Genomic DNA, 115,343 nt, shown 5'->3' on the forward strand with positions numbered 1-115,343 from the left:
TCAGTATTGTGTTTTTTTGCTTCAGTGCTTTTGCACGGTTATCGGTTAACGTATGCTCGTTGGTTCGAAACGTATCGAGAGCAGTCCGAATCTGGTCCATGTCTCTTTTACCTGGATCATCTGCGAAAAAATCTCGAATGGCCTGTGTATTATTGGCTTGGCGAAGGGCGACCATAGGTTCACCAGCGACCTGGACCCAGTTCTCCATATTAGTATGTATGTCTTCCAAAAGTGCAAGTTGAGCCGGATTATCCGAAATTAAAGCAGCAAGTTCATCTCTGAGTGTAATAAGTTGCTCTTTTCCTTGGGTGTAGGGATCGAGATAGTTGTCCTGACCCGTGATGATGTATCCGCGTTGACCTGTTTCCATATCTACCATGTTTCTTTCGAGTTCATAGGTGAGGGCATGTACCCTCATATCGTGATCGACCAGAAAATCCAGTTCCCGTTGGAGCTGACTTGTGCTGTTCTGAATCAGCAGGATGCAACCAGCCAGTACAGCCAGTACGAGTAAATATCCTAATCCGATCTTATAAAAAATCTTAAAGGTCTTTCGCTTTTTCATGTTTGTTATTCCTCTCTATGGGGTATATGTAGTTGTCGAAAAAAACGGAAATGTGATAATTGTAGGTCTTTAGATTAGGTGTCTAAAGCACTATTTTTTAGTATTATACGTAAAGAAACTTCTTTTGTATATAGTTCGTTTAACTACAATATAACGTTTGGTTAATGCTGTATAAGGTTGGGGTTGATGATGTTTTACAATCGTTGGTTTACACGTTCAAACGTTATGTTTATCATGGGAAGGGAACGATTCCAATTACATATACAATATCCCAATCCGAAAGGAACATTGGACATGAATAAAGAGAAGGTATTGCTCAAACCGGAAGCGATGATTTTTGACATGGATGGTACGCTGTTCCAGACAGAGACCCTGTTGTTGCCAGCTTACCAGCAACTATTTGATACATTGCGTGCCGAAGGGCACTTTGAAGGAGAAACTCCACCCGAGGAACGGATGCTGGGAAGTTTGGGCATGTTGCTCGAAGATATATGGAAAGTGGTTATGCCTGAGGCATCGGAAGCGGCACATCGCCGGGCAGACGAACTGTTGCTTCAACTGGAGATTGAGGGGCTTGATCAAGGAAGTTCCCAATTGTATCCGGGTGTGAAAGAAACGCTGCAAGCATTAAAACAACAAGGAGTGCGTCTTTTTGTCGCAAGTAATGGGCTGGAGGACTATGTGAAGGGTGTGGCGTTTGCACACGAGATTATGCCTTTCTTTGAAGGGGTATACAGTGCAGGCCAGTACAAGACTCCTTCCAAGATTAATCTGGTGCAGATCTTGCTTGAGAAACATCGTATTCAGGACGCATGGATGGTAGGGGATCGCTCTTCTGATGTGGAAGCTGGTAAAATGAACGGTCAGGCGGTCATCGGATGTGCCTATGCCGGGTTCGGTCGTGATGAGGAGCTTGCAGGCTCAGATGTGCTCATCTCTGATTTTACAGAACTGCTACGTCTGTATGATGAAGCAGAGTAGCCTCTACGTTGCATACGTATACTGAGATTTAAGATTACGAACCGCATGATATGAACCTGTAGACTCAACGGAAATTCGTTGAATACAGGTTTTTTTGCTTGGTCATGCAGTCACATTCTCCCCTGTAGAAAGTTGATTTCCCTATCCCGCTTTCCTCCATATTCCCTCTATACTTCATTCAAAAGCTATAGGGGGTCCGATTCTGGTGAAACCATCCAAAATACATGCCTATATGTTCATCTTTCCAAGTCTTTTTTTAACTGTTGTATTCGGGATCTATCCGCTGTTATGGGCGCTGCGTTACATGTTCTATGATTATCAAGGCATCGGGACGCCGGTCTTTATCGGGCTTGATAATTTTGGACGCATTTTGCGTGACGGGCAATTCTGGGATTCTGTAGGCAACACGGGTGTGTATGCCCTGGGCAAACTCGTCGTTACGATTCCACTGTCGTTAACTTTGGCGATTATTCTGAATCGCAAATGGAGAGGGCGATCCCTCTTTAGGGCGATCTATTATCTTCCCACTATTTTTAGCGCTTCGGTCATGGCGATTGTATTTTTTATTATTTTCAACTCTTATAACGGAATATTGAACCAATTGCTGCTTAAGTATCATGTGATCTCCGAATCCATTAGCTGGCTGGGGGCTGAACATGCCATGTTAACAACCATCATCATCGCCATCTGGGGGGCCGTGGGCAACTATATGTTGTTGTTCATTGCGGGTCTTCAGAGCATTCCTGAAGAGCTATATGAGGCGGCATCGCTGGATGGAGCGAGTGAGTATCAGAAACTGCGGAATGTAACGATTCCGTTGCTGGGTCCTGTCTTGCAGATGATCATAATGCTGGCAATTACCACGGCGCTGAAAGGTTACGAGAGTATTATGGTGCTGACCGAAGGGGGGCCGTATGGCAAAACAGAGGTGATGTATCTGTATTTGTTCAAACTGTTGTTTCCCGTGTCGGCTGACACACAATCACTCCAGCAGCTCGGTTATGGCAGTGCAGTCGGTTTCACAACGGCTCTCATCGTAGGGGCAGTGACGCTCATTTATTTCCAGATATCCAAAAAGCTCAACGATGTCTATTAAACTGAAAACAAACTTTTTGAACACGTATAAAATGAATCAGGAGGAAACGATGATGACTCAAAACGTACTTGCGCCCTCAGGGTCTCCCCAACTCATTCGCTGGACCAAACGAACGGTACTTTGGTTGTTTTTGATCGCAATCGCTCTGCTGTCGCTGTTCCCCATCATACTTGTATTGCTCGGTTCCTTCAAAACAAACCAGGAATTGACCGGAGGAGCTACCATCTGGCCGAAGATTTGGCAGTTCTCCAACTATGCTCAGGCTTGGAAAAGCGCCAATTTTTCGGGTTTTACGATGAACAGCGTGTTTGTTAGCATCAGTACAACAGTTGGCACACTGCTGGTAGCTTCGATGTCTGCCTACGCTGTGGATCGAGTGAATTTCAAAGGGAAAAAGGGGTACACCCTGCTCATGGCATCTACTCTGTTTATTTCCATAGGCGCGGTTGTGCTGCGTCCGCAATTTGACCTCATGGTCAAGCTGGGGCTGAATACCACGTTGTGGGGCGTTATTATTATACTGATCAGCGCACACGCTGCCACATACTTTATTCTGATTGGTTTCTTCAAGAGCATTCCGCGCGAACTGGATGAAGCGGCGATGATTGATGGCTGTAATTTCTTCACCACCTACTGGCGAATTATTCTTCCGCTCCTGCGGCCTGGACTCGCCGTTGCAGGTCTGGGTGTATTCCAGAGTTCATGGAATGAATATATTCTTCCTTTTGTGTTCACCATGAGCAATCCGGACTTGCAGACTTTGCCGGTTGGGTTGGCTAATCTGCGATATGGCATCGGAGCTGCGGCTGAGGTCCAACTGATGATGGCCGGAGCCTGTCTGTCCATTTTGCCGCTGCTCATCGTTTATATTTTTGCCAACAAATCATTCATGCAGGTGACCTTGGGAGCTGTGAAAGGATAGGCGTGAGCACAATCATGGAAACGGTTTTACGGGTTATTCCACTGTGCTATACTCATTTTAATTCACAGCGGACGGGCCAAGCCGTGTTCAAGGAGTGAGCGCCGATGATATTCGACTTTTATAAAATGTCCCTGAAAAAAAGAATACAGCTGCTGTACATTTTTCTCGTTGTCTTATGCATCAGTGTGACCGGGATATGCTCTTATCTCTTTGCTGCACGAAGCATTGAGCAGAATGCACTTGAACTGAAACAAAGCATTCTGAACAAATCAGTGCAGGTTATGGATGAACATCTAAGGCACATTGTTGTATCCTCTTTTTCTTTTATGCTCAATGAAACGTTCACCCAGGTCATGAAGGACGTGGGAAAAAATAATACATCTCATTATTATCAGAATCTCTCGCTGCTGCAAACATCGTTTGCTCAATTGAAGCTCGTAGAGCCACTGATTGATACCGCATATTTGACAACACCCATCGGTGATTTTTTCTCGACCAAAGATTTTCCGAATCGCAATAACTCATTCGACAGGGAATACGGACGCTACGTGAAGCTGCAAGGCTGGAATACGATGTGGTTTGGTTCACATCAGAGTCAGTTATTCCAATCCCAAGGAAATGTGTTATCTCTGTTGCTTAAACCCATTGTGATCGATAATCATACCTATTCGAATGTATATATGGTCGTCAATATGAAGGAAGAGGCGATGCGAGACATTCTGACGCAGGATCTCATGAATAACCAGATTCAACTGTTTTTGTTGCACAAAAACGGAAATGAAGTCATTCGGCCCAGGTCCCGAAATTATGATTTCATTATGGAGCCTGACTTTACCCAACAGTTTAGCCGTGGCGATGCTGGGGATTTTACCTACAGGAATGATCAGGGGGAGGACATGCTTGTTAACTATTCGGCATTGTCGATGAACGAGGATTGGGTCATGGTAAGTGTACAGTCCAAGGCTGACTTGTTGTCCCCCCTCCAAAAGATACGCTGGCTGATCATCCTGATCATGTTGTTTTGCATCTTGCTCGCACTCGGGTTGTCCAGCCTGGTGGCCTCCGCTCTGCTGAAGCCACTGAACAAACTGCGACGCCTGATGGTTGAGGTGGAGTCCAATGATCTGGATGTACGGTTTCGCAGCAAGTATGACGATGAAGTTAGCGCTGTAGGGCATCGTTTCAATCGAATGTTGGACCAGATTCAGATTCTGTTTGAAGAAGTACGGACAACGGAACAAGACAAACGGCGGTTTGAAGTCAAGGCGCTCCAGGCGCAGGTTGATCCTCATTTCCTCTACAATACGCTTAATACGATGTTCTGGAAAAGTGAGAGCGGAGAGAAAAAGGATGTAAGTGAGATGATCGTCTCCTTATCCTTATTATTCCGTCTGGGACTGAATGATGGGAAAGACATCACCAGTGTGGAGCAGGAGATCAAACATGTCGAACAATACATGCAGCTTCAGCAAAAATGTTACGAGGATCTGTTCGTTTATCGAATTGAGGTGGGGGACCCCTCTTGTTACGCTGTTGATATTTTAAAAATATTACTTCAGCCCTTGGTGGAGAATTCCATCCTGCATGGATTCAAGGACAAAGAAGATTTGGGCGTTATCCTGATCGGCATTGATCGTCAGGGTGACACACTACGGCTGGAGGTGGCTGACAATGGATGTGGGATGGATGTAGCCAGTATCTATGCTGAGGATGTTCCTGACGGGGGACGCAAAGGTTATGCCCTATCCAATCTCCATGGCAGATTAAGCCTGCACTACGGGGATGTGGCCTCAATTGTATTTCATAGCAGTACAGATGTGGGAACAACGGTTGTTATCACGATTCCGATCACCTGAGGAGGGGCAGTATGGGCCAATTGACGATGTGTGTTATGGATGATATCCAGGCAGTTGTAAAGGGCATATCTTCAACTATTCCGTGGGAAGATCATCAGGTTCGGATTGTAGGCACGGCGGGCAATGGAGAGCGCGGTTGGTCCTTGTTGCTGGAGCAGCAACCCGACATCGTGATTAGTGATATCAGGATGCCCAAGCTGAGCGGGCTGGAGCTAATGAAGCGGGCATTGGATGCCGGACTGCGAGCCAAATTTATTTTCATCAGTGGTTATTCGGATTTCCAATATGCACAGGAGGCCATTAAGCTTGGTGCATCCGATTATTTACTCAAACCGTTTACCCCTGAAGAAATACTCGGTGCGGTGTTGAAGGTAAGACAGGTAATTACGGAAGAGCAGGCACAGTGCAAGCAGTTGGAACAGTTGGAGCAGAAGGTGGAGAGCAGCAGCCAGTATGAGCGTCACAGCTATCTACTGGGCTTGTTGCGTCATGAAATCGGGGGTTTCCTGAATGAAAGTCGCTGGAATGAGCTGCATATTGATCTCGATTCCTCCAATCTTCTCGTCATGGTCATTGAGGTGGATGGTTATACGCGATATGGATACACGATGCATCTGGATGCCGAAATCGTTCCTTTTGCGGTCCAAAATATTGTGGGAGAAACCATAAACCGTTATACCAAGGGCGTTGTTTTACGGGAAAACCGATACCGGCTTGCAGCCATATTTAACACACCAAGCCAGATCTACGTCTCCGAGCTACTGGAGCAATGCCGCCAAAATGTGGAGCGATTCAGCAAAAAAACAGTCTCGATTGGTGTGGGTACGATTGCCCACAGACCACAGGAAATCTGGACGTCCTACGCACATGCAGATCAGGCGATATCCTATCGTTTTTACAGTGAAGGAAATTGCATCCTCCAGTATGCTGAACTGGAGAATCAGGCATGTGTGGCTCCGGTGTATCCTTTGGAGAAGGAGAAAGAGCTCTTTTATGCACTGAAATGTGGTAATGAGAGCACCTGTCACCGCATCATTGATGAAATTCTCGAAGAATGGCAGGTTTCCGAAGGTTTTCCCGAGCCACTCACGATGATTCGTTTGCTGTCTGGACTTGCTTTTGCCATCTACCGTGCCTTTTGTGATGAGATTACAGCAGAGGAACGCTTGCGTCTGGAGGCCGACCTGACAGTGCTTGAGGCGATGCGTTCCTTGACGTTTGAGGGCTGGAGGGGATATATCAAACATTTTAGCAGTATGGGTTGCGAGATTATGGACAAAAAACGTCTCACCGATGTCAAACAGGCGATTAGCAAAGCGCAGGAATATATCAGTCTGAATCTTGCAGAAAATCTGACGCTGCATGCCTGTGCCCAATCCGTACATTTAAGTCCAAGTTACTTTGCCAATGCCTTCAAAAAGGAAACGGGCATAACGCCGATTCAATATATTACTAAGATGAGGATGGAAAAGGCAAAAGAGTTGCTGGTTGCAGGTGTACAGGTGCAAGAGATCTGCCAGAGGCTGGGTTATGAGGACAGGCCTTATTTCAGCGGTTTGTTCAAGAAATATTGCGGCATGACGCCAACCTGCTTCCGGCAAATGTATGAGAACTGAAAACAGATACGGATCATCATTTTTCCCACCATGCAAAGTCAGAATGTCCCTCACCTCCATGAAAGCGTAGCGACTATCATTACGTTAACGGATAACCAAACGGGTTGTCCAGACAAGCATAAGGGGGCATATCAATGGTTAAAAAGTGGATGGTGACTACGCTAAGTGTATTGCTGGCGCTAAGTTTGGCAGGTTGTTCTGCTGACAGTGGTACTTCGGCAAATAGCGAATCGGGGACCAGCGGGGAGAGTGCCGGAGGGAAAACCAAAATCATATATTGGACACCGGACCGCCATGATGCTGATTTTATGAAATCCAAGATCGATGAGTTCAACCGGACGAACAAGGACAACATTGAAGTGGAGATGACCGTGATGGGGGACAACTATCCACAGGCGGTCGATATTGCTTTTGCCAGCAAGCAGGCACCCGATGTGCTGCAAGTTAATGATTTTCAGACGTATTATCAGAAGGGGTATCTCGCCCCGATCGATGGATACATGAGTGATGAGATGAAGGCCGTATTTAAAGACAGCTTGATTGAAAATAAAAACACGATTGATGGAAAAATATATTCCCTCCCCAATACAGGGCAGGTCTGGCGGCTTGTGTATAACAAAGATATTTTCAAAAAGGCAGGGATCGAGAGTCCGCCAAAAACGTTGGCTGAGATGGTTGCGGATGCCAAAAAAATTACCGAAGTTGGTAAAAGTGAAGGCATCTATGGCTTTGCCAGCCCATTCAAGAGCAGCAGCGGCTTCTGGAGAGCAGCCAATACGATTGCAGGTGCAAGCAATAATGTTGGTATTGATGGTTACAACTACAAGACTGGTCAATTTGATTTTGGGATGTACAAGGATATCGCAATGGCGCTTCGTCAGATGAATCAGGATGGCAGCATGCTGCCAGGGGTTGAAAGTCTGGACATCGATCCACTCAGAGCCCAGTTTGCTCAAGGCAAAATCGGAATGTACATTAACCACTCCGGTGAACCAGGTGTATATAAAGATCAGTTTCCTACAAAAGAAAATTGGGCAGCCGCTCCTGTACCAACTAATGATGGAACGATCAAAGGCGCTTCGCAAGTCATCGGGGGCTCCTACATCGGCATCAATGCAGATTCTGCCAACAAGGAAGCGGCATGGAAGTTTATGGAGTATGTGTACAGCACAGATCTTCAGAGTGAGTATTACGAAAAAGGATACGGAATCTCACTGATTCCTGCTGTATTAAGCTCTGACAAAAAACCAAGCATTCCGGGCATTGAAGGTTTCCTGCCCAAACGTTATGATGCCATTTTCCCGGCAAATCCAAGTGTGGTAACTGAGAGTTCACTGGAAGGCACCAAATGGAGTGAGGCTTTTTCAATCTTTGTATTCACGGGTGGCGATCTCGATGCTGTGATCAAGGATCTGGATACAAGGTACAATGCAGCTCTGGAGAAAACCAAAGCGGCAGGGCTGACCAACATAACTGCTGATCCTTCGTTTGATTCTTCCAAGCTTCAGGGTAAATTGTCCACAGAAGACTAATAAACGTTCATAGCGGCCGTGGTTTAACTACTTCGGTCGCTTATTCACAAGGAAAGGGGAAAAGCAATATGATTATTAATCATGCGTCTATTAATGCACATATCGTGAACGAAACGAGTTCCCGCAAGATCTTGGGTATGGGCGGTACATTAATGATGGTGGAGGTTACCTTTGCTAAAGGTGGTATTGGAGAAGTTCACTCCCATGATGCGCACGAGCAGGTCAGTTATATCGTCAAAGGCAGCTTTGAGGTTCAGGTCGGTGAAGAAACTCGCATCTTAAAAGCAGGGGACAGCTTTTATGCCGGTTTTAACGTCCCGCATGGGGTTAAGGCACTGGAGGACTCCGTCATTCTGGATGTGTTTACGCCGTTCCGTCAGGATTTTCTTGAGGCGTCCCAATGAGCGATTTTTACCTTTCGGCAACAGACCTGCAACGGGCTGCCCAATATTATGAAAAACATTTTCCGGAAGAAGCCCGAAATTCACTCACGATTGCCAATCGTGCCATCCTGAATGAATTTATCGTTCCTTATACCAACGATCTGAATCGCTGGATTCCGATGGGGACACCCGTGGACTGGCTTCACAACCCGACCAATGATCTGGAGTTCACATGGGGCATCAATCGACACTGGCATATGCTCGATCTGGGCAAGGCGTATCTGATGAAGGGCAATCCGCTATATGTAACAGCATTTATTGACCACTTCCGTAGCTGGAGACAGCAAAACCCGGTACCTGTAAATCTGTTTTACGACGAGGCTGTGTTCTTTCAAAAACCCGGTCCGTGGCGCCTGCTGGAGACGGGACTACGTGTGCAGTCCTGGATATCGGCATATAAATATATGGAAGCGAGTTCACTGATAGACGAAGGCTTTCAGGCGGAGTTTCGACAAGGTCTGGACGAGCACGCCGAGTTTTTGACCCGTTACCTCGGCAGCACGGAAATAAATCATGCCATTATGCATATGCAAGGGTTGTTCATGATCGCTACGTTCTACCACCAGCACCCGCGAAGTCCATACTGGCGTCAAGTGGCGATGGAACGTCTTGAGCTGTGTTTGTTGCATCAGTTGGGTGAAGAAGGGATACAGGTTGAACTGACAACACATTACCACAATGCCAGCATCGAAATGTTTGGCACACCTTATCGGTTGGGTGAGATTTCAGGCCATCCTTTCTCGGCATGGTATGCCCGCTGTCTGCGCCAAATGGCTGCATTCACCGAGGCGCTGATCCGACCAGATCATCAGTCTACCGGTATTGGTGATTCGGATTGGGTTGGCGATGGGCGACAACGACTGACCCTGCTTGGCGCGATCCTGGACGATGATGATTTGATGGCTCGCGGAACGGAGAGCTCGGAGTGTCTCTGGTTGTTGGGTGTGGAGAAATATGAGCGATGCCTCAGACTACAGGCTTCTTCTTCTCCGGCGTTGTCGAGCCGGGCTTTTCCGCAGACAGGATATTATGTCATGAGGGACAAGTATCAATATCTTTTTTTTGATGCGGCTGCCATGGGCGGAGCACACGGACATGCGGATGCGCTGAATGTGGAGTGGATGTGGAAGAACCAACTTTTCTTCACGGACACCGGACGTTATACGTATGAAGAAGGGAAATGGCGTCGGTATTTCAAAAGTACGCGGGCGCACAATACCGTCACGGTGGATGGTCTGGATCAGACACCTTATCTCTCCACACAGCAATGGGGTGAACCGGAGGCTCAGGCCACAACGCTACGTTGGGAGAGCAATGACAGCTATCACTTCATTGATGCTTCACAGGATGGATATACACATTTGCCAGATCCAGTTACACATCGTCGGTGGATGCTGGCAGGGGTGGAGATCCCTATACTATTAATTGTGGATTGGCTGGAGGCAGAAGCAGAGCATACTCTGGAGCAACGTTTTCACCTGCATCCGCAAGCGGATATTGCGTTGAGAATCAATGAAGCTGGAGAAATGACGGCGGATATGAGCTATGAGGCATCTTCCATAACGCTGACGATGCAATGGGTTACGGCAGGCATCGGGAAGGGAGCCTTCGCGTTGACGGAGCAGCCCGGCTGGGTATCTGAGGTGTATGGTTCCAAGTCGGAAACATCGGTCATCCAGGGCAAGACTGATTTCTCAGGTAAAGTGGGTATTCTGACGTTGTGCCTGCCCGCGGATCATACAGACCAAGTTACACGTGTAACCACATGCCAACTGGAACCTGACCTGATGAGATTGGCATTATCTTATGTGCAAGGTGAGGAAAAAGGGTATATTGTGATTGACAACGACACGCTGCAATGGTCGAAAGAACAGAAATAAAAACAGTGAAGCAGGAGCAGATGCTCGCACTTGGCGAACATAGACTCCTGCTTTTTCTTCACTCACTTGACTTTCCTTTTTCTTTTTACTCTGGGTGATTTTTGCGTAACGGGCCTGGGAATGGCTGGCTTTCTGGCCGTTCCGGGAGGTCGGTTGCGATATACCCATAAGGCATACTCCAGCGGCTGAGTGATGGCTTTATAATAGATATCCCGCTCCCCGATGCGAGCGAATACTTCACGTGCAGGTTTGGGATTAACTTCAAGCAGGTAGATACGCCCGCTTCTGTCAATCGCCAAATCCAGTGCCAACTCACACAGGTCCCCATACGTATCTTCCAGAAACGAAGCAACATCAATGCCGAATTTCTCTGCAGTTGTGTTAATTTCTGACCGGAGGTCGTCATCTTCGATCCATTGCTTCATGAGTCGGTCCATCGCTATTGCCTGACCGCCGCCATGCAGATTGGAGGTCACGCTTTTTTCTGCACCCATGCGTCCAGCACATCCAGTAAGCTCCCATTGTCCTTCACCGTTCTTCTGAACGAGCATGCGATAATCATGCACACGTCCATTCGGAAGCTGAAGTTGAATGCCCTTTTGTACAAGATACTTGTCTTTCATGTTCCAGTGCTGGAGCAACGCGCCAAGTCGTGATAAATGAACTTTACGTGGAGTGATGATACGACGCTTCTGATCCCGCCCTTGAACAAGCACTGTATTAGCCTCGCTACTGCTGCGTTCAATGCGCAGAATACCACGTCCGCCTGTTCCATTAATGGGTTTGAGATAGACCAGAGAAGAAACTTTAAGCATCCGGTTTACATCGGACATATCCTGAAATAGAGCGGTTTCCGGCAGGTGTTCACGAAAGTTGGCTTTTTGCAAAAGGGTCTGGTGGATGGTCCATTTATTGCGCAGTGGCCTGTTCAGAAAGAGCAGATGCCCATATTTCTCACGAAAAGCAAGCAATTGCTGGAACCTTCGGTTACGCTGAATCCGGCAACGATCAAAGATCAGGTCCGGGAATGATCGCCACTCCCTGGACCAGCCTTTTCCTTCATGAAAAACCATGGCTTCAATTTGTTTGCCGCCGGGGTGTACGTCGGCTGGTGTGAATACATAGATATCGAGTCCCCGCTTGCGCCCTTCAAGAATCATTCTGCGATAAACGCTTCGTTCTTCAAGAGCGCGATGTTCATTTAAGTACAACGTCATAATGCCCAGAACAGGTGAGGACACAAACAATCACCTTCTTTTTGCAGTATTCCTGTCTATCATCGTTTGGACTGACGGGCAAGATAAGCGCTGTAGTGAAATATACGTTCCAATGACCGCCGTCTGATCTGTGGTTCATCAAACTTCATGGGCTTTGCATTGGCTTCGAAGAACCAGAGTTCCCCCAGGTCATCAATGCCCAGATCCATGGACATTTCTCCGAGCGTGTAACCTGATCCCCGTTCTACCTGTCTTGCGATCATTAATGAAGTGGATTTCACACGTTTCATCAGGGTTGTTGACATTTCTTCGCCAAAAAGCTCGGTCAGCAGCTTCTCAGGGTCTTCTACGCTCCCGCCGCGCGGCACATGAGTTGTAATGCTACGGGAGCCAGCAAGTCTCGCTCCTACACCGGTTACGCTCCATTGGCCCTTGGTGTTCTTTTGTACAAGAACACGCAAATCGAAGGGGCGTTTACGAGAGGATGCCAGTTCAATGCCTTGTTGCATGATATAGGGCGTATGTCCGGTTTCTTTGCGAATTCGTGCCCATAACTTGGCAAGTGTAGATGCTTTATAGGTCGTGCTTCTACGTGTGGTTTGTATTTTGAGACGATAGGGAAGCCGTTCTTTTTCCTGAAATTTAAGCATCATGATTCCTTTACCAGCTTTGCCGCTCTCGGGCTTAAGGTACAGATAAGGATACGCCCGTAGAACGGCACCCAGAGAAGAAGCACTTCGCATCCGCCGAGTATAAGGGATCAGTTGCTGAGTCGATTTGGATTTCCTGAGCCATTCGAACAGATCCCATTTGTTGAAAAAGAATGGGTTATACAGTTCGATTCCTGATTGCATGCATTCGTCGATTTTACGCTGCACGGAAGGTTTTCCTTCGTCTTCCCGGTTGGGAATACGATTGTACAGAACATGGGGAAGGGGGAAAGGTTGTGAAACCCACTTTCCACTCCCCTTGTTGTACGTATATCCTTTCACGGTGGGACCACTCACGTTCAGATCCCGTACAGTTACAATGTACACCACGTATCCCATGCTCTCGCCTGTCTGTAAGATATCTTGAAAATTTTGATGATTTCCCCTGAACATACGCTGTTTATCATGCATGGTCAAAACAGCAATGACAGGTTTGAAATCATCATGAAGGGTCATCAAATCTCTTCCTTCTTCCGGAACTTGCTCAAATACAGGCAGTGTTCCAAGATGTGCTCCACCGACGATTTGCCCTCCACCCGGAGTGAAGGGTGACGGAAAATGGAGCGCCCGGGTTTGGCGTTCGCTTCGAACATCCATACATGTTCCTCCTGATCAATGCCCAGATCAAAGCCAATCTCACCAATCAGATGCTGGTGCTGGGTTTCAATCGCCTGGGCCAGTGTAATAGCGACGGATTTGGCATGCTGAAGAACTTCTCCCGCACGATCGCCGAAGTTGCGACTGAGCGCCTGCTCAGGAGTCATTAGGGAGCCGCCATTTTTGATGTGTGTTGTGACGCTGCCACGTCCTGCCTTTTTGGCTCCAATCCCGACAACAACCCATTGATTGTTACCATTTTTGTGCATGTGAAAACGGAAATCAATTGGACATTCATCAATCTCAATTAGACGTATTCCCTGCTGAACTACATATCCGCGTAGCTGCTTGCCATGTCTTCCCTGAAGCATGCGCATCAGACTGTTGAAGGACCCAAAACGCAGGAGTGCATTACCGCCTTTTTTGCGATAACGTGCGAAATATCCACGTTTGGGCGAATAAGTCAGACGGTAGATCCCGTTCCCCAGACTTCCTGCAGTAGGCTTATAGTAGACGAACTGATGGCGTTCCAACATTTCCTTCATCTGTTCAACAGAAGGATTGGTAATCGATTCAGGGATATACCGTCCTGCTGCCGGCTCGTTCTCCAGCAACGTATAGATATCCGATTTGTTGAAGAAGCTCCAGTTGAAGAACGGAATTTTTCGGCGAACAAATCGTTCCCGCAGCTGGTTGATGGCTGGTGAGAAGTCTGAACGACGGCTTGGTAACCGGTTGTAGACAACATCGGGCAGAGGTACCGTTCTGCGGGTAAAGCTTCCGTTATCATTCAGGAAAAAACCCGATACCGTCTCGTTCTGCCAATTGATATCCCGGGGAGTAAATGCGTAAATGTAGGATTTACGGCTGCCTTCACGGAGTAACTGTTTGATGAAACCAGTACGGGAACCGAATGGATTCGTGCTCGTCGCAGGCCCATCAGAGAGTACGCCGATCAGTGGACCTAACTGGACCTCATCATTTTGCAAATTCCGGAGATAAATACTGCCCCGTTTGGGAACGTTCATCATATTACGGATACCTGAAGCGAGATACAGATGTTTACCTGCTTTTTTGATTGGTTTGATCGTTGCAGGTACCCGGTCACGCCCGAAGCGAAGGTGCACCGTTTTTTTGCCGGACAGGTTGAGGCTCTTCATTAAAGCGTTGGATACATAAACCACTTTATCCGGTTGCTTGGTGAAATGCAGATTGCAAAAGGTCAAACTCATGATTTATCCTCCTATCCTGAAAAGATCCTTGGGCTCCATGGCAAGCGGGCGCTGCGGGCCTCAGCCGCCGTGAATCGGGATGGGTTTCAGGCCAGCTTTGCTGGATGTATTCGGCAATTTCATTGGACGAAAGACGTCCGTGAGAACATGTTGTTGCAACAGATAACGGGCATAGGCAAGCGGCCGGGTATAAGTCAGGGTATGCATGCGTCGGTCGCCCGCTTCTGCAAATGAGGTGCGGCCTGGTTTGGAGTTGACTTCAATTAGCCAGAGTTGGCCCTCTGCATCTGCTCCGAAATCAAGCCCCAATTCGGCTAACCTGCCGAAACGGCTTTCCAGCAGGGTGGGGATAAGCGTAGCAGTCTGCCGGATGCTCTTCAGCAGAGTTTCCGTGCGGTTCGTTCCATATCGCTGGAGCAGATATGCGTGGGCAGGATATGCTTTACCCCCACCGTGAAGATTGGACGTGAGTGAACCTTCGGGTCCTTCCCGTACCATACATCCGGTAAGCGTCCAGCGACCTTGCCCATTCTTTTGCATTAGAGCCCGTATGTCGAATGCTCTTCCATGATGGCTAAGCTCCAGATATGGCTGCACGATCATCTTACGCTCAGCCTGATGTAATGCTAGCCAGGAAGATACAGCCTGGGTATGGTTGAATGTAAGAAAAAAGTTTTCATTGTCCTCGTTACGCCCCTCCACGACCCATGTTGATGGAGTCGCTCCCTGAGACAGGCGAAAGGTATTCTTGCCATGAGTCCCGGATACCGGTTTGAAGAACAGTCCTTTGGGCCAACGGTCCAGCCATGTTTCCCAAGGAATATGCGATCCGATCCGGGTTGTGGGAGCAAGTTGTGACCTCAATTCAGGATTTCGGGACAACACACGATGTACCTCCCATTTTCCTGGAAGGGAAGCAGACCAATAACGGTGTTGATCTGTGCCGTTGGTTGGTATCCATTCCTTAAGCTGTTGTCTGACGTACCTGGAGATAGGGCGAAGACAACGATCCATAATGAGATCGACTGCAGGAACAGGTACCGAATTCCACTTCCCTTGATGATAGACATATCCCCATTGAAGAGGGAGATGGACTGCATCATTTGATATCGGGATCACAATAATCTGAAGGGCGTATTTCATGCTCCCCAAACTGAGACGACGGCAGAAAAGTTCATCCGTAAAGGGAGGTGAGCCTTCGGTTGCACGTACCAGAATGGCCAGTGTCTTGGTCTGAGATGTTGGAAACATTACGCTGCACCTCTCCTCTATCAGATTTGTTTCCCTTAGGGAATAACTTTTCAAAAACCCGCCAGGTAGGTAGAATATTCGAGCATGGCTTTGACGGAAGGGCGGATCTTGCTCTCACTCAGTGGTGTATTATCATTCTTGGATGGTTTGGAGTTGACTTCGAGCAGCCATACGCGCCCAGTGGTGTCCAAGGCCAGATCAATACCAAGTTCACCAAAATGAGCAGGGATGGCACTCTCGATCCCTTTAGCGATATCCAATGCTGCGGTGTGCAATCCTGCATACGCGGAAGCTTTGGCTGATCCAGACAACTGTGTTTTGGCAACAGCATCCTTGACGGTGCTGAGACTTCCACCCCGTGCCAGATTGGATACGTAGTGACTCCCGCCCGCAATCCGGGCGACGATGGAGGTTACACTCCATTTACCTGTACGGTTTTTTTGTACGAGCGCACGGAAATCCACGGGTCTGCCACTGTTGTCAATGAGAGTCAGCCCTTGTTGGATCTGATAACGCGTTGTTTTCATTTTCCCAGACATACTGGCATACAGTTTATCCAGAGAAGTATACGTTTGTTTCCGGGTCCCCCCGACGCCAGTCGCCAGAGTCAGGAAGCTTCCGTCAATCTGACGTGAGACCCGGATGATCCCTTTGCCCAAAGAACCGCGGACGGGCTTCAGAAATACAACCGGATGTCGGTTGCACATCGTCTTGAGCATGGCAGACGTCTTGAGCAAATGAGACTCGGGAAGAACTCGTTTAAGCGTTGAAATGGACTTGAGTGCGTCAAACACTTCGTTTTTGTCCAGAAACTTTTCATTGAAGGTTTGCGTGCCGTAGAGCGATTTTACTTCTTTCATAAAATGCTGTACGCTAGGTTTGTTCTCAAGCTTGCGGGACGTTAGCCGGTTATTGACGACGTCTGCTACAGGCAGAACAGTCTTTTTCCAGCCGTCATCATACACCCAGCCTTTCATATAACCCGTTACCGCTCCAATATCCTCCGGTGTGAAAAAGGATACATAGGCGCCTTGCTTACGGCAGGCGTTCACCAGTTCTTGACAGAACATCGTGATGGAGCCAAAGGGCCGATCGGGCTGATCGGGATAATCCTGGCTAACCAGTACACTGATGTAGGGTCCAAGGCGAAGCGTACGGCTGGCTGAACGATAGGATACCCTCAGGACCGAACGTGGAACGAGACCGGTCTTGCTGGCAACTGTCTGATTGATGCGCAGCCCGTCATACCTTGGTACCGGAATAACAGTGACTTCGTGGCGGAAAGAGCCAAATTGCAGCTGAAGCGGCCTTCCTGAAGGGATTTTAAGCGCCTTAAGCACCCCTTCGCCCAGCATGATGACGTCGTCCTGCAGGATGCCCGAGCCGGTAACCTGAATCGTTACTTTTTTAGTGGACATCACGGATCTCCTTCCGGGCGGCAACTTGATGTCTGATCTCGAAGTTGAACGGCATCTGAACATGGCATGTGCTTCATCATATGAGGACATATAACCCTTGGTGATTGACCCATATGGATTAAATGCATTTGATTTCGAGGCAGGTTATGGATGGCCTGTTTCAGATCGCCCTTGTTTGACAGCGAAGAAAAGCGTGTATTAACACGGATGAACAAACCAATCTGAGGAGGAATAATAGTGAACATTTATGACAAAGCCAATGATTTGGCCAAAGCACTGAGAGAAAGCAGCGAGGTGGAAGAGATTACTTCCGCGATGAAGCTGATTGAAGCTGATCCGGATGCAAAAGCAATGCTGGATAACTTCCGTGATCAACAAATGGAACTGCAACAACGTATGATGAGCGGGGATATGCCAGCTCCGGATGAGATGGAGAAAATGGAGAAGCTGTTTGAAGTACTGAGTTTGAATCTGAACATCCGTCGTTTGTTTGATGCGGAGCGTCGCCTCAGTGTCATCATTGAAGACGTGAATAAAATTATTGCTGACAGCCTGGGTCATCTGTACGGTGGCGCTGAAGCGTAAAAAGGTAGTTCAAAAAGTCCACTTTTGATTACGAAGGATGCCTAGCTTCATTCCATCTTCTCGGTACTGAAAACTGATCTTTTTGAACACGTACTAAAAGGTTGTCTTGTTTTTTTACCTGAACCTTTCATATTAGCTCCTTATCGTTCATAGACTAGACATATAGAGTCGATCAAGAACGAAGGAGCTGTGAATGGTGAAGAGGTTGAAAAAAGCAAAACATGTAATCTATCTGCTTATTGCGTTGTCGATGCTGGTCATTGCACTGCCGCGGATTTCCTTTGCTGGAGGAATGGACTGGGTTAATATTTTTGGCATCGTATGGGTGCTGTTCTCCTTATTAATCGTTGGTGCACATCTGCATTTTATTCTCGGTGTAGATGAAGAGAAGAAGCGTGCACTGGAAGCCGTTCGCCGGGCGAAGCTGCGGCAGTGGGAGATGAAACTGCTGGACAAGCAGGAGCGGAGCGAGTCTGTATAAGGTACAGTATGAGATCCAACATGGAAGACCGGAATCCCTTGGTACAAAGGGGCCCCGGTCTTTTTTGGTACATAGAATTAGAGGTTAATGGGATGATTAAATTCAGATGGTGAACTTGCCTGTGAGAATGGGTAGGGGTGGGGTTATTTTCCTTAAGCCGTGTTATAATAGATACAGTATAGTACAGATGCATCTTCGGGGGTGGTACAGTTGGACGGACAGGAAGAGAACGTCACGAAGCATGAACAGTTACTTCAACATATTGAACAACTGAAGGTTGGTAGCAAAATATCAGTACGTGGACTTGCGCGGGAGCTGGGTGTAAGTGAAGGGACAGCGTATCGTGCGGTGAAAGAGGCGGAGAACTTCGGGCTGGTCGTGACCAAGGAACGAATTGGAACGGTGCGGATCGAGAAGAGACCTCGGGGCATGTCGGAACAGTTGACCTTTGCTGATGTTGTGACCATTGTGGAAGGCCATGTGCTGGGGGGGAACGAAGGTCTCGCCAAACCGCTGCACAAGTATGTGATTGGCGCGATGAAGGAACAGGCAATGGCCCGTTATATTGACGCTGGGAGTCTGCTGATTGTAGGTAACCGTGAAGATGCTCACTCGCTTGCCCTCGAACAGGGAGCGGGCGTGTTGATTACGGGTGGTTTTGGGACAAGTCGTGAAGTAAGAATTATGGCTGACGAGCTTGGGCTACCGATTATTTCATCCAGACATGATACATTCACGGTGGCTTCGATGATTAACCGTGCGATCTTCGACCGGCTGATTAAGAAAAAAATTATGCTTGTTGAGGATATCATTGGTCAGAAACCTCGCTTGCAGGTGCTGAAGGTGACCAGTTCAGCCGCAGATTTTCATATGTTGGTTTCAGAGACGGGTGAACATCGCTTCCCGGTCGTGGATGAATGGAACCGGGTCATCGGGATTGTGAGTCTGAAGGATGTCAGTGAGCTGAAAGAAGATCAAAGTATTGAGAAATGTGTGATACGCCGCCCGATTACGGCCTCATTGCAGACATCTCTTGCTTCTGCTGCCCAGATTATGACCTGGGAGGGCATCGATTTTCTGCCAATTGTGGATCGGAATCGCAAACTGATTGCGTCCGTCACACGCAAGGAAGTACTTCAGGCCATGCGGGATGCACAGAAGCAGCCACAACTGGGAGAGACGTTTGATCATCTGATCTGGAACGGGTTTGCCGAGGAGCGCGGTGAACAGAACGAATTGTTATTTCACGGATTCATCATTCCTCAGATGGCAACGGATCTGGGCACGATCTCCGAAGGTGTTCTGTTGAATGTGATGACACAGGCTGGCCGGCGGGCAGCGTGGGATGTTACAGGGAACGACCATGTGGTGGATAATGTAACAACTTATTTTGTTCGACCGGTACAGATTGAGGATCAGATCCTGGTTCGACCGTTAATTCTGGAAACCAGTCGTCGAACGTGCAAAATGGACATTGTGGTTACCCGTGAAGGCAGTGTGGTATGCAAAGCGGTAATGACATTGCAGTCGATTGACCATGCCTAGCAGGGTACGTTGCCTCGGGCATAGACAACAAAGAGAGTACTCCCTGATCAAGAAGCTCTGCCGGGTTGCGCTGTCGCGCGGTTCTGGCTTCGCTTAATGAAGGGGAAGTACTCTCTTTTTGCAGTCACAACGGTAGCGCTTCAACAGCGCTTCAACGAATCATGCTGATTGTCCGGAGGTTTTACCTGATCCGTTACTGGACCGTTGTTGAAGCCGCGCATAATAACTGCGGTTACGTATTCCGGCAAATACATTGTACGCACCCATAATCAGAAATAGCGCTTCCACAATCACAGATAAAGTGGAGCCCGTGAAGACAAACATCAGGATCAGGGCAAGAACAACAAGCATGCCACCCATCCAGATATTTGTCCACGAACGGTACAGACCGGCGCTGGTAGCATCCGAACTTCTGTGTGAACGAATACTGTTCAACGCTGCAAAAACCATGGCAACAGCAAAGATGGCGATTAGAGCATATTTGAGTACATCAATGAACACAAAGACGCAGCTCCTTTTCTGGAAAGCATTTACTGCCCTTATTGTACCATGCAGAGATGCAGACAAGGGCAGTTTTTTGCTGTTACGCAGGAACGTGCATGCGAATCTGTACCCAAACTTGCAGTACGCCTTCCATAACCAGCATCGTTTTGACCTGAACGGTGTACTCCTTTTCCCTGACCGAGTACACTTTCTGATTCAGCATGATTCGCGTCATTTTGCTATACTCATCGATGTTGAATACATCTCTGCCCCGAAGTACCTCAAGTTCGTCTCCGAGCTTCTGTAACATCACTTTCAGAGAAGCTTCGTCTGGCCCCTTATCCGATTCTTCTGCACGGACCTTGATTTCCTTGATAACGGTTTGGCGTTTACTGTATTTTTTCAGCGTTTTGATATCCTCCTCATTCTGATGCAGCTGAAGCTGCAGCTCCTGATTGTTCAGCCACAACGCATTGTAACTCAGGTGAAATACACCGTTGTAGACGACACATCCAGCGATCATTCCCAGAACAAACACAGCGGTCATTCGCATCAGCGGGCGGTAACGAGAAAATGGCGGAACTCTCATGAACGCTGTTCCTGTCTCATATTAGCTCCGGCCTCCGCCGCACACCCATTTCACTAGCTCGGTTCCCATATGCGCGCCCATAAAAGCAGAGATCAGATACAGGATTTGTTTGACCGCCGGAGACAGGTTACCATCCAGAAAATTGCTCTCGATGACACGGATGGGATCTATTGTGCCGCCAACAGCGGCTGCGAGTGCCCATATCTTTATTTTTCCAGAAATATCGAGCATCGTCTGTGTCGGAGGCTGAAGAGAGATCACGGCTCCAATACCTCCGATCATCGCGCCGCCCAGCACGATTCCAAACGCAATAAAGAAATCAAGAATGGCTTTGGACAAAAATGTGCTCACTGGCAACACCCCTTTCAGACCTAGCAGCACACCTCCTGTCTTCGGTCTGTCACAGGGGGAGCGGCTTGTACTTCTATTGTATGGGCGTGCCCCCAGACGTTATGATAAAATAGAATAATAAAGTCTCCTTTTAAGAGGTTGTCACGAATTTTAATAGGAGATTCCATTTTTTTATTTATTTAATTCATATATATGAGATAGATAGGGTAGCAGACGGATCAGAAGATCAATGCTGCGACTATCTGCGGCGAAAGGAAGAAAAAAACATGAGTTCTTTTGTGCATTTGCACGTTCACAGCGAATACAGTTTGCTGGACGGCGCTGCGCGTATTCCGGATCTCGTGAATAAGGCTGCAGATCTCGGAATGACGACACTTGCGCTGACCGACCATGGCGTGATGTATGGTGCAATTCCTTTTTATAAAGCATGTATGGAGCGAGGTATCAAGCCGATTATAGGTTGCGAGGCATACATGACAGCAGGGTCCCGCAAAGAGCGGGGAAGCCGCAAGGATCAACCGATTCATCATTTGATTTTGCTGGCCAAAAATATGACGGGTTACCGAAATCTGATGAAATTGTGCTCGATTGGACATCTCGAAGGTTTTCATTACAAACCCCGTGTAGATATGGAAAGTCTGGCTGCCCATCACGAGGGCATTATCTGTCTAAGTGCGTGTCTTGGTGGTGAAGTACCACAACATTTACTGCATGGACGAGAAGAAGAGGCGAGACGTGCGGCGTTACGCTACAAAAATATCTTTGGTGACGACTTCTATCTGGAACTTCAGGATCACGGGCTGTCGGAGCAAAAAAGGGTGAATCCGCAGTTGATCAAACTGGCTGCCGAGCTGGAGATTCCGCTTGTAGCCACCAATGATGCACATTATCTGTCCGAAGAGGACGCGGAGCTTCAGGATGTATTGATCTGTATCGGAACGGGCAAGACCGTGGATGATGAGAATCGGCTCCGAATTGCAACCAATCAGCTCTATTTGAAAAGTGAAGAAGAGATGGCTCGTTTGTTTCCTCATGTACCGGAAGCTCTGGCAAACACCGTCCGCATTGCGGATTCCTGTGAGTTGAAGCTGGAATTTGGCAAATCGATTTTGCCGGAATACAGACCGCTTCCTGATGGACTCAGCCCTTCGGTGTATCTGCGTCAGCTGTGCGAAGAAGGAATGGAGGAGCGTTATGCGCAGTCCACACGTTGGACAGATGCAGAGCTTCGATCCGAACTCGAACAACGATTGGCGTATGAGCTGGGTATAATCGACAGCATGGGATTCTCGGATTATTTCCTGATTGTTTGGGATTTTATCGCCTATGCGCATAAACAAGGCATTGTTACTGGACCAGGCCGGGGCTCCTCGGCAGGTAGTCTGGTAGCGTACACTTTGCATATTACCGATGTTGATCCGATGAAATACAACCTGCTCTTCGAACGATTCCTGAATCCCGAGCGGATCTCCATGCCGGATATTGATATTGACTTCAGCGATGAGCGGCGGGATGAGGTCATTGATTATGTCGCGCATAAATATGGCAAAGCCCATGTCGCCCAGATCATTACGTTTGGAACGATGGCTGCCCGTGCCGCCGTACGTGATGTTGGGCGGGCCCTGAATGTGCCTTATGGCGAAGTGGACAAGGCTGCAAAGCTGATTCCGGCGCAACTTGGTATTAACATCGAGCGGGCTATGGAAGCTACACCTGAGCTGAAGGCGCTGTATGAAACCAAGCCTAAGACACGTGAGCTGTTGGATATGGCGATGAAGGTCGAGGGCATGCCACGTCATGCTTCGACCCATGCTGCGGGAGTGGTTATCTCCCGTGACCCGCTGACCGATGCGGTGCCACTTCAGGAGGGCAGTGAAGGGACAGCGTTAACCCAGTATTCCATGGAAAACCTGGAGTCTATTGGGCTGCTTAAGATGGACTTTCTTGGTTTGCGTACCCTCTCAATCATTGAGCGGTGTGTACGCTGGATTGGGGAACATGGAGAAATTCCGGATTTCCGCCTTATCCCCGATGATGATCCGTTAACGTACGAGATGCTTGGGCGAGGGGACACGATGGGCATATTCCAATTGGAATCTGCCGGGGTACGCCGTGTGCTGAAAGAGATGAAGCCAAGTAGTTTTGAAGATGTAATCTCTGTACTTGCCTTGTACCGTCCGGGTCCGATGGAGTTCATATCCAAATACATTCAGGGCAAGCATGGACAGATTGAAGTGGATTACCCCCATGTGGATCTGGAGCCTATCCTGAAAGATACGTACGGGATCATCGTGTATCAGGAACAGATCATGCAGATAGCCTCCCGGATGGCGGGTTTCTCGCTGGGTGAGGCAGATTTGCTCCGCAGAGCGGTCTCCAAGAAGAAACGGGAAGTGCTGGATCTGGAGCGTGGACACTTTGTACAAGGCAGCCTGAAACAAGGGTATAGCGAAGAAGAGGCAGACCTGGTCTATGATATGATCGTCAAGTTTGCCAACTATGGCTTCCCGCGTGCTCATGCCGCGGCATATGGTGTGCTTGCGTTCCAGACGGCTTATCTGAAGGCGCATTATCCGGTTCATTTTATGGCATCCATGTTAACAGCCGTAATGGGCAGTCATCGGAAAGTGGCAGAGTACGTAGTGGAATGTCGGCGTATGGACATGGAGGTGCTTCCGCCGGATGTGAATGAGAGCGGTATTCTGTTTACACCTGTATTTGTGCCGTCCGGCAGCGCAGGAGCCGGGGATCAGAGCAATGCATCGCAGCAGACTGCGGGAGCAGATGCAGAGAATGACGCTGGAAGCCCTGCCGAAGAACATGCCACGAATGGTAACGTGAGTTCCTTCAGGGAAGATCGCGTTCATGAGCATGATGGGCATTCGGGACAAACCGAATATGGTGAAGCACCTCTACCGGATGATCCCGGTCCTGGACCGGAAGAGGACGGTGGTGGATATGAATGGCTGGCAACGACAACCATGCCTGAGGCATCCGACAACCGGAAGGAACCGGGATTGGTGACGGTTTCTTCAATGGATAATGGTAATGACGAAGGACAAGAGGCGTCTTCTTCGCGCGCGGAACAAGAGGAGCTGTCCTCTGTGGAGAAGAACGTTGCAGTGTCTAATGATAATTCGGATGAGGAAAAATTAACGGGTGCAATACGATTTGGTCTGGCCGCTGTGAAAAATGTCGGTACCCAGGCAATGGAAAGCATTATGATCGTAAGGCAGGAGAGACCGTTCGACAGTTTGCTCGATTTTTGTCGTCGTGTGGATTTGCGTGTATGCAACAAACGTGTGATTGAATCGCTGATCCAGGCCGGAGCTTTTGACACATTACCTGGGCACCGGGCCCAATTGCTGGCGATGCTGGATGAGACTGTTGAAGCAGCGTTGAAATGGCGCAAGGAACGTGAGGATCTGCAGATTCAATTGTTCGACTTTGTTGAGACGCCAAACTGGGAGATTGAATATCCGGAAATTCCTCCTTATTCCTCAGGGCAGCAACTGGAGCTAGAGCGAGAGTTGTTAGGTTTGTATCTTTCCGGGCATCCGCTGGATGACTATGAAGATGTGCTGGAATCGAGTGGGGCTGACCGGATCATGGAGCTGACCGAGGCGGCAGATGACACGATGACCGTCGCCGCGGGTATGGTTGTGTCTGTGAAGTCGATTACGACGAAACAGGGCAAGGCTATGGCGTTCATGGAGCTGGAAGACCAGATTGAACGCTGTGAAGTGGTTCTCTTTCCCGAGGTATGGCGGCGTAGCCAGCAACATGTCGGGAAAGGTGAACTGCTCGTCGTGCGTGCCAAAGTGCAGCAGCAGGACGAAGGGTTTAAGCTGCTGGCTGAGGAAGTGGTGCCGTTGTCACCGGCGGCACTGGAGCAGCAGCTGCGCAGCCGTGACCGGCGCGTCAAGCCCGGCAGCGGCAGCTCTTCGCGCCCGGCGCAGGCGGCTTCGCCGCGGCGACCAGCGGGTGCAGGAGCCGAAGCGCAGCGCAGCAGCGCAGGCGGGGATGCTTCCGCTGTGCGTAGCAACGGGAGCCAAGGCTCGGCAACGACGCGCAGCGATGCGGCGGGTATGGGCGTAGCCACGGCGGCGGCTTCCCGGCCTGGCGGTGCCGCTGAGGCGGCAGGCAGCCCGGAGCAGAGCCGTGAACCGCGGGCTGTGGAGCAGCGGGTGTTCGTGAAGATTGCCCCGCATGCGGAGAAGCCTGAGCTTCTGGCACGTCTGAAGCAGTTGCTTCAGGAGCATCCCGGACCTGTGGCGACAGTGCTCTTCTATGAGCAACAGCAGAAGCTGCTTGCGCTGAGTGATGCCTACCGGATTAAGCCATCACCAACCTTGTTCTCCGAGATGGAGAAAATGCTGGGTGAAGGCACGGTCAAAATTAAATAAGAGGCTGTCCCGTAAGTGATAGCACTTATCCATAGTATGAAACCTGTTTGGCTCAATGCTGAACAGGTTTTTTTTGATTATTTTGGTGCGAGCTCGGTTCCCTGACGACAGGGTTTAAACAAACAAATTGCAGACTTGTTATAGGCCAGCTACAGACCAGAGCGGAATGTACAATCCTGAAACAGGTTTAGGCTGCGACTGGTCTTAACCATCCGCACATTTTATGAACATTTTAACAGGTTGTTGCATACACTTGAGAACACCGAAGGACCTCGTGGTCCTCGGGGGATTGATGCGGGAGGTCGAGATATGTCATATGAAATCGTAGAAGCCATGCTGGCCCGGCGGGGTGTACGGATTGATGCAATCGCAGCAATTGTATACCGTCTGCAAAAAGGGTACCACCCCGAACTGACCTTGGACGACTGTGTAACCAGCGTGAAATCCGTTCTGCAGAAACGAGAGGTGCAATATACGCTCTATACGGGTATTGCTCTCGACGAACTTGCGGAGAAAAAACTCTTGCCCCAACCGTTACAGGCTATTATGGAAGCGGATGAATCCCTGTATGGAGTGGACGAGACTCTGGCCCTCGGCATTACTCATGTGTATGGTATGATTGGTTTAACCAGCTTTGGTTACCTGGATAAAGAAAAAATAGGTGTAATTCATGATTTGAACGAACACACAACAGCCATTCATGTCTTTTTGGATGATCTGGTCGCAGGGGTGGCTGCTGCGGCTTCTGCCCGGATTGCACACAAAAATATTAAAGCCAAAAAATACCCCTCAGACCTTTAACCCCCTGTATTCCCATGCTTGTGTGTTATGGTCAATCTAATGGCTCATATGAAGGTCTTCAAGGGCGGCTGACGCTGCCCTGATAAGCTTGCGGCTGCTTATGGAAGAGGTATGAACAAGAAGATTTCGTCAACCATATGAGTTATTCGTGGGGGACTAATGTCCCTCATGATCCCAAATTCTCCCCAAAGGTCCCGAACCCTTTCTTGCAGAAAAAAAGTGAGGTATGTTATCATTAGTCCAATATACGGGCTCTGAACATTAGCTTAGGGGGCGGACAAGGCATGTGGACGGTGATTTACATTGCACCGACAGCAAAGGTTGCGGACAAGATCAAGACCAAGCTTTCGGAAGAAGGTTTTCTGGTACAGACCCGTCCCATCAGTTTATCCAAGCAGCAATTTGAGATTCGCGTCCCTTCTGGGGAATTGGAAGAGGTCCAGGAAGTGTTGAATTCCATTCTGCATTCCTGATTTGTTCGACATCAACGTGCCTTGGCAGATGAAGAAGTACCATCGGTACATAAGGGACTAATCGCGTAAGCGGAGAGAGGAATCGACTTGCATGTATTGTATGCTGCTGTCCTTCCTTCTTTTTTTGTTAGGACAAGGACCGACCTGGTTGCTCCCGGAGACCCTACCAAGATAGATTCAAACATCGGCGCAACAATCTTTCGGTTTTTGCAGGTAACATCAATCGTGCTGACAGAAGCCGGTGATCCTTGCCCTGTACCGGCGGATTTTTTTGTTGTGAATGCTGGACAAGGCCCATGGCAGCGTGTGGGTCGTAAGCGGTTTACCGTAACACGCGGATGAAGCTGCCACAAGCAGCGCTCTGCAGGTTGCGGCCATCAAATCAACGGCTGGAGAGGTGTAGTTGTGTTCAAAGATATATTCCAGAAGAAACGGAAGTACGCTACCATACCTTCCGAGCGTGCACTTCCCGGCGAAGGCCAGGAAGTCCTAGAACGCCCAAAACGTGAAATACCTGAAGGGCTTATGAACAAGTGCAGCAAATGCGGCACCATTCAATATAGCAAGGAATTGGAGAAAAATCTGAAAGTATGTCCTGCCTGCGGTTACCATATGCGTCTTAACGCTATGGAGCGCATTGCTATGGTACTTGATGATCAAGGATTTGTTGAGTTTGATGCTGATATGATATCGGTTGATCCACTTGGCTTTCCTGGATATAGCAACAAATTGGAACAACAGCGTCTGAAATCGGGCCTGAAGGAAGCGGTAATTACAGGGGAAGGAACCATTGATGGCCTGCCTGTAGTTGTTGCTGTCATGAGCTTTGATTTCTTCACAGGCAGCATGGGTTCTGTTGTAGGGGAGAAAATTACCCGTGCCATTGAGCATGCCACAGAGAAACGGTTACCATTGATTATTTTCTCAACATCAGGTGGTGCCCGGATGCAAGAGAGTATTCTTAGCCTCATGCAAATGGCTAAAACAAGCGCAGCTTTATCCCGTTTAGATGAACAGGGCGGGCTGTACATTTCGGTCATTACGGACCCAACGACAGGTGGAGTCTCGGCAAGTTTTGCGAGCTTGGGCGATATTAACATTGCCGAACCTGGCGCTGTATTTGGTTTTGCCGGCAGAATCGTTATCGAACAGACGATCCGTCAGAAGTTACCTGATGATTTCCAGACGGCTGAATTTAATATGCAACATGGTCAGTTGGACATGGTTGTGCACCGGAAAGAGCTTCGGGCCACTCTTGGCAAGCTTCTGGATATGCATAGTGAAAAAGGAGGGGTCTAAATGGCGGGTGAGTTGCCATATGAAGCGCCTCTGGTTGAGATGCGCAAAAAGATTGATGAACTCGTACAGTTTGGACAGGAAAAAGGGATCGACTTCACGGACGAGATTGCCCGCCTGGAAGAACGTTACCATAGACTTGAAGAAGAGATCTACACTGGCATAACAGCAGCTCAGAAGATGCATCTGGCCCGTCATCAGCAGCGCCCAACGGCGCTGGATCTGATCCAGCTGATATTTACAGACTTCATTGAGCTGCACGGTGATCGCATGTTCGGAGACGATCTTGCGGTTGTTGGCGGACTTGCCAAGTTGAATGGAAAGACAGTAACGGTAATCGGACAACAGCGGGGGAAAGACACGAAGGATAATATCGCCCGCTTTTTCGGTAGCGCTCATCCAGAAGGTTTCCGAAAAGGACTGCGTCTGATGAAACAAGCGAACAAATTTGGCCGTCCTATTATTACGTTTATTGATACTAAAGGGGCGTATCCGGGTAATACTGCAGAAGAGAGAGGTCAATCGGAAGCGATTGCTCGCAACCTGATGGAAATGGCGAAGCTATCGGTTCCTGTTATTGTTGTGGTCATCGGCGAAGGTGGAAGCGGCGGTGCCCTCGCTATGGCTGTGGGTAATCGTGTGTTGATGCTGGAACATGCGATCTATTCTGCAATCTCTCCGAACGGCGCTGCTTCGATTCTCTGGAAGGATGCATCCAAGGCAGATCAGGCGGCTGAAGCAATGAAAATAACAGCCAAAGACCTGCTGGAGATGGAAGTCATTGAAGAGATTGTCCCTGAGCCACGCGGCGGTGCTCATCGGGATTATGAAGCGTCTGCTGCTTTCATCAGTGAAGCGTTGGTCCGTCATCTCGACGATATGAAGGGTTGGAGCGGGGATCAACTGAAACAGGATCGTTATGAGAAATTCCGTAAAATTGGATCGGTCACGTTTGAACCTCAAGCATCCATTGAAGCCCCTCAAGAGCTTGTAAAAGTCGATGTTGCGAGTAATTTGTCGGGAAATGCTGAATAATGTGACGAATTTCCTATACAAATGAGCAAAAGTATAGTAAATTTAATAGTTGGAAAAAGAAAAATAGATAAAGAGTAATACCTTTAAAATCGGAGGAAACCCAAAATGCGTAAAACGAAAATTGTATGTACCATCGGTCCATCCAGTGAATCTCTGGAGAACACCAAAAAATTGATTATGGCCGGTATGAATGTGGCCCGTCTGAACTTCTCCCACGGTGATTTCGATGAGCACGGCGGACGGATCATTGCGATTCGCCAAGCATGCGAAGAATTGAACAAAACAGTAGCGATCCTGCTGGACACCAAAGGACCGGAAATTCGGACAGGTAAACTCGAAGTTGAACCGATCGAATTGGTTCAAGACGAGTACATCACTTTGACAACAGAAGAAATTCTGGGAACCAAAGAACGTCTTTCCATTACGTATACAGATCTTCCGAATGATGTTGAACCGGGATCTACAATTCTGATCGACGACGGTCTGATCGGACTGACTGTGGTGGAAGTGCAAGGCACCGAGATCAAATGCCGTATCGTTAACGGCGGATCGATCAAAAGCAAAAAAGGTGTTAACGTTCCGGGCGTTGCCATTTCTCTACCGGGTATCACCGAAAAAGACGCTAACGATATCGTATTTGGTATCGAACAAGGTGTCGATTTCATCGCGGCTTCTTTTGTACGTAAAGCAAGTGACGTACTTGAGATTCGTGAATTGCTTGAAAAACACAATGCTGGACATATCCAAATCATCTCCAAAATCGAAAACCAACAAGGTGTCGATAACCTCGACGAAATCCTTGAAGTGTCTGACGGCCTGATGGTTGCTCGTGGAGACCTGGGTGTTGAGATTCCTGCGGAAGAAGTACCATTGGTACAAAAACGCATGATCCAAAAATGTAACGTTGCAGGTAAACCGGTTATCACAGCTACACAAATGCTGGATTCCATGCAGCGTAACCCGCGTCCAACACGTGCGGAAGCAAGTGACGTGGCGAATGCGATCTTCGACGGTACGGACGCAATCATGTTGTCCGGTGAGACAGCTGCGGGTAAATACCCAGTTGAATCTGTTCTGACCATGTCCCGTATTGCTGAAAAAGCAGAATCTGCTCTGCCATACCAAGAGTTGTACCTGAAACAACGTGTTGCTCAACAAACAACAGTTACAGAAGCAATCAGCCAATCGGTTGCTCTTCAAGCTCAAGATTTGAACGCAAAAGCGATCATTACTTCGACTGAATCAGGACATACTGCACGCATGATTTCCAAGTATCGTCCAGAATCTCCAATCATCGCTGTGACAACGGAAGACAGAACTTCCCGTCGTTTGGCTCTGGCTTGGGGTGTAACTCCTGTCAAAGGAAGACTGGTTGATTCCACGGATGCTTTGTTCGAGAATGCAATTGAAGGCGGCGTAAAATCCGGACTTGTTAAAGAAGGAGACCTGGTTGTGATCACAGCAGGTGTACCTTTGGGTCGTTCCGGTTCTACCAACCTGATTAAAGTAAGCCAAATTCCAAACAACGCTTAATAGCGTCTTGGATGGAGAAGCAACAGGAAAGAAGCAATGGGGCTTTATTGTCCCGTTGCTTTTTTTCCATCTTATTGACACTTTACAACGAGGTAACACGTATGAATGATAGAACGAAGGAGGCCGATAACGTGCGAGAACAGAGCAATGGTAACTGGTATGCGGCACGTCTTCGTGTACGCTATCAAGAAAGTGACCAGATGGGCGTGGTCTACCACGCGAACTATTTGAATTGGTTTGAAATCGGTCGAACTGAGATGATTCGCCAAATGGGGTATACATATCGTAAAATGGAGGAACAGGGGTTACTGCTTCCCGTAACCGGACTGGATGTGAAGTATCACAAGCCTGCCCGATATGATGATGAGATTATCATTTTCACCCGTATTGCTGCATTTAGTGGTCTGCGACTGAATTATGAGTATGACGTAAGACGCATGTCTGAAGAACCTGATGAGCATATGGCGATTGGAGAACGGGTATGGTCAACTGATGAATCACTCCCCGGTGAACGGCTAGTTACAGGTTCTACACAGCATGTATGGGTGAATGGGGACTGGAAGCCAGTTCGGCTGGATAAGGCAGCCTCTGAGTTATACAGCGCGCTTGAAAAGGTGTGGCTTTCGGGAAAGGGGTAATACGTCAATGCGAAAATGGATGTGGGCTTTACTCTTAATCATTCCGGTGATTGAATTATTTGGTTTTGTTCTGATGAGTGACTGGATCGGAGCCGGAAAGACATTGCTTCTCATGATTCTCACGTCCTTGATTGGTATAGCAATGTTGCAGTTTGAAGGGCGAAAGGTACTTGTGGACGCCAAATCCGAGATGGAGCGTGGCAAGGTACCTGGAAGAAAAATGGTCGATGGTCTTTTTATTTTTGTCGGTGGTTTCTTGCTTTTGATTCCAGGCTTTGTAACGGATCTGATCGGGTTCACACTGGTATTTCCATTAACACGTCCGGTGTACCGTCTGTTCTTCCTGGGGTGGCTGGAGAAAAAAATGAAAAGTGGCAAAATTACGTTTTATCGTCGTCCGAAATGAAACACCAGTTGTTATGCAAAATGGAAAAGGCTCCGCTCAGCAGATGATTTCTGTTGAACGAAGCCTTTTTCTATTTTCCTGGGTGCTCATAAGATGATGCCTCATCGGACACGACCGTTGATGATATACGTTCTAAGGTCGCGTAATACGTTAGCCCGATTGAACGCATCCAGAATCACGAGACTGACAGGGCCAATAATCAAGCCCAGAACACCGAACAACTTCAAACCCACAAACATGCCAACCAGCGTGGCGAGTGGGTCGAGCCCTACACTGCTTGCAAGTACCTTCGGTTCAATAATCTGACGGGCGATCAATAAGATCAAATAGATAATACTAATCCCAATGCCCAGATACAGATCCCCATTCATAAAGAGGTACGCTGCCCAAGGCACCATGATAAGGCCAACACCCAGATAAGGAAGCAGATCGACCAAACCAATCATCAGAGCGATGGTGAAGGCTGAATTGACTTGCAATATAAGCAGTCCAATCATGACGAATAGTGCTGTAATCGAGATCATGATCAATTGTGCTCTTGCGTATCCGAACAGTGCCTTCTTAAGGTCGGTCCAGATGTCGGATATCGGCTTGCGAATGGAAGAGGGTACCCATCCGGATACGGTGATGTTGTGCCTGGTCCAGCTTTTGCTAATGAAGAATGTAGACAACAGAACAACGATTAATACCGCACCCATGTTCGGCAGGGAAGTCAGCAGACTCAGAATCATGTTGAAGAATCCGGTGACCAGATCTGTCACGGCTGTACCCACCGTTTCAGTTGTTTTACTAATATTGCTGTTGATGGTTTCCTGGTAGTTGGGATTTTCCTTGTAAAATTCATTGATCTGCGCAGTCAAACTCTGAATGGTGTCATTCTGGGTCCAGCGCACAAACGTGTCCTTGATCTCATCAACATGAAGATCAAAGCTTGTCGTAAGTGAAATGACTTCTTTTACCATGCGGGTAATCGCCGCAGACAGCACCACCGCAATGGCTCCAAAATAAAGGATCAATGAAAGAGTCACAGCCAGCCAGCGCGGGAATCGTGCTCGATGCTGAAGCAGTTTCACTAAAGGATTCATGGCATAGGCGATAATCCAAGCAATCGCAAAAGGGTACAAAAGCGGGAACAACAAGTATATGGCAACGGCGATCAGAACGGCCGCAATGATAACCCATAAGCCACGGAGCAGGCGTTTCATTATTATTCTATCCAAGCATCAACTCTCCTTATTTCAATTAAGCCGACCTATGTATGATCCATGAAGCAGTATTAAAAATAGATGGCTATCTTAATTAATATAGAGCATTTACAAGGTTTTGAAACGCCGGGATGTTACCAGATCTTGTTCAAAAGCGGATTTTTGAACAAGATCTACGGGGATTCTTTCTTTTGCCTAGAGTATGCCTTAGTATTACAGAATATAGCAATAGAAAGTTCTCATACGACAGGATTGGTTAAAAAACATTAAATGTCAACCTTGTTTTTGTAAAGGCTTTCAAAAATGCTTTATCGGACCGATAAAGAAGTTTGATGTGCGAATGAACTCTCATCATGTTCACATAAACGACAAAATCCAGTATGATGTTATAAGTAAATACCGATTGACAGATAGGAAAACCGTAGTTTGAAATATTTGTTAATTTTAAAATGAAAATGTTTACAAAAAGAGAATAGGTGCATTTTGGCACTTATATGACACTCTGGAATGGTTCCTGATTTCGCTTATTAAAGGAGAGATGTAATATGACAGCTACCAAAGGTCTGGAAGGCATCGTTGCGACAACCTCTTCGATCAGTTCTATTGTAGACGGTGTGCTCACATACCGTGGTTACGATATCGACGATTTGGCTGAACATGCCAGCTTTGAAGAAGTTGCCTATTTGTTGTGGTTTGGTAAATTGCCAACAACGGATGAACTGAAATCCCTTCGTAAAAGCCTGAGCGATTACGCGCCGATTCCGAGCGAGTTGATTGCACAAATCCAATTGTATCCGAAAAACGTCAGTACCATGGCAGCACTTCGTTCCGCTGTCTCTGCACTTGCACTGTACGACGAGCAAGCGGATGAGATGACAACGGAAGCGAATGAGAACAAAGCGGTTAAGTTGCAAGCACAGTTGCCAACGATTGTGGCAGCCATCGCCCGTATCCGTCAGGGCAAAGAACCTGTGGCACCAAAAGAAGGCGCTTCCATCGCAGAGAACTTTTTATATATGATGACTGGTGAAGAACCATCCGAGACCGCAGTGAAAGCATTGGATCAAGCCCTTGTCCTGCATGCGGATCACGAGTTAAACGCTTCGACATTTGCAGCCCGTGTAACGGTTGCTACGCTGTCAGATATCTATTCCGGTGTAACTTCCGCCATTGGCGCACTGAAGGGACCACTGCATGGCGGTGCTAATGAAGCCGTTATGAAAATGTTGAATGAGATCGGTACGCCTGATCGTCTTGAAGCGGCAATTCAGGAAAAACTGAATAATCGTGAAAAGATCATGGGTTTTGGACATCGTGTGTACAAAAACGGTGATCCACGCGCCAAACATCTACAGAAGATGTCCAAGGAACTTGGCGAGATGAACAATGATACGCGCTTGTATGATATGTCTGTGAAGATCGAGGAACTGGTAACAGGACAAAAAGGGTTGAAGCCTAACGTAGACTTCTATTCTGCTTCTGTATACACCCAACTGGAGATCGAACAGGAATTGTTCACTCCGATCTTTGCCATCAGCCGGGTGTCTGGATGGACAGCGCATATTTTGGAACAGCTTGCGGACAATCGCATCATTCGTCCACGTGCGGAGTACACTGGTCCTACAGAACAGAAATACGTTTCTATTGAACTTCGCTAATAGCCGCAAAAACAGTATAATAATATGGACGAGGTGAAGGGTTGGAAAGCAGAGGCTTTACTGGCTTAAGCTCTCAGGACCCTTCTCTCAACAAGACTAGTGGTATGATGAATACTGCATATACGAAACTTAGGAGGAATTTTAACTATGAAATTAGAAAAATTTGCTCACCCAACTGAAGGCGAAAAAATCCAAATTGATAACGGTACACTTCAAGTACCTAGTAATCCAATCATTCCATTTATCGAAGGTGACGGTACAGGCCGTGATATCTGGAAAGCTTCCAAACGTGTATTGGATGCAGCTGTTGAAAAAGCTTATGATGGCAACAAAAAAATCGCATGGTATGAAGTGTTTGCTGGACAAAAAGCATTCGATACATACGGTGAGTGGTTGCCGAATGATACACTGGAAGCCATTCGTGAGTATATCGTAGCGATCAAAGGACCATTGACTACGCCAATCGGTGGCGGTATTCGTTCCCTGAACGTAGCCCTGCGTCAAGAGCTTGACCTGTACACATGCTTGCGTCCTGTTCGTTATTTCGACGGTGTACCTTCTCCGGTTAAACGTCCTGAGTTGGTAGACATGGTCATTTTCCGTGAGAATACGGAAGATATCTATGCAGGAATCGAGTATGCTGAAGGTTCTGAAGAAGTGAAAAAAGTGATCCAGTTCCTTCAACAGGAGATGGGTGCTAACAAAATCCGTTTCCCTGAGACTTCCGGTATTGGTATCAAACCAGTTTCTTCCGAAGGTTCGAAACGTCTGGTACGTGCAGCAGTGCAGTATGCAATTGACCATAACCGTAAGACGGTTACACTGGTACACAAAGGTAATATCATGAAATTCACAGAAGGTGCCTTCAAAAACTGGGGATATGAAGTGGCTGAAGAAGAGTTCGCTGACAAAGTATTCACATGGGCACAATACGACATCATCAAAGAAAACGAAGGTACAGATGCAGCGAATGCAGCACAAAAAGCTGCTGAAGATGCTGGTAAAATCATCGTAAAAGATGCGATTGCCGATATCGCTCTGCAACAAGTATTGACTCGTCCAGGCGAATTTGATGTTATCGCAACATTGAACCTGAACGGTGACTATCTGTCCGATGCACTTGCAGCGCAAGTTGGCGGAATTGGTATCGCTCCTGGAGCGAACATCAACTACGTAACAGGACATGCTATCTTCGAAGCAACTCACGGTACTGCACCTAAATACGCGGACAAAGATGTCGTGAACCCTGGTTCCGTTATTCTGTCCGGAGTAATGTTGCTTGAGCACTTGGGATGGCAAGAAGCAGCTAACCTGATCTACAAAGGTATGGAAACATCCATTAACAATAAAACAGTAACGTATGACTTTGCACGTCTGATGGACGGCGCTACTGAAGTGAAATGTTCTGAATTCGCGGATCAAATCATTAAAAACCTGTAAGGGGAGATGTGAATCTTGACTATTCAGCGCAAAAAAATCACAGTAGTCGGCGCCGGTTTTACCGGTGCTACGACCGCATTAATGCTTGCCCAAAAAGAACTCGGGGATGTTGTGCTGGTTGATATTCCTCAACTGGAGAACCCGACGAAGGGGAAAGCACTCGATATGATGGAAGCAAGTCCTGTTCAAGGATTTGACAGTCATATCGTCGGTACTTCCAACTACGAAGATACTGCAGGTTCTGAGATTGTAATCATCACCGCTGGTATCGCCCGTAAACCGGGTATGAGCCGCGACGATCTGGTCAATACGAATGCGGGTATCGTGAAGTCCGTTTGTGAAAATGTGAAAAAATATTGCCCTGATTCCATCGTCATTATTCTAAGCAACCCGGTGGATGCGATGACTTATGCAGCTTATCAGACCCTTGGTTTTCCTAAAAACCGTGTTATCGGTCAGTCAGGTGTTCTGGATACAGCACGTTATTGTACCTTCATTGCGCAAGAGTTGAATGTATCTGTTGAAGATGTTCGTGGATTCGTTCTTGGCGGCCACGGAGACGACATGGTGCCACTCGTTCGTTATTCGAGTGTAGGTGGTATTCCGATCGATACGTTGATTCCGGCAGACCGCATTGAGTCCATTGTTCAACGCACACGTGTTGGCGGAGGCGAGATTGTGAATTTGCTGGGTAACGGCAGTGCCTATTATGCACCAGCAGCTTCGCTTGTTCAGATGACCGAAGCGATTTTGAAGGACAAGAAACGTATCATTCCAGTGATCGCTTATCTTGAAGGTGAATATGGCTATAATGATCTGTTCCTCGGTGTACCAACCATTTTGGGTGGGAACGGCATTGAGAAAATATTCGAACTTGACCTGACTGCGGAAGAAAAAGCAGGGTTGGATAAATCGGCTGATTCGGTTCGCAACGTCATTTCGGTAGTAAACCTGTAAGTTTGAAAACTTTTTGAACAGAAGCTAAAAGAAAACCTCCGGTAAACCCGGAGGTTTTCTTTTCTTTGGATAAGTTCCCCAGTATAATGGGATGTGATGTATAGCACACCGAAAATGTTGAGGAGGATGAAAATTTTGACAATGATTATGTATTTGCTCCATATTGTTGGAGCACTGGCGATGGGATTCTATTTGATTCTGCCATTTGTGGTCGGTAAAATCCGTACTTTGAATGCCGCAGCACAAGAGGGAGCCTTTGCATCACTTCGTTCTTTGAACAAAGTCGCGCAGTATGGACTTGTAATCCAACTTCTTACTGGTGGTTACCTGATGACCAAAGGTGAGTATTCTCATGTCTGGATGGCTGTCGTTGTTGTTCTGCTCTTGGCTATTGCGGCTATTGGAGGAATCATGGGTAAACCGTTGCGACTCGCTGCAGAAGGTGTGAAAAACAAACGTGATGTGGGTCCTGAGCAAAGCAAGATCCGTATGTTCAGTACACTTCTGGCTGTATTCTTGCTAATCATGGTGTACCTGATGGTGAATAATCAGGTGATCTAAATGCGTTGCGGACGGTTAATCCACCTTACGAAGATGTATTGTTAGTCGTTGGTTAAGCGTTTGCAGACGTACTTAGGACAAGCCGGATGAGATGTAAGATGGTGTTTCGTTGAAACAAACAAAAAATAGACAGCCTCATTGGCTGTCTATTTTTTGTTATTACCAAGATGAAATCAGCAGTACTCGGTTTATTTTGAACTGGAACTAGAGGGAATCACTACCATACATAACAGCATGCATATTCCATCAGACGCGATCTACATTGGTTAGGTTGTACTCACAGTGTACGCACGCACTGCATTTCGACCATTACGCTTGGATTCGTACAAGGCTGTATCAGCGTCGCGTAACAAGGACTCCAGCGAATCTGACCCTCCATTGTACTGGGCAATACCAAAGCTTGAGGTCAGCGTAATAGGCACTCCCTTAACATCCAGGGGGTCATTCAATAAGGCAACTCTCAGTTGTTCGGCAAGTTTCTCGGCTTCTTGAAGCGAGGTATTCGGAAGAGCGATGACAAACTCTTCGCCTCCATATCGGGCAAACAACATCTCAGGGCTTAAATATCGATTACAAACAGAGACCACATGAATGATGGCCTGATCGCCAACATCATGCCCGTATGTATCGTTGATGCGTTTAAAGTAATCAATATCAAATAAAATGAATGAAACAGGTTGCGGGTTAAGCTGAGCTTCACTCAAAATCTCTCGACCTCTATGCAAAAATTGAGTGCGATTATAGATTTTGGTCAGACCATCAAAATAAGCCAACTGTTTCAGCTGTTCTTGCAAGAAGCGTTGTTCCGTTATATCAATTAACATAATTAGACTGCCCACAGTCTGTGCATCCTTGTTATATACGTAAGATGTCCTGACCTGATAACAGACGGTCTCTCCATTTAACTGCCAGTACAGATCAGTTTGCAATCCTTCTCTTCCGTATTCAACGGGAAATGTCTTTCCAGCAAGATTAAGCCAGATATCATCCAAGGGTTGGCCAATCATGGTTGTATTAAGCTCTGGCAACATGTCACGCAGAGATCTGTTGTAATCGACCAGTCGATTGAAACTATCCAGTACAATTACACCTTCACGCATGCTCTCGAAAATACTGTCTTTGGCGATGGGTACGATGGTCAGTAGACGTGAGGATAGAATGGCCCAGATATACATGGCAGATGTGATACACATGAGCACGGGGACGGGGTCCATCCCGCCGGGGGTCAAACCAAGCAAATACAGAAAAGCTGCGACCATAGGAATAATCTGTGAAGTAATGAGAGTAAGTAATTGACGACGATACATCTTCTTGGTGTGTCTCCATTGTCCGATCAGAATGAGGCAGGCACATAACAGACAGGAAAAGGTGAATGCACCATGTACAACATACCATTGGCCCACTGCGATATCCATCAGAGGAACGGGACTATCTTCTCTCAGCCATACTTTTTTATAAAATAGATGATGAAAGTCATTGGTTGCAACCATACCTAGGGTAATGGAAGGGATTACAAACAGCGCGGCAGTTACCTTTTTGGATAACGTTTTTCCTGTGTACTTTATCATCAACATGAGGCCAAGAGATGCGGAGAAGGGCATGCCTATATACTCCACGGTGGTCCAAAACATCATCTGTTCCAGCGTGTTGCTGGCTAGCTCAATCGCATAACCAAAAGTATATATGGAGAGTGCTGCTGTGTAGAGAATGAATATTTTGGAACTGGGAATCTCGGATCTTCTGAAATAGGTATATAAACACAAAAAGACATTCAGCACGGCTGAAGTAGCGACGAGTGTTATATATGAATTAATATGCGATTCCATTGTCAGGTCTCCATGTTAGGTTAGAATGATTAAACCAATAAAGATGAGAGTTAAAGCACATCAGTATACTGTACATTGTACATCAGCCCAAGCAGCATAGGAATACACTTTGCATCATGAAACAGTCTAATTTCGAATAAATTTCGAATTTTGGCCAAACAGGCATTGAAGCAAATTGGTTGTTTGATATCTAAAGAGAGTGGTAAATAACGATTAGAGACAGGACGCGAGGCTTAAGTTGCTGTTCATCGCAGAAGAATAATCTGAACTGTTCATGCCATCCTACAGAATGAGACTTTTTCAGAGAACGAAAGACAAGGAAGTATACAGTTAGGGTCCATGTCTTCTGTAATCCAAACATGTTCACATTTTGAGAGGAGAATGTTAGATGTCAACCAACACACAACAAAATCAAAAAACAATGCCAGCACAGCATCAGGATCAACGCCCCGGTATTGAATCGGAGATGCATCCCAGACCGGAATTTGAGAAGCCCGAATACAAGGCAGCAGGTAAACTGACGGGTAAGGTGGCCCTTATTACAGGGGGTGACAGCGGAATTGGACGTGCTGTTGCTGTTACCTATGCCAAGGAAGGCGCGGATGTCGCCATTGTATACCTGAGCGAGCACGAAGATGCCAAGGAAACGAAACGTCAGGTCGAACAAGAAGGACGCAAGTGCATCTTGATTGCAGGTGACATTGGTGATGATGCCTTTGCGAAGAAGTCGGTTCAGCAGACAGTAGATGAACTGGGCAAACTGGACATTGTCGTGAATAACGCAGCAGAGCAGCATCCACAGCAGAATCTGGAGGATATTACGCCAGAACAGTTGGAGCGTACATTCCGTACCAATATTTTTGGCATGTTCTATGTGACGCAAGCAGCCCTGCCACATCTGAAGAAGGGCAGCACGATTATTAATACAACCTCTATCACAGCCTATCGCGGAAGCCCAACCCTGCTTGACTATTCATCTACCAAAGGGGCAATCACTTCGTTCACTCGTTCGTTATCGATGAATGTGATTGAGAAGGGAATTCGTGTCAATGCCGTTGCACCAGGGCCGATCTGGACACCACTCATTCCATCCACATTTGATGAGAAAAAAGTAAGTGAGTTCGGCGCAACGCAGCCAATGAAGCGGCCAGGACAACCGGATGAACTGGCTCCCGCTTACGTATACCTTGCTTCGGATGACTCTTCGTATGTAAGCGGACAGGTGATGCATGTGAATGGTGGCGAAGTGGTGAACGGATAATACGTTAAGAACGTTTAGATTCAGGATAGGATTGATTATATAGAGAGGCGTATCGCTTTCAGCATGGCTGAGCGGTGCGTCTTTTTTATATCAGGTGAATATGTATGTCAAAGATGCGGATAGCACCTGTTTACAAAAGTCGGCATCTCTGTTGATACAACTATGATATTTTATTATTAGCCTTGTCTCACTGCAGTTGATAGCGTATTGCAAAGTACTGACTGAAAAGATTGGGAGTCCCCTAATCTGTGATATGATAGATCGAGCAATTATACTCGGAGGGACAAGTCATATGAAAATGAGCAAACAGAATGCAACACATTATATATGGGGTGGGCATTGCGATGATGAATCGGAGCGACGAAGAAGTGGAGTTTCTTGTAATTTCCAATCCGGGTACCCGTGGGGACCGAATTGAACTGGATTCAATGTAGAGCAATTCATTAGATATTAATCTGATCATAAAGGAAGAGATAGATGAGACCGTTCCGAATTCGCCTTGCCATCATTATGATGGTGCTGATCGGCGTATCCGTCATTGTGGCTGGATATACGATGGGCAGAGTGTTTAAGACTACGCATATAGCCGCATTGGAGCAAACCATGGTGCGCGAGATTAATTTGCTCAAAGCAACTTTTCCATTCCATGATGCAAGTGATCCAACCTCGGAAGCCACACGAAAGTATTATTCAGATCGGGCGCTGGAACTGGATCGTCTGACGGATTCCCGTGTAACCTTCATCAATAAAGACGGCATGGTCATTGGAGATTCCGAGAGTGATCCGGCATCCATGGATAATCACTTGAACCGTGAGGAGATTAAGGGTGCCGTCGGAGATGGATACGGGCAATCCATACGTTACAGTGAGACATTGGGACAGGACATGCTGTATGTAGCACTACCTGTGAATTCGGATCAAAGTGACATGATTGAAATACCTAGCGGCAAATTTGATGGCTACATTCGCCTTTCCATGAGTCTACATGCGGTTGATCAGGGTCTTCAGCGTGGTTGGATGATTATGTTTGCTGCACTTGGGTTATTGTTCTTAATTGTCGCGTTTGTCAGTTATCGGGTTGCACGTGGATTAACCTCCCCGATTGAGCATATTACAAAAGTGGCCCATCGGATCACCAAGCTGGAATACGATGCCAGAGTTGATGTAACGCGTAGAGATGAGATCGGACAGCTGGGGCTTGCCATAAACGGAATGGCAGACAGCTTGCAGTCCCAGCTGAAGACGATCCGTGACAATGAAGCGTTGTTACAGAGTGTCCTCGCGAACATGACCGGAGGTATTGTCATGATCGACGCAGGGCAATCCATTGCACTGGTCAATCGGGAAGCGGAGCGTATGCTTGGTATTCAGGCAGGAAAGGTTACGGGTAAGCCTTATACTGAATTGAAAAGACACTACGAATTAACACGTACCATTGAAGAGAGTGTTGCACTGAAAGAACGGATGCATGAAGAAGTAAGTGTGTTCAACCCGGAGGAAAAACTGATCCGTATTGATGGAGTACCGATGTCCGAAGATGATGGTGGATATCGAGGCATGTTGTTCCTGTTGCAGGACGTGACGGCGATTCGCCGATTGGAGTCCATGCGCAGTGAGTTTGTTGCAAATGTCTCTCATGAGCTCAAGACACCAGTCGCTGCGGTAAAAGGGTTTGCCGAAACGTTGCTCAGTGGCGGGGTACAGGATAAGGAGACAGAGCGGTCATTCCTGAAAATCATCTATGATGAAGGAGATCGACTGAACCGATTAATCGGGGATATTCTGGAGTTATCCAAAATTGAATCGAAACGCGCGCCGCTGCAATGCTCCCCTGTTCATGTACACTCTTTCTTTGAAATGGTGCTGGGCACCTTGTCCAAGGTGGCGGAGAAAAAGCAGATTCGTCTGGAAATGCATGTTCCGGAGGAACTGTACATTGAAGCAGATGAGGACAAGATGAAGCAGATATTCATCAATCTGTTATCCAATGGTATCAACTATACCCCGGATGGTGGACGAGTGAAGTTACAGGTGACGATGGATAATGATGATGAAGTTGTCTTTGCGGTGTCAGATACAGGAATTGGCATACCGAAAAAAGATTTGCCGCGAATCTTCGAACGATTCTATCGTGTTGATAAAGGCAGATCCCGTAATTCAGGGGGCACAGGCCTTGGACTTTCCATCGTTAAACATCTGGTGGAATTGCATCATGGCAAATTGTCTGTAGAGAGTGAACTGGGCATGGGGACAACGTTCCGTGTGATCCTTCCATTCATTCAAGACGAAGAGATGTAGGCGTCTGGTATCAAGATGTAAAAAGTGTGTATTGTTTTACACCGCGTTAACAAATTAGTGCTATGATAGAAAAAGTGTTGTGGCAACAGACAACCTATGAAGAGAGAAGGGGTATCATGGCACAGCGTTTACTAGTTATTGAAGATGAACCTACATTATCAAGATTACTCACGTATAACCTGACACAGGAAGGTTACGACGTTACGGCAGAGGATCACGGATCTGCAGGATATGATCGGGCCTTGTCCCAGGAATTTGATCTCATTTTGCTGGATTTGATGCTTCCGGGCATGAATGGTCTGGACATTCTGAGCAAGTTAAGAATACAGGGTGTTAGTACACCGGTTATCATTCTGACGGCCAAGAACGGTGAAGCCGAGGTTGTACAGGGACTGAAATCAGGTGCCGATGATTATATTACCAAACCGTTTGGTGTATCTGAGTTATTAGCCCGAGTGGATGCGGTATTAAGACGTTATTCCAATGGTGAAGATTTACCACAGCTTGAGGACAAGGATGGCTCACGAATTATTCTGGGAGAGCTGGAGATTTATCCTCTGAAATATGAAGTGACACTGGGTGGACAATCCATCAGTCTGCGTCCGAAAGAGTTCGAAGTACTTCTATATTTGGCCAAAAAGCCGGGTGTGGTACTGACAAGGGATGATCTGATGAACGCTGTGTGGGGCTTCGATTATATCGGAGGTCAACGAACCGTGGACGTTCACGTCAGTTCATTACGTAAAAAGCTGGAGCTGGACCCGGAATCGGTTCACATTGATTCGATTCGTGGTGTAGGTTATAAATTGGTTGTCAAAAGAAAAACTCCCCATCATTCAAGTTAGCAATGATCGGGGAGTTTTATTTTACGTTCATTTAACATAAAGGAAGATTTTTCTTTACGTAGAGGGAGTAGCATGGACTTATCTGAGTGATACTTTGTACCTACATAACCCACCTCAAGACGGAGGTATTACGTAAAGGAGATTGCGCATTTATGCCCATGTTGCTCGAAGTGAAACCTGACCAGTCTCATGTTATTTTACATAATGAAGAAATAGCGACACCCGAACAGCAGCATCATGAAGTAACGGTTGTTGCTGAAGAATCTGTGATCCATTTGCATGACTATTATCGTCAGGTACCTGTCGCCGGAGTCCATACCACCTGTGGAGAAGCTGCCACGATGATGAATCAGGATCAGGAACACCCATGTATCGTATTGTGTGATGAGCAGATGAAACCCACTGGATTGTTAATGAGAGAGACGTTATATCGGATGTTAAATGGCCGTTTTGCCGCAGATCTATTCTACCGTAAGCCGGTCATACAAGTAGTGAATACATCTCCGGTCATAGCAGATATTCATATGGAAGCCTCAACGATTATTGATATCGCACTTGGACGGGATGAACAGCATTTCTACGATTGTCTGCTGGTTACGGACCAAGGCAGACTGCTTGGTGTGCTGACGATGCGTGACGTAATGTCGCTATCTCGCAGATTACAACAGGCTGTTACGGAAGAGCGCATACGTACAGTAACCGAGAGCAGACAGGAGATATCCAGAATCAATAATGCGGTCACCAAGCTGGTGAATGCAGCGAATCAGACCGTTCATGAGGCCCGTGAGATCATGGCATTGTCCAAACAGGGCGAAGAGAGTTTGAAACACGTTGATGCTTCCTATAACCGGGTACATCAGCATATGGAGAGTCAAGGACAACATGCGGATCACATGCTGAATTCGATCAAAACAGGCTCAGGGATGGCACAATCCATTCGCTCCCTGGCAGATCAGAGTGGTCTTCTCGCCCTGAATGCTTCCATCGAAGCAGCTCATGCCGGTGAATATGGACGAGGTTTTCAGATTGTTGCAGGCGAGATTCGAGCGCTCGCAAAACAGACCCGTGAGGTTGCGGGGAACATGTCTTCTTTGTTAGAGAATATTGGTGGATTGACCCTTCAGACTGTTGAACTGGTTAAGGCAAGCGGAGCGGAGATTGACGACAGTTCGGTGCATGTCACCGCAGGGGGAGCAACGTTCCGACAACTGAACAGTGCGGTGAGAGGTTTGTCTCGTATAGCAGAGGAGATCGCCATGGAAGGCGGGAAAGCTGGAGAAGTTGCAGAGCACATTCGTATGAAGCTGGATGAGATGGTTTCGAATAGTGAGTAATATAAAGTAGTCAATAAGGCAGGCATCAGCAATCAGATTGATCCATCAAGCAGATCATGCAGGTTAAGGATGTCTTTTTTACATTCCGTTAACATGAAAGTGATACTGTTTTTACAATGAAAGGGTAGGATATTAAAGATGGCCGAGCAACGATGAAAGATTATCAGTATCGGTCTCAACGTAAAGGGAGTTTCCGTGTCCCTGCAGCGAAGGAGAAGTGAACATCCATGAAGGACCTCATTCACATTGAAAATCTTAATTTATATTATGATACGCATCACGCGCTTAAAAATATATCGATGGATCTGCCGGAAAAAACCGTTACTGCGTTCATCGGGCCGTCAGGTTGTGGTAAATCGACATTGCTTCGCACGTTAAACCGGATGAATGACATGATTCCGGGTGTTCGTGTGGAAGGACAGGTTATGCTGAATGGCTCTGACATTTACAGTAATGAGATTGAAGTGGAGACACTGCGCAAACGAGTTGGAATGGTGTTCCAACAACCGAATCCTTTTCCAAAATCCATATACGATAACGTGGCTTATGGACCGCGCTTGCACGGGGTAACCCAAAAGGCTGAACTGGATCAGTTGGTGGAACAAAGTCTTGTCCATGCTGCCCTATGGGATGAAGTAAAGGATGTATTGAAAAAGTCGGCACTTAGTTTGTCCGGCGGACAACAACAGCGTCTCTGTATTGCACGGGCGCTGGCTGTACAGCCTGACGTTCTGCTGATGGATGAAGCAACGTCTGCACTCGACCCGATCTCCACATTGAAGATTGAGGAACTGGTGAAGGAATTGCATCACAAGTACACGATCGTTATGGTTACCCACAATATGCACCAAGCGGCACGGGTATCTGGACGCACGGTATTTTTCCTGAATGGTGAAGTGGTGGAGGCAGCTGATACGGAGACGTTATTCTCCACACCGCAAGATTCCCGAACCGAGGATTATATATCTGGAAGGTTCGGTTAAGCGAGCTGAATTGGAATGATCCCGGCATACCCGGAGATGATGGATAAGGAGGACATGAAATCTATGATTCGCAGAAAAGAATTTGATCAGGAGCTTGAAGAGCTGCGTACCTTGCTCAAACAAATGGGTGAACATGTAGGAGCAGCATTGGATGGTGCTATTGAGAGTTTACAAACGATGAACGCGGAGAAAGCTCAGGTCATCATCAAGAATGATGCGAATCTGAATGCCCTTGAAGACAAAATTATGGAACTTGGCTCCAAACTGATCATCACACAACAGCCGGTGGCAAAGGATCTCAGACGTATTATCGTGGCATTCAAAATCTCCAGTGATCTGGAACGTATGGGAGATCTTGCGCTCGACGTGGCGAAGGTGACACTCCGTATGGATGGACAGAAGCTAATTAAACCTTTGGTGGATATCCCGCAAATGGCAGAAATCGTGAAATCCATGATTGATGAATCCATCGAATCTTTCCTGAAAGAAAACACAGACCTGGCCTACAAAATGGCTCAGACAGACGATCAGGTCGATCAACTGTACAGCCACATGATCAGTGATCTCTACACGTTAATGTCAGAGCATCCTAATCAGGCTTCTCAGGCTATGCTGCTGATGATGGTTGGACGTTACATTGAACGAATTGGCGATCATGCAACCAACATTGGTGAGAGCACGGTATACCTGGTGACAGGTAAACGTCCGGATCTGAATCAATAGAAGAGCATTGCTATGGAATTGGGGAATCAGTACTGATTAAGTAATGCAATCATATGAATGGAAAAGGACTTTCTCTCAGGTAGGCTGTGTACAGCTGTCTGTGGAGAAGGTTCTTTTTTGTGATTAAATGTGAAGTGAAAGAGGCTATTCTTTTTGATGTGACAGGTGGGTATGGTATCATGAGAGTAGATGTAATTTGAAGAGGTTGACCATATAATACGCGAGGTGCTGGAATGGACAAGTTTATTCTCATAGATGGAAATAGCATTATTTACAGGGCGTTTTTTGCAATGCCGCCTCTGACCAACTCGAAAGGTCTGCATACCAATGCGGTATATGGCTTCACTACGATGCTGCTGAGATTGCTTGAAGAGCATAAGCCTACACATGTCATGGTTGCATTTGATGCAGGCAAAATCACGTTCCGCCACGAAGGGTATCAGGAATACAAGGGTGGACGGGAGAAAACACCACCAGAGTTGTCAGAGCAATTCCCTTTGCTCAAAGAACTGTTGAAAGGACTTGGCATTGCTCAGTTTGAGCTGGCTGGATTCGAAGCAGATGACATCATCGGAACGTTAACCAAACGGGCAGATGAAGCGGGCAGACAGGTGCTCGTTGTATCGGGTGACAAAGATATGTTGCAGCTTGCTTCCGAACATGTACATATCGGGCTGACGCGCAAAGGGGTAACCGATATTGAGCTGTATGATCCTGCTCAGATTAAAGAGCGTTATGGTCTGACGCCGCTGCAAATCATTGATCTCAAGGGTCTGATGGGCGATGCGTCCGATAACATTCCAGGCATTCCCGGGGTTGGAGAGAAAACAGCGTTGAAGCTGCTGCACCAGTTCGGATCGGTAGAAGATGTGCTGAACGGCACTAGTGAGCTGAAAGGCAAGATGAAAGAAAAGATCGAGGCCCATGCCGAAGATGCCCGGATGAGCAAACAACTCGCGACGATTCACCGGGAAGTTCCGCTGGAGCAGACGTGGGAGGATATGCAATTCGCTGGATTAAAAGAAGAACATGCGGGCCCTGCATTGGCCAAGCTGGAATTCAAATCCTTGCTCGAACGCCTGTCGTTCAGTGGCAGCATCGGTTCTGAACAGGAAGCGGTCCCTGCTGCCGAAGTTGAATCCTCCATTGCAACAGAGGACAACATCAGTGAGTTGTTCAGTTCCCTCGATTCCATTGATGTCCTCCACGTGGAGACACATGGGGATAACCCGCACCAAGCGAAATTGATTGGACTTGCTGTAGGTTCCGCTGGAACGTATACGTTCATATCTCCCGAATTGCTTCATTCCGAGGCTGCGGCTCCAGTGCGGGCTTGGCTTGGTAATTCAGACCAGCCGAAGCGCGGTTATGATCTTCATCGTGTAGACCTGGCCCTGCATGCGCATGGCATTGAATTTGCTGGTGCGTCATTTGATGTACAACTGGCAGCGTATTTGCTTGATCCAACGGAATCCAACCAGACGATTAGTGGACTCACGACCAAGTATGGTCTGCCTTCACTTGTGGAGGATGACACGGTTATGGGCAAAGGTGCCAAGTACAAGGTACCGGAAGTGGAGATCTTGGGTGATTTCCTGTGCCGCAAAGCTGCCGCAGTAGCAGCCATTATTCCACTTCAGGAGCAGGTGCTGGAAACCGATGAGATGAATTCACTGTTCCATGAACTGGAGATGCCGTTGTCACGCATATTGGCGGACATGGAGAAACAGGGCATCAAGGCCAATACAGCCGATCTACAGGCTTTGGGCAGTGAGTTTGAAGAACAGATCAGCAGGTTGATGGCTGAGATCTACAAGCTGTCAGGAACGGAATTTAATCTGAATTCACCGAAGCAACTGGGTGAGATTTTATTTGATAGACTGGGCTTGCCAGTGGTGAAGAAAACAAAAACGGGTTATTCCACAGATGCTGAAGTATTGGAGAAATTGGCTCCTTATAATGATGTGGTCAAGCATATTCTACAATATCGTCAGCTTGCCAAGCTGCAATCCACTTATGTGGAAGGATTGCTCAAAGAGATATCCAATCGGGATGGCAAGGTGCATACGTATTATCGTCAGACCATTGCTGCAACAGGACGACTTAGCAGTCAATTCCCGAACTTGCAGAACATTCCGATTCGGATGGAAGAAGGTCGCAAAATCCGGAAGGTATTTGTTCCTTCCGAGCCAGGATGGTCCATTTTGGCAGCAGACTATTCCCAGATTGAACTGCGAGTACTGGCCCACATTTCGGACGATGAGCGCTTGAAGGAAGCGTTTGTCAACGATATGGATATTCATACAAAGACCGCTTCGGATGTATTCGGTGTGAAGCCTGAGGATGTGGATGGGGATATGCGTCGTTCCGCGAAGGCAGTTAACTTTGGTATCGTGTATGGCATAAGTGATTATGGCTTATCACAGAACCTGCACATTACACGTAAAGAGGCCGCGCAGTTTATTGATCAGTATTTTGAAGTGTTCCAGGGTGTCCGCCGATACATGGATGACATTGTGAAGGAAGCTCGTCAGGATGGTTACGTCAAAACGCTGTTGGAACGTCGTCGTTACCTGCCAGAGATTAATGCCAGTAACTTCAATCTGCGTTCCTTCGCAGAGCGTACGGCGATGAATACACCGATTCAGGGAACAGCAGCAGATATCATCAAGCTGGCCATGGTACAGATGGATGAAGCGCTGCGGGAACGCAAGTTGAAGAGCCGTATGTTGCTTCAGGTGCACGATGAACTTGTATTCGAAGTGCCTGCGGATGAATTGGAACTTATGAAAGAGTTAGTACCATCTGTTATGGAAAAAGCGTTGGAACTGTCGGTTCCGCTGAAAGCCGAAGTCAGCTTTGGTGATAACTGGTACGAAGCGAAATAAATCAAGTGCTGCGCGGTTTTTCCGGTATTTTACAATAGGCCCTTCCATGTCCGAGATATAAGAAAAGGGTCCCGCTGAGCGCCATCTTCCGTTATAATATAGGGGAGGTGAGAACATCATGCCGGAATTACCGGAAGTCGAAACAGTCAGAAGAACATTGAATCAACTTATTGTGGGCAAAACGATTGATCATGTTACCGTTAGCTTGCCGCGGATTATTCAGCGGCCGGACGACATAGATGCATTTGCAATGGAACTCGCGGGACATACCGTCATTGGCGTGGAGCGCCGCGGCAAGTTTTTGCGTATTTTGCTGGACGGGCTGGTGCTTGTCTCCCATCTGCGGATGGAAGGAAGGTACGGTGTGTACGAGCAGCATGAAGATGTGGAGAAACATACACATGTGATCTTCCATTTTAATGATGGTACGGAATTGCGTTATAAGGATGTGCGTCAGTTCGGTACGATGCATCTGTTCAATGCAGGTGAGGAACTGGTGTCCAAACCTTTGCTGAAGCTGGGACTGGAGCCGCTTGATCCCGCCTTTACGGTAACTGCATTCCGCGAGGCGGTTGGCAAGCGTACAACCAAAATCAAGGCTGTACTTTTAAATCAGGCATATGTGGTTGGTATCGGGAATATTTATGTGGACGAGGCTCTATTTCGCGCAGGTATCCATCCCGAGACCATCGCCAAGACACTGACCGAAGCTCAGTTAACGGTGCTTCATGAAGCGATTGTGGCTACGTTGCAAGATGCAGTGAATGCAGGTGGATCATCCATCAAGTCCTATGTGAATGGACAGGGTGAGATGGGGATGTTCCAGCATCAACTGAAAATCTATGGACGCAAATCAGAACCTTGTACAACTTGTGGTACGTTAATTGAAAAAACGGTGGTTGGTGGCCGTGGAACGCATTTTTGTCCGAACTGTCAGCTGCTGTAACATGAACTGAATGAACGAAATGATGAAATCATAGCACCCTTGGATTCCTCCCTCCATATACTGATATGGCAGAAATAAGCGGGCGTATACCCATACTGGCATCTTCAGTTGGCACGAGTACCGCACAGAGGAGGAGTCCGGGGTGCTGCATCATTTTATTTCATTGCTGGCGCTTGCTTTGGCGCTTAGTTTAGATGGTTTTGGAGTCGGGATTACATATGGGTTACGGAGGACTAAGATTCCCCTGTTATCTATCGCTGTTATTTCGATCTGTTCAGGATTGGTTATTGCCTTGTCGATGCAAGTAGGTGTGTTGTTGTCCCATGTGGTGTCACCGGATATCGCTTCGATCGTGGGAGCTGTTATATTGATAGGTATTGGTGCATGGTCACTGTTGCAACTAATTCGGAAGCAAGGCAAAGAACAGCTGGAAACAGACACTGGAATGGGTGAGGGAACAGAAGCAAAGGTAACTGGAGTGGGAGAAGCACAAGAGAGACTGTCGGCTTCAAAGGGCAGAAATCAGGTGCTTGCACTGGATCTGGAACAGTCGGCTTCAAGTGGATCACTGGAACGAATGGTATTTACACTGGAGCTGCGCAAGCTGGGCGTTGTCATTCAGATCCTTCGCAGTCCCTCCAAGGCGGATATGGATAACTCGGGGAGTATATCTGCTCAAGAAGCGATGTGGCTGGGTATTGCCTTGTCTCTGGATGCGTTTGGAGCAGGTTTGGGAGCGGCACTTCTGGGATTCCCTACACTATGGACAGCACTCATTATTGCACTATTTAGTGGGGCGTTTCTGTCACTCGGCATGAAGGTTGGCCTACGATTCTCAGCTCTGCGCTGGATGCGAAGACTGTCTGTATTGCCAGCGCTAATGTTAATGATTATGGGAATAATGAAGTTGTTATGAGGTGAAACGATGAATATAGGCTTAACCGGCGGGATCGCGACAGGCAAAAGCAGTGTTTCCGCCTATCTCGCCAGTAAGGGAGCGTTGCTCATCGATGCAGACGTTATTGCCCGGGAAGTTATGATGCCCGGGCATCCCGTGTTGGCCGCCGCTGTTAAGCGGTTTGGACAAGCCATACTGAACGAAGATGGAACACTGGATCGGAAAAAGCTCGGAAGTATTGTTTTCGAACAACCAGAGGAACGAAAGGCATTGGAGGCTATCACACATCCGGCGATCCGAAGAGAGATGCGCGAACGGGCTGTTGCATACGCGTTGCAATATCCGGATAAACTTGTGGTATCTGATATTCCTTTGCTCTACGAATCAGGTCTGGAGGACGGTTTCGAGGAAGTCATGGTTGTATATGTCCCGAGATCGGTGCAACGAGATCGCTTGATAAGTCGGGATGGAATGACTGCAGCACAGGCTGAGGCTCGAATGGATGTACAGATGGATATTGAGCGCAAAAAACAGCTGGCAGACATTGTCATCGATAACAGCGGCTTATGGCCTGCGACGGAGCAGCAAATTGACTCATATCTACAGCGTAAGGGTTTGTTATGAGAATATTGCGTAAGAAACGTGTATTGCTGTTGATGTTTGTTTCCTTTGTACTGGTGTTATTTCTGAATACAAACTGGATGGCATGGTTCTATCCCATACATTATAAGGAAGAGATCCGTGCCCAATCTCAGAGTTATGAGGTTGATCCGTTTCTGATTGCTTCCATTATCAAGGTGGAGACTAATTTTAAGACAAGCAAGGAATCCAAACGAGGTGCCATTGGGCTCATGCAACTGATGCCGGACACGGCGAATTGGATACTGGAACAAGCCAAAATTCCCGACACTTCGCTGGAGGAATTAAAGCACGAGCCAGAACGAAATATTCAATTAGGCACATGGTATCTGCGGAATCTGTCTGATCAATTCGATGGCAATGAAGCAGTTATGATCGCTGCCTATAATGCGGGACCAGGCAAAGTAAACAGTTGGCTTAGAGATGGTGTATGGGATGGCTCGTTCGATACAGTGAAAGATATTCCGTTTGGTGAGACGCGTCACTATGTACAAAGAGTCATTTACTATTATAATCAGTATGTAAAGATCTATAATACGTTCTAGTATATAAGTAGAAGCACAGAGCAGGCCGGTTATTCACCGGCCGCTCCATGCTCCTCTGTGTAGCGTATTACGATGCAGATATTATTGGTATTGACCTGCCAATTGCTGTTCTGCAATTGTTACCAGACGCTTCGTGATGTATCCACCGATCGAACCGTTCTCGTAAGAAGTCATGTTACCTTGGTATCCGTCTTGTGGGATGCTGATTCCGAGTTCTTGAGCAACTTCATATTTCATTTGCTCGAGTGCTGCGGAAGCTTTAGTTACCACCAAGTTGTTGGAGTTACCATTGCTTTGTGCCATTGCTGTTCACCTCCTCGCGGGTTGGTAAAAGTATTATGTGTCGGCAATGCGTTTTTCATTACAAAATCAGTACAGGGAATATGTGGTAAAAAGTAAAACGTGGGAAGTGATCTGTTTTGAAGTGTCCTTATTGCGGTTATATGGGTACCAAAGTGCTTGATTCGCGTCCGGCCAACGAAGCAAAATCCATTCGTCGTCGCCGTGAGTGTGAGCAGTGTGCCCGAAGATTTACAACGTTTGAGATGATTGAGGAGACTCCACTGATCGTCATTAAGAAAGATGGCAGTCGTGAAGAGTTCAGCCGGGACAAAATTCTCCGCGGGCTCATTCGTGCCTGTGAGAAACGTCCAGTCTCCGTAGAGACCCTGGAGATGATGGTATCTGAAGTGGAGAAATCTCTGCGTAATACAGCCGATGCTGAAGTTGAGAGTCGCCAGATTGGTGAGCTGTTGATGGAACAGTTGTTTCCAGTCGATGAAGTGGCGTATGTCCGTTTTGCGTCGGTATACCGCCAGTTCAAAGATATCAATATGTTCATGAAAGAACTGAAATCCCTGTTGTCCAAAGACGATCTGGAGGATTAGTGAAGTTGGTAAAGGGAGAAGAGCAGTCTGGAGTTCCAGTCCGTGTGTACCAGAGAAATCGGTTGTTCTTCTCCAATCACTTTGGATCTTGAAAAAGTGATTGACAGCGAAAGCTGGATTTTATATGATATAGGAGTCGCCTGTGGAACGTAGCAGTGCTGGACAAGTTATCTATTTCATATCCTGGGGCCTTAGCTCAGCTGGGAGAGCGCATCGCTGGCAGCGATGAGGTCAGGGGTTCGATCCCCCTAGGCTCCATAATCAAGAATGCCATCACATTATTGTGATGGCGTTTTTTTGTGCGTGAAATAAATCAGAACATGCATTAATTAATTATAATTTTTGGAATTAGTGACGAGCCTGTTGACGAATATTCTAGATGCAAAAATAGAGGTTTTAAAGTCCTGACTGTGGAGTTGTCAAAAAAAGTACAGTTTCAAAACAAGGAGACCCTTCCGGCTGGATATTGTCCAACCGGAAGGGTCTGCATTTATCTGTATACGCTTTCAGTTAGCCAGATATTCGACGAATCTTACAAAGATCGTGGCTACTTCGGCGCGGGTGGCGGTGGCTTTGGGAGCAAAGAAGTTGTCCGGCTTGCCTACTACAATGCCGATGTCCCGCAGTGCCTGAACGGCCTCCAACGCCCATGAGCTGATCTCACTCTCGTCCGTGAAGGGCTTAGAGTGGCTTTCAGGGAGCTCATAGCCTTTGTACTTCATGTAGTTGTACAGTATCACCAGCATCTGCTCGCGCGTCATCGGTGAATTGGGGTCAAACAGGTCTGCGTTTTTACCGTTAACTATGCCTTTTTCGGCCGCCCACTCGGCTGCCGCGGTGTACCATTGTCCGTCCGTCACGTCGTTAAAGCGGGAACTCGTGTAACTGGAGAGGTTTACGTTCTCAAGATTAGACAGTACCTGCACGAACATTGCACGCGTCATTGCGGTTCCCGGTGAGAACGTCGTGGACGTTGTGCCGTTGAAAAGATCGTATGTGTAGGCGAAATTTATATAGCTGTAGAACCAGTCGTCCATGTTGGCATCCCTGAAAGGATTGCCCGATATCACGAGGAAGCCCAGTGGGGTGGCGTCATCAAATGCCAGCTCCGTACCCTCACGGATGTTCAGCGACATGCCGTTATCTAAGCTAACTTTTGCGCCGCTCGGTCCTACCACAACCGCTCCGCCGCTCCGTATCTTCGATCCGCCGTGAATATCCACACGGTTGCCGTTGGGCAGGGTCACATGCGCGTCTTTGCCGCCTACTGTAACCGTACCGTCGCTCGCTATCGTCGATCCTCCCGAAATGGTCACTGTGCTGTTGTCGCCGGGTAGTATCACTTCGGCGCTCTTGTCTGCCGGAATGGTTAACTTACCGTTTGAGTCTATCGATGTGCCTTCGGGTACCTTAATCTTCGTCCCGCCTTTGGTCGCAATCTCGCCGCCACCGGGAAGGGTGGTGTTGCCGTTTTTGTCTGTGATCGCGGGTTTATCCTTCGGTGTATTCACTGTGTAGGTCGACTTCAACGTTCCAGCGTCTGTCCCGGTGCCCGTATTGTCGGTGTTGCCCGTATTACCGATGTTGCCGGTATTTCCGGTATTTCCGGTGTTTCCCGTATTGCCGCCAGAATCAGGCACAGTGGGAGTCGTCGTCTTCATCGGCGTCGTCGTAGCACTGATCTCCGCGCCGTCGCCCTTTGCATTCACCGCGATGATGGTGAAGTTGTAGCCTTGGCCGTTTGTCAGGTTCTTGAAGGTATATTTGGTCTCCGTCGCATCCAGTGTAATCGGCGTCCCGTTGCCATACCATACCTTGTAGCCCAAGATCGCACTGCCACCGTCGTCAGCAGGGGCGGTCCAGTTCAATGTGACCTGTCCGTCACCGGCTGTCGCCTTGAAGCCGCTCGGAGCACCGGGCACGACCGGTTTTCTCTGCGCGAACATCCAATCAAAGACGTCTGTGTAGTCATTGTTCCAAGCCGGCAAGTTAGAGGACTGCGCCGTGGGAGCTATGCTCCAATTCCCCATAGTTATCTGGTTGTAAAGAACCGCCGCTTCAACTTCGTGGGCTATGTAATCAGCCAGAACAGGTGTGTTGGCCGGATTAGGCCTCAGATTTGGCTGATCAAATTGATTGTAGGGCCACGTAAGGACCTCATTACTCTCAAAGCGCGAAGCCCTCGCGTTGATCATTTTCGGCATATTGTTATTGATGAAATTATTGAGGTTAGTCTGGTAGCCTCCAACATTATGAGTATTTAAAAACATCCAATAGGCCAAGGTGTTGTGAGCGTCATTAGCATTAGCGTTCGGTGAACCGCTTACCGGGGCCATAGGTGCAGCGGCGGCGAAGAAGCCAGGATGGCTGTTAACTAAGTTGTTTGTATACTGGCCGCCCCATGAGAAGCCAGCCGCGTAAACACGGTTAGGGTCTACTTCGCCGCTGGCAATCAGGGCGTCTATGACCTTCTTAACATTCTCTGTTGAGGGAACAGATACGCCATTATAGGAAATATTCAGTACATGGCTGGCGTACTTGTCAGGATTTTTCTCCATTTTTTTCATTAGAGCGACCGAGCCGTTGGCGGATTTCATGGCCGCTTTTTGGTCTGTCGCAGCGTTTGTGCCGCCGCGTGACATGCCGTGAGTATAAACATACAGCGGCAATCCTTTGATCACTTTACCGTCTTCATCCTTGTGTAGGTAGAGCGAGCGATTGACCGAATTGTCCGTGAATGTTGTAAACTTGTCAAGGATCGGATTCACAACTTTGTCCTGTTCAAAAACCACGTTGCGAAGTGGACTCCCCTCTGTCAGTACGATCTCTCCGTTTGGGACGATGTTGTAAACCTGCTTTGTCGAGTTACTGCTGCCATCCAGCGTTGTTTTGCCGCCGCTCGCTGAATAAAACTCAGACTCAACTACGATGTAACGGCCACTTGCCAGTCCGTCCTGATAATCCGGTGAATTGCTTACTGGCCCCAGATAGCCGCGTACTTTAGGCTCGTCATTAGCGTATACCCTTGTGATTTTGCGTGGTCCTTCAAAGGTCACTGCTTCGCCGTTCAGGGTCGTGTTCCTAGCCGATAAGGCAAACAAGTCCGGATTAAGCGCGGAGCCTAACGCTGCCTTCCCCTCGCCTAAATCAATGATGACAGCGGTTGTGTACTCGCCACTGGCGAAGTTGTCATTCCATACAACAAAGGGAAGCAACCCCGCGTCCGGATCGTTTTTGAATGTTACGTGAATTGTATGGTCAGCCTCAATATTCGAAAAGGTATAAGTGCCAGCAGATAGAGTCGCGGTCTCGCCGTCTACCGTTACGGTATCCACCATTTTGCCGGAATCGGGGGTAAACGTAAATTCTTTGTTAGAGTCCCGATCTACTCTCAGAACATCGCCGGGTGGGTTCGGCGTTATTCGGCCGCCCGGTCCCGCAGTGGCGGTGATTGAGAATCTGGTATCCACTTCATTGGCTAAAGAGAGCTGCAGGCTGTCTGTAAAAGAAGCAGCGCTGGTGTAAGCCGCGTCCGGATCTCCGAAACTGGAAACGACTTCATAGCGGTCACCGCCCTTTTCCGTTGAGTTATTAATATAAACCTCAAAGGTAAGCTTGCCCTCCTCCAAGGTCAAGGTTCTTTTGGGTATTCTCATCTCCACGATATATCCTGTTTCCGTGATCTGGGTCCATGCAGCTCTGCCCGGAGCGGCCTGCCCTGAGTACACGCCCGTCGCGCTGACGCGCCATTGGTTTGAGCCTCCGGTTCCGGTGCCGACATAAAACTCCAGGCTGTCGTACTGGTGATCTCCGCCAGCTCCCTGATATAGATTACTGTCATTCACAACTACTCGGGAATACAGGTAGTCATGGTCCCAAAGGATTCTGGCTATGCCCGTGGCATGGGGTCTGGGATCGGCGGGCACAGTGCTTTTGTTGATGTGATGCTCCATGGTCTGGCCCCAGAGTGGGTCGTTTGACCCGAGTTCGGGAGTTCCAAAAATGGCGGTGGGTGTTTCATTCGCTTCTGCGTTCTCGATGTTGTCAGCGGCGGCGGCATAGCTGGTAGGCATTAGCGACGCCACCATTACCAAGCAACAGAGGAACGCGAGCATTCTGCTAAATCGTTTTGGCATAAATGAAAATCCTCCTTATTTTTCGATGCGGTGCACCCATGGCTTACCGCATCGTATTCGGACACGTTGTCCATATGACAAGCGCCCAACTATATATATTATGTTTATCAGGCGTTCAATCCTTTAATTTAAACATAGCGTATATATAGAATGAAAACGATTACTTCGAAGTATAGAGATAGTGTTGAAGTTTGCTTGAATTGCAATAAAAAAATCCACCTTATTAACAAGATACTACATTGAATTGGAAGTGTTGAAGACGTAATATGAGAAGAAATGTAAGCGCATTCTTTTTTTAAACGTATCTCTATTTCCTTGAGCGAGGTGGTCTGGTTTTATAGGTGAGAGATATGGGTTGTATGCTTCTGAAAATTAATCGAAGGGAAGAATGCTATGCGGAAGCAAATTACAATCCTAATGTTAGTTTTACTTATGACCTTCAGTAGCTGGTTTAATCTTGTTCTGCCATTTAGCAATCAAGCTTCAGCGGACACAATAACACCAACGATGTTGGCGTATTATCCATTGCTTGAGGATGTACAGGATATATCAGGTAATGAAAAGCATGGAACGGCCGTAGGAGACATTACGTACACCGATGGTCTCACTTTACGTGGGGGAACAGATAGTAATACAAACTACGTTCAGCTTCCTACTGGTTTGTTTGATAATCAAGAAAATACAACGATATCTGTATGGATCAAGAGCAACACTGGAAGTGGGAACTACTCAGCATTATTCTACGGTACTCCAGCAGCTGGCAATAACTTGCCAACGAATTACTGGATGTTTAATCCATCGAATCCAGGTGGTGATTTTAAGTCAGTATTTACGAATAACAATAATGTTGACCAGCCTTGGACGACTGAGGTAGGGGTATCAGGCACTTCAACGACACCGTACGACGGTCAATGGGTGCACTATACGACGGTCATTACAGAACGCTCTATTACAGGTTACATTAACGGTGTAAGTATAGGCACGACTGCCAAAGAGAAAACAACAGCAAGCTTTGGTACTGATTTGCATGCTTACATCGGTCGCTCCAATTATTTAGGGGATGCTACTTTTGCGGGTAGCTTTCAAGATTTAAGAATTTACGGAGAGGCACTAAATAATGAAGATATCGCTGTAGTATATGAACAATCGTTTAATGAAAAGCAAGTACAACAAGGCAAAATAGAGCTAACGTTAGGAGACATATCGGCAGTTACAGAATCTCTTGAACTACCTACTGAAGATAAGAATGGCGCAATGATCTCATGGACTTCTAGTGATGAGAGTGCGATTAGTGCAACCGGGGAAGTGTTCTTACGAGAAATGGAGCAACAAGTGACGTTAACTGCAACCATTTCTTTAGGTGGAAGCCAGGCAACGAAGGAGTTCATTGTTACCTTACTACCTAAGGATGAATCTATTGAGCAGATTGCCGTTAAGAATGTCTTGCTTAATGAACCTACATTTATTTTATCAGCGGGGGACAGCGAGACAATAGTGGCTACTATTTCACCTTCAAATGCAACGAATAAAAGAATTATCTGGACATCTAGTGACTCCAGTGTAGCGATTGTCAATTCAACGGGTAAAGTTACAGCTGTTAGTGGAGGTACAGCCACAATTACGGTACAGACTGAAGATGGAGAGTTTACAGCCACATCAGCCGTTACCGTTAAGGGAAAATCGCTAAAAGATGATCTTATTCTTCATTACAACATGAAGACGACTGAAGAAGTAGACGGTCAACTCGTACTGAAGGATGTTGCCAACAAGGCAGTTACATTTGACGGAATATTTAGAAATCCAAACAATGGACAATTCATTTCAAACAGTGAGGTTGGCTTTGTTTCCTTCAATGGTGGAAGCTCTACATCTAATAGTGGGCATGTTGAGATTCCTAAGGGCTCAAATGGACTAGATCTACTACACGGTCTGAATGAGATTACAGTATCTTCAATCGTGAACTGGACGAATGATGGGACGAATCGCTGGATCTTCGGTTTGGGTACTGTATTAACACCAGAAACGAACAAATATTTCTTCGTAACACCACGTCACGGTAGTAGATCAGGTAATATGATTGCTACAGGTATCTCTAAAAATGGCTGGCCGAACGAAGCATTAGTTACAGGTAGCGCAAACTCAAACCTGATCGGTGGGCAGTGGAAGCATGTAACGGTGTCCTTGTCCGAAGCTAGCAATAGGATAACGTTATTCGTGGATGGAGTTAAGGTTGCTTCGGGTAATGCAAAGGGACTAAAGCTGTCAGAGATTATTAATCCGGATGCTACTTTCTCTGGCTTTATCGGTAAATCAATCTTCTCAAACGATCCATACCTTCAAGGTAGCGTAGCTGATTTTCGAGTATATGATCGTGCGTTGACGGAGCAAGAAGTAGGCGAGTTATATCAACAAGAAGGAGCAACTCACATCTCCAAAATACGTCAGCTCACTGTTGATGATGCAGCGAATCAACTTAACATCAGTCGTTACTTAGGTGAAGGCGATAAGAGTACCGATAAGATAACGAGAAACGTTGCATTACCAACAAGCGGTAAAAACGGCGTGAGTATTACTTGGAGTTCTAGTCATCCTACTGTCATTTCTAATCATGGCACGGTACAGCGTCCAGCTGTTCAGGCAGGTAATGTTCAAGCGGAGCTTACGGCCACTTTAATGTATCAAGGAGTATCGACTACAGCTGTATTTCCTGTTACGATCTTGAAGCAATTCGATGATCAGCAGAAGGTTGATTTAGACGCTGAACAGATAGAAATCTACAATGCTGACAACGTTAAAGGTAACTTACGTCTTGTCACTACAGGTGAACAAGGCTCCACAATTACATGGGTATCTAGCAGACCGGCAGTTGTGAAAGGAACGGCTGAAGCGGCTGGTAACGCTACACAGCTAGGCTGGGTAAGCCGTCAAGCTACGGATACGCCTGTTACGCTAATAGCTACAATTACGAATGGTGCAGCTTCTAAAGAGCGTACGTTTAACGTTACGATTAAACAAGCAGCAGCGCCAGTTCAGCTTGATGCTTACTTCTTTGCGTACTTTACAGGTGAATATGAGGGTGGTGAAGAGATATCCTTCGCTACAGCTGAAGATCCATTGTTCTGGAAAGCGCTGAATAATGGTAAGTCGATCCTTCAATCCGATATGGGTGAAAAAGGACTTCGAGATCCATTCGTTATTCGGTCACCAGAAGGGGATAAATTCTATATGCTGGCAACCGATTTGAAAATGGGCGAAAGTACAAATTTCGACCAAGCTCAAATTACGGGTAGTCATTACATGATGATTTGGGAGTCGGAGGATCTCGTTCATTGGAGCGAGCAGCGTATGATCGAGGTTGCTCCTAAGACTGGAGGAAATACGTGGGCACCAGAAGCTATCTATGATCCAGTAACTGGAGAGTATATCGTATTTTGGGCATCATCAATGAAAAACACAGAGACATATGGTGATTATAACGGAAGACCTGCAGGTCAGTACAATGTGATGTACTTCGCAACAACAAGAGACTTCTACAACTTCTCTGAGCCAAAGGTCATGATTGATGAGTCACTTCCGACCATTGATACGACGTTTATTGAGCATAATGATATGTTGTACCGATTCACCAAATCAGAAGTGAATACTAAAGTGTATGTGGAGAAAGCACCAACTTTTTATTATGACAAGGACGGTATTGCAGCAAACGGCCTTCAATACAACGCTGTTCCGGGTACACGTGATAATAAACTTGGCTTGATCGGAAATAATGGAAACAACGAAGGGCAAACGATTTTTAAAGATAATAATAAAGACAAATGGTATCTGTTCCTTGATTCATGGCCATATCATGTTCGATATACAACAGATCTGGATAGTAGCACGCAATATATGAACAATGTATTAAGTAGTGATAAATATGCACTGCCGCCAGGACCACGACACGGGACGGTAATTCCAATCTCACGTGCAGAGTATGATGCTTTGCAAGAGAAGTATGCCTGGAAAGGTCCGGCACCATCAACAGACCCGGTTGTACATTACTCATTTGATGCAAATACAGTGAATGGTACAACGGTGAATGACATTTCTGGTAATGGTCATCACGCAACACTAGTAGGTGGAGCAACGATTAATGAAGAGGATCGTATCGGTAAAACGGGTGGTGCACTAGAGCTTAATGGATCAACAGGATATGTGAAGCTGCCAGATAACTTGATTCAATCCTTGAATCTTGAGAAGGCTACGTTCTCTACATGGGTTCAAATGGACAGAAATCAAGCAAATCAAAGAATATTTGATTTTGCTTCCGAAACAGGCAGACAGGTTAACCGCAACACCATGTACTTGAGCACACAAGGTGATACAGGTAGTCTAGAGTTTGCTGTCGTAACACCTTTTACAGAGAAATTTAGCAATGACAGCACGCGACTGGGATCAGAATATAAATATGCGGTGAGAAATTCCGGGTTATTACCAACGAAGACTTGGCAGCATGTTGCCATTACAATGGATGAATTTGATGCAGTATTGTATGTGAATGGTCAAGAGGTTAAACGTAGCTCGACATTTAACGTTGAGCCGAGAATGTTACTGAAAACAACGATGAATTATATTGGGAAATCGAGAAACAGCTCTCATAGTCTATTTGATGGTAAATTTGATGATTTCCGTATTTATAATCGTGCATTATCCGTTGAAGAGATTGCAACATTAGCTGATGAAGACGTTACTCCTCCAGTAGAGCAGCCATCCGGGGCAGAGCTCATTCTTCACTACGATATGAATGATATCGATGGTGCAACGGTTATTGACCAAACAGGAAACTTCAACGGAAAATGGATGAATCCGTCTAAAGCAGAATGGATTCGTACACAAGATGCTGGTGTACTAAGCTTTACTGGTGGCACAACTAACTCTTATGTAGAACTACCACAAGGAGTTCTCGATGGTTTAACGGATATGACCGTTTCATCCATTGTGAACTGGAGCGGTAAAAACGCTGCGGAGTGGTTATATGCATTAGGAAGACCAAACAATAATACACACTATACGTACTTCACACCACGTTATAACGCTAACGGTCTAGCTCGCCTAGGTATCGCGACGAATGCTTGGAATAATGAGTCTTCAACTTCTACCACGGGCTTAAAGAATAATGAATGGAAAGTCGTTACGACTGTTGTTTCAGGCACGGATGGTACACTAACGCTTTATATTGATGGTGTTGCTGTTGCATCAGGCTCAACGAATGGAATGACACTAGAACAAATAAAAAATACTTCAGGCAGTAGTGGAACCATCGGTAAGTCATTCTATACAGCTGATCCATACTTCGGCGGTATGATTGCAGACTTCCAAATCTATGATGGTGCTATGACTGCGGCACATATTACATCACTTAAGGCTCATGCAGATCAGAAGATTGCTTTGATGGAGGGCATGCTTGTATCGGCTGCGACAGAGAAATTAACGATGCATGATCTTCTTGCTGCTAATGCATCAAAAGATACGATTATAAGCAATGTAACATTGCCAACATCAGGTGTTTATGGCACAACAATAAGCTGGACTTCAGATAAGGGGAATGTCATCTCAACTACAGGTGCCGTAACCAGACCAGCTAACGCAACAGGTGATCAAGTTGTAACGTTAACAGCAGTATTTACAGATGGTACAGAGACAGTTAACAAAACTTTTCAGTTGACGGTTAAGGCATTGCCAAACGATGTCACTTCTGTAGATGAAGCAAAAGCAGCACTAGTCGTTCATAACATTAATGATGTAAGAGGTCATATATCATTACCAACATCTGGACTATATGGAGCAACGATTACTTGGGCTTCTGTACAACCAAACGTCGTTTCAGTTACTGGAGAAGTAAAACGTCCGGCACACGGTAGTGGGAATGTAGACGTGAAGCTTACAGCTACGATTACATTAAATTCAGCATCCACTACGAAGGAATTTATTGCGAAGGTGAAGGAACTGCCTGCTGATGAAAAATATGCGGGATACTTTTTCACATATTTCACTGGAGAAGGTACTGCAACAGGGGAGCAAGTTTACTTTGCACTAAGTAACGGCAATGATCCGTTGAACTGGCGAGAATTGAATAATGGTAAACCTGTATTGACCTCTACCTTAGGGGAGAAGGGGGTACGTGATCCGTTCATTATTCGTTCGCCTGAAGGTGATAAGTTCTACATGATCGCTACCGATCTGAAAATTAACGGCAATGGTAACTGGGGCAGAGCACACACATGGGGTAGTCGTTCCATTATGGTTTGGGAATCGAATGATTTAGTCAACTGGACAGATCAACGCATGGTAGAGGTTGCACCGGAAGAAGCGGGTAATACATGGGCACCAGAAATTATGTACGACAACACAACTGGTGAATATATCGTATTTTGGGCATCAAGAATGTTTGATGATGCATCCCATACAGGCGATGCTTATCAAAAAATGATGTATAGCAAGACAAGAGATTTCTATACGTTTACTGAACCGCAAGTATATCTGGATTATGGATATTCCATCATTGACACAACGATGATTGAGCATGAAGGAAAAGTGTATCGCTTTACGAAAGATGAGCAAAACAACGGAGATTCTGCTCCATTTGGCAAGATGATCTTCCAAGAGGTCGGTGACTCGATCTTAGATCCAACCTTCAAGATGATTAATCAAGGCGTTGGTAACATCAAATGGGTTGAGGGTCCAACGATCTTCAAATCGAATACCGATAAAAAATGGTATTTATTCGTAGATGAGTTTGGTGGAAGAGGTTATGTTCCATTCGAGACAACTAATCTTGCATCAGGTGTCTGGACATTATCTTCTAACTACAACTTACCAGCGAGTCCGCGTCACGGAACGGTAATTCCAATTACACAACGTGAGTATGATGCACTCAATGGGAAGAACGTACCCGTTAGCGGAATTAGCTTGGACAAAACGACGTTGTCAATCGTAGAAGGTCAATCAGGGCAACTGACAGCTACGGTAGCACCAGCTAATGCAACGAAAAAAGCAGTAACATGGAGCTCTAGCGATACAGCTGTAGCGACTGTAAGTGCGACAGGTCAAGTAACAGCGGTGGCACCAGGAACCGCAAGGATTACAGTAACTACAGTGGATGGTGGTTTATCATCTAGCGCTACGGTAACGGTAACACCATTGGTTGATGGAACACCACAAGCACCAAGCAGTGGTAATGGAAATGGTGGCGGTGACGTTAACATTCCTGCACCTACAGTGCCAACAGCTCCAGGTGGAAATGAGCCAGTGGTCATGAACAACGGCCAAATAAACATTAAACCGGTTGTAAATGAGAGCGGTACTTCTGAAGTGAAGTTAAGTGCGGATACGGTGAGGCGTGCGCTTGATCTAACGACAGGCGGTAAGCTACACATGCGAGTTGAAGCTGATGCAAGCTTGAACGGGCTAACGATTGAGCTAGCAGTAGATGCGCGCTTAACAAGTGGATCTTCTACGGTAGATCGCATCGAGATCAACACAGGCTCTGCAGTCGTAACAGTGGCAACCGAACTGCTTGGAACAGGAACAAGTGCAGGGAAGACGTTAGGATTGTCGATTAAGAAAATAGCAGCTAATCAACTGCCAGCTGGCGCACAAGCTCAGCTGAACGGTGAGGTCGTATACGATATCGAGCTAACGATGGATGGTAAGAAACTTACAGAGTTTGATGGCAGAGATGATCTCGTGATTGAATTGCCATACACACTAAAGGCTGGCGAAAATCCAAACAACGTCGTTGTATACGATGTGAAGGACAACGGAGAGCTAAAAGTGGTGACGAATGGTAAATACAATGCAGCGACAGGTAAAGTAGAGTTCAAGCCAACGTATCTAAGCAAGTATACGGTAGCGTATGTTGCAACGAGCTTTAAGGATGTGACCCAAGATTGGGCGAAGGATGCGATCTCAGCATTGGGAGCAAGAGGCATTGTAAAGGGTGTAGGCGACGGCGAGTTTAATCCGAATGGTCAAGTGACAAGAGCAGAATTCATCACCATGCTGATGAAGTTGTTTGAGTTATCGGATGAGAGCGCAACGACAAGTTTTAGTGATGTGAAGCAAGGAAAATGGTACCATGGAAATATCGCAACCGCGCAGAAGCTGGGGATTGTGAACGGGAAACCAAATGGACGATTCGGAGTTCATGAGAACATTACACGAGAAGATATAGCGGTTATGGTATACAAGGCGATCCAAATTAAGCAACTAGCGTTAGCAAGTGGTGAAGCTGCAGCCTTCAAGGATGAAGCAAACATCGCAAGTTATGCGAAGCAAGCGGTAGAGGCAATACAGGGAGCAGGCATAATAAACGGTGTAGGTAACGATGAGTTTGCACCGAAGAAGAATGCTAGCCGTGCAGAAGCAGCAGTGATGATCTATAATTTGTTGGGTTTGATGTAGACACGTTAATTATAAGGCAGTTGCTATTGATTCACTCAGATCATAAAGTTGGGCGGAAGAACTTGTTCCGTCCACTTTATTATCTGTTTAATCAGTGAGCAGGAAAAGCCGTTAGATCCTGGCCTAAAGAAGTAGCTGTTAACTTTACCTTAATACGGGCTCAATTCTTCCCCTAAGATTATCGGTATAGGCCAGATTTCCATCCGTCGTGATTACGGCAGCCTCGATATCCTTCATATTATTAACTTTATGAATAATGGAGACCGCATCTAACCCAAATAATTCTGTAGTATATATATCGGAGTCGAGTGATCGATCCGCAATAATCGTTAAAGAAGCGATATTACTTTCGATTGGATAGCCTGTTCTGCTGTTAAATATATGATGGTACTGACTCCCTTCCTTCTCTAAAACTCTCTCATATATTCCTGATGTAACAACGGATTGCTCGCGTATACTAACGAGTGCTGCTGCATTTCCTCTAGGTAAAAAGGGATTTTGGATTCCAACTTTCCAGTGACTGGACCCGGTGGGAGAATCGCCATGAACCAGAACATTGCCGCCCATATCGACCATAGCTGATGTAACTCCGTTTTTCTTGAAAAATGACATAACTTGATCAGCAAAATAACCTTTAGCGATCGCTCCAAGGTCGATTTCCATGCCTTTTTTGAATAAATGAACCGTTTGCAGCTCATCGTCAAGCTGTATATGCTCCGGATTCAAGAGCTCCAGCACTGCTTTAATCTCGGTATCTTCCGGCACATGTGCCTCGCGAAAACCAATTCTCCACAAATTGATCAAAGGCCCTATCGCAATATTTAAAAATGAATCTTTATTCAGGCTGTGTTCTTTGCCTATCTTAATAAGATCATACAGTTCCTTGTCTACTCTAAGCGGATGTGATGCGGCTTCTTTTTTTAGCATGGCAAGCTGCGATTGCTCACTGTTGGCACTAAACACTTGTTCATAATGGACAAGCATATTCACGGCTTCCTCGGCAAGCTCTTCAGCATCTGTCCCCTTGATATAGAGGGATATGTTAGTTCCCATAAGCGGTATCGTTCTCGTAAAAGGTTTCATGATAGCCTCCTATATTGCACATTGTTGTCCGTGATTGAGAAAAGTATGGATGAGGTCATGATCCACGCTATTCAGCTTTTTTTCTCCATGATGGGCTATAAAATAATCCAGACTCATCATCTCTAGAGGGATTGGATAGATGTTGTATTCCGAAGGGCACTCCTTGATATGGATGCTTTCAGGCACAAAAGTCAGACCTAAATTATGCTTTGCAAGCTTGAGTACAGTGTAGATTTCATTACTTTCCATAACGATATTAGGCTGTACCTTGTAGACACTGAGCAATTGATCAATCTGTTTTCGGATTGCCGAACCCTTGGACGTTAGAATAAGCTTTTGATTCAAAATGGTGCTGATCTCAATCGTGCCCTCCGGGATGACTGCAACATTCTCTTGATATAATTCGCAGCAACGCGGAATGATGGCCTGGTAACTGTGCCTGCCCCAGTTAAACGAGTTCAAGTTAGGGGAGATACTGCTTGAATTTTGCCCGATCCAGAAGTCCAGCTCATTATTTTGGAGACGTTTCTCATTTTTTTCAGGTAAATCCTCGACAAGATTAATTTTATAAGCAGGATGAAGCTCGAGAAAATCTGGTAAAAAAAGGGGCGTTAAGTACACACCGAGGCTCGGAAGAATGCCAATCCGTAACACTTTATTGTCAATATCCGATACATATGAGATTTCCCTTATAAGCTTCGCGTAGCTGTTTTCGAGTGAAGTTAAGTATTGATAATATATTTTCCCCTGCTCGGTTAATCGGTACGGAAGTTTGTTGCGAGTGATTAGCTCACAGCCCAACTCAATTTCGATTTTTTTGATAACCTTTGTGAGGTAGGGCTGAGATATGTAAAGGGATTGTGCGGCCCTGCTATAGTTGCTGTATTTTAATAGGCTGTCAATGTAACACAAGATATCTTGAGATTCTAACTTAGACATGTTCCTCACCCCTTGTGAAAAAAGTAACAAACTTTGAATTTGAGGTGATTATAACAAATTAGTTATCAAACTGCAATGAATAACTATTAGATCATTTGAGCTTTGATATGTTAGAGTTAGGCCGAAAGATTGAGCCTGACAGTTACGAGCATCATCTCGAATGACAGAGAGGGGATTACGATGAACTATTTAGCTATCGTGGGCACAAATTCGGATGTGTCAACTAACCGCATGCTGCTTCAATTTATGCAAAAGCATTTTGCTAGTGAAGCCCAGATTGACTTGTTTGAAATTAAGGATTTGCCTGCCTTTATTGAAAAAGATGAATTAGAGGATGCTGAAGTTGATATTCCTGTGAAGGTACAAGACTTATTAGATCAAATCTCTAAAGCGAAAGGTGTCATTATCGCTACTCCTGAGTATGACCATGCAATCCCTGCCGTTCTGAAAAGTGCGCTGGAATGGATCAGTTATACCACTCAAACCTTGAAAGACAAGCCTGTTCTGATTGTGGGTGCTTCACATGGTGCGCTCGGTTCTTCCAGGGCACAAGCGCATCTTAGACAAATCCTGGATTCGCCTGAGCTTGGTGCGAGAATGATGCCTAGCAGCGAGTTTCTTTTGGGAAAATCCCAGAGTGCATTTGATAGCAGTGGTAATCTCATTGACGCTCAAAAAGTGGCCGAGCTTGACGAAATCTTCAATGAGTTTATTTTGTTTACGGAGATCACTACGGAACTGTTATCAAAAAGGACGTTGAAGAAAAAAACGAAAAAATTTTCCTGGCAAGAGTAGGGGGGCTAATCACAATGAAAATCATAGCGATCGTTGGCACAAATGCAAAGAAATCGTATAATCGCAAGCTGCTTCAATTCATACAAAAGCATTTTGAGTCCAGAGCAGCCATTGAAATCCTCGATATTACAGATGTTCCGATGTTTAATCAGTCCGATAACCAAACAAACAGTGTAATTATACAATCGTTTAATGAAAAAATTATCGCAAGTGATGGTGTCATTATTGCGACTCCAGAATATAACCATTCCATCCCTTCATCCCTTAAAAGCCTGCTGGAATGGTTGAGCTTTGAAATCCATCCGCTGGCTGGCAAACCCGTGATGATCATAGGTGCGTCACAGGGAACACAAGGTTCCTCGCGTGCACAACTGCATCTTCGTCAAATCCTGGATGCACCAGGTGTCGAAGCTAACGTGATGCCAGGGTATGAATTTTTGCTTGGCAGCGCACATAAAGCATTTGACGAATCAGGCAACCTGAACAATGAAGGAACGATCGATTTCCTGGAAACATGTTTCCTGCGGTTCCTTCGGTTTGCCAAAATTTCAAATCAGCTGAACGAAGAAGAAGAATTCACTTATAATCCCGGTGTGTATGAGATCAATGCTATAGGTCACAGTGGCAATCTGCCGATGAAGGTATCCTTTAGTGAAAATAGAATTGAAAGCATCGATATCGATTCGAAGGGTGAAACCGAAGGCATCGCCGATGTTGTTTTTGTAAGAATTCCGAATAAAATCATTGAGGGACAGACGCTGAATGTAGATGCTCTCTCAGGTGCTTCTGAAACCAGTAATGCTGTCATCAATGGTGTAGCCAAAGCGGTTAAGCTTGCCGGAGTGAATCCTGACATCCTGAAAAGACGTCCAAAACCTGCTAGCAGCCAGATGAAAGATGACGAAGAATACACTTGCGATGTGGTCGTTGTAGGTGGAGGTGGCGCAGGACTCAGTGCTGCTGCTACAGCTTTACAACAAGGAGCAAGTGCGATTGTACTTGAGAAATATCCTGCTGTTGGGGGGAATACGATCCGCTCAGGTGGTCCTGTCAATGCTGCAGATCCTGTATGGCAACAACAGTTCACTGAGAATCCAGGGGAAAGACAGACGATTGAGAATTTATTAAGTACCGATGAGAGCTTGATCCATCCAGAATATGTAGATGATTTCCATGCACTCAAAGAAGAGTTTACTGCATATCAGGATAAGTTCGGCACAGAAAAGGCTTATTTATTCGACTCCCCACTTTTTCACAGAATGCAAACGTATTTTGGGGGCAAACGTACAGACCTGAATGGGAGCATGATCTATGGACAATACGATCTGGTCAAAGTACTTACAGACCGTGCCTTGGAAAGTGTAAGGTGGCTTGAGGATATCGGGGTTGAGTATGATAAGAGTATCGTATTTGCTCCAGTGGGTGCCCTTTGGCGTCGTGGCCATAAACCTGTCAAAAGTTATGGCTCTGCCTTTATCATTGCACTTAGCAAATATGTAGAAGAGCATTCAGGAAAAATTATTACAGATAGCCCGGTCAAACAATTGATCATCGAAGATGGAAAAATAACAGGTGTTATCGCAACAGGTGTCAATGGTCAGAACATAACCATTCATGCCAAAGCCGTTGTGCTTGCCAGCGGCGGTTTTGGTGCAAATACACAGATGCTCAAGGAATATAACACATACTGGAGCCATATTGACGATGATATCAAAACAACAAATTCCTATGCGATGACTGGTGATGGAATATCGCTCGGTAAGAGTGCAGGAGCAGCGCTGACAGGCATGGGCTTCACTCAAATGATGCCGGTAGCCGATCCGGATACGGGCGAACTCTTCAGTGGACTGCAAGTACCGCCTGAAAACTTTGTCATTGTTAATAAAAAGGGAGAACGATTTGTTAATGAATTCTCTGGACGAGATGTCTTAACGAAAGCAGCTATCGAGCAGGGAAGTTTATTTTACCTGATTGCGGATGACGAGATCAAGAAAACGGCAGCGAACACAAGCCAGGAAAAGATAGATCAGCAAGTAGAAGCGGGTACTCTGTTTAGAGCCGATACGATAGAAGAACTGGCAGTGAAAATCAATATGGAACCTGAAGTTCTTAGAAATACAATTCATAAGTATAACTCATATGTGGATGCGGGCTTTGATCCGGAGTTCCATAAGGATACGTTTAGCTTAAAAGTCGAGAAGTCTCCATTCTATGCTACGCCTAGAAAACCGGCAGTTCACCATACAATGGGTGGTATCAAGATCGATACCCAAACTCGCGTATTGGATGAAAACGGTCAGCCGATTGCACATCTGTATGCCGCTGGGGAAGTTGCAGGAGGTATACATGCAGGCAACCGTTTAGGCGGTAATGCCTTGACGGATATATTTACTTTTGGACGAATCGCTGGTAAGACTGCCGTTGATGAGATAAATGATTAGAATGTAACCTAAAAGCCCCCCACTAAACACAAGGATTCTCGAGTGTTTAGTGGTTTTTTTATGATGCATAGCAGTGATACTATTTATTTGAAAGCGCTTTAAATTTATTGTAGACAACAGCTATGTCGGATGATATATTGTTTCTATAAGAAACAATATTATTTTTGAGAAAAACAATAATAAACGTGTCCATGGTAGGGCGGAGGAAACGATCTCTCGGAACTTATGTTTGGACACCACAAAAAGGACGGGGAAACGATGACTAAAATCGAGACAAGCATTCAATCCTTTGACGGTACACAGCTTTATTTCAGCAAGGATACAGTAGAAAATGCAAAAGCCGCTGTCGTCATTGTTCACGGACTAGCTGAGCATGCAGGGCGCTACGATTATTTGACAGAGAAGCTGAATCAGCGCGGGTTTAGCGTGTATCGCTTCGATCATCGGGGTCATGCCAGATCCGAGGGACAGCGTACCTTCTATAAAGTATTTGATCATCTAATTGAAGATGTTCATGTCATTGTCGAGGCGGCATTGCAAGAGAGCGGTGATCTTCCGCTGTTTGTCATCGGACATAGTATGGGCGGTTTTGCAACCTCGTCCTTTGGAACGAAATATCCAGGCAAGGTCAAAGGCATCGTACTATCCGGAGCGCTCACTCGTTACAATACAAAAGTTGCCGGAGAACTGCCGATGGATCTTCCTACAGGCACGTATTTCCCAAATGAGCTGGGCAGCGGCGTATGTAGTGATCCCGCAGTTGTATCCGCTTACGCGAATGACCCACTGGTTGAAAAGCAGATCTCTGTAGATTTATTTAACAGTCTGGGAAATGGCATAACATGGCTCAAGGAGAACGCCAAGCAGTTTACAGATCCCGTGCTTGTACTGCATGGGGCCAATGATGGACTGGTCAGCGAAAAGGATTCCCGTGACTTTTACGGCGATATCGCTTCAACAGATAAAACACTTAAAATTTATGCTCATCTGATGCATGAGATATTTAATGAACCGACTCGTGATGATGTTATTGAAGAAGCGATTACATGGATTGAAAAACGGATCTGATTTCAATAGAGTAAGAGAGAGAATCTGAATATGAAAGGAATTACGCATGAAATTAGATTGGATGGGCGACCATCGGGAACTGATTGAGAAAATTATCAAATACGGTAATGCGTACTCAAACACCTATAAGCTGCAGCGAAGTTATGGTACAGACATGATGTTCTCGGCTTCACAGATTCAGACGCTGGAATACATTCTGGAAGCCGAGGACAAGGAAGAGAAGATGTCGGAGATGGCCGCACGTCTGGGTGTAAGCCGCAGTACATTTTCCAAGAACGTGAAGAATCTGACGGAAAAAGGCCTGCTCGAAAAATTTCATTTAAGCGGTAACCGCAAAGACATTTACGTCAAACCTTCGGAGAAAGGTCGCGAGGTATATGCGAAGTATACCGAATTTGTAAGGGAGCTTTGCTTTGATGAGATTTTCAAGTATGCAGATCAGATTTCAGAAGCGGATAAGCAGAACTTTGTTCGCATCATGGATCTGTTTGCCGACGTGCTCGTCTGGTATGGTGAAAAAGAACAGGAAGCGCGCAAGTTAATCAGAATTGATTCCTCTGAAACGCAACCTTGAAATTTAAGGCAACAGCCCATTCCCTCCGCGAATGTCCGTCATACAGTATAAAGTGCTTGATGCAGCAGAGGCTGTAGGACAATTATTCAGCAGGGAGTGGGACGTGTGAAATCATCAACAAAGCTTACCGGACGGGTTATTTATAAAGGAGATCCGGGATATGAAGCGGCGCGCAAGAACTGGGACCCGCATACGGACAAATTTCCCAAAGTGTTTGTATTTGCCCAACGGACGAAGGATGTATCCAATGCTATCCGATGGGCTCGTGAAAACAATGTACCGATCAGGCCGCGGAGCGGCAGACATGCGCTTGAAGTGAATCTTTCACAGGTGAATGGCGGTATCGTGATTGATGTGAGTGATCTGAATTCCATCAAGCTTGATAAAAAAAATGGAACGGTTGTTGTTGGAACAGGAAACCGAGTGGGAAGAATTGCAAATACCCTTGCCAAGCAAGGTTTCATAGCTCCTTTTGGTGACAGCCCTACTGTAGGGATCGGTGGAATTACATTAGGTGGGGGAATTGGGCCTCTCCAGCGTACCATCGGTCTTATCAGTGATAACCTGCTTGAAGTGGAGATGGTGGACGCCAAAGGAAAAGTGATTCGGGCCAATAAAAATCGTAATTCGGATCTCTTTTGGGCCTCGCGGGGAGGGGGCGGTGGTAACTTCGGAGTATACACCCGCTACAAATTCAAAGTGCGCCGTGCTCCAGCGAAAGCAACTGTATTTAAGATTACCTGGCCATGGGCTCAATTCGAAAAGGTGCTCAAAGTATGGCAGAGGTGGGCTCCCTCTGTGGATACAAGACTGGGCAGCGAGTTGTCCATCGGACCGAAAAAGGGTGGCAATGTCGTCATGGAGGGGCTGTTCCTAGGGTCAAAAACAGAGGCACTCCGTCTATTGCAGCCGATTACAAGTGTTGGCACACCGACAAGTTCCATTGTTCGTTTGTTACCTTACACGGAAGTTGTGAAGTTCTTATTACAACCTGATCCGACCGAGACTCAACGGTATAGCAACCAGTTCTCGTCCGGTTTTGGACGAAAACCATTCCCCGACAAAGCCATTAAATCGATGCGCGCATTCTTGGAGAACCTGGAAGAGGGGCCAGGCGGATTCTATTTCCTCAACTGGGGCGGAGCAGTAAGTCGCAAATCACCTAGATCAACCGCCTTCTTCTGGCGTAAAGAGAAGTTCTATGTGGAATGGACCAGTACGTGGCTCAAACCATCCCATGCCGCCAAAAATATCGCACTCGCTCGTAATACTCGCAAGAAATTGCAACCATACATTGTGGGTTCCTACATCAACGTTCCAGACCAAGGGATCAAGAATTCCGGTCCAGTGTACTATGGAGCCAACTATGCCAGACTGCGGAGAGTCAAAGCCAAGTATGACCCGAAAAATGTGTTTAACAATCCGCAAAGCATTACTCCGGCTCGGATAGTGTAGTCCATGTTCACTTGTTTAATACCTCTTCAATGAGTGAAGAAAACACGCCTTAATTGGCGTGTTTTTTGTTGAAATGAACTTATTTTCAAAAAGAAACTAAAAAGCCGCCCTCGGTCATATGACCAAGAGCGGCTTCTTCACATGTTAAATACGCACGGCAGTTAAAGCGCTGTTAAGCTTTAACTTGTTCTCCAGCAAATACTTCAACGTTCATTGGAGCGGCCATGAATGCTGCTGCTTGTTGAACAAAAGCTTGGAAATGCGCGCTTGTGTTGTGGGAAGCTGTAGCAGCTTCATCTTTCCACAGCTCGATCATCGTGTATTGTTGTTCGCGTTCTGTGCTTTTTGCCAAATCGTAGCTGATGTTACCTTCTTCTTGACGTGTAGCAGCCATCAGTTCTTTCGCAGCTGCGAGGAATGCTTGCTCTTGGTCCGGTTTAACTTGCAGATGAGCGTGAATGATAATCATAATGTATAACCTCCATATTGTGTTTGTTTGGAATGTGTTAAGAAAGGGGAAACCGTCCCTAATATTATGCCCAAGTTGTGATTGTTTCTACTGGCAGACGGTAGGAAGGATGACCTTCTTTGGCCGATTTACCAATCGAGATCAACATAACGGGTTGATAACGTTCTTTGTCCATGCCGAACGCTTCTGCGATTTGATCTTTCTCATAACCACCAATTGGGTTGGTATCATAACCGTGAGCACGTGCTACAAGCATTAATTGCATGGAAGCAAGTCCAGCGTCGATCATATTAACTTCGCGAATAGCGGAAGCAGGCATATTTTCATAATAAGGCAATACTTTTGATAGTTGCATATCTTTAACTTCTTGTGGCATATAACCGAGTTCTACGGCTTTGCCAAAAATTTCTTCCATATGTTCCGCGTTTTTCATGTCAATGAATACGCCAATGACTGCGGAGGAAGTCAACACTTGATTTTGATTAAATCTCGCAAGTGGAGCAAGCTTTTCTTTACCTTCAGTCGTATCTACAACCAGAAAACGCCAAGGCTGCAAATTGATCGAAGATGGTGCACGGGAAGCTTCTGACAGAATTTCAGTCATTTCTTCACGGCTAATTTTCACTTCAGGATCGTAAAGTTTAACAGAACGACGACCGTAGGTGATTTCGTTAAAATCATTGGTTTTTTGGAATTTGCTTTGAATTGTACTCATGCATGGATCTCTCCTCTATATATGGGTTTAGAAATTGTTCTGCATACGTTCCAGGAAATCGGCGAGTGATTGAACTTCGTCTTCACTGAAATCCTGTAAAATCTGGTTGATAAAATTGGTCTTCTCAGCTTTGTAGCCTTCAATCTGCTTCCGACCGTGGTCCGTCAAACGAACAAAAGTGACCCGATTATCATCGGGATTCTTACGTCTTGTAACCATCAGGTCCGCCTCAAGCTGTTTCAAGTGGCGTGTAATCGCAGCACTATCAATGTTAATGATTTTCTGCAGCATGGATTGGTTAATCTCATCGACCTGATCCAGTTCATGCAGAATTTCAAAGCGAGAGGAACTGATACCTGTACAGCGTTCGAACTTGGGACTGAGTTTGTTACCCAACACGTTCAACAGATTGATGATTTGTTCTTCTTTGGAAACAATACGTGTCATGACTAGACCTCCCGGGTGAATCTGAATCATGAACAACGGCGTATGTTAACCAATGATTAATGTTGCAGTATACAATGCCATTGCCTAATGATTATTTGGATGCTCTCGAATCATTGATGTATCAATATTTGATGCGTCAATCATTGATGGCTCAATTAATATATCATGCCTTTTATGATTTTGCAACAGGTTAGAAAATGTTGCTGATTCTAGAGTTATTATCCCGCTACGTATACATTGCAGTCCATATATGTTGTCCAAATGGGTAAGTTAATATTGATTGTGCATGTTATTGAGAATTGTTATCAATTGATTTATAATGAAATGAAATATACATACTGAGCGAAAATTACAGGCTCTTCATAAAGAGTAGCAAGAAGGTATGTCGATGTAATATGGCGGGAGGGAAAGTACAGCGGATATGAATTTGAATGATCACATCAGGTTGTGGAATCATGTTTTTGTCAAAATACTGGATGTACGCCAAAACGCTTTGCATCCTGGGGAGAAGTTGAAGAATTATCAACTACCAGCAAGTACCTATCTATATATCACCGACGGAAGTGCACGGATACGAATGGATCAACACAGATACATCGTGGAGGGATTCCACATCATTCATGGAGGCAAGCAGGCGTATTTAAATATGGAGACGGATTCGGGCGTGGCGTATTATATGATTTTGTACAAAGCCATCCTAGCCTTGCCCTGTGGGATGGAAATTCAGTATCTGATGGACCATGAACGTCCGTTTCAGGACCAATATGCACTTGTACCAACCCGTCCGCTACACATGTATCAGTGTATGGAGGAATTGAAACAGGAGTGGGAGCAGTCTACTAAGCTTGCAAAGTTACATGCCAAAACCTTATTTCATCAATGGGTATATCTTTTATTGACAGACTTACACGAACAATCCATTCAGCCACATAAACCGGATACGGTCACACAGGCTATTGAATATATGAATGCTCATCTCCATGAGCCCATAGCTCTTGACGTAATGGCAGAAGCAATGGAATGCAGTGTGGGGCACTTGTCGAGGCTGTTCAAACAAAAGTTAAACATCAGTCCCATCCAGTATCTTGGACAGATTCGAATGGAGAGGGCCGCACATCTTCTGGTGCATACCAGTGCAACGCTGCAACAGATTGCAGAACAGATCGGCTATCCGGATGCACATTCACTGAGCCGCAGTTTCAAAAAAATAAAAGGGCTTTCTCCAATTCGCTACAAAAAAGGAGTAAGCCAACGGTTAAACAAGTCGAGACACCCATTGGTATTGAACAACAAACAAGATTTGCCCAGTGTAATGCAAGAAAATGCCCTTCAATCGCTACATTCCTCTCTATATAATGATATTGATTATCAATATCAAAAGAGTGTTGGAGGGGAATTAATAATGCAAGGAAAATTCAAAATGACAGCACTAAGCATGATGTTGTGTCTCACGTTATTGCTCACGGCCTGTTCCAGTCCAGCGCCGTCTGCAAGTGGTACGCAAACAGAGACCAATGCGACTACTACACAATCGGGTAACCAGGCAACGGAGGCAGGGAAATCGACTGCACAGCCGGAGACGCGGACCGTCTCTACAATGAGGGGAGATGTGGTAATCCCGGCCAATCCGCAGCGTGTTGCTTCAGATCAATATATGGGGTACCTGCTGAAACTGGGCATAGTACCGGTTGGTGTAAGAACATTTATGCTGAACGAAGGATGGATTGAAAAGTCTGGCATTGCTACTGATGTTATAGCGGGTATTGAGGATTTGGGAGGAGAGTTCCCAATGAATCTGGAGAAGTTAGTGTCACTTGAGCCGGATCTCATCATCGGTTCCATTGATAAAAATATTGAGGATTACGAAAAAATTGCAACGACCGTCTTTTTACCTTATTGGGAAGGTGATAAAACTTCTGGCCCACTGGAAAAGCTGCGCCGGATTGCTGGTGTTTTTGGAAAAGAGAAGGAAGCAGAGCAATGGATCACGACATATGAAAAGAATATCGAAGAGACTAAGAAGCAGATTGATGGTGTAATTAAAGAAGGCGAGACTGTATCCATCATACAAATAGGGTACAAAGCGTTGTATGTACTTGGTGCAGAAGGCGGGAACTATGGTAGTTCCACGATCTATGAGATGCTGAAACTGCCTCCAACTCAGCAAGCACTCGAAATGAAGGATGGATTCGAGACGATCTCCCTTGAAGTACTGCCTGAGTATATGGGAGATCATATCTTCTTATATGGTTCGGGTAGTGAGGACGCCAAAGAGATCCTGAACAGCGAGGTTTGGAAACGTCTGCCTGCTGTGCAGAAAGGACAAGTCTACGCCTATGGTTCCTTGGATGGTACAGAGGATGAGTTCGTCATGGAAGATCCCTATTCACTGGAGTTGCAGTTGGATAGTATAAAGAATTTACTATTGGGAGCTGAAAAATAGAGTGTAATCAGTTCACATAGAATCGGATCAGAACAGGGAGGGGACGTGAGCATGGAGGAAAATGATTGGATCAAACAACTGGAGCAACTACATTTCTCTGCTGTCCACGTCTGCCATTACTCTAGCAATCCGGGGGCTGTTCAGCGTCGGATCTGGAAAAGGTTCGCCATTTGCAGGGTCATCGCTGGCAAGGGATCTTTGTCTATGGATAACATTGTACATACGGTATCTCAAGACGAGTGGTTTTTGTTGAAGCCAGGAATGCATGTGGAGTTTCAGACGGATATGGAAGCACCTGTCCGATATCAGATCATTTTATTTTCCTGTGTTACACTTACCCGGCGTAAGAATGCTTGGCATACCGAGGCATTTGATCTCCCTGTGACGGGCAAGCTTAATGTTCCTTCCAATACACGTGATATTCAGGAGATGATGGATACCCTGATGAGTGGAAAACACTCGTTTACTAGTCTGGAAAAGACGCGCAGGAAACATCTTTTGCATCAGTTGTTGATTCAGTTAATGATGCACGTGAAAGAAGCAACTCCCCCTGTAGCGGGGATGGATTTGGCACTTGATTATATGACGCATCAGTATAGGGAAGACATTCGAATTGATCAGATGGCCCGCATGGCAGGGCTTAGTGTGAATCATTTTATAAGAACATTCAAACGGCAATTAAATATGACCCCGATTGAATATATCCTGAAACTACGTATGGCAAAGGCCAAGCAGCTGTTATTTTCTTCAGATAAAATCAAGGAAATTGCGGAGCAAGTGGGTTATAAGGACGAGCACTATTTCAGCAGAGTTTTCAAGAAAAACGAAGGAATCGCCCCAACGTTGTATATGAAAAATAAAGTGAATCGCATTGCCACCTTGTATTACGGGTTGGACGATTATGTGATAACGCTTGGTTTGAGGCCAGTATCCGCTTTATCCTATGGTCAGAGGGTGGCTCGACATGTTGCCATACCTGCGCTTCAAGCACACAGTCATCAGGGACTTATTCTGGATAGCTTCAATCAGAACTATGATGATTTGAGGCGAGTCCAACCGGACCTGATCATTACAAGTGATCGTTTGGAGCCAAATGACTCCCTGCATCGTATCGCGCCTACCACCATGCTGGAGCACACCAACCATTTTGGGGAGAGGCTTCTGTATATGGCGGACATTATGGGCCGCACCGAACAGGCCGTACAGTGGATAGAACAACATGCTGAACTGAGCCGGGTTCTTCGAGGGCGCATTCAATCGAGGTGGGGGAAACAGAGTGTCATGTTCATCCGGGTGACTTCTCATTTCTACCGAATGTATGGATTGAACAACCAGACAGGGGCCCTGTTGTATGATGATCTGGGATTTTATTTGCCTCGTGATTTTCCTGAACAACAGTGGGCTGTAGAGAGCAAAGTTTGCGATTTGCAGTTATACGACGCGGATCATGTGTTTGTAATGGTCGACCCGACAGAAGAGGCACGTGCTCAACTGGGGCAATTGCAGCAATCCAGTGCATGGTTGGCATTAAAGGCTGTTCAAGAAGGCCATGTATATAATGCAGGAGATATTTTCTTCAAAACGCTGGGTCCCACCGGACGAATGTGGGCCATGCGATATGTGGCAGAGCAACTTGGGGTTACCTTACGGTGATATTGTGCAAGAGAAGAGAGTGGAATAATCCATGGTAAGCCTGTATGCTTTTCCCTACTATAGTGATAATGATTATTATTATTAAATAGTAGAGGGGATTTACTACAAATGGTAAGACAGAGAGCAACAACGATGATACTGTTGGCCCTGCTTGTGCTCGTTCTGACGGCATGTAGCAAGGCATCAGAAGTAACAGAAGCAACGCCTCCGCAACAGGATACACCTGTGGAAGAGAGTGGTACGCAAACGATTGAGCATCTTAAAGGAACAACGGTTGTACCGCAAAAAATAGAGCGTATGGTGGTATTATCTGCTGCTTACATCGATCACATGTTGACGATTGGTGAGAAACCAGCAGGCGTTAATGTAGAAGTTCGTTACGGAGGAGATTATTTGCCTTACTTTGCAGATCAGCTTGCCGGCATTCCAACGGTAGGGTCTGCAGACAGTCCTAACCTGGAGGCTATCCTTCAGATTGATCCGGATGTCATCGTTATTGAGAGTCGAACTGCGGAGAGTACGTATGATCAGTTGGAGAAAATCGCTCCGACGATTGTACTTGGTACTGAATGGCTGGATTTTGTTGATGATACAACATATTGGACACAGGATCTGTTGACCATTGCCGGGATGTACAACAAAGTGGATCTGGCAAAAGAAAAGATAGCCGAGGTAGAGCAGCAGGCGAAGCAATTAAAAGCGAAGATCGAACAACTGGATCAAAAAAAGTTGGCTTATCTGCGTGTAAGAGAGAAGACCTTACAAATTTACGCGGCAAAAGGACATCCAACCAACACACTTTTGTATCATGATCTTGGATTTGTGCCAACGACTGTGACACCTGCCGAACAACGTGAGGACCTGTCCATGGAGAAAATTGCAGATGTGGATGCTGATTTCGTAGTTCTGGAGATTGACCCGAATGCCGACGAGTATGTAAACAACATCAACGCAAGCTCACTCTGGAAGGCAGTGCCGGCTGTCGGTGCAGATCAGGTCTATACGACAGACTCGTTCTGGTTGTTTAAGGGCTGGGGAGCGATTGGGCGAAGCGAGATTATCAACGAAGTTGAAGAGATGATTCAATAGATGAGACATTATCCAAGACATGATTATTCAGAGATGTCGGAAGTTTTACAGCAATTTTTTGTGACGACGATCCAAGTGGACTGCGATGATTCCAAGTATCCTTTCCGTGTGAAGGATCTGCTGAATGAAGAGAAACGAAACTTGATATTGCGTGAACAGGCTATGCAGCAAGGGCTTCAATTGGGCGGAAGAGGAAGTGCGGCCGTCGGTACACTTTTTGCCAAACGTTACTCCGTATTCGTGATGTCCGTAATTTCAGCATTCAGTCTATACGATACTATACTTAGCGTTGCAGACGATGATGTGCGGTTTGAATTGAATGGTGCAGGTGGCATGCGATATGAGACTCTGCTGGAGAGAACCTCTCTGGAGGGTGAAGATCCTGTTCAGCGCAGGTCAGAGAGTGGCTTGCTCAAGAAAAGAGTGCTGCTACATCTGGAACCTGTCCTGCGAGCGGTAGCCGTCGCTACAAGAGCGAGCGATAAGGTCATGTGGTCTCTGGTTGCCCATAATGTGCAACAATTGTATGCACGTATGATCAATGATCAGAGCATTTGGAAGACAGATGAACGGCTTGCAAAGATTCAAGAAGATCAAAGCCTCTGGCTGGATCGGCAAAACGATAATGCATGTACATTTGCCAATGAGCTACAGCGCTTCGAACATTCCGGGTGGCAGGGACCTCCGTTCCTGCTACGCCGATATTGTTGTTTGGCTTATCTGGTTGGAAACGGAAGTCATACACATGGGTATTGTGACAGTTGTCCGAAGCTGGATTCGGAATCCCGATTGCGTAAACTTCTTCAGCAGTGAACAGACACTCTTGTACCGCATGGTACGAATCTGTTTCAGACAAACCATGTTCTCTTCGGTTTCCAGTGGATAGAATCTATGATCGACAAGTTACACAACCTGCAGCGGCTTGAGCCAGCGTCTGCGGGTTTGTTGGCTTTGTACAAGGTCACGATACCTTTGCATTGAGGGATAGTATTCGTTATACTTCAAGCTATTGATCAATTAATCACTAACTATTGGAGGGCGGATTATCATGGCAAAGGATAAAGCAGCGTCGGTTAACCGGCGAAATGATATTATCTCTGCAGCAATTGACGTCTTCGCGGAAATTGGCTATTATCGTGCCACCACAGCCCAGGTGGCTGAACGGGCACAGATCTCACAGCCGTATATATTTCGTTTTTTCAAAACAAAAGAAGCTTTATTATTAACTGCAATTGAGGTCTCATGGACACGGGTGATTGATTCGTTTCGAATTGTGGTGGAGATGGCGACACCAGATCAGTTAGAGAATGATCTCATTGAAGCCTATGATAAGATTCTGGAATCGCACAAGAGCGAGATCTTGCTTCAGATGCAGGCGCAAACGATCCGGGAGGAAGTCATTCGTCAGGCTATGCAAAAAGGCATTAGTGATGTAAGAGCCATGGTACTGGAAGCTTTCACCGTTGCAGGAATTGCTGAACCGCTAAAAAGAACCATGATTTTTCTGGCAATCGGGATGTTGTGTAATGTATCTAATGCACTGGATATGCCAGAGTTGAAGGAACGATAGAGAGGGAGGTAAAGTCCCTTTTTATATTTTAGTTATTGATCAATCACTAAATGGATGAAAGAGGTCGATCTACGATGAAAAGAGCTATTGTGATTGGAGCCACAGGTGGAACAGGTGCAGCAATTACGGAGGAATTGATTAGACGAGGGATTTCAACGATCGCATTTGGGCGCTCCCGTCAAAAGTTGGAGCAACTTGCGGTAAAATTGGGATATCCGGATCACCTGCTAATTGCAGTTGGAGATGCATTTCGGTCGGAGGATATTATTGCTGCTTCCCAGGGTGCCGATGTCATATTTCATAGTGCGAATGTCCCTTATAACGAGATGGAGAGCAGGCTGATTCCGCTCGGTGAATCTGTGATGGCGGCGGCAGAACACTTGGGTCTGAACGTGGTTGTTATAGACGGAATCTATCCCTATGGCAGAAGACAAATGAACGAGGTAACCGAAGAACATCCGAAACAGCCACATACCCGCAAAGGCAAGACACGACTTGCCTATGAACAGATGTTATTCAGCACAAGTTGGAGCAGAGCTCAGGTGATGATCGTTCGTTTGCCAGATTATTATGGCCCATCGGCTAATCAAGCTTCCTATCTGGGTTCAACCCTTGAAGCGATAGCAAAAGGAAAGATGGCTTTTTTTATCGGGAATATGAACGTGCCGAGAGAGTATATTTATTTGCCGGATGCTGCGGTCATGGTGGTGGAGCTGGCAAGCAGAGAGATGACGTATGGACAGAACTGGAACATTCCTGGATCGGGGATCATCTCGGGTCATGACATCGTGCGATTGGCACAGAAGGCTGCAGGAAGAAGTAAACCTGTGATGGCGTTAGGAAGAGTGGGATTGTCTTTGATTGGACTAGGTGTACCCGTTATGAAAGAAATTGTAGAAATGTTATATCTGACTGAGGAACCCCTGATTCTGAGTAGACAGAAGTATGAGGAACGGATTGGCCCGGTTGTGGCAACATCTTTTGAGGAAGGAATTGCGTTGACGATTAAGGAGTTGGAGTTGCAGGGGGAGTAGAGGGGAATATATTTTTTGGAGAAAAGTAATTGATTGATCACTAACTGTGAAGGTTTCATAGGTATATTGAATAGGGGGGCGCACAAAGCTAGTCCAGGGCATAGAGTGTACTATTGTAAAATGCGGGGATTTGACGTGGTGTACAAGGAGGGGGGATTCTCTTGTGAGCGGTATATCCAAAAGGAAACGCAAAATTTCCTCAATCAGTACAGGTAAACGGAAAGCAAAAAAATCAAAAAAGCACTCTATCCCAAAGAAGAAGAGTAAGTCTTGTAAGAAAAGCAGACGTAAATGCAAAAAAAAGAAAAGTCACAGGATTCCTTTCCTTCGCGGCCCACGGGGTTATCAGGGAATGAGAGGATTCACTGGAGCAACAGGTGCTACTGGGTTAACTGGAGACCCTGGGTATCCCGGCATATGGGGAGCAACCATTTTAACAGGACGGACCGGAGTAACCGGAACCACGGGAAGTACCGGAATAACTGGAGTCACAGGTGCAACAGGAGCAACTGGAATTACCGGAATTACCGGAATTGGTGTTACAGGCGTGACCGGTGCTACAGGAAATACCGGTATAACCGGCTTTACAGGTCCAACTGGAGTTGCAGGATCAGCTGGGGCTACCGGGTTCACTGGAGCAACTGGTTCAACTGGAATTGGTGTGATGGGACTAACGGGATCTACTGGTGAAACAGGATTCACAGGAGTTACAGGTTCGACTGGCCCAACCGGAGCGACGGGTCTAATAGGTATTACGGGTGCGACTGGATTAACGGGAAGTACTGGCGAAATTGGAATCACAGGCCCGTCCGGAGCAACAGGAACAACTGGTATTACTGGAACCACAGGTACCACAGGTATCACAGGAGTCAGTGGCGTAACTGGAACGACAGGTACTACGGGCGCGACCGGCCCAACCGGTGAGACAGGTATCACCGGAGTTACAGGCGCTACAGGATTTACTGGGGCGATAGGAGCAACGGGAAGTACGGGTCCAACTGGAAATACTGGCATAACCGGCATGACAGGGATAACAGGTGCGATCGGCGCAACTGGTGCCACTGGGGAAACGGGACTTACTGGTACGACAGGCCCCACTGGGGGGATCGGGTCTACGGGAGTTACTGGTGTAACCGGAACTACAGGAAGTACTGGAATAACAGGTAATACTGGTGAAACAGGATCAACAGGTACTACCGGATTACCTGGCGTTACGGGTACCACGGGTGTAACCGGTTCTACTGGAATTACAGGCCTCACGGGAATTACTGGAGCAACTGGTGCTACTGGCACAACCGGAGTCACAGGTACGACTGGTGCGTCAGGACCCACCGGGGATACAGGAGTAACGGGAACTACCGGTACCACAGGAATAACTGGCGTTACCGGAGCAACTGGCGCCACTGGAGAGACGGGTCTAACTGGGAACACCGGCACTAATGGAGAAACGGGTACCACCGGAGTTACAGGTGCTACAGGATCTGCTGGGGCGATAGGGGCAACGGGAAGTACAGGTACAACCGGCGTTACAGGCATAACCGGCAATACTGGTGTAACAGGAGCCACAGGAATTACTGGAGCAACTGGAACTACTGGAGATACAGGTCCAACAGGGGTCACAGGAACGACAGGTGTGACGGGATCAACTGGCGCAACTGGAGAAACAGGGTTCACAGGACTAACGGGAGTTACCGGTCCAACAGGAACGACAGGGTTAACAGGGGTAACCGGAATCACCGGTGAGACTGGAGCCACAGGGATTACAGGTACAACTGGACTAACTGGCATTACTGGAACCACGGGTATCACAGGCGTGACCGGAGCTACCGGACTGACTGGTGTCACTGGGGAAACGGGTCTAACAGGAGGTACAGGTGCAACTGGTATTACAGGTCCTACGGGTGCGACTGGGATCACAGGAATCACGGGTACAGCTGGTGTAACTGGCCCAACAGGTGCGACTGGAGAAACAGGAAGTACAGGTTCCATTGGAGTAACCGGCGCAACCGGAACAACTGGTGCAACTGGAGAGACGGGGCTAACAGGAGTCACAGGTGTCACCGGGGAAACGGGTCTAACTGGGGCTACAGGTGTAACGGGCTCAACCGGTTCGACTGGCCCAACAGGAGAGACAGGACTAACAGGTATAACTGGAAGTACGGGTGCGACGGGAACAACTGGTGTTACAGGTGCAACCGGAGTTAGTGGCACAACAGGAATTGCTGGTGTAACTGGCGCGACAGGACTCACCGGGGCTACTGGTTCAACTGGTAATACCGGAGCTACTGGCATAACCGGGGTCACCGGCGAAACAGGGCCAACCGGCACAACTGGCTTAACTGGCGTTACGGGTACAATTGGTGTGACCGGAGCAACAGGCGTCACTGGAGAGACAGGAGCTACAGGTCTGACGGGAAATACAGGACCAACGGGTGTCACCGGATTTACGGGTCCAACAGGTGAAACAGGAATCACTGGAGTTACAGGCCCTACTGGAGCAACCGGCTCAATCGGAACTCCTGGAGATACAGGTTCAACAGGGGTCACAGGTACGACTGGTGTGACGGGATCGACCGGTGCAACTGGAGAAACGGGAATTACAGGTGCGGCTGGACTAACTGGCATTACCGGAACCACGGGCGTCACAGGAGGTACCGGAGCTACAGGAATTACGGGAGCGACCGGAACCACGGGCGTTACTGGGGAGACTGGTCTAACAGGGAACACAGGTGTAACGGGACCAACCGGCACGACTGGTTTAACTGGCGTAACGGGACTTACTGGTGTGACCGGAACTACTGGCACTAGTGGCATAACGGGAACAACTGGTATTACGGGAGTAACCGGAGCAACAGGTGTCACTGGAGAGACGGGTCTAACAGGAGGTACAGGTGCAACTGGTATTACAGGTGCTATGGGTGCGACTGGACTAACTGGTATTACCGGAACCACGGGTACAGCTGGGGTAACGGGCCCAACAGGTGCCACTGGAGCAACAGGAAGTATAGGTGCCACGGGAGTAACCGGAACAACTGGTGTAACTGGAGAGTCGGGTCTAACAGGAGTCACTGGTGTCACCGGGGAAACGGGTATAACTGGGGCCACAGGTGTAACGGGCCCTACCGGATCGACTGGCCCTACAGGAGAGACGGGGTTAACCGGGGTCACAGGTCCGACTGGTGTGACGGGACTGAACGGTGCAACTGGAGAAACTGGAATTACAGGTACAACTGGACTAACTGGCATTACTGGAACCACGGGTATCACAGGCGTGACCGGAGTTACCGGACTGACTGGTGTCACTGGGGAAACGGGTCTAACAGGATTCACAGGCGCGACGGGACCGACGGGATCGACTGGGGCGACAGGAGCAACCGGAATTACAGGTATCTCGGGAGTGACTGGCGTAACCGGAACGACAGGTGTTACTGGAGAAACAGGGTTCACAGGACTGACGGGAGTGACCGGGGCCACTGGTGTTACTGGGGAGACCGGTCTAACAGGAAACACAGGTGTAACGGGCCCTACCGGTTCGATTGGCCCAACTGGTGAAATAGGACCAACCGGCACGACTGGCTTAACTGGCGTTACGGGTACAATTGGTGCGACCGGAGCAACAGGCGTCACTGGAGAGACGGGTCTAACTGGGAGCACAGGAGCCACAGGAATTACCGGAGCTACCGGAACTACGGGGGCTACAGGAAACACCGGAACGACAGGTGTTACTGGAGAAACAGGGTTCACAGGAATAACGGGAATTACTGGAACGACGGGAGCAACTGGCGTCACTGGAGAGACAGGAGCAACCGGCTCAATCGGAACTACTGGAGATACAGGTTCAACAGGGGTCACAGGTCCGACTGGTGTGACGGGCCCTACCGGTTCGACTGGCCAAACTGGTGAAACAGGACCAACAGGCACAACGGGTGCAACTGGTATTACAGGTCCTACGGGTTTGACTGGAGAAACAGGAAGTACAGGTGCCACGGGAGTAACCGGCGCAACCGGAACAACTGGTGCAACTGGGCTAACAGGAGTCACTGGTGTCACCGGGGCTACAGGTGTAACGGGATCTACCGGTTTGAATGGCCCAACAGGAGAGACAGGACTAACAGGTATAACTGGAAGTACGGGTACGACGGGAACAACTGGTGTTACAGGTGCAACCGGAGTTAGTGGCATAACAGGAATTGCTGGTGTAACTGGCACGACAGGACTCACCGGGGCTACTGGTTCAACTGGTAATACCGGAGCTACTGGCATAACCGGGGTCACCGGTGAAACAGGGCCAACTGGCACGACTGGCTTAACTGGCGTTACGGGTACAATTGGTGTGACAGGAGCAACAGGCGTCACTGGAGAGACGGGTCTAACTGGGAGCACAGGTACGACTGGAGTTACTGGTATAACTGGTCCGACAGGCACTACAGGACTAACAGGGAATACTGGTGAAACAGGACCAATAGGTACGACTGGAGCTACAGGTCCAACAGGGGTGACAGGTACGACTGGTGTGACGGGATCAACTGGAGAAACAGGGTTCACAGGACCAACCGGTGCGACTGGCTTAACTGGAGTTACGGGTACAACAGGTGCGACTGGAGCCACTGGGGTCACCGGTGAAACGGGTACGACTGGAGAAACGGGAAGTACGGGTACTACGGGAGCTACTGGTGTAGCAGGCACAACTGGTATCACAGGGGAAACAGGTCTAACAGGAATTACTGGTCCAACTGGTGTTACGGGATTAACTGGAGCCACGGGCACGACAGGACCAACAGGACCAACCGGACCAACCGGAGCCACTGGTGTGACTGGCATAACCGGAGTCACAGGTACGACTGGAGTTACAGGAGCAACGGGGAGTACGGGTTCCACAGGAATAACTGGCGTATCCGGGCCGACTGGTGCTACTGGAATTACTGGCCAAACTGGTGTGACAGGATCAACCGGAGTTACGGGAGTAACTGGACTTACTGGATTAACTGGGGAGACGGGTCTAACCGGGATTACAGGTGCGACTGGTGCTACTGGAATTACTGGGGCAACCGGTCCAACGGGTATTACTGGTGAAACAGGAATAACCGGCACGACCGGCGTAACTGGCACTACGGGTGTGACTGGAGCTACTGGAATTACCGGCGCCACTGGCACAACTGGCCAAACTGGTGAGACGGGAGTAACTGGACTTACTGGGGTTACAGGTACTACTGGAATTTCTGGAACGACGGGAGCAACTGGAGAGACGGGTCTAACTGGTGTCACAGGTACGACTGGTGTGACGGGGCCCACCGGGACTACTGGAGCAACAGGAACCACGGGCATTACAGGAGTGACGGGTGTAACAGGCGCTACCGGTACGACAGGTGTAACGGGACCAACCGGTGCCACTGGGGAAACAGGTATAACAGGGGTTGCAGGAACGACTGGGGCAACCGGAACTACGGGAGTTACTGGCGTAACCGGCTCGACTGGAGAGACGGGTGCAACAGGCGTTACCGGCACGACAGGTACAACAGGACCAACCGGAGCCACTGGTGCGACTGGCATAACCGGAGTTACAGGTACGACTGGTACTATAGGGGCAACCGGTCCAACGGGTATTACTGGTGAAACAGGAGCCACCGGCACGACCGGCGTAACTGGCATTACGGGTGTGACTGGAGCTACTGGAATTACCGGCGCCACCGGCATAACTGGCCAAACTGGAGAGACGGGTCTAACAGGGGTCACAGGTACGACTGGAGCAACGGGAACTACGGGACTTACTGGTGTAACCGGCGCGACTGGTGCCACTGGCATAACTGGCACAACTGGCCAAACTGGAGAGACGGGTGTAACAGGGGTCACAGGTACGACTGGTGTAACGGGACCCACCGGGGCTACTGGAGCAACGGGAACTACGGGAGTTACTGGTGTAACCGGCGTGACTGGTGCCACTGGCATAACTGGCACAACTGGCGTAACTGGCGTTACGGGTACAACAGGTACGACTGGAGCAACAGGAACCACGGGTATTACAGGAGAGACGGGTGTAACAGGCGTTACAGGCACGACAGGTGTAACGGGACCGACCGGAGCAACTGGGGCTACAGGACTCACAGGTGTATCAGGAGCCACAGGCACAACAGGAGTTACGGGTATCACAGGTGTGACCGGTGCTACAGGAACTACAGGTACAACGGGTGTAACAGGAGCCACCGGAAGTACTGGTTCAACAGGAGCTACAGGATTAACAGGTGTAACTGGGACAACAGGAACTACAGGTGCAACGGGCACCACCGGAAGTACCGGCACAACAGGAGTAACTGGACTTACTGGGGTTACAGGTAATACAGGATTTACTGGAACGACAGGAGCCACTGGTGCCACTGGAGAGACGGGTGTAACAGGGGTCACAGGTACGACTGGTGTGACGGGGCCCACCGGGGCTACTGGAGCAACAGGAACCACGGGCATTACAGGAGAGACGGGCGTAACAGGTGCCACCGGTACAACAGGTGTAACGGGACCAACCGGTGTTACAGGAGCCACTGGGGCAACCGGAACTACGGGAGTTACTGGCGTAACCGGCTCGACTGGAGAGACGGGTGCAACAGGACCAACCGGAGCTACTGGTGCGACTGGCATAACCGGAGTCACAGGTACGACTGGCATAACCGGAGTCACAGGTACGACTGGTGCTACAGGGGCAACCGGTCCAACGGGTATTACTGGTGAAACAGGAGCAACCGGCACGACCGGCGTAACTGGCATTACGGGTGTGACTGGAGCTACTGGAATTACAGGAGCCACCGGCACAACTGGTCAAACTGGAGAGACGGGTCTAACAGGGGGCACAGGTACGACTGGTATGACGGGACCAACCGGGGCTACTGGAGCAACGGGAACTACGGGAGTTACAGGCGTAACCGGAGCGACAGGAACTACGGGTGCGACTGGTGCCACTGGTACAACTGGCGTAACTGGTGTTACGGGTACAACAGGTACGACTGGAGCCACTGGGATCACAGGTGTGACTGGAGCAATAGGAACCACGGGTATTACAGGAGAGACGGGTGTAACAGGCGTTACAGGCACGACCGGCGCGACGGGAACAACAGGAAGTACGGGAACAACAGGAACCACGGGTATTACTGGCGTGACCGGAGCAGCTGGGGCTACAGGGCTCACAGGTGTATCAGGAGCCACAGGCACAACAGGAATTACGGGTATTGCGGGGGTGACCGGTGCTACAGGAACTACAGGTACAACGGGTGTAACAGGTGCCACCGGAAGTACTGGTTCAACAGGAGTTACAGGTATAACTGGCGCGACCGGAACAACTGGAGAAACAGGAATAACGGGAGCTACAGGACTAACTGGTGTAACTGGGACAACAGGAACTACAGGTGCAACTGGGCTTGCCGGAGTTACGGGAACTACTGGGGTTACAGGCATCACAGGAGCCACCGGCCCGACTGGACCAACTGGGGCTAATGGAATTACGGGGGCAACCGGTGTAACGAGTGCAACCGGAGCTACGGGTGCCACTGGAGCAACAGGCATAACAGGAACTACCGGTGCGACTGGGGCAACGGGGCTGACAGGAGCCACGGGCCCAACCGGCCCCAATTTTGCAACACAAGGGTTCTCGGCATTCCTGGCTACACTTTCGACAGCAACCAGCACTCAGTTAACCAACTGGACGACTACGGCTCCCTATTACGGTAATGCCAACTTCAATGCAACCACAGGAAACTATACCGTCCCGGTAACCGGAAGATACTCAATTGTGGCCACGATCAATTATGCAACGACTGCAGCGATTGCCCTATCTCTGGGTGCTGGGGTTAACCCAGCCTTTCTTGTACAGAGAACATCACCTACGGTAACGACACTTGTCAGTGGTTTGTTGCCCGTCCTAAATGTCGCGATTACGCTACTTACACTGCGGGCAGTGCTGGGAAGTGGTTCAGTGACTTTGGCAGTGGAAGTCGCATTGAATGCGGGAGATGTGATTGGACTGTTCTATGCTGCAAACGGGTTGACGATTACATTGAACCTTGGCAGTGGTGCTACAAATGGCATTGTGTGGTCTGTGCATGAGATCACCTAAACACTTCTCAACGGATTGCGCCTATGGACAAATTCGTAAAGTTGTAATAAGTTAGTTTGAAGATATTCGAAATATCTTTTGGCAAGTGGACTAACAAGTGAGGTGGATTTCATGATTCCTATTTTGGGACGCATTAACGAATTAAGTCGAAAACAACGCAGCAGCGTCGGTTTGACAAAAGCAGAAAAAAGCGAGCAGCAGGAGCTTAGAAAACAATATTTACAGGCTATTCGAGGTCAGGTGCTGACAACCATGCTGGCAGTATCCGTTGTGGACCCACTGGGTCATGATGTGACCCCTGAGAAATTAACCAATGAAAAATTGCAGCGCCGTGAACAAGCCGGCCAATAGCATTCCTTTAATAAGACAGACCGAGGTTACATCTTGGTCTGTTCTTTTTTTTTTCTGCAAATCATCCGTTCAGCAGGAACTGCATCAAAAATCCAATTAGAGTTTCGTAGGAATTAACAAGCATGTCAGTTATTTTTAGTGTTGATGACAATAAATCTACCGCGAACTTCAATTCATCCCCGATAACTCATATAATAACGCTAATATATTTCAGGAACACAAAGAAAAAGCACAATTATCCTCGAAATAACTAACAACAAACTTACATCAAATAATCAAAGAAAGAATAGTTCATATATGTATCTCGAAAGGGTTGATGAATCATGAGCCTGGAAGCTTTGAATGAGCGTGTGAAGAATGATCTGGATTATTTGTCATTTGGCGGCACGAATTGGGTACGTCCAAGAGAACATGCGGATGGTCATGTCTATGATGTCGTCATTGTGGGTGGAGGCCAGAGTGGTTTAGGGGCGGCATTTGGACTTCTTCGTGAACGGATCTCCAATATTGTGGTCATTGACGAGAATGCATCGGGGCTTGAAGGACCTTGGGAGACTTATGCGCGTATGGTAACTTTACGCACACCCAAGCATCTGACCTCCATTGATCTGGGGATCCCCTCGTTAACCTTTCGCTCATGGTGGGAAGCACAGGTTGGGCCCGAAGGTTGGGAAGAGGTAGATAAGATCCCGCGTGGGGACTGGATGAATTATTTACGCTGGTATCGGGAAGTATTGAATCTGCCTGTGCTTAATGAGGTAGAATTGACGCTGGTTGAGCCTATGGAGAACGGAATACATCGACTTCATGTGAACAAGGCTCGATCTCAGATGGATGTTATACTTGCTCGCAAAGTAGTGTTTGCTACGGGAATACAAGGTGGTGGAGAGTGGCATGTGCCATCCATGATTGCGGATAGATTACCTCGGGATCGGTATGCCCATACGTCGGAAGCGATTGATTTTGATCAATTAAAAGATAAAAGAATTGCTGTGCTTGGCGGCGGCGCTTCTGCATTCGATAATGCAAGCTATGCCCTTGCCACGGGTGTGGCGGAAGCTCATGTATTTGTGCGGCGGGAACAACTGCCAAGTATTAATCCCATTCGTCAGATGGAACAATCCGGTATGATTGAGCGATACCACGCTCTTCCGGTTGCTGATAAATATGAGGTGATCTCTCATTTCTTCAAATTCAATCAACCGCCCACCAATGATACGTTTAATCGTGCGGCAGCCTGGCCAGGATTCGAACTACATTTGAATTCTCCTTGGCTGAGTGTAGAAGCAACAGACCAAGGCGCGATTGTGCATACCGCACAGGGTGCATATGAGTTTGATTTTCTAATTATTAGCACAGGTCTTCTCAGTGATCCTGCACTCCGTCCTGAACTGAAGCTTGTGGAGCCATACATCGCGCGTTGGGAGGATTGTTACCAGGCTCCACCAGAGCATCGCAATGCGTTGCTGGACGCACATCCATACCTGAGTTCCGGGTTTGCAATGACAAGCAGGAGTGAACAGGGTGAGAAACCGTTGCACGGACTGTTTGTATTCAACTACTCTGCACTTGCCAGCTGTGGTCTGTCGGCATCGGCAATATCGGGGACCAAGAGCGCGGTGCCGAAACTGGTCTCTGCCATAGCGGATCAATTGTTCCTCGATGATCGGGAGATTATTTTGCAACAATTCTATGCGTATGAAGAACAGGAATTTACGGCTACGTGGGTGAAAAGTGGTGCCCTCGCTGAGTAATCGCACTCTATATAATATTGTGAACGTGTGGCATCTGATGCTGCACGTTTTTTCGTTTTTCATATGATGAAGGTTACACTTGCCTTTAATTTGTTGTAAAATGTCGGTTGGAACATGTTAAAGGCAGGGATAATAGATGAATGAAATGAACTATGAACAATTTAGAGCCCATTTGAAGAAAGCGTCGCGTAAACGAAATGTACCTTTGATTAAGATCGTAGCATTTCAAGAGAAATACATGAAGATTGAAGAAGTTCAATTTTACGATGTGGAACAAAATCATATGAGTGTTCGGGCCTGCAATACGTTGTGGATGCATCTGGAGAATAAATCTTTCCGTAATATGGTGTCCCAACATTTGCAGTTTTATAGAGATATGGAGAACCTGGGTCGGCATTCCTTTGAGAATCTGATCAAAGAACTATATGATACGTCTGTTCCTGTGCTGCTCGATTACAATCCCGCTCACTATTACACTTCGGGGCAGCTCGCTGAGATTCTGGTCATGGACGAGGAGAGGTTAATTGAACAATTGGAGATGGGCCGCTTCAAGGGTGCTTTTATTAATGAAGATGGCAAATGGCTTAAACCCAAACCGGATGCTATGGTTGTAGAGTCATAAACGTCATGCAGTTCCCATGAACAGCAAAATCCTGCAACGCCGCGCATCCAGCGCTGGAGGCTGCAGGATTTTTAATGAAGATTTGAAGGGCACGGAATTCCAACTTTAAGAACATGAAGTAAGAAAGGGACAATTGGACAAGAAAATAAGTCGAAAGATGCGGGTTTTTGAATGTTTTTAAATTATTTTGAATGAAAGTGGTTGTTTTTTGAGTGAATTATGATACTATAGAAGCAGTTGGAGGAATGAAGATGCTGACTGAAGAACGATATGCTGCAATTATAGAGCGCTTACATTTACAGGGAATTGTGAAATTGCAAGAGCTTGTTGATGTGTTGGGTGCTTCTGAATCAACGATTAGGCGTGACTTGATCGATCTGGAGAGTCGTCAGATGCTCAAACGCATCCACGGCGGTGCCGCACTGGTGAATGAAAAAACGCTGGAACCGGGCATGGAAGAAAAAACGTTCAAAAACATTCAACAAAAAACGACGATTGCCCGTTTGGCTGCACAGGAGATCGAAAATGGCGAATGCATTTATCTGGATGCAGGAACGACAACGTTAGCCATGATTCCTTTTATTGAAGCTAAAGACGTAACGGTTGTTACCAATGGACTTTCACATGTTGAGGCTTTGGTAAGCAAGCGTATTCGCAGTTATTTGCTCGGAGGTATGATGAAAATTCATACAAAAGCAGTCATTGGCAGTATCGCATTACAGAACATGGATAATTTCCGTTTTGATAAATGTTTTCTTGGAAGCAACGGAGTTGATCCCGAAATGGGGTATACAACACCGGATCCGGAGGAAGCCTTGATTAAAAGGCGTGCACATCAATTGTCGGGAAAATCTTATGTGCTGGCTGATTCCAGCAAAATAGGGGAAATTACTTTTGCCAAATTGTTTGATTTGGAGGAGGCCGATTTGATTACCGAGCAGATGCCAGAACATTGGCGGCCTGGAATCGCCCAGAAAACTAAAATAATTGAGGGATAACGATGATATATACGATAACACTTAACCCGTCCATTGATTACATCGTGGAAGTGGATGAGCTGAAGCTTGGCGGATTGAATCGAATGAATCGGGATTTGAAACTCCCTGGCGGCAAAGGCATTAATGTCTCTCGCATACTGAATCAACTTGGAGCAGATAACACGGCTATTGGTTTCCTTGGTGGATTCACGGGACGTTTCATTAATGACAAGTTGCAAGAAGATAACATTCGGACAGACTTTGTTACGATTGCAGACGATACTCGCATTAACATCAAGCTGAAGCATGGAGAAGAGACAGAGATTAATGGTCTTGGACCTGCAATCAGTGCCGAAGAGGCGGAGCAGTTGCTTCACAAATTGTCTTCGTTGCAAAAAGGAGATATTGTCATTCTCTCCGGAAGTGTACCTCCTTCACTTGGAACGGATTTTTATGATCGTCTCATTAAAGTGTGCAAGCAAACGGGTGCCGAATTTGTGATTGATACAACTGGCCCTGCGTTAATGGAAGCTCTTGAACATGCACCGTTGCTGGTGAAGCCAAATCATCATGAACTGGCCGAACTGTTCGGTGTAACGATTAATACTCGCGAGGAACTGGTGTTATACGGGCGTAAGTTGCTGGAAGCCGGTGCTAAACATGTGTTGATCTCCATGGCAGGCGAGGGTGCATTATTCATTACCAAAGCGGAAGTTCATCATGCGAATGTGCCAAAAGGTACTGTGAAAAACTCGGTTGGTGCCGGTGACTCCATGATTGGCGGATTCGTAGGTACCTATGTACAGAGCGGAAATTTGCTGGAAGCTTTCCGCACAGGGGTTGCATCTGGAAGCGCAACTGCGTTCTCGGATGATCTGGCAACACGAGAATTGATTGATGAATTGCGTAATCAAGTAACCATTACGACGATTTAGTCTAACGGCCATATAAAAGGTTTTTACTGTAATTGTTTAATGTAGTGAGGCCTGCCTATGCAGGCCGACTGAACTTAAGGGAGTGTACCAAGATGAGAATAACAGACTTGATGATCCAAGAAACGATGATCATGGACCTGCAAGCCACAACCAAAGATGAGGCTATTGATGAACTAATTGCAAGCCTGAACCGAAGCGGACGAATCAATGATCCGGTCCTGTTCAAGGAAATGATCTATAAAAGAGAAGCTGAATCGAGCACGGGTATCGGTGGCGGAATTGCAATGCCACATGCCAAAACAACAGCGGTGAACGAACCAACAGTTGTATTTGCCAAGAGTAGAAAAGGGCTTGATTTTGAAGCGTTGGATGATCAGCCAGCTCATGTGTTCTTCATGATTGCGGCTCCAGAAGGCGCAGGTAATACCCATCTGCGTACGCTTGCAGCTCTTTCCAGGTTGTTGATTGATAGCGATTTCATCTCACAATTGATGAGTACAGATACACCTGCCGAAGTTAGTGCATTGTTTGATGCCAAACAGGCAGAAGCAGCGGAGAAGGAAGCAGCCAAAGAAAAAGCAAAAGCTGAAAAAGCAGCAAATGTCGCATCCACTTCTACTACTGGTCAGCAACAAAACACCTCTGGGGTGATTGTAGGTAATGCCAATTCGGAAGATTTTGTTGTTGCGGTTACAGCCTGTCCAACCGGTATAGCTCATACGTTTATGGCTGAAGATGCACTTAAAAAGAAAGCTCAGGAAATGGGTATTAATATTCGCGTAGAGACAAACGGCTCTGAAGGCGCGCAGAATGTTCTCACTGCTGATGAGATCGCTCGTGCTAAAGGGGTTATCGTTGCCGCAGACAAAAATGTGGAGATGGCACGTTTCGATGGCAAACCGGTATTGCAAAGACCGGTGAGTGATGGAATCCGTAAATCCGAAGAGTTGATTCGCAAGGCCGTTAACGGTGATGCACCGATCTATCGTAGCCAAGGTGGAAATGCCAAGGAAGAGGGCGCAAGCACTGGTAAGATTAGTGTAGGTAGCAAAATCTATAAAGATCTGATGAATGGTATCTCGCATATGCTACCATTCGTTGTAGGTGGCGGTATCCTGCTAGCAATCTCCTTCTTGTTCGAGCAACTCGCTAGCCCTGAGAATCCGATTGTGCAACTGCTTCAAACGATCGGTGGCGGAACAGGTGCGTTCCACTTCCTGATTCCGGTACTTGCCGGATTTATCGCGATGAGTATTGGTGATCGCCCGGCCCTGATGCCTGGTATGGTCGGTGGATTGATGGCGGTTAACTCAAACGCCGGTTTCCTTGGTGGTTTGGCTGCCGGTTTCCTGGCGGGTTATGTAGTTATTGGTCTCCGTAAGTTGTTCAAAGGATTGCCAAAAGCGATTGATGGCTTGAAACCAATCTTGCTGTATCCGGTATTTGGTTTGCTGATCGTAGGTGCCATCAGTTTCTATGTCTTTGATCCAATCTTTGGTTCCCTGAACACATGGCTTGTAGATGCACTGGGTAACTTGGGTACAGGTAATGCGGTATTGTTGGGCTTGCTGCTTGGCGGTATGATGTCCATCGATATGGGTGGACCGTTCAACAAAGCGGCTTACACATTCGCTATTGGGGTATTCACATCCAGTGGTAACACAGACGGTGCATGGATGGCAGCGGTTATGGCAGGCGGTATGGTGCCTCCTCTGGCGATTGCACTTGCAACAACATTCTTCAAATCCAAATTTACAGAGCAAGAACGCAAATCAGGCCTGACTAACTATGTACTTGGATTCTCTTTCATTACAGAAGGTGCAATTCCATTTGCTGCGGCTGATCCATTACGTGTATTGACTTCTTGTATTCTGGGTTCCGCTGTTGCTGGCGGATTGACACAACTGTGGAGCATTAATGTACCGGCTCCGCACGGTGGGATCTTTGTTGCAGCACTGGCGAACCACGCATTATTGTTCCTGCTCGCTGTTGCGATTGGTTCTGTGATCTCCGGTCTGATTCTGGGACTGTGGAAGAAGTCACCAACGCTTGTGAAGTAATAAATATAAGAAACATCTCCTGGGTGAAATTCACTTGGGGGATGTTTTTTATTTCAGCTTTTTGGTTAGGTAGTGGAAAGTTGCCTCCGGATTTGTGTAAAATGCTTATTTAGCTTTTACATTCATCTATGGTAAAATAAATATAATTATATTTTGAAACTATGTTTCGTCTAATGAAACTTATGCAGGAGGAATTGGAATGTCTGATGTAATCAAAAGTCAGGTGCAGAAGCAGTTTGCAAAAAATGCAGGTAAATATGTGACGAGTTCGGGGCATGCCAAAGGTGAGGATCTCGCGTTGCTCGTGGCTTCATCTCAAGCCACTCCGGATATGAACGTGCTGGATATCGCCACTGGAGGAGGGCATGTCGCTAATGCATTGGCTCCACTTGTTCAGCGGGTGACAGCCCTCGATCTAACGGAAGAAATGCTTCAGGTAGCTGAAGCATTTATCCAGGGCAATGGACACCGTAATGTAGATTTTGTTGCCGGGGATGCAGAGAAGCTGCCATTCGATGATGATATCTATGACCTTGTAACCTGCCGAATCGCTGCTCACCATTTTCCGGATGTTTCTTCGTTTGTTCATGAGGCATTACGAGTTATGAAGCCTGGTGGAAGGTTGTTATTCATTGACAACGTGGCACCTGAACGTGATGAGAATGACCAGTTTTACAATGAAGTGGAGAAGTGCCGGGATGCAAGCCATGTTCGAGCATGGCGCAAGACGGAATGGATTCATATGCTGGAGTATGCGGGCTTCCGAATGGAAACGATGGTTTCCTTCCAGAAGCGCTTTAAGTTTGAAGAGTGGTGTAACCGTGCGGCACTGCCGGAACGGGAGAGAAGGGAACTTGAAGCAAGTATGTTGAGTGCACCGTCCATCATCAGAAAATTTTTCAATTTTGAAGTGACAACGAACGGGAAGCTCGACAGCTTCCAAGGAGAAAGTGTGTATATCCAAGCGACTAAACCGACTCATGTCTGATTAGGTACAGACCATTTAGCTGGCTGAGCAGTTTATGCAACGGTAACAGGATGAATGTCGATAAAATAAAACAAGCAGAGTACCTTGAACAGGTAGTTCTGCTTGTTTTATTTTGCATATTTATAATCAAAGCGACGGTTCAGGGTTTTAGTATAACTTTGGTACATTCGTCTTCATGATCGTTGAAAATGCGGTATGCATCGCTTGCATTCTCCAGTGAAATCCGATGGGAGATGATCTCCGTTGGATCAAATTCACCAGCAGTGATTTTGCGGAACAATTCAGGCATGTAATGTATAACAGGAGCTTGTCCCATTTTAAGATTGATATTGCGTTCAAACAAATTACCTAACGGAAACATGTTGTAGGAAGAGCCATATACACCCGTAAGTTGGAGTGTACCGAATTTGCGGATCGCTTTCATGCCGATTTCGATCGCACTCAGTGAACCGCCATGAAGTTTCAGCTTCTGTCCGATCTCCTCCAGCGTGGTTTTTTTACCATCCATACCTACACAGTCGATAACAACGTCGGTTCCGCCTTGTGTAATCTCACGAATGTGCTCACCCATATCATCGTAATCTTCGAAATTAAAGATCTCTGCATCGTTCAAACGTTTGGCTTTCTCCAGTCGATAGGGCAGGCGATCCACAGCAATAACACGTTTGGCACCTTTCATCCAGGCGAACTTCTGCGTCATCAGCCCAATGGGTCCACTACCGAGTACAGTGACCGTATCTCCCGGTTTAACTCCGGCATTCTCCACGCTCCAATATGCGGTTGGAAGAACATCGGACAGGAATAATAAAGCTTCATCTTCCAGTTCACAGGATTCAGGAATCACAAACGGAGTGAAGTTCCCGTAGGGAACACGCAATAATTCTGCCTGACCTCCGGGGTGGTTTCCGTAACGTTCGGTGAATCCAAAATATCCACCTGTATGAATATCCGGATTGCCATTGGAATTATCGCACTGGCTCTCCATGTCATGATTGCAATAGAAGCATTCACCACAAGCGATGTTAAAAGGCAGGACCACACGGTCCCCCTTCTTCACACGTGTCACTTCTGGACCTACTTCTTCTACAATGCCCATCGGTTCATGACCGATAACATAATCTTTGGCAGCAGGCAAGGCTCCCTGATAAATATGCAGATCCGATCCACATATAGCTGTGGAAGTAATACGAACGATAATGTCATCCTTCTGTTGCAGTTTGGGATCTTCAACCTCTTTGACTTGAATGTCCTTGATTCCCTGAAACGTAACGGCTCTCATCTTTCATATTCCTCCTTATATAGTGGGATTCTCTGACAATTACCCCATTTCAGCTTAAATGATAGATATACATACTAAATTAAACGACAGGCCATTTTACTTTACGCAAGGCATTGAGCAACTCAGGCGGCGCATTCAGATTGTCACGGACCAGATCCTGCGGGGTTAACGCCATCCACTGATTCAGCGATACATCCTCGAATCGATCACTTCGGAATATCTCCAAAAACCATAAAGTGTCTGTGCCGGTATTTTGTATATAGTGTCCCATTGCGACAGGAACATATCCGACATCTCCAGCCCGATAGTCAAATGTGCGAGCAATGCCATTGCCTCCAAAGACAGTCATTCTCCCTTGTCCTGTCAGATAGTATTGCCATTCATCTGCATTGGGATGCCAGTGCAGTTCACGCATGGCGCCAGGTCGGATTTCAACGAGTGCGGCTGCAACGGTAGTTGAGATGGGGAAGTTGGTGGAGTCGACAATCCGGACGCTTCCGCCGGGAGTAATGAGTGGTTCCTGGGCCAGCAATCGGTGTTTGAATGTGAGAGGAACGGTACCATATGGCGACTGAACTTCTTGGCTCTCGATGGAACCCGGGACGGTATCTTGGAAAATGTAGACCTGTTCCTTCGGCATTGACTGAAAAGCGGATTCGGGCACGCCGAAATTGACAGACAATACCTCTGGTGGGGTATGGGCAAACCAATCGGATATGGATAACGTATTCAGATCGGAGAAGGACCCGTCATCAAACACAAGCAGAAATTCACAACCATCCTCCAGTCCCTGAATGGAATGGGGTAGACCCTTGGGGAAAAACCAGAGATCGCCAGGCCCGACATCCGCAATAAAATTACGTCCGTTCTGATCTACCGAAGTGATTCTTGCCGTTCCCCAGATCATATAGGCCCACTCGGATTGCTGATGCCAGTGCAATTCCCTTACACCTCCCGGTGTCAGGCTCATGTTCACACCTGCCAGTGTAGTGGCAATAGGGAGATCCCGTACGGTGATTTCACGTGACCAACCCCCATGGTTCAATTGCATATGGGTATCGGAAAAAGACATTCTCAGATTGGGCAATAACCCGTTATCGGTTGCCGGAGGTACCAGCATATCGGGGTTTTGTATATCTCTCATGACGTCTCTGGGTCCCAGATCAGGTCCACCAGCGCCATCACTGCGAATGGGTTGCGGGATAATAAATGATTTTTCGTTAGGTTGCTGTCCTTTGGTCATTACGTAATCCCTCCAGATTCAATAACATGTCACACGCGACATTGTATCGTTATGTTTACACCTATGAATCAGGGCTTGGATAATATGAGGGACAAACGACAAAAAAAGACGTGACCGCATGTGGTCACGTCTTTATTCCAGACTACATTGTACGAAAACGCTGCTCGTAGATCTCGTTTACCCGCTTTAAAACAGCAGGGCCTTGCTCTGTGAAACGAAGAGCTGCCGCTTTATTTTTAACCAGGAACGCACCGGATTCGTGTCTGGTTGGGGATAAGGCCGCATTGTAGAGCAGCGAAGCGCCATGGCTTGGATGAGGAAAGAACCATTTCATAATAGGTTTGATATAGAAAGGCAGGCCGGATGTTTTGTTGCCCCTTAGCGTGTTATTTCCACCGGGATCTACGCTTAGTAATTGTATGCCATCCGCACTGGCAGACTTGGCAACCTCGCGTGTCCATAGGGATAAGCCGAGCTTCGAGGTGGCATAAGGACCAAACAGCTTTTTGAATTCGGCTGGACGTTCCAGGATGTTCAGATCAAATTGTCTGACCATATTGAACGAGGTGGTGGAAGTATTAATAACTGTTTTCATCTGTCCTTTGAGTAATAGCTCAACTAATTCCATGTAGATGATGTAAGGGACTACCGTCTGAAGTTCAAAGTGTAGTTCATGCCCCTGATCAGAGAAACGAAGTTCGGCAGCGCTACCCCCGGCATTGTTAAACAAGACATCAATCGAATCGGTATCGGATTTAATCTGATCCAGTGCAGTTCTCAGACTGTCATAGTTGGTCAGGTTAGCCTGAACGGGGCGGAGCTGGCCTGAACGTAAGGCGTTCTGAATATCGGTATCCTCGGATGGGAAAGCAGAACGGTTGAGACCGATTACCTGCCATCCTTCAGCCAGTAACTTGCGTGTCAGTTCAAGACCAATTCCTGACGTTGACCCTGTGATGAGAGCTGTGCGAAGTTGATTTTGTATATTCATATATACCTCCAGAAGAATGGGATTACAGAACGAATCTGTATGCTGCGCTCATTCTATAACTTGGAGTCGACTCCAAGTCAAGGGGTGTTGGGATGGAACGGATCATGCTTGACTTGGAGTCAGCTCCAAGTTGTAATATGGAGAGAAATGAATGTGGAGGAGGCCCATATGATGAGTGAGAATGAAGTGTTCTCCATTAAAGAAACGTCAGAACAGGCCGGATTATCGGAAGATACAATTCGTTATTATGAGAAGATTGGGCTGCTTCCCCGAGCGGAACGCAAGGCCAATCGCCATCGGGTATATCGCTCGGAGGATATCCATACGATGAAGTTGATCACTTGCCTGAAAAAAACAGGAATGTCTCTGGAGGAAATGAAGCCTTATTTACAAATGTCCATGGATTCCGATCTCGCAGATTTCCCGGATGAACGGGAGATGCTGGTGAATCACCGGAAGAAAGTTGAAGCACAGATTGCTTCGCTACAGCAGGTGGTTGATTTTATCGACGAGAAGTTGGAGAAACGAAGTATGTATCCTGATGAATGTCCTATTACCGGGGAGAACCAGATGTCTGTTTTTGAAAAACAAAACCTATTCTCTTGATGGCACTGCTGCCTATATGAATCCGAATACCCACGTCATGATGACGCGGGTCTTTTTGTTGTTTCTAGTTTTTAATATCGAGTGTATGACGAAGTCGTTTGATATCGCTTTTGGGAGGGAGACCATACATGCGGGCATACTCCCGGCTGAATTGAGACGGACTTTCATAGCCAACCTGGAACGCAGCGTCGGCGGCATCGGTTGAACCTGCAAGCAGCATTCGCCGGGCTTCATGCAATCGAATTTGTTTCTGGAATTGCAAAGGGCTCATGGCGGTAATGGCTTTGAAATGATGATGTAATGAGGAAGAACTCATGTTGATCATGGCAGCAAGTTGCTCAATCCGAAGTGGCTTAGCGTAATCGGATTGGATGACTTCGATCACCTCGGCGATATGCTGTGCATGACTGTCCTGAATAGCAAACTGCTTGATGGAATGTCCGTGTTCATCCTGAATAATACGATATAGAATTTCGCGGATAAACAGAGGGGCAAGGACAGGAATGTCTTCAGGTGTATCCAGCAGCCGAACCAATCGGATCACGGCTTCAAGAAGGGAAGGTTTGGTTGAGCTAACAAACAATCCTCTTTGTGTTGAATGGTCAGGTTTGGGTTGTGCAGAAGGCGTATCCTGAATCAGATCGAAAATCTGCCCTGAATCAAAATCCAGTCGAATACATAGATAGGGATGTTCGGTTGTAGCCTTTACAACCTGCCCTGAAATAGGCAAGTTTACGGAAGCTACCAAATATTGTGACAGGTCGTAGGTGTAGCTCTCGCGGCCGAGTATAACTAATTTGGAACCTTGGGCGACAATGCAGAGGGAAGGCTGATAAACGGAATATATGGGTTGTGAGATCTCGGAGGCACGGATTAAGGCAAGGGATGGAATTGCTGTTGGATGTATCCCGTCACTTGGGGTGAAATGCTCAATAAGTTGAGCCAATTGTTGCTGCTGCTCCGTGATGCTCGTATCCGTTTCATTTGTTTTGATAAGCATGAATTACAGCCCCCCTTGTAAACCACGATTACTATTATTTTAAAATGCTCTGGAGGAATAGGCAAGAATATTGCGGGATTTTTCTATCGTACAACGACTGATCCTCTACATAATGGAGATAAGCAATGGAATCTTTTTGAAGCAGAGAGGAGTGAGAGACAATGGAGCGCAGTTCAATGGGCGACCAACAAGAACCAAAACACCCGTATGTGGGAAACATATAGAATACGTGGATGATACGGGATTTACAGCGGATGGAGACTTCAGGGACGGCGTTTTGTACCATGCAGGCATGGTTTTGTATAGAGAAAATGTACAATAACAACTAAATAAGGAGTGATTTAATATGTCCAATGTAAAAGGGAAAGTGGTTGTCATTACCGGTGCGAGTAGTGGAATTGGCGAGTCAACAGCTCGATTGCTTGCACAGCATGGAGCACATGTAGTTATTGGAGCTAGACGTATGGAACGTTTGGAGGCATTGGCCTCCTCCATTCGTGTGGAAGGCGGATCGGTGGAGTATCATTCGCTGGATGTTACCAGATTGGAAGAGATGCAAACCATCGTTGGCCTCGCTCAAACTCGCTATGGACGTATCGATGTTATTTTAAATAACGCTGGAGTTATGCCGCTATCTCCCCTTGAATCGTTAAAAGTAGATGAGTGGAATCGCATGATAGATGTTAACATTCGTGGTGTTCTGCATGGCATTGCGGCTGGACTGCCCGTCATGAAAAAGCAGGGTTTCGGCCAGTTTATTAATATCGCCTCTATTGGAGCCTATGCCGTGTCACCAACGGCAGCAGTGTATTGTGCAACCAAATACGCGGTCCGCGCCATCTCGGAGGGGTTGCGACAGGAAGTAGGCGGAGATATCCGTGTAACCCTTGTATCACCGGGCGTGACGGAATCGGAACTCGCGGATACGATTTCTGATGAAGAAGCACGTGATCTCATGAAAGAGTATCGGCGCATATCCATTCCCGCCTCGGCGATTGCGCAAAGTATATTGTTCGCCATTAGCCAGCCGGCAGAGGTGGACGTAAATGAGATTGTAGTGAGACCGACAGCAAGCATGGCTTAAGTTCGGATCCTCTTTTGGTATATAATAGATTCAATTGATACGAAAAGAGGAATAGTGCAGTGACATTACAACAACTAAAATATGTGATCGAAGTTGCCACGCGCGGTTCCATGAATGAAGCAGCCAAAAGGTTGTTTATCTCGCAACCCAGCCTTTCGAATGCCATTCGGGATCTGGAGCAGGAGTTGCGAATTACTATTTTTGAACGTACCAATAAGGGAATATCTCTGTCTAAAGAAGGCGTTGAGTTTCTGAGTTATGCACGTCAGGTGGTAGAACAAGCTGAATTGCTGGAGAATCGTTATCTGAACGCCAAGCCATCCCCGCAGCACTTCTCTGTATCGACGCAGCATTATGCGTTTGCAGTGAATGCCTTTGTTCGTCTGGTACAGCAGTATGGTCAGGATGAATACGAGTTGGCGCTTCGGGAGACAAAGACCTACGAGATTATTCAGGACGTGAAAAGCCTGCGCAGTGAAATTGGCATCCTGTATTTGAATGAGTTCAATGCCAAGGTAATTAACAAATTGTTAAAAGATGCGGGGCTGGTTTTCACCAGTTTGTTCACAGCCAAGCCTCATATCTTTATCAGTGTGAAGAACCCGCTGGCGAAGCAGGAGTCGGTTGCAATCGAGCAACTGCAGGATTATCCCTACTTGTCATTTGATCAGGGAGAGTACAATTCCTTTCATTTTTCCGAAGAGATCCTGAGCACGTTATCTCACCCCAAAAGCATACAGGTCAATGACCGCGCAACATTGTTTAACCTGTTGATTGGTCTGAATGGTTATACGATTTCTACAGGTGTACTTAGCGCTGATCTGAACGGAGACGAGATCATTCCTGTTCCGCTGGAATGTGAGGAGTCCATTAATGTAGGGTGGATAAGCCACAAGAGCACTTCTCTCTCTAATCTGGGTGTAGCATATGTCCAGGCTCTGCATGAGGCCATAGGGTCTTAGAAGTGTTAAATGGTTCATCAAAAGGCCGTTTCCGAATGAGTCGGAACGGTTTTTTTGTTGTACTATGATCTTTAAAGTATAGGGTGGTATGTTGTCATCCCGTGTAATAGAATGAAGGTATATGTCGAATGTGTGCAATAGATTGAAGGGAGAACGGTTAGTGAGAGTTCTGTATCGGAATAAAAGTGAACAGCATGAGCTGACGGTATATGATACCAAAAAGCTTTATGGAGAGAAGGGCCAGTTTCGTGTATTAGAATTCTCCAACGCAGCTGTGCAGGGAGCCATGGATCTGGATGAGCCTAACCGGATGGTGTTGGAGTATCCAAGAGCGATGGTGCATCTAATGGAACGGAATGATCCTGAGTTTGATACCGTATTTGTGGTGGGACATGGTATTGGCACATTGCCAACCTACTTGTCTGATCGTCAGCTAAAAGTGGCTGAGCTTGACGTAGAGGTCGTGGAGTTGAGCCGGACCTTTTTTGGTTATGAGGGAAGGCCTGTGCTCATTGGGGATGGTCGTGAATTATTGGGCCAGGAACCTGCTGCGTCATATGATTATATTATTATTGATGCCTTTACGGCAACGGGTACACCCGAGCAGTTTATATCCAGTGATTTTTTTGCCATGGTCAAGGACAAGCTGGACTCGGACGGAGCTGTCATCCTTAATGTGTTCGGACGGGCGGGCAATGATCGGCTTGTCAATGCGATCTATACGACACTTCAGGCACAGTTTTCCTATACACGTGCATTCGCATTACCTACAGAAACAGCGGATGAAGTTCAAAATCGCATTTTAATGGGTAGTCATCACCCGATCGAATTTCAGGTTCGTCAGATGGCAGGGTTTGTTGAACAAGAGCCAGAAGAAGGATATATCATTGTCGATTAGGGCGATTCTGAACAGTGATTCTTCCAGGGAAAGTAAAATGTCATTAAATCGTCAATCTTACGATGTAATTGTTAAGATTTCTCAGTCTCTTTATTTGATCTTAACAACTTTCGTATAAGATAGAAGGAATATGCTTTTTCATGAAAATCCGGGGGAAGTAAACGATGATTGCACAGATCAAGAGATCTAGAAGATTACGAAGAAAAATAAAAAACATCAAGAAGATCAGCCTCACGGCTTTACTCGGCGGGTTGGTCACTATTTCAGTTATAATGACATTGACCCTCATGGTCATCTCATCTTATACATCTCAGAAACAGTCACTCATTGATAACACCCTGTCCCTAAACTATGCAAGCGCTGTGCAAATGAGCCAAACGCTGGATTCGCTTTTTTATTCCATGCAGGAGAGCTTGAAATATGCAGCCAATTATTTCCCGGATATGGATCACTCCAATACAAAAGAGTTGAATTCCACATTGGATTTGGTTCGCAATAGCAGTAATTTTTTCAATTCCGTTTCTTTGGTAGATAAAGCGGGAGTAGTTAGGTCTACCTCACCTTACTCACAGGCTAGCGTAGGTCACCATGTTAGTTCCAATGCAGCAAAAGAAGCGGTTAGCTTGAGGACTTCGTATATCTCCGAAGCGTACCAGACACCCAGAACCAAACGCAGAATTGTATTTGTCAGTGAACCGATCTTTGATTCGGCAGGGGAGTACCAAGGAACGATTGGTGGAAATATCTTTTTGCAGGAAAATAATATATTGAGTCTGTCTTTTGGCAGTCAGCTCAAGACAAGTAATGGGTCCTACTTTTTTATTGTGGATAAGAAGGGCACTTTGTTATTTCACCCTAACACCAACCGAATTGGTGAAAATGTCAGTAAAAATGAAGTGGTGCAAAAGCTGCTAGTAAACAAGCACGGTAAAGAACAATACAAAAACCTGGCAGGTGTGGATTCGCTTGCAGGTTATTACAAAGTTCCATCAACAGATTGGGGCGTCGTAATCGTGTCTCCAACCCAAACGGTGTACGATCAGTTGAATCATCATATCCGTATGTTGTTGCTGTACACCTCAGTGCCTTTCCTGATCCTGACCCTTATTGTGGTTCGGGTTGCACGCAAGCTGGCCAGTCCTTTTGCTATGCTGGCTGATTTGGTGAATCAGGTCGATAAGGGACAAGTAGAACTGCCTGTGATGAAACCTCACTGGAATAGAGAGGCAGACCTTCTAACAAGAGCAGTTGTTGGCGCATTGGCGAACTTTAGGAAACAGACAAACCAACTTGTCTATGATGCCAGAACAGATGTTTTAACAGGCATGAACAATCGCAGAACCTTCGAAGAAGTCATTCAGGAATGGATTCAGGATGAGGCGCCATTCTCCATTATTGTTCTGGATATCGACCGCTTCAAGTCCATTAATGATACATTCGGGCATCATGCTGGGGATGAAGTATTGAAACACATTGCCAATATCATTCAATTGTCTGTTCGACCAGAAGATGTCTGCGCCCGGTTTGGTGGAGAGGAATTTGTAGTCTTGTTAAGAAATTCCGAGTCTAACGTCGCTTTTGAGATTGCTGAACGTATCCGAATAACGGTCGAAGAAAGCGTATTGCCTATAGATCGTTCCGTGACCATCTCGGCTGGAATTGCTGAATATCCCAAGCACTCCACAACATCCACAGAACTGTTTCACCTGGCGGATAATGCATTGTATCAAGCGAAGGAAGAGGGACGTAACCGTACGGTTACGATCCAATCGGTTATTAAATAAGCAAGCAAAGAAGCTGTTCCCTTAAAAACCAGGGACAGCTTCTTTTGTGTACTATACCTCTTGTGAGGATCTGGCCAGAACCTCATTTGTATACGTTTCTCCCCAATCTCGCATGCTGAAGATAATCGGCCGTAACGTTTCACCAAATGGTGTGAGGGAATACTCCACTTTAGGTGGGATCTGGGGGTATATTTCACGATGAACAATTCCGCTGCTTTCCAACTCTCGAAGTTGCAGGGTGAGCATACGCTGGGTAATGTCAGGAAACAATTTTCGGATCTCGTTAAATCTCAAAGGACCGGAGAATAAATGATACAAAATGGCACCTTTCCATTTGCCTCCGATCACACTGAGGGTAACTTCCACGGAACAGCCGTATGGCGCGGGACATAGCTTGGTTGCGTCCTTTTTCATTATAACTACACCTCCACTTTACGGTGATTTTCTATAGTATCTATTTGGGTGGTTATATTACATAAAGTACGTATAGTTCATGAATGAGCATATCACTTATGATGCAGATTATAAACCCTAACTCTAGGGCAAGGCAGATGTGCTGATGTCTATAATATAAAAAAGAGCCCCGGTTTCAGGCTCTTCGCTGGATGTATAAAATATGATGATGAGCGTATATACGCTACTTCAGTGACGATAGAATGGAGTCACATAGAGCCATCGTTGCAATATTATCCTTGGCACTGGAATGTGGGACAGTCTGATTCTGGCAACACGCGATGAAGTGCGCCATTTCACCAACAAACCCGCGTAGATAAAGGTCACGATAAGCTCCTGACATGGGAGATCCGGAAGGTGTATATACAATATCTTGCTCCTCGAGAGATTTCCAGGGAAGGCTGGTCGAGCTCCGGGATTGATGAACAGTAAGTATGTTGATCTCTTCAGCTGACGCAAATCCGTTGTCAAAGGTGACGAGTACACTTTCACTCTCCCGTGACCAAGCACTCATGCCGGTAAAATAAGCGCTACCTACTACGTTATTTTCAAATACAAGGGAAATGCTTTGATTAATGTGTTCCCCATCCTTCACGGTTGTACCTGTAACTCGTATTACTTCTCCGAATAAGTAACGCATCAGATCGACCATATGAATGGCAGCGAGCTTCATGAACTGTTCCTCATCCTTGCAAAATGGGGTACTGTCTACAGCGAATTTCATCTGGAATGAACGTACATTACCTAGCGAACCACTATCAATTAGCTCCTTCAGCTTCATGTATATGGGGGCATAACGTTTCATAAAACCGACCATGACAACGACGCCAGCCTGCTCGGCAGCTTCTGCTACAGTGGCGGCTTCCGCTGCGTTCCATCCGAGCGGCTTATCCACGTATACATTCTTGCCAGCCCGAATGCATTCGAGAACAAGAGCGGTCTGATCTACAGGCTGGGCGACCACAACGACTCCGTCACAGATTTCCTGCTGCAACATAAGCTGAGCATTATCATACGCTTGTCCGTTGCTGCCAAATCGCAGCAGAGCTGCTTCAGAGCGTTCCATACTGCGTGTGGCAATGGCCTGGATCTGCGCTCCGGCTTCAACAACAGAAGGGTAAATATTCGTGGACGCATGAAACCCGGCACCGATAAAGCACAGATGGGTTGTTTTCAAGGTGGATCTCTCCTTCATTTTTGCATTCTTATGGATGGTATATTTGTTGTTTAATGCTACGATAGGGTGTTTGAAGTTGAGAAAAAAGGACATATGTCCTTTTCTTGAATGAATAAAAAAGAAGTTGCATTTTTATTTTGGAGCATGTATACTCTGAATTACGGTAAAACAAGGAATTGTTTCACCGGAACGCTTTTCATCGATGGATGAGGAGATACATATTATGCGGTCGTGGCGGAATTGGCAGACGCGCACGGTTCAGGTCCGTGTGGGCTAACCCCCGTGGAGGTTCGAGTCCTCTCGACCGCATCTAACAAAAAAAGGTTCGTGAGTTGCTCTAGGGCAATTCACGGACCTTTTTTTATTTTGTGGATCATTCGTGTGAAGCCTGCATTTTGCTACCAGCATGCTAATGCTAATGTTGCCGCTGGCGCAGAATGACTGCCGTGATGATCCCGGCAATGGCTCCTGCAATACCAAATAGCGTTACACTGGCAACCACTTCAACCGACTGGAGACGAAACAAAAAAGCGATACCGCTGCCAAAAGTGGTTCCGGCGAGAAAACCGAGCGAAATTCCTAATTCTTTTGTTAATTTCATTGCTTCACCTACTTGGAAAAGTGAGATATGGATTTGCAAATATTGGGTACAGGCAGTAAAGTGTGATCAGGAAAATCATCACATTTTATTTCCTTTTTTATCTTGTGGTTTTAACCCGTTAATTATGCATGATATCTCATATGGGAGGGTAAGGGCGAATGAATATGAACGAACGAATTGCAGCATGGAATGAGGAAGCACAGCAGTGTGCTTGCGGTCATCAACACCGAGTGGTGGATATGCTGATACATCTGGAAGCTGGGGCCATTCAGAGGTTACCGGGTTATTTGTCTGAGCAAAGATATCGTCAGGTGACGGTTGTTTATGATCAACATACGTTTCGGGCCGCCGGATCTGATGTGCTGAGTAGTATTCGCAAAGCGGGAATGCATGTGGATGAGATCGCTCTACCGGAGAATCGCACGGGGGATATCATTGCGGATGAAGCAGCTATTGTGCAGGTTATGTTGGGTGTGAGACTCGAAAGTCAGGCTGTAATTGCGGTGGGTTCAGGTACCATTCATGATCTGGTGAGATTTGTTTGTTCCAAAATGAATAAGCCCTTTCTGTCGATACCCACAGCGGCTTCAGTAGATGGCTTTACCTCTGCGGGTGCACCCTTAATTGTAAGCGGAATCAAACAGACATTTCAGGCTGTTCCGCCTGAAGCCATTTTTGCTGATATGAATATCCTGGAGCAAGCTCCCCAAGTGATGACGGCTGCCGGATTCGGAGATATGCTTGGCAAATATACTTCCCTTGCAGATTGGATTGTTTCTCGTGATCTGGGCGGGGAACCGTTCTGTCCGGTTGCTTATCGGATGACAGAAGAAGCGCTGAATACCTGCATAGATCATGTACAAGCGATTGCGGAGGGGCGAGCAGAGGGAGTAGCTGTATTAATGGACGCATTAATTGTTTCCGGTATCTCCATGCTGATCATTGACCATTCCCGTCCGGCATCCGGAGGTGAGCATCATCTATCCCATATTTTGGAGATGGATCTGATGCAAGCGGGAGAAAGGCCGGTTCTGCATGGTGCCAAAGTTGGCGTAGTTTGTGCATTGCTTACGGTGAAATATAAAGAACTTGCACAGACATCGGGTGAACCGGTGTTTGGGATATATGACCAATTGCCGGAGGCTTCTCAGCTCATCGCATGGTTGGAACAAGTAGGTGGACCTGTGACTACTGAGCAACTCGGTGTAACCCCGGAGATGGTGGAACATGCATTCAACACAGCGCATACGCTTCGTCCTCGATATACCGGATTGAGATATATCAATGAAGTGTTAAACACGAGACTAGGATGACATTTTAGAGAGAATGATCATGATGAAATGCATTAACTTCGCTTGTAGCGGGCTGTAATGGCTCTCCTTGGGAGCAAAAGACGAAAAAGGGAAGGTTATCTGACATTTCTGATGGAATAGCCAGAACAGTGCTTCAAATCCGAGAGAGAAGGCATGCATTTATTTTAAAAAAGGCTCTGGCCTCCCTATGGGGAGATCAGAGCCTTTTGGCTGTTCGCTTATTTAGTTGTTGCGACGATCTTTCAAGATGACATCTGCGAACAAAATAGTTTTCGGGATACGGAAAAATTGCTCCGCTTGTTCCTGAAATGCAGCAGAAGGCAGTGTTCCCTGATGCAGCCATTTGCGGAAAGTGCCGGGATGAACCCCGATCCAGTGGCTGACATCTGTCACCGACAGATCATGGACCATACACAAGCCTGTCAAAATACGGTTACTAACCGGAGAACGGGTCACCGTACGCTTCATGAAGCGAGATGACTCGGGTTGACATATGACAGGGCTATTACGCACAACTTCTTCATTGAAGAGAATATGACGCGGGTAGCCGAGTAATTGGCAAGTCTTGTCCAAATTGGTACTGCCGGGTATCCGTCCTTCATATACCCACGCACTGACACTGCGTGAAGAGATGGAGAGGTCTTCAGCAAGCTGGGACAACTTGATATCATTGGCCATCAGCACGGCAAGAAGAACACGATTGCGGATTTGACAGCGTGTCGGTTTTCGGAATCGTTTAACACGGACGCCTTTTCCCAAGTATTTACGGTTGATCAGAGACCACGCCTGGATGGAATGTTGTTCTGGTTGATTAGGCATATTTCCTCCGATTTTTTTTAACCAAATACTACAATAAACAACGGGGTACTTTCAAGTGCCGGGATTACCGGTTACAAATGCATCAATGCGTGAATTCACGATAAAGAGGGAACTACGAACTAGACCATGCGCAATTCACATCCTAGTATATTCCTAGATTACAATGTTTCACTAAAAATGAGGGGAGAAATTGAACAGGAATAAAAATAATATAGTTCTAATTACTTATTACTAGGTCTAAAGAACTTTTATCTGTTTTTTGTTGATATGATGCGGTTTATTTCCCTGAATTCCCCAAAAGCATGTGATTTTCGTTCCCCTGTTGCGAAGAGGATGTGCACAAATCTGAAATGATAAATCCGCGTGTTCAGCATGACATGTGACCTGTCAAATCTCTTACTTTTACATATATTGTATGATACTCAAGTGTAAAGGAGAGGTGAGGAACGTGCATCTATCTGTGAATACCTTTGCTGTCATCTCGGGAGCATTTGTTACGTTTGCTTTTGGCGGATGGGATCAATTGCTGAGCCTGCTCGCGGTCGCGATGGCTGTGGATTATATAACAGGTTTGGCAGCGGCGGTAAGAACAGGTACCGGCTTGAATAGCAACATTGGATTCTGGGGGATTGCTCGCAAAGGGCTCATGCTGACGGTTGTTTTGCTTGCTCATCGAATTGATCTGATCATGGGAACCGATTTTATCAAAGGCGGAGCTATTTATTTCTATCTGGTGAATGAACTCATTTCGATTACCGAGAATTATGCCAAAATCGGTCTTCCATTGCCTGCAAAGCTCAGACAGGCCATTGCAGTGTTGAAGAAACAGGAGGATCAGGAGTATCTGACGAATCGTGAATGGTCCAAACCGCAGCAAACCCCGGACGACATCAAACAGCAGGCTGAAACAGGACAAACTTTGCAGGATGACTCCGCGAAACAGACGGAGGATGGATCGCAAAAGAAATCCGAATCGAAAGGAAACGGTTCGGATTAGTTTTTCTTATCAAGAGAACGTTTCCAAGTATCCTTTCGTAATAGAGAACGTTATGATATATTTTGGATACATGAAAATTCATTCATTTCTACTATTATATTAAACGAGGTGTTTGCCCAGATGATAAAACATATTGTCCTGTTCAAAATGAAAGATCGCTCAGCAG

The 115,343-nt window shown here is 46.8% G+C and carries 91 protein-coding genes, 2 tRNA genes and 1 pseudogene (2 of these 94 cut by a window edge); 68 read left to right on the plus strand and 26 right to left on the minus strand.

Features of this window, described 5'->3' with window-relative positions; translation table 11 throughout:
• Positions 1 to 565: the 5' portion of a methyl-accepting chemotaxis protein gene (locus EL84_RS15720; RefSeq protein WP_047842310.1), read on the minus strand. Its footprint begins 1,154 nt before the window's first position; the window shows 565 of its 1,719 coding nt (coding positions 1-565); its start codon is at positions 563 to 565; its stop codon lies beyond the left edge, outside the window.
• A gap of 294 nt (positions 566 to 859) precedes the next feature.
• On the opposite strand from EL84_RS15720, the gene EL84_RS15725 reads away from it, so the two are divergent.
• The 8 genes from EL84_RS15725 to EL84_RS15760 all read left to right on the plus strand — a co-directional run bounded on the left by EL84_RS15725 (position 860) and on the right by EL84_RS15760 (position 10,891).
• Positions 860 to 1,546: an HAD family hydrolase gene (locus EL84_RS15725; RefSeq protein WP_047844222.1), complete on the plus strand. Its 687-nt coding sequence runs from the start codon at positions 860 to 862 to the stop codon at positions 1,544 to 1,546.
• Positions 1,547 to 1,751: 205 nt separating this feature from the next.
• Positions 1,752 to 2,642, plus strand: coding sequence for a carbohydrate ABC transporter permease (locus tag EL84_RS15730; protein WP_047842311.1), 891 nt, complete (start codon positions 1,752 to 1,754; stop codon positions 2,640 to 2,642).
• Between the two features lie 52 nt (positions 2,643 to 2,694).
• Entirely contained in the window at positions 2,695 to 3,564 is an 870-nt protein-coding gene (locus tag EL84_RS15735; protein WP_047842312.1) for a carbohydrate ABC transporter permease, read from the plus strand.
• A 104-nt stretch (positions 3,565 to 3,668) separates the two neighbouring features.
• The gene (locus EL84_RS15740; RefSeq protein WP_047842313.1) at positions 3,669 to 5,420 is read left to right on the plus strand and encodes a sensor histidine kinase; all 1,752 of its coding nucleotides are present in this window, start codon (positions 3,669 to 3,671) and stop codon (positions 5,418 to 5,420) included.
• An 11-nt stretch (positions 5,421 to 5,431) separates the two neighbouring features.
• Positions 5,432 to 7,036: a helix-turn-helix domain-containing protein gene (locus EL84_RS15745; RefSeq protein WP_047842314.1), complete on the plus strand. Its 1,605-nt coding sequence runs from the start codon at positions 5,432 to 5,434 to the stop codon at positions 7,034 to 7,036.
• Positions 7,037 to 7,170: 134 nt separating this feature from the next.
• Complete coding sequence (locus tag EL84_RS15750; protein ID WP_047842315.1) at positions 7,171 to 8,568, plus strand: ABC transporter substrate-binding protein; 1,398 nt, start codon at positions 7,171 to 7,173, stop codon at positions 8,566 to 8,568.
• 68 nt (positions 8,569 to 8,636) lie between these two features.
• Positions 8,637 to 8,972, plus strand: a complete 336-nt coding sequence (locus tag EL84_RS15755) for a cupin domain-containing protein (protein ID WP_047842316.1) — start codon at positions 8,637 to 8,639, stop codon at positions 8,970 to 8,972.
• Positions 8,969 to 10,891 (plus strand): alginate lyase family protein, encoded by a 1,923-nt coding sequence (locus EL84_RS15760; protein ID WP_047842317.1) that lies wholly within the window; start codon positions 8,969 to 8,971, stop codon positions 10,889 to 10,891. The genes EL84_RS15755 and EL84_RS15760 overlap by 4 nt, the downstream gene beginning before the upstream one ends.
• A 62-nt stretch (positions 10,892 to 10,953) precedes the next feature.
• Here the strand turns inward: EL84_RS15760 and EL84_RS15765 are convergent, their stop codons facing one another.
• From EL84_RS15765 to EL84_RS15785, 5 genes are read right to left on the minus strand one after another with little or no spacing between them, the layout of a single operon-like run.
• Positions 10,954 to 12,132 carry a YheC/YheD family protein gene (locus EL84_RS15765; RefSeq protein WP_053061509.1) on the minus strand — a complete coding sequence of 393 codons (1,179 nt, stop codon included), beginning with the start codon at positions 12,130 to 12,132 and terminating at the stop codon, positions 10,954 to 10,956.
• A gap of 35 nt (positions 12,133 to 12,167) precedes the next feature.
• On the minus strand, positions 12,168 to 13,274 hold the full coding sequence (locus EL84_RS15770; RefSeq protein WP_036669946.1) for a YheC/YheD family protein: 1,107 nt from the start codon (positions 13,272 to 13,274) through the stop codon (positions 12,168 to 12,170).
• Positions 13,274 to 14,647, minus strand: coding sequence for a YheC/YheD family protein (locus EL84_RS15775; protein ID WP_036609869.1), 1,374 nt, complete (start codon positions 14,645 to 14,647; stop codon positions 13,274 to 13,276). Before EL84_RS15775 ends, EL84_RS15770 begins: the two co-directional genes overlap by 1 nt.
• Positions 14,648 to 14,707: 60 nt before the next feature.
• The gene (locus EL84_RS15780; RefSeq protein WP_053061510.1) at positions 14,708 to 15,898 is read right to left on the minus strand and encodes a YheC/YheD family protein; all 1,191 of its coding nucleotides are present in this window, start codon (positions 15,896 to 15,898) and stop codon (positions 14,708 to 14,710) included.
• Between the two features lie 50 nt (positions 15,899 to 15,948).
• Complete coding sequence (locus tag EL84_RS15785) at positions 15,949 to 17,316, minus strand: YheC/YheD family protein (RefSeq protein WP_047842318.1); 1,368 nt, start codon at positions 17,314 to 17,316, stop codon at positions 15,949 to 15,951.
• 237 nt (positions 17,317 to 17,553) lie between these two features.
• On the opposite strand from EL84_RS15785, the gene EL84_RS15790 reads away from it, so the two are divergent.
• From EL84_RS15790 to EL84_RS15800, 3 genes are all read left to right on the plus strand, one after another.
• Complete coding sequence (locus EL84_RS15790) at positions 17,554 to 17,901, plus strand: YlbF family regulator (protein ID WP_036609862.1); 348 nt, start codon at positions 17,554 to 17,556, stop codon at positions 17,899 to 17,901.
• Positions 17,902 to 18,097: 196 nt separating this feature from the next.
• Positions 18,098 to 18,382: a hypothetical protein gene (locus EL84_RS15795; protein ID WP_085981456.1), complete on the plus strand. Its 285-nt coding sequence runs from the start codon at positions 18,098 to 18,100 to the stop codon at positions 18,380 to 18,382.
• Between the two features lie 210 nt (positions 18,383 to 18,592).
• A complete protein-coding gene (locus EL84_RS15800) occupies positions 18,593 to 19,927 on the plus strand; it encodes a DRTGG domain-containing protein (RefSeq protein WP_036609860.1) in 1,335 nt (444 codons plus the stop codon).
• A gap of 159 nt (positions 19,928 to 20,086) precedes the next feature.
• Here EL84_RS15800 and EL84_RS15805 read toward each other — a convergent pair whose 3' ends face one another.
• The 3 genes from EL84_RS15805 to EL84_RS15815 all read right to left on the minus strand — a co-directional run bounded on the left by EL84_RS15805 (position 20,087) and on the right by EL84_RS15815 (position 21,350).
• Complete coding sequence (locus EL84_RS15805; RefSeq protein WP_036609858.1) at positions 20,087 to 20,428, minus strand: YtpI family protein; 342 nt, start codon at positions 20,426 to 20,428, stop codon at positions 20,087 to 20,089.
• Between the two features lie 82 nt (positions 20,429 to 20,510).
• Entirely contained in the window at positions 20,511 to 20,999 is a 489-nt protein-coding gene (locus EL84_RS15810) for a hypothetical protein (protein ID WP_036609856.1), read from the minus strand.
• Positions 21,000 to 21,020: 21 nt separating this feature from the next.
• Complete coding sequence (locus tag EL84_RS15815; RefSeq protein WP_047844226.1) at positions 21,021 to 21,350, minus strand: YtrH family sporulation protein; 330 nt, start codon at positions 21,348 to 21,350, stop codon at positions 21,021 to 21,023.
• Between the two features lie 266 nt (positions 21,351 to 21,616).
• On the opposite strand from EL84_RS15815, the gene EL84_RS32540 reads away from it, so the two are divergent.
• The 9 genes from EL84_RS32540 to EL84_RS15860 all read left to right on the plus strand — a co-directional run bounded on the left by EL84_RS32540 (position 21,617) and on the right by EL84_RS15860 (position 31,938).
• Complete coding sequence (locus EL84_RS32540) at positions 21,617 to 25,756, plus strand: DNA polymerase III subunit alpha (RefSeq protein WP_047842319.1); 4,140 nt, start codon at positions 21,617 to 21,619, stop codon at positions 25,754 to 25,756.
• Between the two features lie 309 nt (positions 25,757 to 26,065).
• Positions 26,066 to 26,557, plus strand: a complete 492-nt coding sequence (locus EL84_RS15825) for a phosphatidylglycerophosphatase A (protein WP_036609851.1) — start codon at positions 26,066 to 26,068, stop codon at positions 26,555 to 26,557.
• Between the two features lie 284 nt (positions 26,558 to 26,841).
• On the plus strand, positions 26,842 to 27,030 hold the full coding sequence (locus tag EL84_RS15830; RefSeq protein WP_017689496.1) for a hypothetical protein: 189 nt from the start codon (positions 26,842 to 26,844) through the stop codon (positions 27,028 to 27,030).
• Positions 27,031 to 27,117: 87 nt separating this feature from the next.
• A complete protein-coding gene (locus EL84_RS32035; RefSeq protein WP_036609848.1) occupies positions 27,118 to 27,372 on the plus strand; it encodes a hypothetical protein in 255 nt (84 codons plus the stop codon).
• A 63-nt stretch (positions 27,373 to 27,435) separates the two neighbouring features.
• Positions 27,436 to 28,329 carry an acetyl-CoA carboxylase, carboxyltransferase subunit beta gene (gene accD, locus EL84_RS15840; protein WP_036609844.1) on the plus strand — a complete coding sequence of 298 codons (894 nt, stop codon included), beginning with the start codon at positions 27,436 to 27,438 and terminating at the stop codon, positions 28,327 to 28,329.
• On the plus strand, positions 28,330 to 29,361 hold the full coding sequence (locus tag EL84_RS15845) for an acetyl-CoA carboxylase carboxyltransferase subunit alpha (protein WP_036609840.1): 1,032 nt from the start codon (positions 28,330 to 28,332) through the stop codon (positions 29,359 to 29,361).
• 105 nt (positions 29,362 to 29,466) lie between these two features.
• Positions 29,467 to 30,894 (plus strand): pyruvate kinase, encoded by a 1,428-nt coding sequence (gene pyk / locus EL84_RS15850; protein ID WP_017689492.1) that lies wholly within the window; start codon positions 29,467 to 29,469, stop codon positions 30,892 to 30,894.
• A 101-nt stretch (positions 30,895 to 30,995) separates the two neighbouring features.
• Positions 30,996 to 31,532 (plus strand): acyl-CoA thioesterase, encoded by a 537-nt coding sequence (locus EL84_RS15855; RefSeq protein ID WP_047842320.1) that lies wholly within the window; start codon positions 30,996 to 30,998, stop codon positions 31,530 to 31,532.
• A gap of 7 nt (positions 31,533 to 31,539) precedes the next feature.
• Positions 31,540 to 31,938 (plus strand): FxsA family protein, encoded by a 399-nt coding sequence (locus EL84_RS15860; protein ID WP_036669966.1) that lies wholly within the window; start codon positions 31,540 to 31,542, stop codon positions 31,936 to 31,938.
• Between the two features lie 101 nt (positions 31,939 to 32,039).
• Here EL84_RS15860 and ytvI read toward each other — a convergent pair whose 3' ends face one another.
• Complete coding sequence (gene ytvI / locus EL84_RS15865; RefSeq protein WP_036609832.1) at positions 32,040 to 33,158, minus strand: sporulation integral membrane protein YtvI; 1,119 nt, start codon at positions 33,156 to 33,158, stop codon at positions 32,040 to 32,042.
• 530 nt (positions 33,159 to 33,688) lie between these two features.
• Between ytvI and citZ the strand changes: the two genes are divergently transcribed.
• From citZ to EL84_RS15885, 4 genes are all read left to right on the plus strand, one after another.
• Positions 33,689 to 34,801 (plus strand): citrate synthase, encoded by a 1,113-nt coding sequence (gene citZ, locus EL84_RS15870; RefSeq protein ID WP_017689488.1) that lies wholly within the window; start codon positions 33,689 to 33,691, stop codon positions 34,799 to 34,801.
• A 147-nt stretch (positions 34,802 to 34,948) separates the two neighbouring features.
• Positions 34,949 to 36,241 carry an NADP-dependent isocitrate dehydrogenase gene (gene icd, locus EL84_RS15875; protein WP_036609828.1) on the plus strand — a complete coding sequence of 431 codons (1,293 nt, stop codon included), beginning with the start codon at positions 34,949 to 34,951 and terminating at the stop codon, positions 36,239 to 36,241.
• A gap of 15 nt (positions 36,242 to 36,256) precedes the next feature.
• Entirely contained in the window at positions 36,257 to 37,198 is a 942-nt protein-coding gene (gene mdh, locus EL84_RS15880; protein ID WP_036609827.1) for a malate dehydrogenase, read from the plus strand.
• Between the two features lie 135 nt (positions 37,199 to 37,333).
• The gene (locus tag EL84_RS15885; protein WP_017689485.1) at positions 37,334 to 37,759 is read left to right on the plus strand and encodes a hypothetical protein; all 426 of its coding nucleotides are present in this window, start codon (positions 37,334 to 37,336) and stop codon (positions 37,757 to 37,759) included.
• 266 nt (positions 37,760 to 38,025) lie between these two features.
• On the opposite strand, the gene EL84_RS15890 is transcribed toward EL84_RS15885, so the two are convergent.
• Positions 38,026 to 39,585, minus strand: a complete 1,560-nt coding sequence (locus EL84_RS15890) for a histidine kinase N-terminal 7TM domain-containing protein (RefSeq protein WP_047842321.1) — start codon at positions 39,583 to 39,585, stop codon at positions 38,026 to 38,028.
• Positions 39,586 to 39,973: 388 nt separating this feature from the next.
• Here EL84_RS15890 and EL84_RS15895 point away from each other — a divergent pair, with 388 nt between their 5' ends.
• The 12 genes from EL84_RS15895 to EL84_RS15945 all read left to right on the plus strand — a co-directional run bounded on the left by EL84_RS15895 (position 39,974) and on the right by EL84_RS15945 (position 52,945).
• A complete protein-coding gene (locus EL84_RS15895; protein ID WP_047842322.1) occupies positions 39,974 to 40,846 on the plus strand; it encodes an SDR family oxidoreductase in 873 nt (290 codons plus the stop codon).
• 311 nt (positions 40,847 to 41,157) lie between these two features.
• On the plus strand, positions 41,158 to 41,280 hold the full coding sequence (locus EL84_RS32740) for a hypothetical protein (protein ID WP_268794687.1): 123 nt from the start codon (positions 41,158 to 41,160) through the stop codon (positions 41,278 to 41,280).
• A gap of 43 nt (positions 41,281 to 41,323) precedes the next feature.
• Positions 41,324 to 43,144: a two-component system histidine kinase PnpS gene (pnpS, locus tag EL84_RS15900; protein WP_047842323.1), complete on the plus strand. Its 1,821-nt coding sequence runs from the start codon at positions 41,324 to 41,326 to the stop codon at positions 43,142 to 43,144.
• 116 nt (positions 43,145 to 43,260) lie between these two features.
• Positions 43,261 to 43,989, plus strand: coding sequence for a response regulator transcription factor (locus EL84_RS15905; RefSeq protein ID WP_036609823.1), 729 nt, complete (start codon positions 43,261 to 43,263; stop codon positions 43,987 to 43,989).
• A 152-nt stretch (positions 43,990 to 44,141) separates the two neighbouring features.
• Entirely contained in the window at positions 44,142 to 45,323 is a 1,182-nt protein-coding gene (locus EL84_RS15910; protein WP_047842324.1) for a methyl-accepting chemotaxis protein, read from the plus strand.
• Between the two features lie 227 nt (positions 45,324 to 45,550).
• Positions 45,551 to 46,306 (plus strand): phosphate ABC transporter ATP-binding protein PstB, encoded by a 756-nt coding sequence (pstB, locus tag EL84_RS15915; protein WP_036609821.1) that lies wholly within the window; start codon positions 45,551 to 45,553, stop codon positions 46,304 to 46,306.
• Between the two features lie 63 nt (positions 46,307 to 46,369).
• Entirely contained in the window at positions 46,370 to 47,029 is a 660-nt protein-coding gene (gene phoU / locus EL84_RS15920) for a phosphate signaling complex protein PhoU (protein WP_036609819.1), read from the plus strand.
• A gap of 233 nt (positions 47,030 to 47,262) precedes the next feature.
• On the plus strand, positions 47,263 to 49,917 hold the full coding sequence (polA, locus tag EL84_RS15925) for a DNA polymerase I (protein WP_036609817.1): 2,655 nt from the start codon (positions 47,263 to 47,265) through the stop codon (positions 49,915 to 49,917).
• A 118-nt stretch (positions 49,918 to 50,035) separates the two neighbouring features.
• Positions 50,036 to 50,863 carry a DNA-formamidopyrimidine glycosylase gene (gene mutM / locus EL84_RS15930; protein WP_036669994.1) on the plus strand — a complete coding sequence of 276 codons (828 nt, stop codon included), beginning with the start codon at positions 50,036 to 50,038 and terminating at the stop codon, positions 50,861 to 50,863.
• Positions 50,864 to 51,005: 142 nt separating this feature from the next.
• Positions 51,006 to 51,779: a manganese efflux pump gene (locus tag EL84_RS15935; RefSeq protein ID WP_047842325.1), complete on the plus strand. Its 774-nt coding sequence runs from the start codon at positions 51,006 to 51,008 to the stop codon at positions 51,777 to 51,779.
• A 9-nt stretch (positions 51,780 to 51,788) separates the two neighbouring features.
• Complete coding sequence (gene coaE / locus EL84_RS15940) at positions 51,789 to 52,385, plus strand: dephospho-CoA kinase (protein ID WP_047842326.1); 597 nt, start codon at positions 51,789 to 51,791, stop codon at positions 52,383 to 52,385.
• On the plus strand, positions 52,382 to 52,945 hold the full coding sequence (locus EL84_RS15945; protein ID WP_036609809.1) for a lytic transglycosylase domain-containing protein: 564 nt from the start codon (positions 52,382 to 52,384) through the stop codon (positions 52,943 to 52,945). The genes coaE and EL84_RS15945 overlap by 4 nt, the downstream gene beginning before the upstream one ends.
• A gap of 81 nt (positions 52,946 to 53,026) precedes the next feature.
• On the opposite strand, the gene EL84_RS15950 is transcribed toward EL84_RS15945, so the two are convergent.
• The gene (locus tag EL84_RS15950) at positions 53,027 to 53,248 is read right to left on the minus strand and encodes an alpha/beta-type small acid-soluble spore protein (RefSeq protein WP_017689472.1); all 222 of its coding nucleotides are present in this window, start codon (positions 53,246 to 53,248) and stop codon (positions 53,027 to 53,029) included.
• 116 nt (positions 53,249 to 53,364) lie between these two features.
• Between EL84_RS15950 and nrdR the strand changes: the two genes are divergently transcribed.
• Together nrdR and EL84_RS15960 are read left to right on the plus strand one after the other, a co-directional pair.
• Complete coding sequence (gene nrdR, locus EL84_RS15955; protein WP_036609807.1) at positions 53,365 to 53,832, plus strand: transcriptional regulator NrdR; 468 nt, start codon at positions 53,365 to 53,367, stop codon at positions 53,830 to 53,832.
• A 185-nt stretch (positions 53,833 to 54,017) separates the two neighbouring features.
• Positions 54,018 to 54,090: transfer RNA gene (locus tag EL84_RS15960), tRNA-Ala, on the plus strand.
• Positions 54,091 to 54,338: 248 nt separating this feature from the next.
• Here EL84_RS15960 and EL84_RS15965 read toward each other — a convergent pair.
• Positions 54,339 to 57,968, minus strand: coding sequence for an S-layer homology domain-containing protein (locus EL84_RS15965; RefSeq protein ID WP_047842327.1), 3,630 nt, complete (start codon positions 57,966 to 57,968; stop codon positions 54,339 to 54,341).
• A gap of 393 nt (positions 57,969 to 58,361) precedes the next feature.
• Between EL84_RS15965 and EL84_RS15970 the strand changes: the two genes are divergently transcribed.
• On the plus strand, positions 58,362 to 66,410 hold the full coding sequence (locus EL84_RS15970; protein ID WP_047842328.1) for an immunoglobulin-like domain-containing protein: 8,049 nt from the start codon (positions 58,362 to 58,364) through the stop codon (positions 66,408 to 66,410).
• A 144-nt stretch (positions 66,411 to 66,554) separates the two neighbouring features.
• Here the strand turns inward: EL84_RS15970 and EL84_RS15975 are convergent, their stop codons facing one another.
• Positions 66,555 to 67,493, minus strand: a complete 939-nt coding sequence (locus EL84_RS15975; protein WP_047842329.1) for an FAD:protein FMN transferase — start codon at positions 67,491 to 67,493, stop codon at positions 66,555 to 66,557.
• A 9-nt stretch (positions 67,494 to 67,502) separates the two neighbouring features.
• Complete coding sequence (locus EL84_RS15980) at positions 67,503 to 68,432, minus strand: LysR family transcriptional regulator (RefSeq protein WP_047842330.1); 930 nt, start codon at positions 68,430 to 68,432, stop codon at positions 67,503 to 67,505.
• 180 nt (positions 68,433 to 68,612) lie between these two features.
• Between EL84_RS15980 and EL84_RS15985 the strand changes: the two genes are divergently transcribed.
• From EL84_RS15985 to EL84_RS16005, 5 genes are all read left to right on the plus strand, one after another.
• On the plus strand, positions 68,613 to 69,227 hold the full coding sequence (locus EL84_RS15985) for an NADPH-dependent FMN reductase (protein WP_047842331.1): 615 nt from the start codon (positions 68,613 to 68,615) through the stop codon (positions 69,225 to 69,227).
• A gap of 14 nt (positions 69,228 to 69,241) precedes the next feature.
• Complete coding sequence (locus EL84_RS15990; RefSeq protein WP_047842332.1) at positions 69,242 to 71,668, plus strand: flavocytochrome c; 2,427 nt, start codon at positions 69,242 to 69,244, stop codon at positions 71,666 to 71,668.
• A 258-nt stretch (positions 71,669 to 71,926) separates the two neighbouring features.
• A complete protein-coding gene (locus EL84_RS15995) occupies positions 71,927 to 72,736 on the plus strand; it encodes an alpha/beta hydrolase (RefSeq protein WP_047844227.1) in 810 nt (269 codons plus the stop codon).
• Between the two features lie 46 nt (positions 72,737 to 72,782).
• Positions 72,783 to 73,310 (plus strand): MarR family winged helix-turn-helix transcriptional regulator, encoded by a 528-nt coding sequence (locus EL84_RS16000; protein ID WP_047842333.1) that lies wholly within the window; start codon positions 72,783 to 72,785, stop codon positions 73,308 to 73,310.
• 105 nt (positions 73,311 to 73,415) lie between these two features.
• Positions 73,416 to 74,765 (plus strand): FAD-binding oxidoreductase, encoded by a 1,350-nt coding sequence (locus EL84_RS16005; protein ID WP_036609785.1) that lies wholly within the window; start codon positions 73,416 to 73,418, stop codon positions 74,763 to 74,765.
• A gap of 172 nt (positions 74,766 to 74,937) precedes the next feature.
• Here EL84_RS16005 and EL84_RS16010 read toward each other — a convergent pair whose 3' ends face one another.
• The 3 genes from EL84_RS16010 to EL84_RS16020 form a co-directional block, all read right to left on the minus strand.
• Positions 74,938 to 75,234 carry a putative quinol monooxygenase gene (locus tag EL84_RS16010; RefSeq protein WP_036609783.1) on the minus strand — a complete coding sequence of 99 codons (297 nt, stop codon included), beginning with the start codon at positions 75,232 to 75,234 and terminating at the stop codon, positions 74,938 to 74,940.
• Positions 75,235 to 75,298: 64 nt separating this feature from the next.
• Complete coding sequence (locus EL84_RS16015) at positions 75,299 to 75,949, minus strand: nitroreductase family protein (protein ID WP_036609781.1); 651 nt, start codon at positions 75,947 to 75,949, stop codon at positions 75,299 to 75,301.
• A gap of 27 nt (positions 75,950 to 75,976) precedes the next feature.
• Positions 75,977 to 76,396 carry a MarR family winged helix-turn-helix transcriptional regulator gene (locus EL84_RS16020; protein WP_036609779.1) on the minus strand — a complete coding sequence of 140 codons (420 nt, stop codon included), beginning with the start codon at positions 76,394 to 76,396 and terminating at the stop codon, positions 75,977 to 75,979.
• Positions 76,397 to 76,817: 421 nt separating this feature from the next.
• Between EL84_RS16020 and EL84_RS16025 the strand changes: the two genes are divergently transcribed.
• The 14 genes from EL84_RS16025 (at position 76,818) to EL84_RS16095 (ending at position 99,970) form a co-directional block, all read left to right on the plus strand.
• Positions 76,818 to 78,839, plus strand: a complete 2,022-nt coding sequence (locus EL84_RS16025; protein ID WP_047842334.1) for an AraC family transcriptional regulator — start codon at positions 76,818 to 76,820, stop codon at positions 78,837 to 78,839.
• Between the two features lie 51 nt (positions 78,840 to 78,890).
• The gene (locus EL84_RS16030; RefSeq protein ID WP_047842335.1) at positions 78,891 to 80,492 is read left to right on the plus strand and encodes an AraC family transcriptional regulator; all 1,602 of its coding nucleotides are present in this window, start codon (positions 78,891 to 78,893) and stop codon (positions 80,490 to 80,492) included.
• Between the two features lie 108 nt (positions 80,493 to 80,600).
• Complete coding sequence (locus EL84_RS16035; protein WP_036609773.1) at positions 80,601 to 81,581, plus strand: ABC transporter substrate-binding protein; 981 nt, start codon at positions 80,601 to 80,603, stop codon at positions 81,579 to 81,581.
• Positions 81,582 to 82,394, plus strand: a complete 813-nt coding sequence (locus EL84_RS16040) for a (2Fe-2S)-binding protein (RefSeq protein ID WP_047842336.1) — start codon at positions 81,582 to 81,584, stop codon at positions 82,392 to 82,394.
• A 235-nt stretch (positions 82,395 to 82,629) separates the two neighbouring features.
• Positions 82,630 to 83,151, plus strand: a complete 522-nt coding sequence (locus tag EL84_RS16045) for a TetR/AcrR family transcriptional regulator (protein WP_036670036.1) — start codon at positions 82,630 to 82,632, stop codon at positions 83,149 to 83,151.
• Between the two features lie 74 nt (positions 83,152 to 83,225).
• On the plus strand, positions 83,226 to 84,185 hold the full coding sequence (locus EL84_RS16050) for an SDR family NAD(P)-dependent oxidoreductase (protein ID WP_047842337.1): 960 nt from the start codon (positions 83,226 to 83,228) through the stop codon (positions 84,183 to 84,185).
• A 352-nt stretch (positions 84,186 to 84,537) separates the two neighbouring features.
• Positions 84,538 to 92,283, plus strand: a complete 7,746-nt coding sequence (locus EL84_RS32745; RefSeq protein WP_152683032.1) for a beta strand repeat-containing protein — start codon at positions 84,538 to 84,540, stop codon at positions 92,281 to 92,283.
• Positions 92,284 to 92,394: 111 nt separating this feature from the next.
• Positions 92,395 to 92,634, plus strand: a complete 240-nt coding sequence (locus tag EL84_RS16065; protein ID WP_047842338.1) for a DUF896 domain-containing protein — start codon at positions 92,395 to 92,397, stop codon at positions 92,632 to 92,634.
• 323 nt (positions 92,635 to 92,957) lie between these two features.
• Complete coding sequence (locus EL84_RS16070; RefSeq protein ID WP_047842339.1) at positions 92,958 to 94,388, plus strand: NAD(P)-binding domain-containing protein; 1,431 nt, start codon at positions 92,958 to 92,960, stop codon at positions 94,386 to 94,388.
• Positions 94,389 to 94,524: 136 nt separating this feature from the next.
• The gene (locus tag EL84_RS16075) at positions 94,525 to 95,010 is read left to right on the plus strand and encodes a hypothetical protein (protein WP_036609765.1); all 486 of its coding nucleotides are present in this window, start codon (positions 94,525 to 94,527) and stop codon (positions 95,008 to 95,010) included.
• 251 nt (positions 95,011 to 95,261) lie between these two features.
• Positions 95,262 to 96,008 carry a DeoR/GlpR family DNA-binding transcription regulator gene (locus tag EL84_RS16080; RefSeq protein WP_017689448.1) on the plus strand — a complete coding sequence of 249 codons (747 nt, stop codon included), beginning with the start codon at positions 95,262 to 95,264 and terminating at the stop codon, positions 96,006 to 96,008.
• A gap of 2 nt (positions 96,009 to 96,010) precedes the next feature.
• A complete protein-coding gene (gene pfkB / locus EL84_RS16085; RefSeq protein WP_036609763.1) occupies positions 96,011 to 96,922 on the plus strand; it encodes a 1-phosphofructokinase in 912 nt (303 codons plus the stop codon).
• Positions 96,923 to 97,014: 92 nt separating this feature from the next.
• Positions 97,015 to 98,982 carry a PTS fructose transporter subunit IIABC gene (locus EL84_RS16090; RefSeq protein WP_047842340.1) on the plus strand — a complete coding sequence of 656 codons (1,968 nt, stop codon included), beginning with the start codon at positions 97,015 to 97,017 and terminating at the stop codon, positions 98,980 to 98,982.
• Between the two features lie 199 nt (positions 98,983 to 99,181).
• On the plus strand, positions 99,182 to 99,970 hold the full coding sequence (locus EL84_RS16095) for a class I SAM-dependent methyltransferase (RefSeq protein ID WP_047842341.1): 789 nt from the start codon (positions 99,182 to 99,184) through the stop codon (positions 99,968 to 99,970).
• A 139-nt stretch (positions 99,971 to 100,109) separates the two neighbouring features.
• On the opposite strand, the gene EL84_RS16100 is transcribed toward EL84_RS16095, so the two are convergent.
• The 3 genes from EL84_RS16100 to EL84_RS16110 all read right to left on the minus strand — a co-directional run bounded on the left by EL84_RS16100 (position 100,110) and on the right by EL84_RS16110 (position 103,483).
• The gene (locus EL84_RS16100) at positions 100,110 to 101,249 is read right to left on the minus strand and encodes a zinc-dependent alcohol dehydrogenase (protein ID WP_036609757.1); all 1,140 of its coding nucleotides are present in this window, start codon (positions 101,247 to 101,249) and stop codon (positions 100,110 to 100,112) included.
• A gap of 79 nt (positions 101,250 to 101,328) precedes the next feature.
• Positions 101,329 to 102,492 (minus strand): oxalate decarboxylase family bicupin, encoded by a 1,164-nt coding sequence (locus EL84_RS16105; protein WP_047842342.1) that lies wholly within the window; start codon positions 102,490 to 102,492, stop codon positions 101,329 to 101,331.
• Between the two features lie 142 nt (positions 102,493 to 102,634).
• Positions 102,635 to 103,483, minus strand: coding sequence for an SDR family NAD(P)-dependent oxidoreductase (locus EL84_RS16110; RefSeq protein ID WP_047842343.1), 849 nt, complete (start codon positions 103,481 to 103,483; stop codon positions 102,635 to 102,637).
• A gap of 168 nt (positions 103,484 to 103,651) precedes the next feature.
• On the opposite strand from EL84_RS16110, the gene EL84_RS16115 reads away from it, so the two are divergent.
• Entirely contained in the window at positions 103,652 to 104,089 is a 438-nt protein-coding gene (locus EL84_RS16115) for a MerR family transcriptional regulator (protein ID WP_053061511.1), read from the plus strand.
• Between the two features lie 64 nt (positions 104,090 to 104,153).
• Here the strand turns inward: EL84_RS16115 and EL84_RS16120 are convergent, their stop codons facing one another.
• Positions 104,154 to 105,089 carry an AraC family transcriptional regulator gene (locus tag EL84_RS16120; protein ID WP_047842345.1) on the minus strand — a complete coding sequence of 312 codons (936 nt, stop codon included), beginning with the start codon at positions 105,087 to 105,089 and terminating at the stop codon, positions 104,154 to 104,156.
• Between the two features lie 112 nt (positions 105,090 to 105,201).
• Here EL84_RS16120 and EL84_RS16125 point away from each other — a divergent pair, with 112 nt between their 5' ends.
• From EL84_RS16125 to EL84_RS16145, 5 genes are all read left to right on the plus strand, one after another.
• A complete protein-coding gene (locus tag EL84_RS16125) occupies positions 105,202 to 105,411 on the plus strand; it encodes an Atu4866 domain-containing protein (RefSeq protein ID WP_082219187.1) in 210 nt (69 codons plus the stop codon).
• Positions 105,412 to 105,435: 24 nt separating this feature from the next.
• Positions 105,436 to 106,173: an SDR family oxidoreductase gene (locus tag EL84_RS16130; protein ID WP_047842347.1), complete on the plus strand. Its 738-nt coding sequence runs from the start codon at positions 105,436 to 105,438 to the stop codon at positions 106,171 to 106,173.
• Positions 106,174 to 106,232: 59 nt separating this feature from the next.
• Positions 106,233 to 107,135: a LysR family transcriptional regulator gene (locus EL84_RS16135; protein WP_017689438.1), complete on the plus strand. Its 903-nt coding sequence runs from the start codon at positions 106,233 to 106,235 to the stop codon at positions 107,133 to 107,135.
• A gap of 160 nt (positions 107,136 to 107,295) precedes the next feature.
• Positions 107,296 to 108,033 carry a spermidine synthase gene (locus EL84_RS16140; RefSeq protein WP_047842348.1) on the plus strand — a complete coding sequence of 246 codons (738 nt, stop codon included), beginning with the start codon at positions 107,296 to 107,298 and terminating at the stop codon, positions 108,031 to 108,033.
• 164 nt (positions 108,034 to 108,197) lie between these two features.
• Complete coding sequence (locus EL84_RS16145) at positions 108,198 to 109,817, plus strand: sensor domain-containing diguanylate cyclase (protein WP_047842349.1); 1,620 nt, start codon at positions 108,198 to 108,200, stop codon at positions 109,815 to 109,817.
• A gap of 51 nt (positions 109,818 to 109,868) precedes the next feature.
• Here the strand turns inward: EL84_RS16145 and EL84_RS16150 are convergent, their stop codons facing one another.
• Together EL84_RS16150 and EL84_RS16155 are read right to left on the minus strand one after the other, a co-directional pair.
• Positions 109,869 to 110,231 (minus strand): winged helix-turn-helix transcriptional regulator, encoded by a 363-nt coding sequence (locus tag EL84_RS16150; RefSeq protein ID WP_036609739.1) that lies wholly within the window; start codon positions 110,229 to 110,231, stop codon positions 109,869 to 109,871.
• Positions 110,232 to 110,454: 223 nt separating this feature from the next.
• Complete coding sequence (locus EL84_RS16155; protein WP_047842350.1) at positions 110,455 to 111,447, minus strand: Gfo/Idh/MocA family protein; 993 nt, start codon at positions 111,445 to 111,447, stop codon at positions 110,455 to 110,457.
• Positions 111,448 to 111,672: 225 nt separating this feature from the next.
• Between EL84_RS16155 and EL84_RS16160 the strand changes: the two genes are divergently transcribed.
• Positions 111,673 to 111,756 (plus strand) — tRNA-Leu (locus EL84_RS16160).
• Between the two features lie 106 nt (positions 111,757 to 111,862).
• On the opposite strand, the gene EL84_RS16165 is transcribed toward EL84_RS16160, so the two are convergent.
• Positions 111,863 to 112,048, minus strand: a complete 186-nt coding sequence (locus EL84_RS16165) for a hypothetical protein (RefSeq protein ID WP_036609735.1) — start codon at positions 112,046 to 112,048, stop codon at positions 111,863 to 111,865.
• A 158-nt stretch (positions 112,049 to 112,206) separates the two neighbouring features.
• Between EL84_RS16165 and EL84_RS16170 the strand changes: the two genes are divergently transcribed.
• Positions 112,207 to 113,361 (plus strand): sn-glycerol-1-phosphate dehydrogenase, encoded by a 1,155-nt coding sequence (locus EL84_RS16170; RefSeq protein ID WP_053061513.1) that lies wholly within the window; start codon positions 112,207 to 112,209, stop codon positions 113,359 to 113,361.
• Positions 113,362 to 113,583: 222 nt separating this feature from the next.
• Here EL84_RS16170 and EL84_RS16175 read toward each other — a convergent pair whose 3' ends face one another.
• A complete protein-coding gene (locus EL84_RS16175; protein ID WP_017689431.1) occupies positions 113,584 to 114,180 on the minus strand; it encodes a helix-turn-helix domain-containing protein in 597 nt (198 codons plus the stop codon).
• Between the two features lie 448 nt (positions 114,181 to 114,628).
• On the opposite strand from EL84_RS16175, the pseudogene EL84_RS16180 reads away from it, so the two are divergent.
• Together EL84_RS16180 and EL84_RS16185 are read left to right on the plus strand one after the other, a co-directional pair.
• A pseudogene (locus EL84_RS16180) lies at positions 114,629 to 115,012 on the plus strand (holin family protein); the annotation flags it as partial.
• A gap of 285 nt (positions 115,013 to 115,297) precedes the next feature.
• Positions 115,298 to 115,343: the beginning of a Dabb family protein gene (locus tag EL84_RS16185; protein ID WP_017689429.1), read on the plus strand. 242 nt of this gene lie beyond the right edge of the window; the window shows 46 of its 288 coding nt (coding positions 1-46); it begins with the start codon at positions 115,298 to 115,300; the stop codon falls past the right edge of the window.

Origin of the sequence: Paenibacillus sp. VT-400 (assembly GCF_001029205.1) — a bacterium.
GTDB classification, from domain to species: domain Bacteria; phylum Bacillota; class Bacilli; order Paenibacillales; family Paenibacillaceae; genus Paenibacillus; species Paenibacillus amylolyticus.

What these genes read in the sequence shown, in the direction of transcription:
- EL84_RS16045 (WP_036670036.1), top strand. Translation starts at nt 82,630, where the DNA reads ATGGCAAAGGATAAAGCAGCGTCGGTTAACCGGCGAAATGATATTATC.
- EL84_RS16020 (WP_036609779.1), bottom strand. Translation starts at nt 76,396, where the DNA reads ATGACACGTATTGTTTCCAAAGAAGAACAAATCATCAATCTGTTGAAC.
- EL84_RS32745 (WP_152683032.1), top strand. Translation starts at nt 84,538, where the DNA reads ATGAGAGGATTCACTGGAGCAACAGGTGCTACTGGGTTAACTGGAGAC.
- EL84_RS15750 (WP_047842315.1), top strand. Translation starts at nt 7,171, where the DNA reads ATGGTTAAAAAGTGGATGGTGACTACGCTAAGTGTATTGCTGGCGCTA.
- EL84_RS16170 (WP_053061513.1), top strand. Translation starts at nt 112,207, where the DNA reads ATGAATATGAACGAACGAATTGCAGCATGGAATGAGGAAGCACAGCAG.
- EL84_RS15855 (WP_047842320.1), top strand. Translation starts at nt 30,996, where the DNA reads ATGAATGATAGAACGAAGGAGGCCGATAACGTGCGAGAACAGAGCAAT.
- EL84_RS16000 (WP_047842333.1), top strand. Translation starts at nt 72,783, where the DNA reads ATGAAATTAGATTGGATGGGCGACCATCGGGAACTGATTGAGAAAATT.
- EL84_RS15745 (WP_047842314.1), top strand. Translation starts at nt 5,432, where the DNA reads ATGGGCCAATTGACGATGTGTGTTATGGATGATATCCAGGCAGTTGTA.
- EL84_RS32740 (WP_268794687.1), top strand. Translation starts at nt 41,158, where the DNA reads ATGCAACACATTATATATGGGGTGGGCATTGCGATGATGAATCGGAGC.
- icd (WP_036609828.1), top strand. Translation starts at nt 34,949, where the DNA reads ATGAAATTAGAAAAATTTGCTCACCCAACTGAAGGCGAAAAAATCCAA.
- EL84_RS15755 (WP_047842316.1), top strand. Translation starts at nt 8,637, where the DNA reads ATGATTATTAATCATGCGTCTATTAATGCACATATCGTGAACGAAACG.
- pfkB (WP_036609763.1), top strand. Translation starts at nt 96,011, where the DNA reads ATGATATATACGATAACACTTAACCCGTCCATTGATTACATCGTGGAA.
- EL84_RS16110 (WP_047842343.1), bottom strand. Translation starts at nt 103,483, where the DNA reads ATGAATATACAAAATCAACTTCGCACAGCTCTCATCACAGGGTCAACG.
- EL84_RS16175 (WP_017689431.1), bottom strand. Translation starts at nt 114,180, where the DNA reads ATGCCTAATCAACCAGAACAACATTCCATCCAGGCGTGGTCTCTGATC.
- EL84_RS15810 (WP_036609856.1), bottom strand. Translation starts at nt 20,999, where the DNA reads ATGAGAGTTCCGCCATTTTCTCGTTACCGCCCGCTGATGCGAATGACC.
- EL84_RS16130 (WP_047842347.1), top strand. Translation starts at nt 105,436, where the DNA reads ATGTCCAATGTAAAAGGGAAAGTGGTTGTCATTACCGGTGCGAGTAGT.
- EL84_RS16125 (WP_082219187.1), top strand. Translation starts at nt 105,202, where the DNA reads ATGGAGATAAGCAATGGAATCTTTTTGAAGCAGAGAGGAGTGAGAGAC.
- EL84_RS16075 (WP_036609765.1), top strand. Translation starts at nt 94,525, where the DNA reads ATGAATGAAATGAACTATGAACAATTTAGAGCCCATTTGAAGAAAGCG.
- EL84_RS16080 (WP_017689448.1), top strand. Translation starts at nt 95,262, where the DNA reads ATGCTGACTGAAGAACGATATGCTGCAATTATAGAGCGCTTACATTTA.
- mutM (WP_036669994.1), top strand. Translation starts at nt 50,036, where the DNA reads ATGCCGGAATTACCGGAAGTCGAAACAGTCAGAAGAACATTGAATCAA.
- EL84_RS15860 (WP_036669966.1), top strand. Translation starts at nt 31,540, where the DNA reads ATGCGAAAATGGATGTGGGCTTTACTCTTAATCATTCCGGTGATTGAA.
- EL84_RS16115 (WP_053061511.1), top strand. Translation starts at nt 103,652, where the DNA reads ATGATGAGTGAGAATGAAGTGTTCTCCATTAAAGAAACGTCAGAACAG.
- EL84_RS15970 (WP_047842328.1), top strand. Translation starts at nt 58,362, where the DNA reads ATGCGGAAGCAAATTACAATCCTAATGTTAGTTTTACTTATGACCTTC.
- pyk (WP_017689492.1), top strand. Translation starts at nt 29,467, where the DNA reads ATGCGTAAAACGAAAATTGTATGTACCATCGGTCCATCCAGTGAATCT.
- EL84_RS15780 (WP_053061510.1), bottom strand. Translation starts at nt 15,898, where the DNA reads ATGTTTCCAACATCTCAGACCAAGACACTGGCCATTCTGGTACGTGCA.
- EL84_RS15740 (WP_047842313.1), top strand. Translation starts at nt 3,669, where the DNA reads ATGATATTCGACTTTTATAAAATGTCCCTGAAAAAAAGAATACAGCTG.
- EL84_RS15785 (WP_047842318.1), bottom strand. Translation starts at nt 17,316, where the DNA reads ATGTCCACTAAAAAAGTAACGATTCAGGTTACCGGCTCGGGCATCCTG.
- EL84_RS15845 (WP_036609840.1), top strand. Translation starts at nt 28,330, where the DNA reads ATGGCGGGTGAGTTGCCATATGAAGCGCCTCTGGTTGAGATGCGCAAA.
- EL84_RS16100 (WP_036609757.1), bottom strand. Translation starts at nt 101,249, where the DNA reads ATGAGAGCCGTTACGTTTCAGGGAATCAAGGACATTCAAGTCAAAGAG.
- EL84_RS15735 (WP_047842312.1), top strand. Translation starts at nt 2,695, where the DNA reads ATGACTCAAAACGTACTTGCGCCCTCAGGGTCTCCCCAACTCATTCGC.
- EL84_RS16040 (WP_047842336.1), top strand. Translation starts at nt 81,582, where the DNA reads ATGAGACATTATCCAAGACATGATTATTCAGAGATGTCGGAAGTTTTA.
- EL84_RS16150 (WP_036609739.1), bottom strand. Translation starts at nt 110,231, where the DNA reads ATGAAAAAGGACGCAACCAAGCTATGTCCCGCGCCATACGGCTGTTCC.
- EL84_RS16165 (WP_036609735.1), bottom strand. Translation starts at nt 112,048, where the DNA reads ATGAAATTAACAAAAGAATTAGGAATTTCGCTCGGTTTTCTCGCCGGA.
- EL84_RS15775 (WP_036609869.1), bottom strand. Translation starts at nt 14,647, where the DNA reads ATGAGTTTGACCTTTTGCAATCTGCATTTCACCAAGCAACCGGATAAA.
- EL84_RS16030 (WP_047842335.1), top strand. Translation starts at nt 78,891, where the DNA reads ATGGAGGAAAATGATTGGATCAAACAACTGGAGCAACTACATTTCTCT.
- EL84_RS15895 (WP_047842322.1), top strand. Translation starts at nt 39,974, where the DNA reads ATGTCAACCAACACACAACAAAATCAAAAAACAATGCCAGCACAGCAT.
- EL84_RS15760 (WP_047842317.1), top strand. Translation starts at nt 8,969, where the DNA reads ATGAGCGATTTTTACCTTTCGGCAACAGACCTGCAACGGGCTGCCCAA.
- EL84_RS16035 (WP_036609773.1), top strand. Translation starts at nt 80,601, where the DNA reads ATGGTAAGACAGAGAGCAACAACGATGATACTGTTGGCCCTGCTTGTG.
- EL84_RS15945 (WP_036609809.1), top strand. Translation starts at nt 52,382, where the DNA reads ATGAGAATATTGCGTAAGAAACGTGTATTGCTGTTGATGTTTGTTTCC.
- EL84_RS16105 (WP_047842342.1), bottom strand. Translation starts at nt 102,492, where the DNA reads ATGACCAAAGGACAGCAACCTAACGAAAAATCATTTATTATCCCGCAA.
- EL84_RS16090 (WP_047842340.1), top strand. Translation starts at nt 97,015, where the DNA reads ATGAGAATAACAGACTTGATGATCCAAGAAACGATGATCATGGACCTG.
- EL84_RS16015 (WP_036609781.1), bottom strand. Translation starts at nt 75,949, where the DNA reads ATGAGTACAATTCAAAGCAAATTCCAAAAAACCAATGATTTTAACGAA.
- EL84_RS15830 (WP_017689496.1), top strand. Translation starts at nt 26,842, where the DNA reads ATGTGGACGGTGATTTACATTGCACCGACAGCAAAGGTTGCGGACAAG.
- EL84_RS16010 (WP_036609783.1), bottom strand. Translation starts at nt 75,234, where the DNA reads ATGATTATCATTCACGCTCATCTGCAAGTTAAACCGGACCAAGAGCAA.
- EL84_RS15990 (WP_047842332.1), top strand. Translation starts at nt 69,242, where the DNA reads ATGAAAATCATAGCGATCGTTGGCACAAATGCAAAGAAATCGTATAAT.
- EL84_RS15980 (WP_047842330.1), bottom strand. Translation starts at nt 68,432, where the DNA reads ATGTCTAAGTTAGAATCTCAAGATATCTTGTGTTACATTGACAGCCTA.
- polA (WP_036609817.1), top strand. Translation starts at nt 47,263, where the DNA reads ATGGACAAGTTTATTCTCATAGATGGAAATAGCATTATTTACAGGGCG.
- EL84_RS16095 (WP_047842341.1), top strand. Translation starts at nt 99,182, where the DNA reads ATGTCTGATGTAATCAAAAGTCAGGTGCAGAAGCAGTTTGCAAAAAAT.
- EL84_RS15890 (WP_047842321.1), bottom strand. Translation starts at nt 39,585, where the DNA reads ATGGAATCGCATATTAATTCATATATAACACTCGTCGCTACTTCAGCC.
- EL84_RS16025 (WP_047842334.1), top strand. Translation starts at nt 76,818, where the DNA reads ATGAATTTGAATGATCACATCAGGTTGTGGAATCATGTTTTTGTCAAA.
- citZ (WP_017689488.1), top strand. Translation starts at nt 33,689, where the DNA reads ATGACAGCTACCAAAGGTCTGGAAGGCATCGTTGCGACAACCTCTTCG.
- EL84_RS15975 (WP_047842329.1), bottom strand. Translation starts at nt 67,493, where the DNA reads ATGAAACCTTTTACGAGAACGATACCGCTTATGGGAACTAACATATCC.
- EL84_RS15770 (WP_036669946.1), bottom strand. Translation starts at nt 13,274, where the DNA reads ATGACCCTTCATGATGATTTCAAACCTGTCATTGCTGTTTTGACCATG.
- EL84_RS16065 (WP_047842338.1), top strand. Translation starts at nt 92,395, where the DNA reads ATGATTCCTATTTTGGGACGCATTAACGAATTAAGTCGAAAACAACGC.
- EL84_RS32540 (WP_047842319.1), top strand. Translation starts at nt 21,617, where the DNA reads ATGAGTTCTTTTGTGCATTTGCACGTTCACAGCGAATACAGTTTGCTG.
- EL84_RS15985 (WP_047842331.1), top strand. Translation starts at nt 68,613, where the DNA reads ATGAACTATTTAGCTATCGTGGGCACAAATTCGGATGTGTCAACTAAC.
- EL84_RS15950 (WP_017689472.1), bottom strand. Translation starts at nt 53,248, where the DNA reads ATGGCACAAAGCAATGGTAACTCCAACAACTTGGTGGTAACTAAAGCT.
- phoU (WP_036609819.1), top strand. Translation starts at nt 46,370, where the DNA reads ATGATTCGCAGAAAAGAATTTGATCAGGAGCTTGAAGAGCTGCGTACC.
- EL84_RS15725 (WP_047844222.1), top strand. Translation starts at nt 860, where the DNA reads ATGAATAAAGAGAAGGTATTGCTCAAACCGGAAGCGATGATTTTTGAC.
- EL84_RS16050 (WP_047842337.1), top strand. Translation starts at nt 83,226, where the DNA reads ATGAAAAGAGCTATTGTGATTGGAGCCACAGGTGGAACAGGTGCAGCA.
- EL84_RS15905 (WP_036609823.1), top strand. Translation starts at nt 43,261, where the DNA reads ATGGCACAGCGTTTACTAGTTATTGAAGATGAACCTACATTATCAAGA.
- EL84_RS15910 (WP_047842324.1), top strand. Translation starts at nt 44,142, where the DNA reads ATGCCCATGTTGCTCGAAGTGAAACCTGACCAGTCTCATGTTATTTTA.
- EL84_RS15825 (WP_036609851.1), top strand. Translation starts at nt 26,066, where the DNA reads ATGTCATATGAAATCGTAGAAGCCATGCTGGCCCGGCGGGGTGTACGG.
- EL84_RS15995 (WP_047844227.1), top strand. Translation starts at nt 71,927, where the DNA reads ATGACTAAAATCGAGACAAGCATTCAATCCTTTGACGGTACACAGCTT.
- pnpS (WP_047842323.1), top strand. Translation starts at nt 41,324, where the DNA reads ATGAGACCGTTCCGAATTCGCCTTGCCATCATTATGATGGTGCTGATC.
- coaE (WP_047842326.1), top strand. Translation starts at nt 51,789, where the DNA reads ATGAATATAGGCTTAACCGGCGGGATCGCGACAGGCAAAAGCAGTGTT.
- EL84_RS15965 (WP_047842327.1), bottom strand. Translation starts at nt 57,968, where the DNA reads ATGCCAAAACGATTTAGCAGAATGCTCGCGTTCCTCTGTTGCTTGGTA.
- EL84_RS16070 (WP_047842339.1), top strand. Translation starts at nt 92,958, where the DNA reads ATGAGCCTGGAAGCTTTGAATGAGCGTGTGAAGAATGATCTGGATTAT.
- EL84_RS16120 (WP_047842345.1), bottom strand. Translation starts at nt 105,089, where the DNA reads ATGCTTATCAAAACAAATGAAACGGATACGAGCATCACGGAGCAGCAG.
- pstB (WP_036609821.1), top strand. Translation starts at nt 45,551, where the DNA reads ATGAAGGACCTCATTCACATTGAAAATCTTAATTTATATTATGATACG.
- EL84_RS16145 (WP_047842349.1), top strand. Translation starts at nt 108,198, where the DNA reads ATGATTGCACAGATCAAGAGATCTAGAAGATTACGAAGAAAAATAAAA.